The sequence below is a fragment of the Staphylococcus sp. KUGN1 genome (assembly GCF_045984185.1).
In the GTDB taxonomy this organism is placed as follows: Bacteria; Bacillota; Bacilli; order Staphylococcales; family Staphylococcaceae; genus Staphylococcus; species Staphylococcus warneri_A.
This window is the reverse complement of sequence record NZ_JBJQIL010000002.1, coordinates 288,358-403,700: the sequence shown is the minus strand read 5'-3', so window position 1 is coordinate 403,700 and position 115,343 is coordinate 288,358. Positions and strand designations below refer to the sequence as shown.

The following is a 115,343-nucleotide window of genomic DNA, read 5'->3' as shown; positions in this document are numbered from 1 at the left end:
GTGATATAGATGTTTAAATAAGAAGGATGAGTGATATAAGTGTCATTAAATAAAGAGCAAAGACAAATCACAGCTAAAGAACTACAAGAGCATTTTGACGAAACAACGTTAAGTTTAAAAAATATAGCAGACGAATTGAATATTTCAATCAATGATGTGTCACATGTATTACAAATGAAAGCGCCAAATAAATTATTCGGAAATCATTTGCAACAATTTATACATTTAGTTTGAGACGTTCGAGATATAATGAATGAAAATATCTGGCATACGGGTAAATCACCAAAAGAATATACGTATTTAAAAGGCGAAAAGGAAGATTATTGGTTTTTACAACAGTAATGAAGGAGAGAATATTAATGAAAAGTATTTTAGTAATTGGTTCTACAGGTAAACAAGGTAATGCCGTAGTTAAGCAACTGTTATCAGACGGATGGCATGTACGTGCGCTAACACGTAATAAGAATAATGAAAAGTTAACGTCAATTGACAGTGACAAACTTGAAATTGTAGAAGGTGACTTAAGCGATCAACAAAGTTTAGAACAAGCAATGCAAGGACAATATGGAGTATACAGTGTTCAACCTATAGTTAAAGATGATATTGCTGAAGAATTAAGACAAGGTAAAATGATTATTCAACTTGCCGAAAAACAAAACATTGAATTCGTGGTTTATAGTACAGCTGGTGGTGTGAATAGAGATAGAAAGGGACCACACTTTGAAGCCTTAGCAGATATTGAAAATACACTAAAAGCGTCATCATTGAATTTTGCAATTATCAAACCTTCATTCTTTATGGATGACTTCCTTAGAATAGCTAAAAAAGAAAATCAACAAATTGTAATACCAGAATTTATTAGTCCAGATGTTAAATTTGCGATGATTTCTTCAATTGATATTGCTAGAATTGCTGCAAATTTATTTAAAGACCCTGCTCAATATAATCATCAAGCGATTGAGATTGCTTCAGATGAGTTAACACTTAATGAAGTTGTTAAAACATTTGCAACTGTCACAGGTATGCCAACTGAAATTAAAGGTGAATTTGTTAGTGGTACAGCAGAAAGAAGTTGGCTAGAAGAAAAAGGTTATGTTGTCGATTTTGATTTAATGAATCAAATTAATCCAGATAAACTATCATTAGCCCAATGGATTGAAGAAGTACAATTTTAGTAATTGATTATGTTAATAAGGAGAAATGGTTATGATTCAGTCGATGTGGTTCAATTTACATGTTAAAGATTTAAAAAGAAGTGAGCAGTTTTACCAATCTTTAGGATTTGAAATTAAACATAACCCTGACATGCTTGATAAAATGGTAGTCATTAAAATTGGATCGACCATTGTCATCTTAATTGAAAATAAACATTTTGAAGCGGTCACTCAGGATAAAGTTCATGCTAATGTTAATGAAACGATTATTTCTCTAGGTGTAAAGACGAATGCAGAAGTTGATCAACTTGTTAAGCAAGTTGAAGCGTCAGGCGGTCGTATTTTAGAACAACCGACAGTTAAACAAGGCTATTATGGTGCTATGTTTACTGATACAGATGGACATAAATTTAATTTTTTAGTTTGTTAAATACAATAAGGCACTCAGTTCTCGTGTTTGGATGCTGAGTGCCTTTTAATTTGGACGTAAGATTAACTTAAATATTTCCATATTCTTTTCTCAAATCATAAACTTTATCTGGTGTAACATCTTGGCCAAGTGGATCAACAACTTTCATAGTAGAAAATGTATGAAGTACTTGTCCTCGTATCATTTTTAAATAATCTTGTCTGAGTGCTTGTTGTTCTTGTTTTTCTGCTACACTCAATGTTTGTACTTTTTCTTTATTTGCTAATTCGTTAATTCTGTCTAAAATTTGCATAAATGAAACCTCCAATCGATATTTACAACAAATATTTTTTAAGCAACACTTGTTGTATAAATATAATATACGCGCACATACACGATATAGCAATATACATGCTCAATTTATATGTTGTCTATGCAACATATTGATCAGTTTGTTGTATAAATTAAAAAATATGACCCTATGCATCATTATTTTATTAATGTACATAGGGGCATCATTTGTTTTAGATAAAAATATTATGTAAAATGGTGGAATCTTTATAAGTGTGCGATGTGATGAATTAAGAATGGAAGATTTTTGTCTATAAAGTTTTCAGCTGTATCACGGCTTGTAGATAGCCAATGATTACACAGACCACTCATGCCTGCCGCTAGAAAACTAGCGCTACTAACCAATATGTCTCTATCAATATCTGAATAACTATTTTCTAACATGATAGAAAAGATATCTTCTAATTCGTTATTAATTCTCTTATGCGCTTGTTCACAAAATACATCTTGGTTCATTTCACAAGATGCTTGTACTTGTTCCATATATTGAGTCATTGTGATGAATATATTTTTTAAGACCACTTCATCTATGATATTTGAAATGTTAAGCGTGTCATTCAAGTCTTTAAGAATAGTGACATCTAAAGAATAATCGAGTATATCGTATTTATCTGTGAAATGTGCATAGAACGTAGCTCTATTAACAGTTGCTTCATCAGTAATATTCTTGACTGTTAATTGGCTTAACTTCTTTTCTTTTGATACTTTTTGAAATGCATCTACAAGTAGTTGTTTTGTTCGTGTGATACGGGGATCGATTTTGTCAGTCAATATGTTTGCACCTACCTAACAAGTGTTGTTTATCTTAATTCAAATTATCTTGCTAAATGTCTTATATGTCAAAAATAGTGTTTATGAACTAATTTAATAGTGATTGTAAATTTAAATTATGGGTAAATATAGTTTTATAGAAAGTGAATTTACTTTCAAACAAAGTTTGTAATCTTTTTAGGGGAGAAACTGTTAAAGAAACAGAACGGGGAGACGGATATGGCAGATAAACTGCAACGTGAATTAAGCAATCGACACATACAATTGATTGCTATCGGTGGTGCGATTGGTACCGGATTGTTTTTAGGTGCAGGTGAATCAATTCATCTGGCAGGGCCATCGATATTGTTGACTTATATTATAGTAGGTTTTGTATTATTTATGTTTATGAGAGCAATGGGGGAAATGTTGTTATCTAACCTTGGCTTCAAATCATTTGCTGATATTGCACATAAACATATAGGACCATTAGCAGGCTTTGTAGTTGGTTGGACTTATTGGTTAACATGGATTATTTCAGGAATGGCAGAAATTACAGCAGTTGCTAAATACATAGAATATTGGTATCCAGCAATGCCTAATTGGTTAACAGCTTTATTTACATTGTTAGTACTAATGACGCTCAATTTATTTAGTGCAAAGTTATTTGGAGAATTAGAATTTTGGTTTGCGATTATAAAGGTATTAACAATATTAGCTTTAATTATTGTGGGTATTATTATGATTGTCTTTGCAATGAAGACACCTTATGGTACTGCTAGCGTATCTCAAATATGGAGCCATGGTGGTATATTCCCGCATGGTGCTTCAGGATTTTTCATGTCCTTCCAAATGGCCATTTTTTCATTTATAGGAATTGAACTAATTGGTATTACAGCAGGAGAAACTAAAAATCCTCATAAAACGATACCTCAAGCGATTAATAATGTACCATATCGCATTTTGATATTTTACATTGGATCACTTGCAGTCATCATGGCAGCAGTGCCTTGGAATCATTTAAATCCTTCAGATAGTCCTTATGTGAAATTGTTTGGTTTAATCGGCATTCCATTTGCAGCAGGTTTAATCAACTTTGTAGTGTTAACTGCTGCGGCATCCGCTTGTAACAGCGGTGTGTTTGCCAATAGTAGAACGATGTTTGGTTTATCTCAACGTAAACAAGCACCGCCTATTCTTGGTAAAACAAATCGCAATGGCGTACCATATTACGCGATATTAGTGACATGTGCATTATTAAGTATTTCTGTGATACTGAATGCCATCTTTAAAGATGCAACGCAAGTGTTTGTATATATTACAACAGTATCAACAGTTTTAAATATAGTGATTTGGTCAATCATCATGATTGCTTATTTAGGATATTTAAAACATAATCCAGAACTTCATAAAGCGAGTCAATATAAAATGCCAGGTGGCAAATGGATGGCATATGCTATTGTACTATTCTTTATATTTATCTTTGTGGTATTACTGATTAATCCGAGTACGAGACTTGCAGTAATCATTGCACCCTTCTGGATGGGAATCTTAGGACTGATGTATTTAAGATATAAAAAAGAATCTAGAAAAGCAGAGATTCCAGATGAATAGATCCATTTGCATCGCCAACAAGAAAGCTTTGTTGGCGGTGCTTTTTAAATAGCAGTCGTGTTAAAAGAAAATTTGTAAAATTAATGACTTTACAAATATATTTATCTGAAAATTCTAATAATGTGATATACTATTCTCCATAGTCTTAATTGGCCCAACTTTACACAACATATGATTGCATCAACGAATTACCAACACACCTTAGATTTCATCATGTGTATAGTTAGTTCAATTAAGGCTATTTATTTATGTTTGATTTATCGTATTTAGATATTGGAGGCGCTAGAAATGACAACATTGAGTAAAATTGGACCGAAAGAATTTATTTTTAGAGTGCTATCTGGTGTAGCAGTTGGTATTGTCGCAGGATTAGTACCCAATGCGATATTAGGGGAGATATTTAAGTATTTAATGCAGTTTCATCCCATTTTTAAAACATTACTAGGTGTTGTTCAAGCAATTCAATTTACGGTGCCGGCACTTGTTGGTGCTTTGATAGCATTGAAATTTAATCTGACACCTTTAGCGATGGCAGTTGTTGCAAGTGCTTCGTATGTTGGTAGTGGTGCTGCACAATTTAAAAATGGCACATGGGTTATAGCTGGAATTGGGGATTTAATTAATACAATGATTACTGCATCTATTGCGGTGTTATTGATTTTATTAATAGAGCATCGTGTAGGGAGTATGGCGTTAATCGTATATCCAACAATTGTAGGTGGTATTTCAGCAACTATAGGTGTGTTGATACTTCCATATGTACATATGATTACTACTGGTATTGGTAATATGATTAATAGTTTTACAGAGTTACAACCTGTTTTAATGAGTATGCTGATTTCGATGGTATTTAGTTTTATTATTATATCGCCACTTTCTACTGTTGCCATAGCGATTGCAATTGGCATTTCAGGTATTGCAGCAGGTTCGGCTTCAATCGGTATAGCAGCTACAGAAGCGGTATTGTTAATTGGTACGAGCCAAGTTAATAGAGCAGGTGTGCCGATTTCTATCTTCTTTGGTGGAGTCAAAATGATGATGCCTAATATGGTACGCTATCCTGTTATCATGTTACCTATATTGATTACAGCTGCAGTTTCAGGAATCGCATCCGGCATTGTCGGTATCGCAGGTACAAAAGAATCTGCAGGATTTGGTTTTATAGGAATGGTTGGACCGATTAATGCATTTAAATTTATGGGTATTGACTCAGCTTGGTTGAGTTTATTATTGATTATCATCGCATTCTTCATTGTGCCTTTCTTCGTTGCATGGATTTTAGATATTCTTCTAAGAAAGGTATTCAAAATATATACGAACGACATTTTTAAATTTTTAGCGTAAAGCTAGATAGAATATAGACGTCTTACTTTGATAAGTGAGGCGTTTATATTTTATTATGCTATACTTTATTAAAATCGCTATCTATAAAGGATGGGTAAAATGAATAAAAAGATAGAACAATTAAAATTAAAAGCAGCAAGTTTAACACGACAAACACATGACTTAGGTATCCCAGTCATGATTGTGTTTGAAGGTGTACCTGCCTCAGGAAAGACGCGTTTATCCAATGAACTATTACTTACGTTTGATGCTAAATACACACAGTTTATATCAACAAAAACACCAGATGTTGAAGACTTAAGATATCAATTTTTACAAAAATATTGGAATACACTGCCTCAAAAAGGAAATATCAATATCTATTTTAGAAGCTGGTATTCTCACTTTTTAGATTATAAACAAAATAATATTAAGCAAGATTATTACAAAAACGATAATAAACTCGTGAATCAAATCAAACATTTTGAAGAGATGCTTCAGAATGATCATTATGAGCTAATTAAATTTTATATTGAAGTTAGTGAAGAAAAACGACAGGAGCATATTCAACAAACGAAAGATAATCCATTAATGAGTTGGAAAGTACAAGAGTATGAACAAATCATACCTAAAGATATCTATTTGAAAGAAATGAGAAAGTTTACGCATTCGGATAAACAATGGGAAGTTATTGACTATACACAACGAGAAGTTGCATTTGAAAAGATGTATAAACATATTATAGAAAGATTAGAACAAGCGATTCAAAAAGCAAATCAATCAAAAGATAATAAAGACGGTGCGTTTACTAAAGATTTTTCAACGACTAAATTTGATGTCACATTGGATGAAGTATCTAAAAAAGAATATAAAGAATTGATAGAACCATTACAAAAACGTATGAGAGAAATTCAATTTGCATTATATGAAAGAAAAATTCCGCTTATCTTAACATTTGAAGGCATGGATGCAGCAGGTAAAGGTGGTAATATCAAACGTATTCGTGAGAAATTAGATCCGACGGGATATGAAGTGAATGGTATAAGTGCGCCTACAGACGTTGAACTGGCGCATCACTATCTTTGGCGCTTTGCGAAAGAAATGCCAAAGAGCGGACATATTGAAATATTTGATCGTAGTTGGTACGGCAGAGTATTAGTAGAAAGAGTAGAAGGATTTGCCAATAAAGATGAGTGGCAACGTGCTTATGAGGAAATTAATCATTTTGAAAAAATGTGGACAGATGAAGGGGCAATATTATTAAAATTCTTCTTATGTTTAGATAAAGACGAGCAACTGAAACGATTTAAAGATAGAGAACAAGATGTAAATAAGCAATGGAAAATCACAGATGAAGATTGGCGCAATCGTGAAAAATGGGATTTATACTTAGAAGCAAGTCACGATATGATAGAGAAAACAGATACAATACATGCGCCTTGGCTTATAGTTCCAGCTGATCATAAAAAGACGGCAAGGATTGAAGTTTTAAAATATATTATTAGACAGTGTGAAAACGTATTATGGGGTGTTAAAGATTATTAACTTCATGATCACATTTTAAATAGTGAAAATATTAGGTGGATATATCAAATTAATGTCAAAAATTTGAATATATCCATCTTTTTTTGGGAAGTTAGATCTTTTTAAAATTTTTAGAACTATTACAATTATGTAACTACATTGCAATCTGTAATATTACGAATAATGTAAAAGTTGAGAAAAACTTAAAGAAATCTCATGTAATATAAGGCTTTATGATGAAAAATTAAACTAAATTACGTAAAAACTTATATTACAAGGACTTCAGTAATATTTCAAAGTTACAAAACTTGATTTTGTTTGTAATGTTTTGTAAGGAACGTGTAATATACAAAGCGATTTTTTATGGTATAGTGTATACCGTCGAAAGTTAAACAAAAACATTTTCAATATTGCACAACGAAATTAAATACATTAAAACATATAAAAAAACAAAAACTTTTTGGAGGATTTTTCAATTATGAAGAAGACATTTATCGCATCAACTTTAGCATTAACATTAGGCGCAGCAGGTTACGCAGTATCAGGACACGAAGCACACGCTTCAGAAACTACTAACGTAGATCAAGCACACTTAGTAGACTTAGCTCATAACCACCCAGAACAATTAAACGCTGCACCAGTTCAAGAAGGCGCTTATGACATTCACTTTGTAAGTGGTGGATTCGAATATAACTTCACTTCAGATGGTACTAACTTCTCTTGGAACTACCAAGAAGCTGGTTCTACTTCAGCTCAAACATCAAACACTGCTGTTCAATCAGCTGACTACACAACTTCTTACAATCAAGAAGCTGGTACTCAATCAGTAAGCTCTAACCAACAATCAAGCAACACTAATGTAGAAGCTGTTTCAGCTCCAACTACATCAAACAATGGTTCAAGCCACAACTATAGCACTAAAACAACTTCATACTCAGCTCCATCAACTTCAAGTGCTTCAACTGGTGGTTCAACTAAAGCGCAATTCTTAGCTAATGGTGGTACTGAAGAAGCATGGAACGCTATCGTTATGCCAGAATCAGGCGGTAACCCTAACGCAGTAAACCCAGCTGGTTACAGAGGTTTAGGACAAACTATGGAATCATGGGGAACTGGTTCAGTAGCTAGCCAAACTAAAGGTATGATTAACTATGCTAATAGCCGTTACGGTTCATTAAGCAATGCAATTGCTTTCCGTCAAAGCCACGGTTGGTGGTAGGATTTAATTTATAACTGGAAAGCCCTTCGAGTTATAAATGATTGAGAGGATGACTATGTCATCCTCTTTTTTTATGCGTAAAAATGAAAGATTAGAATATTTTTATATTTAGTGTAAGGTGTTTGATTACCATTAAATACGGGAATTTAAGAAAAACTATATATGGCACAGCATTCCGTTTTTTTATCAATTGAATTGATGACGAAACATTGAATTTGATAGATATAGATATAGGCTAAATATGAAAGAAATTTCTATATATTCATTCCATAAATATCATTTTCTACGACTAGAAATGATAGTAACGTATAAAAGGTTAAGTGTAACAGGAGGTCAATCAATGACAACGGTTAATGAGAGTTATAAATATTGTCATCAAATAATGAAAAAATATTCTAAAAGTTTTTCTTATGCGTTTGACTTATTACCAGAAAGTGAGAGGCGTGCTGTCTGGGCAGTATACGCGGTTTGTAGAATTATAGATGATAGTATTGATGAAGAACAAAATCCTCAAAAATTACAAGCTATTAAAGAAGATATTCAACTGATTCAGTCACAACAAGTTGATTCACCGGATCAATTCAAGAGTAATCAACGTATTATGTTAGCTTTTTACGATACATCTCAAAATTACAAAATGGAGTATCAATCTTTCTATAATTTAATAGAATCTGTATTTGAAGATGAACATTTTGAAATGTTCGTTAAAGACGAGGAATTAATGAGATATTGCTATGGTGTAGCTGGGACAGTTGGAGAGGTACTATCACCTATTCTGACTGAACAACCGAGTGATGAAACATATGAAGTAGCACGTGAATTAGGAGAGGCATTGCAATTAACTAATATCTTACGAGATGTAGGGGAAGATTTTGAAAAGGGTCGTATTTATTTTAGTCAAGAGATGTTAAATCAATATGATGTAAATATTGAAGACGTTTATCAACATCAGCCAACTGATAATTATATTAATTTATGGGAACATTATGCTCAAATTGCAGAAAAGGATTATCAATTTGCATTAGATCATTTACATGTTTTTAAGCCTGAAGCTAGATCAATTATCGAATTAGCGGCACGTATATACAAAGGTATTATAGATGAAGTTCGTGAATATGGTTATCCATTACATCGAAGAGTATATGTCTCAAGGTTGGATAAGTTACACATCTACAGACAAGTTAAAGATAAATATAATAAATAGGTGGAATGTCAATTGAATATTGCTGTAATAGGTGCGGGTGTAACGGGCTTAGCTTCTGCAGCTAGGCTTGCTGCACACGGTCATCAAGTAACATTATATGAAAAGAACGACCAAATTGGTGGACGTATGAACCAATTTAAGAAAGACGGTTTTACCTTTGATATGGGACCTACAATAGTCATGGTGCCTGAAGTTTATAAAGCTGTGTTTGAAGCGTGTGGTGAACGTTTTGAAGATTACATAGATATGGAACAATTACCTTATATTTATGATGTCTATTTTGATAAAGAAGATAAAGTGAGAGTACCTACCGATTTAGCTGAGTTACATGACACTTTAGAACAAATTGAACCTGGTACTACGCATGGATTTATGAAATTTTTAGCAGATGTATATGGAAGGTATGAAATTGCTAGAAAATATTTTTTAGAACGAACATATAGGAAACCGTCTGATTTTTATAATTTAACATCACTGATTCAAGGATATAAATTAAAAACATTAAATCATGCGGATAACTTGATTGAGCAATATGTCAAAAATGAAAAAGTTCAAAAATTGTTAGCATTTCAAATGCTATATATTGGTATAGATCCTAAACAAGGTCCTTCACTATATTCGATTATTCCTATGATTGAAATGATGTTTGGTGTTCATTTTATTAAAGGTGGTATGTATGGCATGGTGAAAGGTTTAGAACAACTAAACCTTAAGCTAGGTGTGGATATACAATGTAATGCTAATATAGAAGAAATTATTATTGATCCTAAGTATAAGCAAGCAGACGGCGTAAGAGTGAATGGCCTAGTTAAACGATTTGATAAGGTACTTTGTACGGCAGACTTTCCATATGCTGCGCAACAATTAATGCCACAACATGCACCCGTTAAAAAATATCCTCCTCAAAAAATAGACCAATTAGATTATTCATGTTCAGCTTTTATGATGTATATAGGCATTGATAAAGATATTACAGAAGATGTATTGTTGCATAATGTCATATTTTCAAATCATTTCAGACAAAATATAGATGAAATATTTAATGGGGATATTTCCGAAGATCCATCTCTGTATTTATATGTACCTAAAGTAGGAGATGCCACGTTAGCGCCTGAGGGACAGACAGGATTATATGTTTTAATGCCAACACCAGAGCTTAAAACAGGCCCTCTAGAATGGGAAAATCCACAGTTTATAAAAAGTGTTAAAGAACATATTTATCGTAAATTAGCTACTATAACTGCACTTGAACATGTTCAAGATCATGTTATTTCCGAAACGATTTTTACACCTAAAGATTTTGAACAACAGTATAATGCTAAATTTGGAACAGCGTTTGGTTTAATGCCCACGCTAGCACAAAGTAATTATTATAGACCTCCGAACGTATCTAGAGATTATAAAGATTTATACTTTGCTGGTGCGAGTACACATCCAGGTGCCGGTGTACCTATTGTTTTAACAAGTGCCAAAATCACCGTTGATGAAATCATTAAAGATATTAACAATCATATATAATTTATTAGCGTAGAGAGTGGGATAGAAATCATATGACATTCATATCATTTCGACTTCCCGCTCTCTATTTATATTAGAAAAGAAATTTACTAGTAATAAAAAATCAGAATATTGCTAATATTGACAATGTTAATCTGCTTGATAGAATGATAATATCTAAACATAGCGTAGAAAATAGGAGATGAAGGAGGCATGAGACGTGAAAATGTCTGAGAGATTGGCGGCAATTCCTGAAAGTTATTTTGGCAAAACCATGGGACGAAAAATCGAATATGGGCCTCTTCCATTAATTAATATGGCTGTTGGTATTCCGGATGGTGAAACACCACAGGGTATCATTAATCATTTTGCTAAAAGATTGAACGTACCTGAGAACCAAAAATATGGTGCCTTTCATGGTAAAGCATCATTTAAGCAAGCCATCATTGATTTTTACCAAAGACATTATGATGTTGAATTAGATGCGGAAGAGGAAGTTTGTATTCTATATGGTACGAAAAATGGACTTGTTGCACTGCCAACTTGTCTCGTTAATCCTGGGGAAAACGTATTATTACCAGATCCAGGGTATACAGATTATTTAGCGGGTGTCATGCTTGCAGATGCGCAACCTGTCCCATTAAATTTAGAACCACCGCATTATCTGCCAGATTGGGATAAAATAGATAAAAATATATTAAATAATACAAAGCTCATCTATTTAACATATCCAAATAATCCAACAGGCTCTACTGCTACTAAATCAGTGTTTGATGAAGCAATTCAAAGATTTAAAGATACCAATACTAAAATTATTCATGATTTTGCTTATAGTGCATTCGGTTTTGATGCTAAAAATCCAAGTATTTTATCTTGTGAAAATGGCAAAGATGTAGCAGTCGAAATTTTCTCCTTATCAAAGGGATATAATATGTCAGGATTTAGAGTAGGCTTTGCAGTAGGAAACCGTGACATGATTCAGGCCTTGAAAAAGTACCAAACACATACGAATGCAGGTATGTTTGGTGCCTTACAAGACGCAGCAACCTATGCGTTAAATCATTATGACGAATTTTTAGAACAACAAAATGACATATTCAAACGAAGAAGAGATATGTTTGAACATAAATTAAGCGAAGCAGGATTGCCATTTGTACACTCAAAAGGTGGTATTTATTGTTGGTTAAAGACGCCACCTGGATATGAGAGTGAATCATTTGAACAGTTCTTATTAAAAGAATATTCCATTTTAGTGGCACCTGGTACCCCGTTCGGTGAAAATGGTAGAAACTATGTAAGGCTATCTTTAGCACTATCGGAAGAACAACTTGAAACAGCAGCAGAACGATTAGCAACTTTAGCAAATTTATATGAAAAATAGTGCATAGGGGATGACGTTATTATGACAAAAATTAAAATAATGAGTGTGCGTGACGAGGATATTGTATATATTGAATCATGGGCAAAGGAAAATAACGTGGAATATGAGTTAACTCAGTCACCGTTAACAGAAGATAATGTCGATGATGTTCAAGGATTTGATGGCTTATCGTTATCACAACAACTACCCATTTCAGAAGCGGTGTTTGCTAAATTAAAATCATTCGGTATCAAACAAATAGCACAAAGAAGTGCGGGATTTGATACCTACGACTTAGAGTTAGCATCAAAATATGACATTATCGTCTCTAATGTACCTTCGTATTCACCAAGTTCAATTGCAGAATTCGCAGTGACACAAGCTATTAATGTTGTCAGACATTTTAATGCTATTCAAACTAAAATGAAATCACACGATTTTAGATGGGAGCCGTCAATATTATCACAATCAATCAGTGATTTGAAAGTAGCAGTTATAGGTACCGGAAGAATTGGAAGTATTGTAGCTAAAATTTTTGCTAATGGTTATGGTTCTGAGGTAGTAGCATATGATCCTTTTCCTAATGAGCATATTAAAGATATAGTCTCATACCAAACCACTTTTCAAGAAGCCATTGAAGGGGCAGATATTGTTACTTTACATGTACCGGCTACTAAATATAATCATCACTTATTTGACCGATATACATTTAATCATTTTAAAAAAGGTTCAGTGTTTGTCAATTGTGCACGAGGATCTTTAGTTGATACACATGCGTTACTATCATGTTTAGATAGTGGGCAAATTAAAGGTGCTGCTCTAGACACGTATGAATTTGAACGTGGTTTATTCCCTAGTGATCAACGAGATAAAAATATGGATGATACATTACTTCAACAATTAATTGATAGAGAAGATATCATCATAACACCACATATTGCGTTTTATACAGAAGCAGCAGTGAAAAACTTAATCGTTGATGCGTTAGATGCAACGATGGAAGTTATTCAAACAGGCACCACTCATTTGCGGGTAAATTAAAAAAACGGGAGCGATACCAATTAAGGTCGCTCCCGTTTTAATCTTTATTTAACATCGTAGCCTTGATCTTCAATAGCATCTTTCATGTCAGAAAGTTGAACTTTTTCTTCATTATAATCAACACGTACTTGTCCTTTTTCTAAATCAACTTCTGCAGCTGAAACACCATTCATTTTAGCTAAAGCAGATTCAACAGCATTTTTACAATGATCACAACTCATACCTTCTACATTAATAATTTCTTGTCCCATTTTAATTCACCTCATTTTATTTAATGACTTATCTTCATTTTATAACTAAGTTGTATGACTTAAAAGTAATTGACATAACTTAATTGGGTTGTCTTATTTAATGATTCGTTTCAATCTTAATGCATTGGTTACAACGCTAACAGAACTTAATGCCATCGCAGCTCCTGCAATCCATGGTGCAAGTAAACCTAAAGCAGCAATAGGGATACCTGCGATGTTATATCCAAATGCCCAAATGAGATTTTGACGGATGTTGCGCATTGTTAGTTGGCTAATATTTAATGTTTGAGGTAGTAATGATAAATCACCACCTAATATTGTAATATCGGCTGCTTCAATCGCAACTTCGGTACCTGTACCCATGGCAATACCGATATCTGCAGTAACCAGAGCAGGTGCATCGTTAACACCATCACCAACCATAGCTACTTGTCGACCTTCATTTTGTAGACGTGTGATGTTGTCAGACTTTTCGTCTGGAAGAACATTGGCAATGACATGATCAATACCGACTTGTTGTGCTATTGCTCGGGCGGTATTGTTATTGTCACCAGTCAACATCACGACATCTATATTCAGTTTGTGTAGTTTTTGTATTGATTCTATAGCATTGTCTTTAATAGTGTCTGCTACCGCAATCATACCTTGATATATACCATCAATGGCAATCAGCATGACAGTTTTACCATTGCGTTCCCAGTGGGTCATTTTTTCGTCTATATGGGAATTCAAATTGATGTGATGTTTTGTCATTAATTGACGATTACCAACTAAAATTGTTGAATGGTCAATCGTTGCGGAAATACCGTGGCCTGGCATAGCGTTAAATTCATCAGTATCCACTAATTCAAGATTTTTTCCTTCAGCATAGTCTACAATGGCTTTAGCCAATGGATGTTCAGAAGCATACTCTGCACTAGCAAGTAATTGTAGCGTATGTGTGTCACCATCAAAATCAGTAACTACAGGCTTACCATAAGTAATGGTACCCGTTTTATCTAGTACGATGGTATCAATGTGTTGCGCTTGTTCAACGTACTGACCACCCTTAAATAAAATGCCTTTTTCAGCAGCGCGTCCTGTTCCCACCATGATAGATGTAGGTGTAGCTAAGCCTAATGAACATGGACAAGCGATAACAAGGACTGAAATAGCTGCCATAAGTGCAGGTTCAAATTGTCCGGTATGGACCACAGTGATCCATATGATAAACGTCAGTAGTGCTATACCGACAACGGTTGGCACAAAATAACCAGATATTTGGTCAGCTAAGCGTTGTATAGGCGCTTTAGAACCTTGGGCTTGTTCGACGACCTTAATGATATTAGCTAGTGCTGTATCATTACCCACTTGTGTTGCTTCCATAATAATTGATCCATTTTGATTAATGGTTGCCCCAATAACTTTGTCATTGATATTTTTATCTACTGGGAGAGATTCGCCAGTTAACATAGATTCGTCTATAGACGTCATCCCTTTTATAATAACACCATCAACTGGGATTTTTTCACCAGGTTTAATAACAATATGGTCACCAACTTGAACATCTTTAATGGGAACCATCTTTTCAATACCATCTTTAACAATGCGCGCTTCCTTAGCTTGTAAACTTAATAATTCACCTAGGGCATTGGTCGTTTGTGTCTTAGCTTTTGCTTCCAAATATTTACCAAATAAAATAAGTGTAATTAATACAGCACTCGTTTCAAAATAAAGGTGTGGCATATGCGTTGAATGATTGAGCCATTTAAACATTTCATAGATACTATAAAAATAAGCTGCACTTGTACCTAAAGCGACTAATACATCCATGTTTGCAGAGCCATTTTTTAGATTTTTATAAGCACCTTTATAAAATTGCCAACCGATGATAAATTGTACTGGTGTAGCCAATGTGAATTGGAACCAGGGATTCATCAACATGGAGGGCAAAGGTAAATGGAATAAATGAACCAACATCGTCATCAGTAGCGGTACTGATAATACGATAGAAAAGATTAATTTATAGAACTGTTTCTTCAATTGTTTATCTTTATTTGAATATTGTTGTTGTCCTTCTTTGACTTCAGCGTCATAACCTAAATTCTGTATTTTAGAAATAAAATCATCACTATTAACGACACCTCGATAATATTTCACAGTTGCTTGTTCTGTAGTCAAGTTAACCGTCGCTTGATCGACACCATCCATTTTATTAAGGACTTTCTCAATACGATTTGAACATGCTGCACATGTCATACCAGAAATAGTTAATTCAACACTGTCTTTAACTACATCGTATCCCAAATATTGGATTTCATTAATATAGTCATTAGTACGATATTGTCCTTTTAAATCTTCAATAGTGGCTTGCTCAGTTGTAACGTTAACCTGAGCTTTAACATTATCCAATTTGTTTAATTTCTTTTCAATTCTATTGGAACACGCAGCGCATGTCATGCCTGTGATATCTAGAGTTGTTCTTTTGTTTTTATCCATGCGAAAGCCTCCGTTTCTATTCATATTTAATATACCCCCTATAGGTATTTAAGTCAATTGTATGAATTACAATTTTGTCAGTAAATAGGTGATATAAAACGCAAAAAAGTACAATTCTAGCATGTGTATGACATGAGAATTGTACTTTAATCATCTATATTAACAGCGGATTCGCTGGTATTGTCATTCAAGCGAGTCGGTGATTAAGTAATGATTTAGAAGAAATCTGATGGGGAGAATTGTTTTAAATCAATATCTTTAACTTGGTTTATATCATAGTTGGAAATATTCTCTAAAAGTTGTCCGCTTTTCATTTGTTGATAGTATTCGTCAGCTTCGGTAATGACATCATGTGTTTGTACTGTTTTGATGACACCTAAGAGGACAAGGACTGCAATAACAGTTTTTAATATCCGTTTCATTATGATCGGCTCCTTTTTGTATTGATACTATATATTATAGGAAATAAAGCGCGCGAATACATGGGGGTATGGTATTGATATCATCTCGTACTTCGGTAGGATGTTTAAAAAGATGCCTAGTGAAAGTGTTTAAATAGTTTTGAAAGAATATTTATAGGGAACTTGAATATTGATTAGGAAAGGAGAAAAGTTATGAATTTATTAGAATTTCATCAACAAATTAAAGGTTATACGCAAAGTAATCAACCAGGTATTGAAGCGGATATGACACCTAAGCCAATAGCTGAGTTAAACACATATCAAGCAGCAGGAAAATTAAAAGATAAAGTAGCGCTAATAACTGGCGGTGATTCAGGCATTGGACGTGCGGTTGCGATACTATTTGCTAAAGAAGGCGCTAATGTAGCCATTGGATACTATAATGAACATCAAGACGCTAAAGATACAGTTCGTCGTTTAGAAGAATTAGGTGTTAAAGCTAAAGCATATGCACATGATTTAAAAGACGAGACACAATCGCAGCAACTTGTGAAAGATGTCGTTGATGACTTTGGTGGTCTTAATATTCTAGTTAATAATGGTGGCGTGCAATTTCCTAGAGATCATTTTGAAGAGATTACACCGGAACAAGTTAAAGAGACATTCCAGACGAATATCTTTGGAATGATATTCTTATCTCAAGCAGCAGTACCTTATTTAAATGACGGAGATTCAATTATTAACACCACAAGTGTGACAGCGTATAGAGGGTCAGGACACTTGATTGATTATTCTGCGACTAAAGGTGCTATTGTGTCATTTACACGTTCATTAGCGACGACTTTAATGGAGAAAAATATTCGTGTGAATGCAGTAGCACCAGGGCCAATCTACACACCATTGATTCCTGCAACATTTGATGAAGAGAAAGTTGAAAATCAAGGTGGCGGTACACCAATGGGGCGTCGTGGTCAACCGGCTGAACTAGCACCATCATATGTATTTTTAGCAACACCTGCAGATAGCTCATATATCACTGGACAAGTGATTCATGTTAATGGTGGAGACTTTATGACCACATAAAAGATAGATAAACAGATTAAATGATAGGATGACGTAATCAATGACAGAAAAAGAAAAAATGTTAGCACATCAATGGTATGATGCGAATTTCGATTCGGAATTAATCAATGATAGAAAAAAAGCTAAAGATTTATGCTTTGACTATAACCATACAAAGCCAAGCCATGAAGACAAAAGAAATGAAATATTAAAGGCATTGTTCCAAACCAATCCCGAAAATATAGACATTGCAATTCCATTCGATACTGATTACGGGTGGAATGTGTCCTTTGGTAAAAATGTATTTCTTAATACGAATTGTTATTTAATGGATGGTGGTGGTATTACATTTGGAGATAATGTGTTTGTGGGTCCCAATTGTGGCTTTTATACAGCGACACATCCATTGAAATATAATGATAGAAATAAAGGGTTAGAATTAGCTGAACCAATTGATGTCGGAAGTAATACGTGGTTTGGTGGTAATGTGGCAGTATTACCTGGTGTTACAATCGGCGAAGGTAGTGTAATCGGAGCAGGAAGTGTTGTAACGAAAGATATCCCTCCCAATAGTTTAGCAGTAGGAAATCCATGTAAAGTCATACGTCAAATTGATAATTAATCATATAGTCGTCCATAAGAGGTATGTATTGTTCAATACGTTTGCTTCTTGTGGACTTATTTTTTATTGAATTTTAGTCGCTAACTTAACTGCTAGAATCAAAAAGTTTTATGGATTGATTCATTTGCATATTAAATTTTTGAAATATTAAGATTTTTAAATGAAAGCGATTGCAAAAGTGTAACAGTACATAGTAGAATGTAAGAAAGGTTAAGATAAAATTGCACTGAAAGTCAGTAACATCAAGAGGCATTTATCTAGACCTCAATATCATAAAACAAAGGGTTTGAAGAACTCACTTTAATATTTCATAGGGGGTACGCAATAATGGTAGTAGATTTTAAGAATGAACCAGGTATTGATTTTACGGTTCAAGAGAATGTAGATAAATTTAAAGAGACGCTCAAAAAGGTTGAAGGAGAACTTGGTCAAGATATTCCATTAGTGATTGATGGTAAAAAAATCAGCAAAAAAGATCAATTTGAATCTATCAATCCAGCCAAAACATCTCAAACCATTGCTAAAGTCTCAAAAGCAACAAAAGAAGATGTAGAGAAAGCATTTCAATCTGCTAACGAAGCATACCAAACATGGAAAAAATGGTCTCATAAAGATCGTGCTGAATTAATGTTACGTGTTGCTGCAATTATTCGTCGTCGTAAAGAAGAGATTTCTGCAGTAATGGTTTACGAAGCGGGGAAACCATGGGATGAAGCAGTAGGCGATGCAGCTGAAGGTATTGATTTTATCGAATACTATGCCCGTTCAATGATGGATTTAGCTGATGGTAAACCGGTATTAGATAGAGAAGGAGAGCATAACAAATACTTCTATAAATCGATTGGTACAGGTGTTACGATTCCACCTTGGAACTTCCCATTCGCAATTATGGCTGGTACAACATTAGCACCAGTAGTAGCAGGGAACACAGTATTATTAAAGCCAGCAGAAGATACACCATTAACTGCATACAAATTAATGGAAATCTTAGAAGAAGCAGGCTTACCTAAAGGGGTAGTTAACTTTGTACCGGGCGATCCAAAAGAAATTGGTGACTACTTAGTTGATCATAAAGATACGCATTTTGTTACATTTACTGGATCAAGAGCGACAGGTACACGTATCTATGAAAGAAGTGCAGTAGTTCAAGAAGGACAAACATTCTTAAAACGTGTCATTGCTGAAATGGGTGGTAAAGATGCGATTGTTGTCGATGAAAATATAGATACAGATTTAGCAGCAGAAGCCATTGTTACATCAGCATTTGGTTTCTCAGGACAAAAATGTTCAGCTTGTTCTAGAGCCATTGTTCATAAAGATGTTTATGATGAAGTTTTAGAAAAAGCAATTAAATTAACGAAAGCATTATCACTAGGTGATACGACTGGCAACACGTTCATGGGTCCAGTGATTAACCAAAAACAATTTGATAAAATTAAAAATTACATTGAAATTGGTAAAGAAGAAGGTAAATTAGAACAAGGTGGCGGCACGGATGATTCTACTGGCTACTTCATTGAACCTACTATTTTCTCTGGGTTAAAATCTTCAGATCGTATCATGCAAGAAGAAATCTTCGGACCAGTAGTTGGATTTGTTAAAGTTAAAGACTTTGATGAAGCTATTGATGTTGCTAATGATACTGAATATGGTCTAACAGGTGCAGTGATTACAAATAATCGGGAACATTGGATTAAAGCCGTTAATGAATACGATGTTGGTAACTTATATTTAAATCGTGGTTGTACAGCTGCAGTTGTTGGTTATCACCCATTTGGTGGATTCAAAATGTCAGGTACGGATGCCAAAACAGGTAGTCCAGATTACTTATTAAACTTCTTAGAACAAAAAGTCGTATCTGAAATGTTCTAAATCACATAGTAATTAAAAGCTATAAAAACGTTGTTTAAGTTGCATTATGACTTAAACAACGTTTTTGTGTTTCATAAGAATAGAGTAAAAAAATAAGTTGTCATAAATTGTTAATAATATCGGGGTAAATGATATTGAATATCAATGGATAAAAGTATACGCTTACTTTAATTAATAATGATTATCAATATTATTTGCGGAGTGTGAGGGAAATGACAAATATAAAATCAGCATTAAAAAATAAAAAATATAGAATTAAACAAATTGATATCGATAATAAAGACATGATTTATAGATTGAATGCATTTGGTATTCGAGTAGGATCTGACATTAAAGTGAAACAGCGTTGCATGTTTAATGGGCCATGTGTAATTGAGATTAGCGGCCAACAAGTGAGCATTAGGCACTGCGATGCTTGTCAAATAGCTTTGGAGGAATAATTTATGAGTCAAAGCTATTGTATTTTAGGTAATCCCAATGTCGGCAAAACATCTCTCTTTAATAATTTAACAGGATCTTATGAATATGTAGGTAACTGGAGCGGTGTCACTGTTGAAAAGAAAGTTGGACAATTAAAGCAAGAATTAGGAACTCTCGTTGATCTACCTGGGACATATGATTTATCTCCAATTTCTAAAGATGAAACAGTTGTGACAAAGTATTTATTACAACATGATTATACAGGAATGATTAACATTATAGATGCGAGCCAACTTAAGAGAAACTTGCAGCTAACCATTCAATTATTAGAACTGAATGTGCCAATGATGATTGGTTTAAATATGATCGATGTATCTGCTAAACGAGGTATTATGATTGATCATGACAAACTAATGCGTCGCCTAAGAGTGCCGGTATTACCCGTGATTGCACGTAATGGTAAGGGCACAGCGCATATGCTTGAAGAGTTACAATATTTAGATCAAGCTCATGTGCCACACTTCAAATTGAACTATGGAACAGAAGTAGAAAAAGCTATCAAAGCGATTTGTACGTGTTTAAAACACAGTACTCATTATACGTCGCAGCAAATGCGTTTTATCGCGATTCAATATTTGTTAGACAATGCACAAATTTGTCAAACGTTAAATCAGACATTGATTCAACAATTAGAACCTATTAAATCAGAACTTTCACAACAACTCACTTTATCCATCCGTGATGATATAGAACAAAAACGTAATCATTATATAGAACAAATATTAACAGACGTCGTGACATATCCAGATGAAGAAAAGCAATTCTTTTCATCAAAATTAGATAAAATATTAATCAACAAATATATCGGAATGCCTATTTTTCTGGGGATTATGTGGTTGATATTTCAAATTACTTTTACTTGGATTGGAACGCCATTATCTGATCAATTAGATGGTTTTATTGGAGGCACCTTAACTGATTGGGTTAAATCAGGCATGCATCAAATTGGTGTTGTACCATTTTTACAAGATTTAATTACAGATGGAATCATTGCAGGTGTGGGGTCAGTACTTGTCTTTGTACCACAAATTATCGTATTATTCTTCTTTATTTCACTGCTTGAAGATTCAGGGTATATGGCTAGAATCGCTGTGTTAATGGATAAGTTAATGGAACATTTTGGATTAAGTGGTAAAGCGTTTATACCGATGATCATTGGGTTTGGATGTAATGTGCCTAGTATTATGGCTGCACGTAGCATTGAGAATGAGAAAGAAAGACTATCGACAATATTAATTGCACCATTTATGTCGTGTTCAGCAAGATTACCCGTCTATGCTTTGTTTGTAGGTGTCTTCTTTAAAGAACACCAATCTTTAGTGGTGCTCAGTCTATATGTCTTGGGCATTGTCATTGCACTCATTGCAAGTACTATTTTAACTAAGACTGTGCTTAAAAATAAGCATTCGTTATTTATCATAGAGTTACCTACGTATCGAATTCCATCAATCAAAACATTATGGAGAAGTACATGGGAAAAAGCAAAAGGCTTTGTTAAAAAAGCAGGTACCTTTATATTTGGCGGATCGGTCGTAATTTGGCTTCTAAGTTATGCAGGACCGGGTGGGTTTAATGTGAGTATCGACCAAAGTTTCTTGCACATCGTTGGCTCAATTGTAGCAACTGTACTGCATCCATTAGGATTTGGTACTTGGCAAGCAGGTGCAACTCTCGTTCCAGGATTTTTAGCTAAAGAAGTCATTGTTAGTTCAATGGCAATCATTTATTCATCAAGTGAAGGTGGTCTTGTACATGTTTTACAACAACAATTCACACCTTTATCAGCATATGCATTTATGATTTTTATATTATTATATATTCCATGCCTATCAACAGTAGCAACGATTCGTAAAGAAACATATTCAATCAAATGGACTTTATTTTCAATGATTTACCCATTAGCAACAGCTTATATTTTAGCACTAGCATTTTATCAAATTGCTAGATTAATCGTTTAAGGAAGTGGCATGATGTCAATAATTATTAATATTTTGATATTTTTAGCAATATTTGGCTATACAGCTTATGTATTAATCAAATATTTTAAACAATCCAAGTCTGGACAATGCGGCTCATGTAGTTCTAAATGTCATTGCGATGATCAAATTAAAAGTACCCACAGTAAAATTTTTAAATGAAAAAAGTTCGATATCTGATTTTTAATATATTAAGAAATGATTGATGAAATATTAATTTACTAGAAAAATGATTAAAACTTTTAAATAGTGATATATAGTCAATAAGCAGAAAAATAAAAAACTATTGGGGGATTTTAATCATGAAAGGTAGTAAGAAATTAAATCAGTTATTAGAAGACAATGAGAAGAAGTTAAAGAAATTATTTAAATATGATAAGAAAGAGGCATTGTCATTCACGAAAGAAGATAGAGAAAAAGTCGAGAATCAGTTTGGTGTATATGTGATATTTGATAATAAAAAACCTGTCTTTGTCGGCCAAACGGGTGGTTATTCAACTGGGTATAAGCCGATTCAAAAGGATTTAAATAGCAAATTAGCTCAATATAATTCTAAATCTGATAGTGGTACAACTAAATTTAGACGAGAGCTTGCTAAAAGTAAGAAAAAAGATACATCAGATTTAAAAGGTGTAACTGCAGAAGAATACGGGTTAACATTTCAATATATCAAGGTCAAAGATGAACCGGCATTTATTAATATTTTAGAAATTTTAGCATTAGAATATGCGAAACAAGAAAATATGAAGTTATACAATTTTCAATAATTAGTAGTATTCAGAATATCAAGCGATTGAATGAATAAAGACTAAAGGTGACAGAGCCTTTAGTCTTTATTGTTAGTATTTTGATTCAAGTCTTTTAAATATTGTTTATGATAAAAGTTGGCGAGTTTCAAATCATGGACGAAAGAGATGACAGGTCTTATCGTCATTTGTATACTACCGATAACAAAGAGAACTGTTCCAATTGTTACGGTTTTATCGCTAAAAAATAAGAAACTACCAACTAAAAAGACAAGTCCTAATACGATATCATTAACTTGATAAATTGCTTTATAAAAGTTAGTGATTTGATTCGCATGTGCTTCTGTGGCTTTGCTATTAAGTTGGTTATTTGTATTGAAATGTAAATCGACATCATTAGGATGCTTTTTCACAATCATCACCCCCAATTGATTATATAATGGTAGTCATTTTCAAACAACTTGAAATAGAAATAGACGAATTTGGAGTGATCATAATGGAATATAATTGCTTTTATCAATCACCAGTTGGCCAATTAGAATTGGTCAGTGATGGTCAATATTTAACTCAATTATTATTTAGTAATCAACAACAACCAACTGAAAGAGAAAACAAAGCATCGTTACCAATATTTAAACAAACAAGATCCTGGCTAGATACGTATTTTAAAGAAGAACGTCCACAAGAAACTATTCCTATTCAACCATCAGGAACAACATTTCAACAATATGTGTGGGAAGAGTTGAACCAAATAGAATACGGTAAATTAACGACTTATGGTGAAATAGCTCAATGTATTGCTCAGAAAATGAATAAAGATAAGATGTCAGCACAAGCAGTAGGTGGTGCGGTAGGTAGTAATCCGATATCAATTATTATCCCATGTCATCGGGTAGTTGGAAAAAATGGTAGCTTGACAGGGTATGGTGGGACATTGCCTAATAAAATCAAATTATTAGAAATAGAAAATATAGACATGACGCATTTATTTACACCGAAACACACAACAAAGCCATAATAAAAGCCTAGATGTGGACATCAATGATGATGGTCCGATACATCTAGGCTTGTTTATATTCATATGAGAAATGCAATTTCTGATAAAGTTTATTTTGGAACGTGGTATTCACGAATATTGTCATTAATTGCTTTTAAATAGAAGATGGATTGATCATTTTCAACTTTATCTTGTTGTTCATCAAATTCTAATTCGTCAAAACGTTTAAAGAATGTTTCGTAGTCTTCAACTGACACTTCTTGACGTTGTTTTAACGCAGATTGATGACTTTCGATATCTAAGTGATTTTGATAACCATCAACAACATTAGCACTAAAGAATTCGCCGACAGAACCTGAACCGTAACTAAATAGTCCGATTGTTTGTCCACTTGATAGTTCATGATTTTCTAATAATGAAATAAGACTTAAATATAATGAACCAGTGTAAATATTACCTACATAACGATTGTAATAAACCGCATCTTCATAACCTGCTCTTAGACGTTCTTGCGTTGTTTCATCAGCGTCATCAATAATTGATTCTAATGCTTTTTTACCCATTTTTGTAAATGGCACATGGAAACATAATGATTCGAAATCAGCTAATGATTTATTTTCACGTTTAGCATATTCGTTCCAACTATGTTGGAATGAGCGTATATAGGCATCTTTAGATAATGCACCATCAACTAATGGATAAGCATGGCCTGTTGGTCTCCAGAAATCATATACATCTTCTGTGTAAGCGACAGCATCATCATTAAGTTGTAAGATGCTAGGATTGTGTGAAATCATCATTGCTACGGCACCAGCACCTTGTGTAGGCTCTCCACCAGATTGTAAGCCGTAACGTGCAGTATCACTTGCAATAACTAATACCTTTTCTTCTGGACGATTAGCAAGGTAATCTTTAGCTAATTGAATGGCAGGTGTTGCAGCATAACATGCTTCTTTCATCTCAAAGCAACGTGCAAAAGGTTGAATTCCTAGTAAACGATGCACTTGAACGGCTGCGGCTTTAGCAGAATCAATTGCAGATTCAGTTGCAACAATAACCATACCGATTTTCTTTTTATCTTCGTCTGTTATAATATCTTTAGCAGCATTTGCTCCCATTGATACGATGTCTTGATTGACTGGACTTACAGCCATTTCAGTTTGGCCAATACCAATTAAAAATTTATTTGGGTCAACTTGGCGTGCTTCTGCAAGCTTTGCCATGTCTACATAAAATTTGGGTACATAAAAGTTAATTTTATCTATACCTATGTTCATAAGGCGTACATCCTTTCAGTTTTAAAAGTAGCATTAGTATCATACCAAAATCATTTAGTGATATACAATGAATATAACAGATTTTACTCTTAATGTATAACAGTTATGTAAGCGTTTTAATAATTGCTTTAAATAGCTTTTTGAATCAAGTTGAATTTAAAAAACATAGCGAGCAATGTTGTTATAATTTAAAAATTTTAGAATGTTTTATAAGATTGAGGAGACATATAGGTAGTATCATCTACAAGACGATTACGCTTTTATGGAAATATTTTAAATTTTAGATTAAAGCATACACGTTTGATTGCGAATAACGATGATAACAAAAAAATGTTAAATAAAGGAGAAACATAAATGAAAAAATTAGACAAAGGGTTCCGTCATCTTTCACGAGAAGATAAATTAGAGCAATTAGAATCATATGGTTGGTTATCTAGTGATAATCATGACATTCTTTTAAATCATCCACTGATAGATGAAGATGTTGCAAATAGTTTAATAGAAAATGTAATTGGACAAGGTACTTTACCGGTGGGATTATTACCTGAAATTATAGTTGATGATCAATCTTATGTGGTACCAATGATGGTAGAAGAACCATCCGTAGTAGCTGCTGCAAGTTATGGGGCTAAATTAGTAAACAATACCGGTGGATTTAAAACAGTTTCTAGTCAACGATTAATGATCGGACAAATTGTATTTGATGGCGTGACTGATACGGAAAGTCTATCACAAGCGATTCAAGATAAAGAAGATCAAATCCATCAAATAGCTGATGAAGCTTATCCATCTATTAAAGCAAGAGGTGGCGGTTATCAAAAGATTGAAATAGATTCATTCCCAGATCAGCAATTGTTATCGCTTAAAGTTTATGTCGATACTAAAGATGCGATGGGTGCTAATATGTTAAATACCATTTTAGAAGCCATTACAGCACATCTGAAAAATGAATTCCCAGATGAAGATGTATTAATGAGTATATTATCAAATCATGCAACTGCCTCAGTAGTTAAGATACAAGGAGAAATAGACATCAAAGATCTTAATAAAGGTGGACGTGATGGTGAAGCGGTCGCACGTAGAATGGAACGTGCTTCAGTATTAGCACAAGTAGATATCCACAGAGCAGCAACACATAATAAGGGTGTGATGAACGGTATTCATGCTGTCGTTTTAGCGACTGGTAATGATACACGTGGCGCAGAGGCGAGTGCACACGCATATGCAAGTCGAGACGGACAATATAGAGGCATTGCGACTTGGACATATGATCAAGAACGTCAACGTCTTATCGGCACAATTGAAGTACCAATGACACTTGCAATAGTGGGTGGAGGTACGAAAGTATTACCAATTGCTAAAGCATCACTTGATTTATTGAATGTTAAATCTGCACAAGAATTAGGGCATGTTGTGGCAGCAGTTGGTTTAGCACAAAACTTCTCAGCATGTAGAGCTCTTGTATCAGAAGGGATACAACAAGGTCATATGAGTTTGCAGTATAAATCATTAGCTATTATCGTAGGTGCAAAAGGTGATGAAATTGCACAAGTAGCAGATGCGCTTAAACAAGAAGACAAAGCCAATTCAGCAAAGGCAAAAGCTATTTTAGAACAAATAAGACAAGATAAATAAGTATAAAAAAGGACATTGTTTGCAATCACAATTGCAGTAACAATGTCCTTTTTAATGTCTTTAATAAATGTAGTTATAATTACGAGCAGATGCTTTACTTATAATTCGCGTCCCATATCCATATGGACGATTATAATTGTATTCTGATATTTTGATATTGCCGTTATTATATATTCTTTCTACTACGGCAACATGTCCGTAATAACCTGCTGTTGATTGCATAACAGCATATCGTCTAGGTGTATGACCAGTAGCATATCCAGAACGTCTTGCGTTGTAATACCAATTTTTCGCATTTCCCCATCGATTAGAAACAGGTTTACCTAATTGAGCACGTCGTTGATAGGCCCACCATGTACATTGACCTTTATTGTAATAATTTTTATATGAAGCTGCTTCTGACACGTGTGTCTGTTCAGCTGTTTGATAAGCAATAGTCCCAGTTAACAAGATTCCAGTAGCGATTATGACACGAGATAGTAATTGTTTTAGTTTCATTTTTTTCTCCCAAAAATCGTTTTTTTATTTAGTAACCGTATTCATAATAGATGTAAAAAAGATAGAATACAACATTAGAAACGAATTATACAAGTAACTGTAACGCTACTGAAATAAAAATAGGTTATTTGTAATAATATTTATATTTGCATGCAATTTGCATTATTTTACATTAGGTTAAAAAATAAAAAACTGTCAATAAAGTACGAAACTTTATTAGCAGCGTTCGACGTCATTTAAGACGTTTTCGAGATGATAGACTCCATGTATTCATTATGTTAGATGAATGCTAAATAACAATTAACATAGATCATACATTAGTGAATTGGTTGAAGACTGACAATGCTCTTTTAACAATCGTCATTGATAAGTCTTCGGGACACGGATTAGTTCGAAAATATGACAATATTTCACTTTGGCTCTTCACTTGTCTAGGAAAATTGTTATCTTGATTAATCCAATCAACCAATTCGCCTAATGGTGTGTCATCACCAAGAAAATTTTGCATAAATTCGTAAAAGCTCAATACCTCACCTCGAATAATCAATTTGAGCCAGACTAAATTATAACACAGTTAGCAAAGTGACAATGCATAATGTGTAAATAAAAATATACAAAACTACAATCAATCGTATACTGATGTTTCATACATATAAAACAAAGTGATAATGTATAATAAAAGAAATACATTTTTGAATGGGTGAGTTGCGTGGATATTAAACATATGAAATATTTTGTTGAAGTTGTGAGGCAAGGCGGTATGACTAATGCATCGAAGTCTTTATTCATAGCTCAACCTACTATTAGTAAAGCAATCAAAGATATTGAAGGTGAGATGGCAGTACCATTGTTTGATAGGGAGAAGAGGCAACTTATATTAACAGATGCAGGCCAAATCTTCTTTAATAAATGTAAAGAAATCATTGCACTTTATGAAAACTTGCCATCTGAAATCAATAGTTTATATGGATTAGAAACAGGTCATATGGATATAGGGCTTTCAGCAGTGATGAATATGCAATCCTTAATTAATATGATTGGTGATTTCCACCAACATTTCCCCAATGTAACCTTCAACTTTGTGGAGAATGGCGGAAAATATATCGAACAGCAACTATTAAATGATGAATTGGATTTTGGTATTACAACATTACCTGTTGATCAACAACGATTTGAAGCCATTTCCTTAAATAAAGAATCGTTATGTGTAGTTATCCACCATGAGCATCCTTTAGCACGGTTCCAATCTGTAAAAATGAAAGAGTTAATTCAAGAGGACTTCATTTTATTTAATGATGATTTCTATTTAAATGATAAAATTATAGAAATTGCTAAAAACGCTGGTTTTATACCTAATATGGTGTCTCAAATTTCACAGTGGAACGTCATCGAAAATTTAATCAGTAATCAACTTGGTATCGCTATATTACCTTATTCTATTACACAACTCATGAATGAAAATGTACGTGTTCTAAAAATCGAAGATGCACATGTAGACTGGGAGTTAGGTATTGTTTGGAAGCAAGGGAAACGTTTAAGCTATGCAGCGAATAAATGGATTGATTATTTAAGAGAACGCTTAGTATAAGTGAATAATGAATTATCAATTATTTAGTATGAATGTAAGACGAATGATAAATATAAAGTAGAGCTCCCCGTCAAATTGGGGGCTTTTTTCGTATTTTGCTCAAGATAGCGCTTCCATAGATTTGAGGAATGTTTAATATTCGAAAAATGTATTTTAATAATAGAACAAGGGAGACTATAATTACATGTATCACTAAAAAATTGTTGTAACAATTTGGACAAATTTTTTAGAAGGGATAGATCGCATGCATAAGGTGAGAGATTTACTACAACTTTTTGTACAAATCATTCTTATATTACTTATTTCATACATCGGTACCGAAGTGCAGCGCTTATTACACATTCCTTTAGCAGGTAGTATTGTGGGTCTACTCATGTTTTATCTATTGTTACAGTTTAAAATTATCCCTGTATCATGGGTAGACGAAGGTGCAAACTTCCTATTAAAAACAATGGTATTTTTCTTTATCCCGTCTGTAGTTGGCGTTATGAATGTAGCATCAGATATTACACTAAACTACATACTGTTCTTTTTAATTATCATTTTAGGGACATGTTTAGTGGCTTTATCTTCTGGTTATATTGCTGAAACGCTAGTGAAAAGAGATGATGGTGGAAAAGGAACGGATAAGTTATGACAAATATATTGCAAGCTACTATCATGATTCTGCTTACGATTGTGGTATATATCATAGCTAGAAGACTACAAGATCGATACAACAATCCTTTTTTGAACCCTGCATTAATTTCATCGATACTCATTATAGCTATTCTGCTTATGTTTGGCGTTAGCTATAAAGGTTACATGAAAGGTGGGGAATGGATAAATCATATTTTAAACGCAACCGTCGTTTGTTTGGCTTATCCACTCTATCAAAATAGACATAAGATAAAGAAATATCTATTTGTGATTTTCACGAGCGTGTTAACTGGTGTAGTACTTAATTTTATGTTAGTATACGTAACGTTGAAAATCTTTGGCTATTCAAAAGAAACCATTGTAACGATGCTACCAAGGTCTATTACGGCAGCCGTAGGGATAGAAGTATCCAATGAACTTGGTGGTACAGACACCATTACAGTGCTCTTTATAATAGCTACAGGGTTAATAGGCAGCATTCTAGGTTCAATGCTATTGCGTATGGGAGGCTTTCAGTCATCTATCGCGAGAGGCTTAACCTATGGTAACGCTTCTCATGCTTTCGGTACGGCAAAAGCACTAGAATTAGATATAGAATCAGGCGCATTTAGTTCGATTGGTATGATATTAACTGCAGTAATCAGTTCGATTTTAATACCAATTCTTATTTTATTGTTCTATTAAAGGGAAGAAACTCATATAAATAGAAAGGGAGGCTATTTGAAAAAATGGCAAAAATCAAAGCAAATGAAGCATTAGTTAAAGCATTACAAGCATGGGACATCGATCACTTATACGGAATCCCAGGAGATTCAATCGACGCAGTAGTAGACTCTCTACGTACAGTTAGAGATCAATTCAAATTCTACCACGTACGTCACGAAGAAGTAGCAAGTTTAGCTGCTGGTAGTTATACAAAAATCACAGGTAAAATTGGGGTTGCATTAAGTATTGGTGGTCCTGGTTTAGTTCACTTATTAAACGGTATGTACGACGCTAAAATGGATAGCGTTCCTCAATTGATTATTTCTGGTCAAACAAACGATAGTCTTTTAGGTACAGGTGCTTTCCAAGAAACTAACTTATCTAAGTTATGTGAAGATGTAGCGGTTTACAATCACCAAATTCAAAAAGGCGACAATGTATTTGAGGTTGTTAACGAAGCAATCCGTACTGCTTATGAGAAAAAAGGTGTAGCTGTTGTTATCTGCCCTAACGATCTTTTAACTCAACCAATTAAAGACACAACTGATAAACCAGTTAACACAACTAAACCAAAAGCAATTGCACCTAAATTCAAAAACATCAAAAAAGCTGCTAAATTAATCAATAAAAGTAAAAAACCAGTTGTACTTTTCGGTGTTGGTGCACAACATGCGAAAGATGAATTACGTGAATTCGTAGAAATGGCTAAAATCCCAGTTATTCACACATTACCAGCAAAAACAATTATTGCTGATGATCATCCATATAATTTAGGTAACTTAGGCCAAATCGGTACTAAAGCATCTTATCAAACAATTCAAGATGCAGACTTATTAATCATGATTGGTACTAACTTCCCATTCGTTAAATATTTACCTAAGAAAAATATTAAAGCGATTCAAATTGATACTAAAGAAGAAAATATCAGTCACCGTTTCGACATCAATGTTGGTATCTTAGGCGACAGTAAAATTGCGTTACAACAATTAACTGAAAACATTAAACATGTTGCTAAACGTCCATTCTTAGACAAAGCATTAGACCGTAAAGCGGTTTGGGATAAATGGATGGAACAAGACTTAAATAACAATAATTCACCATTACGTCCAGAACGTTTAATGAAAGCAATCAATGACAACTTAAAAGAAGATGCAATTGTATCTGCAGATGTTGGTACATCAACTGTATGGTCAACACGTTACTTAAACTTAGGTGTTAATAATAAATTCATCATCTCAAGTTGGTTAGGTACAATGGGTTGTGCACTTCCTGGTGCTATGGCATCTAAAATTGCATACCCAAATCGTCAAGCTGTAGCTATCGCTGGTGACGGTGCATTCCAAATGGTTATGCAAGACTTTGCAACTGCAGTTCAATACGATTTACCATTAACAATTTTCGTATTAAACAATAAACAATTAGCATTCATTAAATATGAACAACAAGCTGCAGGTGAATTAGAATATGCCATTGATTTCTCTGATATGGATCATGCTAAATTCGCTGAAGCTGCTGGCGGTAAAGGTTACACAGTTAGAGACGTTAGTCGTTTAGATGATATTGTTGAAGAAGCAATGTCACAAGACGTACCAACTATCGTTGACGTACATGTTGACCCTAACGCTGCACCACTACCAGGTAAAATTGTTAACGCAGAAGCACTTGGTTATGGTAAATGGGCATACAGATCTATCACTGAAGATAAACACTTAGACTTAGATCAAATCCCACCAATCTCAGTAGCAACTAAACGTTTCTTATAATATAGAAGCAAAGTGCTTAAACTCAGCCAAAATAGTTTGGCTGAGTTTTTTGAAATTACTATTGTAAACGCTTAAACAAATGTGTATACTATATTTAAATTAAATATAACATTTGCGTGTTACTGGTTAAGCAGGCATGAGCAAACAGATGATCATTTAATATGGTCTTGTTTGTTCATGCCATTTTTTATGTGCATGCGAGTGATTTCAATATGAGAGGAATGTTTTTACATGTTTAAAAAGCTCTTTGGGCAATTGCAACGTATAGGTAAAGCATTAATGCTACCTGTCGCAATTTTACCGGCAGCTGGGATTTTACTTGCATTTGGGAATGCAATGCATAATGAACAGTTAGTCAAAATTGCACCATGGTTAACAAACCATGTATTTGTCATGATTTCTTCAATCATGGAAGCAGCAGGGCAAGTTATCTTTGATAATTTACCATTATTATTTGCAGTCGGAACAGCACTTGGATTAGCAGGAGGAGATGGCGTAGCAGCATTAGCAGCGTTAGTTGGATATTTAATTATGAACGCGACAATGGGTAAATATTTAAATATTACAATTGATGATATCTTCTCTTATGCAAAAGGCGCAAAAGAATTAAGCCAAGCAGCAAAACAACCTGAATATGCACTTGTATTAGGTATTCCAACCCTACAAACGGGTGTGTTTGGCGGTATTATCATGGGGGCTGTAGCCGCATGGTGTTACAACAAGTATTATAATATTACTTTGCCAGCATTTTTAGGATTCTTCGCAGGTAAACGTTTCGTACCAATTGCGACATCAGTAGCTGCAATTATTGTAGGTATTGTATTAAGTTGGATATGGCCACCTATTCAAACGGGATTAAATGACTTATCTAACTTCTTACTAACGAAGAACTTAGTATTAACAACATTTATTTTCGGGGTTATAGAACGTTCTTTAATTCCATTTGGATTGCATCATATTTTCTATGCACCATTCTGGTTCGAATTTGGACATTATACAAATCATGCTGGAGAACTCGTACGTGGTGACCAACGTATTTGGATGGCGCAATTAAAAGATGGCGTACCATTTACTGCAGGAACATTTACAACTGGTAAATATCCATTCATGATGTTTGGTTTACCAGCTGCAGCATTTGCAATTTATAAAAATGCACGTCCAGAACGTAAAAAAATCGTTGGTGGTTTAATGCTATCAGCAGGTTTAACAGCATTCTTAACAGGGATTACAGAACCACTTGAGTTCTCATTCTTATTTGTAGCACCATTATTATATGCGATTCACGTCGTATTAGCAGGATCTTCATTCTTAATCATGCATTTATTAGATGTAAAAATTGGTATGACATTCTCAGGTGGATTTATCGACTATGTATTATTCGGTTTATTAAACTGGGATAAAACACATGCATTACTAGTGATTCCAGTTGGTATCGTATACGCAGTTGTGTATTACTTCTTATTCGACTTTGCAATCCGTAAATTCAACTTAAAAACACCAGGTAGAGAAGATAAAGAGCAAGAGGTCAGAGATTCAAGTGTCGCTAAATTACCATTTGATGTTTTAGATGCAATGGGTGGTAAAGATAATATCAAACACTTAGACGCATGTATTACACGTTTAAGAGTTGAAGTAAATGATAAAGCTAAAGTAGATGTTCCAGGATTAAAAGCATTAGGTGCTTCTGGTGTACTTGAAGTTGGTAATAACATGCAAGCGATTTTTGGTCCAAAATCAGACCAAATTAAACATGATATGGCGAAAATCATGAATGGTGAAATTACTAAACCAAGTGAAACGACTGTGACAGAGGAAGACTCTGAAGAACCAGTTCATGTAGAAGATATTAAAGAAACTGAAATTTACGCACCAGGTGTTGGTCAAATTGTTCCATTATCTGACGTACCTGATAAAGTATTTTCAGAAAAAATGATGGGCGACGGTGTTGGATTTATTCCTGAAAAAGGTGAAATTGTAGCACCATTCGATGGTACAGTTAAAACCATTTTCCCTACAAAACATGCCATTGGTTTAGAATCAGATACAGGTATTGAATTATTGATTCATATCGGTATTGATACAGTTAAACTAGATGGAGAAGGTTTCGAAAGTTTAGTTAAAGCAGATGATAAAGTAACGCAAGGACAACCGTTAATGAAAGTGAACTTAGCTTATCTTAAAGAACATGCACCAAGTGTTGTAACACCGTTAGTAATTACTAATCTAGGTGATCAAACATTAACAGTTGAAAAGACAAGCAGTGTTGAACCAAGCCAACGCATTATGAAAGTTAAATAGCTATATATAAGTGCACATTTTAAATTTTTAAAATGTGCACTTTTTTAATAGGGTTGACATGTATATTAATAACTAGCAGTATAAAATTGTATAGCACATAATATGTTTAATACTGTTGGAGGTTCAAAGTATGATTGATTCCAAAATGAATAAGAAAGATAATGTAAGACATAATGGGAATAAAATGATGAATATATTCATTATCATTGTTTTGACAATCGTGATACAAATTCCTGCAGCCATGTCTATTATTGCACTGCCTTTTTCATTAAAACTCAATGATTGGTATACTATCGCTTTAAGTATGCTTATTCTTGGTTTAGCGTTATTTATTGTCTGGGCAATAAGGTCGTATTACTTATTTCGTACATATGAAAACCAATATCTTAAAATGACTATGAAAGATGTCTTGAAAAATATTGCCTTCTTTATTCTAGCTATTATTTGTAGCATAACTAGTAATGCTTTAATGTTCATTTTTATTGGTGATTCAGGAACCAAAAATGAAAAAATGATTGATGAGAGTCTCGATTCATTAATGGATAAAAGTCATTTACCTCATCTTTCTATTGTATTAGTAACAATATTATGTCTGTGTTTCATAGGCCCTTACCTTGAAGAACTCGTTTTTCGAGGGATTTTTAAAGAAACCTTATTTATGAAAAGCCGATTTTGGTTACCTTTAATCATTTCGTCTGTAGTGTTTAGCTCACAACATTTATCAACAAATATATTCTCATTTGGATTATATTTCTTAATGGGATGTGTGCTTTATGTCGCTTATGATAGAAGACGAAATATTAAAGATAGCATGATGGTACATATGTTAAACAATTCTATTACGACAATTCCTTTGTTTTTAGTATACTTATATATTTACTTTAAATAATAGCAAATCATCTCTTTTAATAAATTAAAAAGTATTTTACTTTAATTTAAAAGGATCATATTATCGATTAAATGTGTAATCAATAATATGACCCTTTATTTTTCAATATCTAAAATAATAAGAATAATTAAGCTTCTGTGATATCATTTTCAATTAATAATTTAATCGCTTTATGATCTGTAGCATTTCTAAATAAATCATATGCATTTTCAATATCGCTTAATTTACTGTAATGTGTCACTAATTGTTCTGGTTGAATGATTTTACTTTTAAGTGCTTCTAAAAGTTCTTCTGTAGTATTACCAGAAACTAATCCAGTTGAAACGTTAATGTTTTTAATCCATAATTTGTCGATATCAAATTGAACAGGTAAACCATGAACACCTACATTAGCGATTGTACCATCTACGCCAATAAGTTTTTGACATAAATCAAATGTTTGTGGAATACCCACAGCTTCGATTGCTACATCTACACCACGATGGTTAAGTTTGTATACTTCTTGAATCGCTTGTTCAACATTACTTGAATTAATCGTATGTGTAGCACCTAATGATTTAGCAGTTTCTAAACGGTTGTCATCCAAGTCAATCATAATAATTTTAGAAGGTGAATAGAATTGAGCAGTTAATAATGTCGCTAATCCGACTGGTCCAGCACCCACAATGGCTACTGTACTACCAGGCTTTACTTTTCCTTTTAACACACCAATTTCATATCCAGTAGGTAAAATATCTGAAAGCATTACAAGTGCTTCATCAGGTAATGATTGAGGTGCATGATATAAAGAATTATCGGCAAATGGTACTTTAACGTATTCAGCTTGTGTACCATCAATTAAATGACCTAAAATCCATCCACCATCGTTTTCGCAATGTGCATAAATTCCTTTTTTACAATAGTAGCATTTACCACAAGAAGAAACGGCAGAGACAATAACTTTGTCGCCAACTTTAAAATTGTTTACATTAGATCCTACTGATTCTACAATACCAATACCTTCATGACCTAGTGTTGTATTTTCAGGTACTTCAGGTGTATCTCCTTTAATAATGTGTAAGTCAGTACCGCAAATTGTCGTTTTGACCATACGAATAATGGCGTCAGTACTTTCTGTAATAACAGGTTTTTCCTTATCGATTAATTGTGCCACACCAGGCTTTGCATAGTTATAGGCTTTCATATAAATCCCTCCAATGATATTGTGAATTTTTTCACAATTATTATACCACAAAATGACGAGTGATAATTTAATATCAAAAAAATATAGTAGAAAAATTATAAAAACACTTACCTATAAATGCACAATTAATTATAGAAAGAAATATTTTGAAAAGATGAAAATATTGATTATATGGCGTAAAATAGAATTGAGTATAGATATAAAGGAGTTATCAGTAATGCATACGACTGAAGGGAAATTAGTAGTAGATACTGAAATAGAAGTCAATGGCTACGATATTGATGCAATGGGGATTGTGAGCAATATCGTCTTTATTAAATGGTTTGAAGACTTGCGTACTATTTTTATCAATCAATATATGAATTATTCTGAAATGATAACACGAGGTATTTCGCCTATATTAATGAAAACAGAAGTGGATTATAAAGTACCTGTGACGATACATGATCGTCCAAGAGCGCGTTGTTGGATGATAAAAGCAAGTAAAATGAAATGGATTTTCAAATTTGAAATCGCGACTAAGGATAACGTTCACTGTATTGGCTATCAAACGGGTGGCTTTTATGACTTAGAAAAGCAAAAGATAACAAAATTGCCACAAGTTTTCCAAGATATTTTAAATTAGAGTGGAAGTTGATTGACGAAATAGAACTGCATACCTTATGATATATACCAATTTCAAGACAAGAGGGTGTATGGTATGGTTGAGTCAATTCGTGATGTATCCCAATTTAAAACAATAATTAATACACAACCCTTAGTAGTGGTACATGTAATGAGGGAACAATGTGGTGTTTGTCATGCTGTTTTACCACAATTGAAAGATATATTAGATACGTCGTATCCAAAAGTGACATTGGCGACTATTAATCAAAATGAAGTACCCGAAATTGCAGGAGAGTTAACTATTTTTACAGTACCTGTTGATTTAATATTTATGAATGGTAAAGAAATGCATAGACAAGGTAGATTTATTGATATGCAGTCATTCGAAAAACAATTAGCTATCATGTATGACCAAATAGATGATTAAATAAGAAATGATGAAGGCACCTCAAATTGATGATTCAATTTGGGGTGTTTTTTATGGAAAAATCAATATCAATTTAACCCGAGTTGTTGGGGCATAGATATGATAAATGTTATGATAAAAAACGTGTGAAAATTTTAGATTATAGTATGATATGGCGTTAATCATTAATATTTAACTTGTTAAAAGAGGACGTTTCATACAAGTAGGACAGGCGTGATTTAAATAGATTGATGACACCATGTAAACTTTTCATCACCTATCAACATGTAAAGGCATTAGTTTTAAATATTTTTTATGTAATAAGGAGGCTCAAATGGAAAAACATTCTCGTAGTTATCATATTAAAAATACTATTTTTTGTTTGTTAGGTACATTGTTAATTGCACTTGGAGTTAACTGTTTTGTTATTCCTGGAAACTTAGGTGAAGGTGGCGCTATCGGTATGTCTTTAGTACTGAAGTATACACTTGGTTTATCACCGGCACTAACGTCTTTCGTTATCAATGCCTTTTTAATAGTTATCGGTTGGAAGTATTTAAGTAAAACAACAGCCATTTATACAGTCATTACAATTACTGCAAGTTCTATTTTCTTGGATTTAACAAAGTCTTTAAGTTTGGGGATCGATGAAAACTTTATTAATGCGGTATTTGCAGGTGTATTTATTGGCGTAGGTTCAGGTCTAGTCATTGTTTCTAGAAGTACGCTAGGTGGTACATCGGTTATTGCCCGTATTATTAGTAAATATTCCGAAGTAAAAACGTCTCAAGCGTTGTTTATTCTAGATGCACTTGTCGTATTATCATTCTTAATCGTATTACCCGTGACTAATGTGTTGTATACGATTGTGATGTTGTTTATTGTTGAAAAAGCAATGGCATTTGTCGTTGAAGGTTTCAATCCTAAAAAAGCGGTAACCGTTATTTCTGATCACAATAAAGAGATCAGTTCGGAAATATACCAAGCGACTGGCAGAGGTTCGACATTATTAGATGGTAAAGGTGCGTATCAACTTGATAATACCGATATATTATATGCTGTAGTATCTCAGACACAAATTGCTACAGTTAAAAAGATTGTCAATCGTTATGATGACCAAGCCTTTTTAGTTATCCATGACGTAAGAGACGTCTTAGGCAATGGCTTTATGAATATCAAATAATACAATGTGATGAGCGTTTATAAGACCAATCACGAGAAAGTGTTATATGATAGAAGTAAAGAATATAGGAGGTGCAAGTCATTGTTTAAAAAAGCACTTGCTGTAATTAGCTCAACTGTATTAGGAAGTATATTTTTTGCTAAAGTAAAAGAAAAAAGAAGTTACCGTAGTTTTGTACAGGAGAAAATGATGCGATTGAACGGTATGAAAAAGTCATTTGATAATGTTGAAGGTGCGAAAAAAGCACTTGAACGAACTAAAGATGAGACGGCAGGTAAATATGGCGGTACATCGTATGAATTTAAACATCATGTGAAGATAAAAGATTATTATGGCTCACTAGTTTATATTGTTAATGATCAAAGTGACCGTAAACAAAAAACGGTATTATATATACACGGTGGTGCTTGGTTTCATGATCCATTACCGTATCACTTCGAATTTATCGATTTACTTGCAGAATCGTTAAATGCAAAAGTTGTAATGCCAATCTATCCGAAAGTACCACATAGAGATTATGTGACAACAGATATATTGTTACATCATTTATACCAACATTTACTTAATAAAGTTGATGATGCTAAACAAATTGTGATAATGGGTGATTCTGCTGGTGGTCAAATTGCTTTATCATTTGCACAATCGTTAAAAGAAAAGCAATTAACACAACCAGGACATATTGTACTTTTATCACCTGTATTAGATGCTACATTTAGTAATCCAGAAGCCAAGAAGTATGAGCAAGAAGACCCTATGTTAGGTATAGAAGGTAGTAAATATTTAGCTACATTATGGGCAGGCGATACGCCTTTAGAGGATTATAGAATCTCACCTATGAATGGGGATATAGAAGGTCTAGGTCACATTACGATTGTGATTGGTACCAAAGAAACATTGTATCCAGATGCACTCAAACTCTCTCATATGCTCAACGAAAAAGGCATTGCACATGACTTTATACAAGGCTATAATCTGTTTCATGTTTATCCTATTTTTCCGTTACCAGAACGCGAGCGTTTCTTAAAGCAACTTCAAAACATCATAAAAAAATAACCCTATGCTAAATTATTTTCGCTAGGGTTTGTTTGGAATATAACAGCGCATTCATTTATCAATATGTTTGATAATTTGAATTCGCTGTTTTGTTATCTATATGTTCATTTTGATGCTTACTCTTGTCATTTGTATCTATATTTTTATAATTTGTTGTTGTATATGAATGAGATTTTGATGAAGCTTCTTCATTTTTTAGAGAAGTATTGACGGCTTCATCGCTATTACGAGTTTTATTGTTGATCTTCGTATGATCTGTATCTAATACAGAATTAGTCATGTCTTTCCCTTGTAAACTCCCAATTAGAATGAATGATAAGTATAAAGTTGTCACAATTAAGATAATCGCCAAATAAATACCGATAGCGAATTTAACTGACTTTTCCATTCTTCTCCTCCTAAGGTCTGAGTAACTACACTCTTAATGTAACATTTAATTTTTAAGATAGTGTAAATTCCTAGTAAAAAATATATGACTTAATTAGACGTTGGCACAAATACGTCTAACTATGGATATTACTAATAATGTAAGCTTATCTGTTAAATCAGGAATCGCATCTTTACATTCCTTTACAAATTTTTAATCTTTGGTTAAAAGAATTAAAACTGAATCAACAACCAAATGATAGGCTACTACTAGTAAGTAGTAGATTAAGCATTTTTGACTAAGAATTTTAAGCTAATATTTAAAACATATTGACTTTTAATTAATGGTTTTTATAGACTTTATAGTGATGGAAACGTTTGAATAATTTGTATTTATCTAAATTTTATATAAATGTAATTATACATGTATTGTTCCATTCACAATTCAATATACATAGAAAAGAGAGGGATTATAGCGTGATTCTCATAATAGTATGTGTCGTGTTGATTCTATGGCTAGGCATTAAGGAGAAAAATCGCCATGCGAATCGACTTAAGAAAATCCCTATACGAATCAACATTAATGGTATTCGAGGTAAATCAACCATAACTCGAATGGCATATAGTGTGCTTAGAGAAGACCACTATAGAGTCATAGGGAAGACAACAGGAACTGACGCAAGAATGATGTACTGGTTTACCCAAAAAGAGTACCCAGTGATTAGAAAACCTCAAGGCGCCAACATTGGTGAGCAACGTGATATCATCCGTAAAGTTGTTAAACAAAAAGCGAATGCACTTGTTAACGAATGTATGGCTGTTAATCCAGATTATCAAATTACTTTCCAAAAGGACTTAGTTAAAGCGAATATTGGCGTTATTGTCAATGTTATGGAAGACCACATGGATGTGCTAGGTCCAACATTACAAGATGTTGCCCAATCATTTACAGCAACGATTCCATATAAAGGTAAATTAGTTGTAATGAAAGATGAATTTACAGAATTTTTCGCTAAAGAAGCTAAAAAGCGTAAAACTGAATTAATCGTGGTGGACAAAGAGCAAATACCAGAGTCTTACTTAAGAAAGTTTGATTATTTAGTCTTTCCAGATAATGTAGCCATTGTGTTAGGCATTGCTCAAGCAGTAGGCATTGATAGTGAGACAGCCTTAGAAGGTATGTTAAATGCGCCAGCAGATCCAGGAGCAGTGAGGATTAAATACTTCCATGCTAATAATACTAAAAATGTATTTGTTAATGCATTTGCTGCCAACGAACCACAATCCACTAAGGCCATTTTAAATAAAGTGGAATCATACAATTATCCATATACGAAAAAAGTGGTCATTTTAAATTGTCGTTCTGACAGAATCGATAGAACACAACTATTTGTTGATAATTTCTTAGAAGATATTGATTACGATACGTTGATTTGTACCGGAAAAAGTACTCAGATGGTGTCAGATTTAATGCATCGTTTACCAGACAAGAGATATTTGAACTTTGAAGGACAAGATTTTACAGAAATTGAAAAAGCTATTATGAAAGAATCTGACAATGCACTTGTCTTTTGTGTAGGTAATATCCACGGCCCAGGTGGAAGAATAGCGGAATTCATAGAAGGGATAGAATAAAATGATAGGTTCAGAATTATATTTCTCCTTATTTGTAGGTGTCGTTCTCAGTCTTATTTTTGCTGAGAAATTTGGTATTAACCCTGCAGGACTGGTTGTACCAGGTTATTTAGCTTTAATTTTTGATCAACCCATCATGCTTTTATCAGTACTTATAATTAGTTGTTTAACATTCTTCATTGTAAATAACGGTATTAGTAAATGGGTTATTTTATATGGTAGAAGAAAGTTCGCAGCCATGATTCTAACAGGTATGGTATTGAAGTTTATATTTGATTTGATTTATCCATTGACCCCATTTGAAATGGTCGAAGTTTCCGGTATTGGGGTAGTAATTCCTGGTATCATCGCTAACACAATTCAAAAACAAGGTGTTGTAATAACATTATCATCTACAATGTTATTAACATGTATTACATATGTCATCTTGTTCTTATACAGTTTTATTAATTAATCAAGAACAAGGAGCGCGTAATAACAATGAAAAAGAAAAAACGATTAACGCCAAGCGAATGGTTGCTCAAACAATCTAAACGGCATAAGCGTAGAAATACATTGTATACAGCCATCGTCCTACTTATCGCTTTAGTATTAATAGTCTTCGCTATTCGCGCGGTCAAAGTAGTACCAGTTAAGAGTGATGCGAAAGATCCAAGTAGTATCCGAATGACATATTTAGGCAATATTACATTAAATAAACATATTCGACAAAATAATCTCAATAGTGTCTTTGCTGGTTTACAAGATCCGTTAAAAAATAGTGATTTCTCAACAGCATCGCTTTTAGTTAATGACTTTTCAAATGATCCTAAGAAAGAAATTGAAAAGAATTTAGAAAATATCATGTTCTTAAAGAAGCAGAATATTAAAAGTGTCAATTTAATTAACCAAACTACCGACAACATTACTGCTAGAGACTTAATGGAGAAAGTAGAATCACAAGCGGGATACAACTTTTTAACTGGTAATGGTTCAAATCCTATAAACAGTAAAACAATTCAACAAAATATTAAAGGTAAGAAAATTGCGAATGTATCCTTTACAGATGTTGAATCTAATTATGCAGAGCCACTTAAAAATACGACGTCTATTAGTTTAGATCCAGATATTTTTTATCCGTTAATCAAAAAGTTAAAAGAGAACAATGATTATGTCGTTGTTAATGTAGACTGGGGTATCCCTAATGAAAGAAATGTTACTGACCGTCAAAGAGAATATGCACATGCGTTATCAAAAGCAGGTGCTGATGTAATTATCGGTCACAATTCAGTCATTCAAAAAGTTGAAAAATATAACAATACACCCATTTTTTATAGCCTAGGAAATACAACATCAGACGATTTCCTATCCAAAAACCAAAAAGGTATGGTTGTTCAAGATGATTGGAAAGGTAAAAAACATAAGTTCCATCTTACACCAATACAATCTAAAGACGGTAAAATCTCACAAGATGATATGAATAAGATGGACCATAAACGTTTCCATAATAATATTAAAGATCAGTCAATCAATCTTAAAAAAGCTGACGATGGAGGTTATACATTTGAATATTAAAAAGCATTGGCTACCCATTACTGTCATTATTATAGTCGTCATCATTTTCCTACTCGTCATATTTGCAAGAGCGAATGAAGGTTTAGATAGTTATGAACAACAAGAACTGAAAAATGGAGAACAGCAATATCTTTCAAAAGGGGCCAGTTAGGAATGAACATATACAATAAAGCAACCTTGACTGTCATTTTAATTATTACCATTATTATTTCGTTCGTCTTTTACTATTTCACCTCAGATGAAAAGGTAGATAAAGATAAGCTATATGAAAATAAAATAGCTAATCATAAAAAGCCAGGAACTAAAAATTATGGGGTTGCATCCAATAATGCAATTGCTACTAAAATAGGTGAAAAGGTAATAGAAGATGGCGGTAATGCTACAGACGCAGCATTTGCAGTGTCATATGCATTAGCAGTGACAGAGCCACACTCATCTGGATTGGGTGGTGGTGGCGCAACACTAACTTACGATGGTAAAGATGGCCAAGTACCAAACTTATACGAATATAAAACCTATTCTTCTTATAACTTTAAACAAGGTGATAAAATCGGTACCCCTGGTTTTGTAAGAGGGATGCATGATATGCATGAAAAAGAAGGTAAGATGGATGAGAAGAAACTTTTTGATTACGTTATTCCACTTGCCGAAGATGGATTTGAAGTCGATTCAGAGTTAGAGCGTAGCTTGAAAATATATGGTTCTAAAATTGATCGTAATTCTCCATTCTTTAAAGGTAAACAAACATTGCGTGAAGGCGATGTAGTGAAACAAGAAAAACTTGCTAATACATTGAAAAAAATACGCGATAAAGGTCCTGATTATTTCTATAAAGATGTAGGTAAAAGCGTATCTAAACAATTAGATAATAAACTAACTGAAAAGGACTTTACGACATTTAAGACTGAAAAGAAAGAACCTGTAAGTACAGATTATTTAGGTAACAAAGTTTATTCGGCATCAAATCCACTAGGTGGAACATTAACATTACAAGGTCTGAAAATTGACGAAAAAGAAAATCAAGATACTGCTGATCGAAATAGCTATATTAAAGGTATCTTGGAATCACGTGATGTTATGTATAGTAACCGCGATATTGTCAATGGTACAGAACCAAGTAGTGAAGAACATTTATCTGATGAATACTTACTTGGCGAACTCAATAAAGTCAATGTAGGTACTGCAGCTGAAGGTGGTAGTGATTTCAACCCTATTCAAACAGATAACACAAGTACAACACACTTTGTTGTGATTGATAAACAAGGTAAAGTTGCAAGTACAACAAATACGTTATCAAGTTACTTTGGTTCAGGTGACTTTATGAAAGAAGGCTTTTATATGAATAACTCATTAGGCGACTTCTCTAAATCACCATCGAGTCCAAACTATGGTGACAAACATAAAGCACCACGCTCATTTATTTCACCATCTATCATCGTTGGTACAGACTTCTATATGGGTATCGGTACACCAGGTGGTAATAAGATTCCAACGATGTTAAATGAAGTCATAGTCGATTATTTAAGAGGTGACGGTACGTTACAAGAAGCAGTAGATAAACCACGTTTCTATAATGATGGTGGTACGATTTACTATGAAAACGCAATAGACGATAAAGATTTAGAGATCTTCAAGAGTTTGGGATATGGAGTGAAAGAAAAACGTAACGATCCAAACTTTGGTAGTGTGCAAGGCGCTGTGTATGATAAGAAAAACAAAAAAGTAGATGTCGGATCTGACGTTGGTAACAGATAAGGCAATATCATTAAAAGACGTGAGGCAAAGGCCTCACGTCTTTTTAATGTTAACTATTTTCTCCATTACGAACACGGTCAATAATATTTTGGATTTGTTGTTGTATTTCATCATCATTTTCTACAAAATAAGCGACCGGACCTTCTTTGATAGAAACCCATGGTACGAGTACATCAAAGTTTAAGGATTTGATCAATTCAAGACTTTGAATCGATCTTTTTCTATCACTGGAACCTAATATAACAGTACGCCATGTGTCACCTTCAAAACATAGGAAGTCGCCAGTAAATAAATAACGATGCTCACCGTTATCCCATAGAAAAATCGTCGTGCCAGGGGTGTGTCCTGGTGTAGGAATCACTTCTAAATCGTCATATAACATTTGGCGTTCATTAAAATATTCGTGAATTGTTATTGAACTTGTGAGGGCCTTAGCATCATCTTGGTGTATGACATATGGTATATCAAGTTGATTAGGACCACCTAAAGATTCATGATCATGATTCATTAAAACTTTAGCAGCGCCTCCCAATTTTTTTATGTCTGGTTGTACGTCTTTTAAATGACCAGAGTGATAGATGATGATATTTTCACCATCACGTTCTAAAATAAATGATTTGAATTCAAAACGAGGATCAAACGGTAATTGAGTTGTTGGTGTCGCATAAAGTCCTTGGGCAATTTGATGTAATTGAGAATAAGATTGTGATTGATTATCTTTATATTGATTGGTCATCATGTTTCATTCCTTTAAGTATTTAATATTTACAACACTACCCTGTAAATATAGAAATAATCATAAAAAGGATAAAATAGACAGTATGAAAGGTGTATATTAAGATAGTGATGAGTAATGAAATAAGGTAGTAATAAGACCGACATATGTTGATGAATATCATAATGGACAAATGATCATAGATAAAGGAAGTGTGCCATTTGAAAGAAGTCGTATTAGGTATCGATTTAGGAACAAGTTCAATCAAAGTAATAGCTGTTAATCAACAAGGGGACGTTATTGAATCTAAAAATGCATCATTATCATTAATCCAAGAGCAAAGTGGATATAGTGAGCAAGATCCTGAAGCTTGGTTCCAAGCCACTAAAAAAGCAATTATAGCATTAATGTCATCGTCTAAAATGAAAGATTATGACGTCAAAGGTATATCATTTTCAGGACAAATGCATGGTTTAGTCATTGTTGATAAAGATGGACATGTCTTGCGTAATGCAATTCTGTGGAATGACACTAGAAACTCTGAACAATGTCGACAAATCATAGACAAATTTGGCCATAGAGTTAATGAAAATCCAGTTTTAGAAGGATTTACTTTACCTAAAATGCTTTGGGTACAACAACATGAGCCTAACATATGGAAAAATGTAGATTACTTTATGTTACCGAAAGATTATTTGCGTTATCGTCTTACAGGTAACATACACATGGAATATAGTGATGCAGCAAGTACATTATTATTGAGTCCAAAGACAAATCAATGGACTAAAGATTTGGGAGATACATTTGAAATGGGGGATATTTATCCGTCACTTGTCGCTTCACATGCTTTTACAGGAAGCATTTTGCCTTCGATTGCTGAGGAGCTTGGTTTAAATGAAGATGTAGCCACATTTGCAGGTGGTGGTGATAATGCTTGTGGAGCAATAGGAGCCGGTGTGATACATGATAAAGAGACTTTATGTAGTATTGGCACATCAGGTGTGATATTAAATGTCGAACATCAAAGTGTGACAGAATATGATGATAACCTCCATTTCTTTAATCATGCGATACCAGAAACATACTATGCGATGGGTGTAACTTTAGCAGCTGGATATAGCTTAAATTGGTTAAAACATACCTTTTTTGAAGAAGAAAGTTTTGATCAACTAATACAGTTGGCAAGTCAATCTACGATAGGCGCGAACGGCTTACTATTTGCACCATACTTAGCAGGTGAGCGTACACCTCACGGAGATGCATCGATTCGAGGTAGTTTTATAGGGATAAGTGGGCAACATACGAAAGCTGATTTCGTTAGAGCAGTGATTGAAGGTATTACGTATTCATTATATGATTCTATACAACTGATTCGACAAGCAGGCAATGAGATTAATACCGTCATTTCTATTGGGGGCGGTGCGAAAAGTGATTTTTGGTTGCAACTACAAGCAGATGTTTTTAATACATCAGTTAAGAAACTAAAACATGAAGAAGGGCCTAGCATGGGTGCAGCTATCATTGCTGCATACGGTCTAGGTTGGTATCAATCATTTGAAGATTGCGTTAATGATTTTATTAAAGTAGAAAATATATTTAAACCTAATATGGATAAGCATAAACAATACGAATATTATCATAATATTTATAAAGACATTTACACACATACTAAAGATATTACGGCTAAACTTATTAAATAAATGTGAGGTAGATTGGAACAAATAGAAGGCTTCCAATCTACTATTTTTTTATACTAAGGGAGCGTGTTGTCTAATTATTAGAAAAATCTGAAATTTTATATTGACAAAATTAATTTAAAATCGTTTAATATACATATAAAAATACTTCGTTTTATTTTAAAACTACATTATTCCTCGAAAATCGTATCAATCAACTTAAATAGACTCCTTTTTATCACTTACAACTTCAGTATTATAATTGCTTTACACCACTCAATTTTTAACTCAGTAACAATTTTCTATCCACATTAAAAAATTATTCTTTCTGCTCAAGCTATTTAATAAACATTCACATCTTTAAATTTAAATCTAAAATTTTTAAATACCATTCCAACAACCACTATCCTTAAACTTCTACAAAAGGATCCTTAATTTGCCAGAGAGGAGCATCCGAATATGACATATGATATAAATAGGGGAAGAGGACCTCCATATGATGACAATCTTGAAATAGTTAAGGGATTACAGTAATTGAATAAACTCAAAAACATTAAAGTAGATAGATGTAAAAACACACTAAAATAATTAACATTCATATTTATGGGTTTCTTACACAAATTTATAGTAAGAAACCCTAAAAAATTGTGAGCGATTTGTTACAAAATGAGTGTATAAGCGTTAGAATAGATAGGTCGTCAAAATGTTTGAGAGAATATAGTTAAAAAGAGTAAGTTTACATTTTAGAGATTTTTCATATAGAATGCAACGAACAAGGGAAATTACTTATAAAATGTATATTTGCATTTTAAATATGAATAATACAATTAATTCGTGAAACATTTCACAATTTAGTCTTATTTAAATTTTTTTAATTATTGAAATCGCTTTCTTAAGGGTGTACGATAACTATGGCCTAAAAATAAAAAAGTGAGGTTTTGGGGAAATGAATATTATCTTAGGAGTGGGTACACTTGTACTAGTACTTATCATCATGACGCTATTCTTAAAATTTGCACCTTACGGTAAACAAGGATTACAAGCTTTATCGGGGGCTGCTTGTGCAACGTTTTTACCTCAAGCGTTTTTAAGTTATGCAATTGGTGGCGTATTCCACATCAAATTTTTACAAGAAATCGGTGATTTAGCAGGTAGTTTAAGTGGTATAGCAGTAGGGATACTTACTTGTTTAAACTTAGGCGTATCTCCAGTGTTTGCAGTTATCGTTGGTTTAGTACTACATGATTTTAAACTATTACCAGCATTTATTGCAGCGTATATTGTAGCTTTTGGAATTAAATTAATAGAGAAAAAAGTTCCAGAAGGACTAGATTTAATTGTTGTTATTTTATTGGCTCCAGCAATTACATTTGGTTTAGCAAGCGTGATTACACCAGGAGTTATGGCGACACTTAAACAAATTGGTAGTGCGGTTACTTCAGTTGGCGACAATAACCCTTATGCACTAGCAATCATCTTAGGACTAGTTATACCAGTAACAGGTATGACACCATTAAGTTCAATGGTATTAACAAGCTTATTAGGTTTAACAGGAGTACCAATGGCAATCGGTGCAATGACATGTATGGGAAGTTCATTCGTCAATTATGTCTTATTTAGTCGATTACACATTGGTGGTAAATCTAAAGCATTTGCAGTAGGTATCGAACCATTAACACAAATTGATTTAATTGCTCAATATCCAGTACAACTATATGGAACGAATGCATTAATTGGAATGGTAAATGCTTGTATCGTAACATTTATGGGCGTAGTGATCGGCGTAAAAGGTATGGCCACACCAATTGCCGGCGCGATTGTCTTATTCGGATTTAATGAACCAATGAAAGCAATTATTACAATTGTCATTGTTGCTATTGTAAGTATCATATTGGCATTCATCATGAGTACAATTATCAAGAAATTTAACTTAATGAACTTAAGTTTAAATGTACCGAGCAGAAAGAACCAAGTTAAGGAGAGTGTTTAATGATGGCTAAAAGCTATGATTATCAAAGTGCATTCGATATTATTGGTCCAGTAATGATGGGACCGTCAAGTTCTCATACAGCTGGAGCAGTAAAAATCGGTAACTCAGCAAGAGCTGTTTTAGGTGATGTGCCTAAAAGTTTAGAAATTCGTTATTATGAATCATTTGCTAAAACACATCAAGGACACGGAACAGACGTCGCTGTAGTTGGTGGTGCAATGGGCTACAGTACATTTGATAACAGAATTAAATCAGCATTAGACATCGCTAAAGACGAAGGCATCGCTGTTGAAATTATTGAAGATGAAGGTGAAAGTATTGGACAACATCCAAACTGTGCCTACATTAAAGCTGATGATGCAAATGGACGTCATATCGAAGTCATTGGTATTTCAATTGGTGGCGGAACAATCAAACTAAAAGGTATCCATGTGAATGGACTGGAAGTAGAAATGAACCATGGTTTACCTATTTTAGAAGTCGATGGTCCAGCCGATAAAGCACAAATCAACCATTTGATTAATGACTTAAACGATATGGAAATTGAATATAAAGATGAATTAACACAATTTAATGATGATAAAAGTTTAGTGGTTCTACCATTAAATAAATCAATCAAAGAATCAGCATTAGACAAAATTAGAGAAAAATACAGTGATTTTAACGTTTCCTATATTAATTAAGGGGGATTCAAGATGTTTGATTCAATTAGAGAAACAATAGATTATGCAGTAGAAAAAGATATGGCATTTGCAGATATCATGATCCAAGAAGAAATGGAACTTAAAGGTCTTACACGTGATGAAGTACGTGCCAACATGAAACAAAACTTAGATGTTATGAGAGATGCTGTTGTTAAAGGTACTACGGGCGAAGGTGTAGAAAGTGTAACTGGCTATACAGGACATGACGCAGCAAAACTTCGTGACTATAATGAAAATAATCATGCGCTATCGGGACATGAAATGATTGAAGCGGTTAAAGGTGCAGTTGCTACAAATGAAGTTAACGCAGCAATGGGTATTATTTGTGCCACTCCAACAGCTGGTTCCTCAGGTACTATCCCAGGCGTATTATTCAAATTAGAAAAAACACATGACATTACAGAAGATCAAATGATTGATTTCTTATTCACAGCAGCATTATTCGGAAGAGTCGTAGCCAATAATGCAAGTGTGGCTGGTGCAACAGGTGGTTGCCAAGCTGAGGTTGGTTCAGCATCAGCAATGGCAGCAGCTGCAGCAGTATCCATCTTCGGTGGATCTCCGGAAGCTTCAGGTCACGCTATGGCTTTAGCAATTAGTAACTTATTAGGTCTAGTATGTGACCCAGTTGCAGGTTTAGTTGAAATTCCATGTGTGATGCGTAATGCAATTGGTTCAGGCAATGCATTAATTTCAGCAGACCTTGCATTAGCGGGTGTAGAAAGTAGAATTCCTGTTGATGAAGTTATCAGTGCTATGGATAAAATCGGTAGAAACTTACCAGCATCCTTACGTGAAACTGGTTTAGGTGGTCTAGCAGGTACACCAACTGGTGAAGAAATTAAACGTAAAATCTTTGGTGAAGCCGAAGATATGGTGAAAAATAAATAATATTGTGTATGATTAAAAGCACTTAAGAGTATAAGCTCTTGAGTGCTTTTTTCATATAATAGAGTTAATGAGCAGGAAAGTAATAAATTTATTTTTCTAAAAATTAAAAAAATTCATTGCAAAAGTTCAGCCCTATCACTAAAATAATTTAAAAGGGGCTGATGCAATGCTAAGATTAACATTAATTTTTATAGCATTCATCATTAACACAACGATAACGTATTTGTGGACGACAGAGGGAACTTGGGTGAATTTATTATTCAAATCATTATCGCTAAGTATGATCATTGTGTTCATGTTTTACTATATTCGTTTTGTTATTGAAAACAGAGGTAATCAATGAGATTAAGTCATGGAAGTCAATTCCTACTTAATCTCTTTTTATATTGTATAAATCGAGTTGATAAAAAGTAAGATCGAGCCATTGGTCAAATTTATACCCAGCATATTTGATTGTGCCAGAGTGACTGAAGCCAAATTTTTCATGCAATTTAATACTGCCTGTATTAGATGCATCTATACCTGCTATCAATGTACGAAAGTTATTATCTTTAGCTTCTTCAATCAGTTTAATTAATAATTGTGACGCAATACCATGATGCCTATATTTAGGATGGACATAAATTGAATGTTCGATGGTATATAAATAAGCTGGCCAATCTCTAAACTGACCATATGTCGCAAATCCCTGAACGATATCATCTTTTTCAAATACAAAAATAGGGTCACCATTTTGTTGTTTATGATTAAACCATGCTTGTCTTTCTTCAATATTAGTTGGCTGATACGTATATACTGCAGTCGTATTAATAATAGCATCATTATAGATGTCTAGAATAGAAGTTAAATCTGATTGTTGTGCTTGTCTTATCATGTGCTTCACCTCACTCATTATTAGATACTAATTTATAACTAAAAACAAGACATACATAATGATAACCTAATCATTATCTTTAATGGATTTTACATCATTCAATGAATTCAATACTTTATTCAAAGATTATGTAATATGAATATTTAATGATATACTGATATCAAAATATAGAAATAGCTAAATCTGAAATGATATTCATTGTATTTAACTAAAGGAGTAACATATATGAAGAAATGGACCAATCGATTACTGACTATAGTTGGTGTTGTATTAATATTAGTAGCAATTTACTTATTTGCTAAACCTCATATCGATAATTATCTACATGAAAAGGATAATAACGATAAAATCGAAAATTATGATAAAAAAGAAAGTAAGGATAGTAATCAATCTAAGGATAAAGCACCTGAAATCCCTAAAGATAAATCAAAGATGGCAGGCTATATTAAAGTGCCAGATGCAGAAATTGAAGAACCTGTTTACCCTGGACCTACAACACCAGAACAATTAAATCGTGGTGTAAGTTTTGCTGAAGGTAACGAATCTTTAACAGATCAAAACATTTCAATAGCAGGCCATACATTTACGGATCGCCCACATTATCAGTTTACGAATTTAAAAGCTGCTAAAAAAGGAAGTAAAGTCTACTTCAAAGTAGGCAATGAGACTCGAAAATATAAAATGACTAGTATTCGTAATGTCGATCCATCTGATGTTAAAGTTTTAAACGAACATAAAGGTGAGAAAAATCAATTAACATTAATTACTTGTGATGATTATAATAAAGATACTGGCGTTTGGGAGAAACGTAAAATATTTGTAGCTAAACAAATTAATTAAGCCAATTAGTATAAACTGGGACATCAACAAATGGTGTCTCAGTTTTTTGTTATTTTTTGTCTGTGAAAGAAATTTCAAAGTTTGAATATAGTTTCAGGTTGTACCGTGATTCTTCATCACTAATGAATAGTTGTCTATAATGAACGTAAAGATTGGATGAGGGGGATTACACGTGATTAAGGCAATTGCAGTCGATATGGATGGGACATTTTTAGACTCAAATAAACAATATGATCATGAAAGATTCGAACGTGTATTTAAAGCGTTGAAGGAACAAGGCATTGAATTTATAGCTGCGAGTGGAAACCAATATGCTAAATTGAAGTCGATATTTGGGAAAAGAGATATGTTCTTTATCTCAGAAAATGGCGCTGTTATTTATAAAGGCGATGCGTTATATCAATATCGCAGTTTTAATCATCAAGATTATCAAGATGTGATTGATTATTTACATAAAGATAGACAGATTAATCAAATGGTAATCTGTGGATTAGAAAGTGCTTATATTTTAGAGGATACACCAGAAGCATTTAAAGAAGATACACGATTCTACTATCATCAATTAAATGAAATTACGCAGTTAGAAGATTTACCTGAAGATGAATTTGTAAAAATCGCGTTAAATATTAATAGGCAAACACATCCGCATTTAGATGATGAACTAAAAGCACGTTTTCCAAATACAATTAAGTTAGTATCGAGTGGACATGATAGTATCGATATCATTATGCCCAATATGACAAAGGGGCAAGCATTGGCCAGACTATTGGATGTATGGGAAATGCAACCCTCAGAACTGATGGCATTTGGCGATGCGAATAATGACAAGGATATGTTAGAGTTGGCTAAATATAGTTATGTGATGAAAAATAGTCAGGATAAAACGTTGTTTGATATAGCTTATGATGTCGCGCCAAGTAATGATGACCAAGGGGTATTAACTACAATTGAAAATGTAGTACTTAATCTTAAATAATCAAAGACGCGTTGTGTTGATCATCGGTTTGGATCACTACAACGCGTCTTTGATATGTGATTTTAGTTTAATCGTGTGTCACAAGTGCCTGTATTAATAACAGATAGTGATGCGTTTAAACCGCCTTCAACAAGGTTTTGTACAGCTTCATCAGAGAAGAATGCAATGTGAGGCGTAACTAAAATATTTTCATTGTCGATGAGTTCTAATAATGTGTCATCTTCAATTTTTTTATTTGTCCAATCAAATGTGAAATAAGGCGCTTCAAATTCATAAGTATCAATAGCTGCACCGTATAATGGGCCGTGATTAACAGCATCGATCAAATCAGGTGTGTTGATCACAGCACCACGAGCGGCATTTACAAGTACTGCGCCTTCTTTGACTTTAGAAAACATTACTTTGTCGAACAAGTGATAACTTTCTTTATTAGCTGGTACATGTAATGAAATAATATCAGCACCATTAATAGCTTCTTCAACAGATGATTGATATTCAATGAAGTCTAATGATTCATTTGGATAAGCATCATATCCCACAACTTTAGCTCCAAAACCAGCATAAATTTTAGCCGTTGCCGCACCGATTCGACCAGTACCAATAATGGCTACAGTCATATTTTTAACTGGACGTGACATAATAGGCGCCGCCCAAGTGAAATTATGATCTTGTACGCGCTTTTCAATTGCAGGGAATTTACGTACTAATTGTAATGCGATAGATACAGTATACTCTGCAATCGTTTCAGGTGAATAGCTAGGCACGTTTGAAATAATGATATCGTGCTTTTTAGCCAATTCTAAATCGTACATATCAAAGCCAGCAGTACGTTGTGCAATTTGCTTAATACCATATGCTTCTAGTTTTGGATAAACTTCTTCTTCAAGTTTACCGAATTGCATTGTAGTAACGCCATCATAATCTTTAAGTTGATCAACCGTTTCTTTACTTAATAACTCAGGTGACGTAGTGACTTCAATATTATTTTTTTTACCCCAGTTTAACGCCATATCCTTTTCGTATTCTCTCGTACCGAAAAACATAATTTTTGTCATCATTGTTTACCCCATTTCTAAAATATAAGAAAAATAAAAATAACTAATAATATAAAATAATAAGTAATACTGTAACTTACAACCACATTATATTGTGAAACTTTTCACAAATCAAGAGAAATATTAATTTTTCTTTTAAATAATATAAATTAAGGATTAAGATGTTACATTTTCTTAATTTATAAATAATTAAGACACGTTGATTCAGTTCAAATATTTTTTTGGAAAGGTCAAGTAAGCTATAATTTATAGTATAAAGAAATAAATAGGAGGCAATATAAGTGAACGATATGAATCAAACAATCATCGATGCATTTCATTTTAGACACGCAACAAAACAATTTGATGCATCTAAAACGATTTCAAATGAAGATTTTGAAACAATATTAGAAGCAGGTAGATTATCTCCAAGTTCATTAGGTTTAGAACCTTGGAAATTTGTAGTTGTTCAAAGTAAAACGCTTCGAGATAAGTTAAAACCACATAGTTGGGGTGCTCAAAAACAATTAGATTCCGCTAGCCATTTCATGCTTATTTTTGCACGTAAAAATGTGACATCTCAATCACCATACGTACAAAATTTAGTGAAAAATGTTAAAGGATATGAAGAGAGTACAATCCCTGCAGTGTATCAAAAGTATGATGACTTCCAAACAGAATTCCATATCAATGATAACGAACGTACATTATATGACTGGGCTTGTAAACAAACATATATTGCCTTGGGTAATATGATGACAAGTGCAGCTTTATTAGGTATAGATTCATGTCCAATTGAAGGGTTTGATGTAGATACAGTGACTCAAATCTTATCAGATGAAGGTATTTTAGATACTGAAAACTTCGGCATTTCAGTTATGGCAGCCTTTGGTTATCGAGCAGGAGAACCACCTCACGGTAAAGTTCGTCAAACACAAGATGATGTAGTTGAATGGATTAATTAAAAAATAGATAATGGCTTCTTAAACTATGATTTTTATAGTGTAAGAAGTCTTTTTTGATTCAATTTTGAAACAATGAGCATCTTGTTTTATTTTCATAATTAAAGCCGTTACAATGTTAATAAGAAAAAGTAAACGTTTACATTTCCGAAAGTATTTCAAATCAAATTAAAAAAGGAAGGGATACTATGGCAAATATTAACGTAAGAGATTATATCGATGAGCGTTACGGATTATTTATTAACAATGAATTCCAACAAAGTGAAACAGGAGAAACAATAAAAGTTACTAACCCTGCAAATGGTGAAGACTTAGCAGAAGTCGCAAAAGCAAGTAAAAAAGATGTGGATAAAGCAGTTGAAGCGGCTACAAACGCATTTGATAGTTGGAGTAAAATTTCAAAAGAAGAACGTGCAGACTATTTACTAGAAATTAGTCGTAAAATTCATGAGAATGCAGAACGATTCGCGACAATTGAATCATTACAAAATGGTAAACCGTATAGAGAAACATCAACGATTGATGTACCAATGGCAGCAAATCAATTTAAATACTTTGCAAGTGTGTTAACAACTGACGAAGGTTCAGTGAATGAAATAGATCATAATACGATGAGTTTAGTTGTGCATGAACCTGTAGGTGTTGTAGGTGCCGTTGTGGCATGGAACTTCCCAATTTTATTAGCTTCATGGAAGTTAGGTCCAGCACTTGCAGCAGGTAATACTGTTGTGATTCAACCATCATCTTCAACGCCATTAACATTAATTGAATTAGCTAAAATCTTCCAAGACGTATTACCTAAAGGTGTTGTTAATGTATTAACTGGTAAAGGTTCTGAATCAGGAGACGCGATTTTCAATCATGAAGGTGTCGATAAATTGTCATTCACTGGTTCTACAGATGTAGGTTATGGTGTAGCAAAAGCAGGTGCAGAACGCATTGTGCCTACAACATTAGAACTTGGTGGTAAGAGTGCCAATATTATCTTTGACGATGCAAATATTGATCAAGTGATTGAAGGTGTGCAATTAGGTATTTTATTCAACCAAGGTGAGGTATGTAGTGCCGGTTCTAGATTGCTCGTTCAATCATCAGTATATGACAAATTGTTACCTAAATTAAAAGAAGCATTTGAAAACATTAAAGTTGGCGATCCATTTGCAGATGATATTAAAATGGGAAGTCAAACTGGTGGAGAACAAATGGAAAAAATTCAAAGCTATGTGAAATTAGCTGAAGATGATCCAAATGCAACGATTCTTACAGGTGGTCACAGACTTACTGATAATGGTCGAGATAAAGGCTTCTTCTTCGAGCCGACGATTATTGAATTAAATGATAATAGCCACCAGTTAGCTCAAGAAGAAATTTTTGGTCCAGTCGTGGTTGTTGAGAAATTTGAAGACGAACAAGAAGCTATTCAAATTGCCAATGATTCTGAATATGGACTTGCAGGCGGTATCTTCACAACGAATTTAAACCGTGCATTAAATGTAGCTAAAGCGATTCGTACAGGACGTATTTGGATTAATACGTACAATCAAATTCCAGCAGGTGCACCATTCGGTGGATATAAAAAATCTGGTATTGGTCGCGAAGTATACAAAGATGCTATTAAAAACTATCAACAAGTTAAAAATATTTATATTGATACTTCAAACGAAACAAAAGGTCTTTATTAATAGGACATAGTATCAATCATTCGATAACCCTTTCATCTATTTTGATGAAAGGGTTATTCATATTTTAAAAATGATAATAATAACGAATGTTAAATTTTTGATAATGGCACATATTTAATTAATGATAATGTATAATACAATTAATATATTTATATATTAATATGGATTATGGAGTAAAGTGAAAAATGAAAAAAATGATTATATTAGTATTAATGTCTATATCGTTAATACTAATACTGGTTGGTTGTAGTCAATCTAAACAACAAACTCAAAAGAAAGATTATAAACCCGAAGTGTTAAACGTAGAATTTGTTCCATCTCAACATAGCGAGACACTCAATGCAAAAGTGAAACCATTACAAAAATTATTCTCTAAAGAATTAGGCATTCCAGTAAAAGTACATATTTCAACGAACTACAATACCATGGTTGAAGCATTAAAATCGAAAAAAGTTGATGTCGCCTTTATATCACCCGTGTCATATACCATTGCACATGATCAAGGTGCTGCCGATGTACTTTTAAAATCTAAGGGCTATTTGGTAGACAAAAAAGGTAATAAAACGAATAAGCTTGTTGATTACTATCGCTCACAAATTGTAGTTAAGAAAGATAGTTATATGAAGGATTTAAAAGATTTAAAACATAAAAAGGTAGGTCTACAGGATGTTGAATCGACATCGGGCTATATTTACCCGTTGGCAAGCTTAAAAGATAAAGGCGTCTCGCTTAATGACATTCACACGAAACAAATCAAAGGTTACGATCAAGCTTTAATTGCGTTATTAAATAACGATGTGGATGCAGTTGCTACATATCAAGATGCACGTGCAGACTTGAAAAAAGATTATCCTCAAATATATCAAGATACTAAAGTCATTTACCATAGTGACAAGATTCCGAATGATACTATTTCAGCTAGAAGTGACATGAGCCCATCTTGGAAGGATAAAATAAGTAAAGCGTTTATGCATATTAGTGAAACGAATAAAGGTAAAAAAGTAATTAGTGAGATTTATGGACATGAAGGCTATGAAAAAGCACATGATAAAGACTTTGATAAAGTGAGAGAATATAGACAGAAAATAGAAAATAAATAAATTTGAACAAAAGGACATTACATGACCACTGAATTGATTAAACTGTAAGCGTATTAAACAAATGGAGGTCATGGATGATGAAAAAAGGATTAATTGCAACAACACTAGCAGGAACAGTTTTAGCGACAGGTGTGTTAACTGGACAAGCACATGCTGCAGAACAACTTAATGTCAATAATGCAAAGGATATCGCGAATAAAGCTACAATAAATGATCAAGCAAAAAAAGCTAGCTTTTCACCTGGATTATCAAGTGATTTAGGATATAACCAATCATATACAACTCAAAAAAAGGGGGATGATTATATCATTTCATCACCTGATGAGGGTGCTTATACTTATAGGTTAACTAGTGAAGGTAAATTATATTTCATGACTAAATATGATGGTAAAGAATACTTCATTTCACAAACTGATGTCGAAAATGGTTCACAACAATCTGACCAAAATAATACAAACATGAATCATCAGTCAACAACAACACAAACTGTTGCTAATGCTCATCAACAACAAGAGCAATCAAGCCAAGCAACTGCATTACCAGAAACTGGACAACAAACTTCAAATAGCGGTGTTATGTTAAGTAGTATTTTGGGCATCATCGGTAGTGCCGTGTTATTGATTAGCCGCAAATTTAAGCAACAAGCATAAGTATTATTACTTCAATCATTGAAATAAATGGAATGATATAGAGGAATGGTCGCCATACTTTGTTCTTAAAGAATCAAGTAGCACGACTTTCCTCTCATTTTTATATCATTTTTTAGAAAAATAGATTAAACAGACAATATATGTCCATAGCATTTCTTATAATTTTACTAGGAGTTGATTGTTTTGGATAAAGCGACCCGTGTACTCAATTTATTTACTCGATTAATAAATGAAAATGTTGTGCTTACGTCCGATTTAACAGACTTAACAGATGTGAGTTCAAAATCCATTCAAAGAGATATAAATACGATCAATTTATTTTTTTATGAAAGTGATTTTTGGAGATTTCAACAAACAAAAGTGATTTATAATCGACGTCTTAATGGATATCAGTTAATTAATGACGCATATAATCAAAAAAGCTTACGACTCATAAGTTTATTGATTAAGATTAAAAGTTTAACACCAACACTACACAAGGAAATTTTTAACTTATTCGAGAGGGAAATTAATAGCCAAAATGTAGAAAATCAGAAAGTGTTGAAGTCAGTGTTAAATCATTTTAATGTAAGAGAAGAATCATTGCCAGGATATCAATTAATGACTTTACAAAGGGCAATTACACAACAACGCAATGTTAGATTTCAAATCGAGGGTCAAAACGACAAAATTGTAATCAAACCATTATCTCTAATGTACATGCATTATGACTATTGGTTAACGTACGAATATAAAAAGGAAGTATCAACAATTTCTGTACGTTCGATAAGCGATATCAATGTATTAGAATCACATTTTAATCATGTTCATACGAAGACACCTATCACATTTGAAATTAATAAACAAATTTGGGAACAATTTAAGCAACAATTTTCAATTCAAAACATGATTGAAGAACGTGAAGATACGTTAATCGTAGAAGTGAATTGTACCGATTTAGATGCATTTTACATATCCTATCAATTAGCTCCCTTAGCAAGAATGTTAGGACCACAACAATTAATCGATCAATTTGTTAATCGTTTAGAAGTAATTAAAAAGCAATATACTAATTAATGGGAGATTACATTTATGAATTTAGAAGAAAAGAATTATATCGAGAATCAAGTGACCAATCGGTCTAAGCAAACGAGTGTAGCGTATATTTTATGGTTTTTCTTAGGTGGATTAGGGGGACATCGTTTTTATCTAGGTAAGACCGGCTCAGCAGTAGGGTTATTAATTTTAACATTAGTGACAGCATGGTTTACATTCGGTATTCCAACCATTATCTGGCTCATTATCGATGCTTGTCTTATTCCGGGGATGATTGAGGAAAATAAGGAAAAGGTTAGACGCCATGCGACAGAAGAAGTATCAATGATGAATCACAATTCAAATCACAACTATAATCCATATCAAGACCAATATGCACAACAAGGTCAATATAATCAAGCTCAACAACAAAATGGACAACAACACTTTAATCAAGGGGTAAATGAAGAGGGAACTAATCAACAATTTAATCAAAATCAATAAAGCGTAACAAAAAAGGTAGGACATGTGTCCTACCTTTTTATTATGCTTGGGGTACTTTAGTTTGATCTGAGTGCAAGTGTACAGTTAATCCTTCAGGTGAAGTTAATGTCTCTTCACTATGATTTGGTTTATAAATATCAAAGCCAGTTAAGCCATAACTATTGTCATTATCTTCGCGTTTTTTACTTGATTGCCAAGTGTTAGTTGCTAAATGATGATGATATTGATTGGTAGACATAAATAAGGCTTGAGGTAATTTAGATATATGTTGGAACCCAATTTGGTTAATATAAAAATCTTTAGCTTCTTCAATATGATGTGTTTTTAAATGAAGATGTCCAATTTTAGCATTATCAGGCATGCCGTCCCAACCATCTTCGGTTCTTTCTAATAATAATTTAGGACCATCAACTTCTAATGTATCCATTTTGACGAAGCCATCATTCCAAGTCCAACCTTCACTTGGGCGGTCGCTATATACTTCAATACCATTACCTTCTGGGTCGTTGAAATAAAAGGCTTGGCTCACAAGGTGATCGCCTGCTCCGATACGCATTCCTTTATTTGCTACGAAGTATAGAAAGTTTGCTAAATCTGTATCTGTTGGTAATAGATAAGCAATATGGAATAAACCAGCTTCTGAAGCGGCAGGTTGTCTGCCATCTTTGAGCACATTCATCGTAAGTGTATGACCGCTGTTGCCAATACCTAGAACCGCTTTATCTTCTGTTTGAGATATAACTTTAAATCCAAGAATATTTGTATAATAAGTCATCATTGTATCTAAGTCTTTAACGTTTAAATTGATATTTGTGATTTGTGTTGCAGTAGTGTCATGAAATGCCATTTTTGAATCCCCGCTTTTCTTTTTAATATATTTATTATAACAAGTATAAAAAGTATATTCAAGTAAAACTTTCAAAAAAAGATGTGGGATAATGTAAATAGCGTCATTATCCCACATCTATTTGAGAATTCTTCAGTATTAGCCTAAATATACATCTTGTACTTGTTCATCTTTTTCAAGAACAGCTTTAGCAAATGGGCAAGATGCAATGATTTTTAAATTATTTTCACGTGCGTAATCTACAACTTTATATACTAATTTTTTACCTAAGCCTTGACCACCAAGTTCGTCGGCAACACCAGTATGATCAATATCAATTTCGTTATTATCTACAGATTTAAAGGTAATAACGGCCTGTGCATTATTTTCATCGTCACCTACATAAAATTTTTGATTGCCTTGTTTAATTTCTTCAGCCATGAAGCATCGCTCCTTTTTGAATATATAGTATATATTTATCACTAAATGGAAAGGATAAACATATTAACATACGTAATACAACATAAAGCACGATTATTGGTCGTTTACATCATTTAATAATATTGCTAATCTGAGTTTAATTAAAAGTCTAAGGTGGAGATGTTATGACACAGTTAAAATATATGCAAGTGGATGTTTTTGCGAATGATGATTATAAAGGGAACCCTGTAGCGGTTGTATTTGGAGCGGATTATTTAACGGATCGACAAATGCAAGATATTGCAAGATGGACGAATCTATCTGAAACGACATTTGTGTGCCAGCCAGACAATGAATTGGCAGATTATCGTTTACGTATTTTTACGCCTAATAATGAACTGCCGTTTGCAGGACATCCCACAGTAGGGGCATCGTTTGCGGTATTGCAAAATGGTATGCTCCCGAAACATGAGCATTATTTAATGCAAGAGAGTGGCGTTGGTTTAGTGAAAATAGATATAGATCAAGGTAAAACATTCTTTAGTCTTCCTGAACCAAAAGTTTCTCAAATAGATGTGGAACAATTAGACGGTATTGTTAAAAGTTTAGACATTACAAACCAAGACATCAAAAGAGCTGAAAAGGTGAATATAGGTGCTGAATGGTTAACATTACAATTGAAAGATGCACAAATTGTAAAGGATTTACAGCCTAAATTTGAATTAATGCGTCAGTTTATTTATCCAGGTACGACAGGTGTTACCGTATTTGGTTCGTATGACTCTGAAGACGACGCTCAATTTGAGGTTCGTTCTTTTGCGCCTAATGAAGGGGTGAATGAAGATCCAGTTTGTGGCAGTGGTAATGGTTGTGTCGCAGTGATGGTTGAACGATATGATTTAGTAAAAGATAATGAATATACCAATACTCAAGGTTGTTGTATCGGCAGAAATGGGAAAATTAATATAAAACAAGAGCAGCCTTTAAAAATCGGGGGACACTCGAATATAATCATAGAAGGTTATATTACTGTAAAAGAAAATAAATAATAAAAATGGTGAATTGAAACAGACATGAGGCAATTTGTTTTAATTCACCATTATTTTTATATTTTAAAGTAGCTTTCATGTTCGATTAAATAGTTTTCAATATATTTGAAAAAGGCTTCGTTTGCGGGATTGAGGGTCATATCCTTTAAAGTTGAAAGATAAATAGGTTGATTGAAAATAAACTCTTCATCTTCGATATAAGGTAAGTTGAGGTCTCTACATGATGAAATAGGAAGAAAGGAAAAGTTGTTTCGTTTTGATAATACTGAAGATATAAAGTGATCGTCTACATAGTTTTCATTATCGACGGATATATGTTTATAGGACAAGACTTCTTTAAACATACGATTAAATTCCGTATTTTGAGAAGAAAATAAAAATGATTTATACAAATCAGGATCACGTAAATCAATGTGTTGGCCATCTAAATATTTAGGATATGTAAGTACAATATCTTCAGTAATAATTTGTTTACAATGAATATGAGGATGAGTCAGCGCCATCGTATTTAATGTAAAGTGAATGTGTTGAAACAATAATTTCTGAATCATTTCACTGTTACTAATAATATCAATATTAAAGTTATTATCTGGATACTGATCAATAAATTGGTCAAATATTGTCATCATAAATCGACTACTAGATGTAGCAAAACGAACAGTATGTAGACGCATTGATTCATTTTCATGAATGATATCAGTGACTTGGCTTAATTCATTGAAAATAGTATGCGCAGACTCAAGTAGAAGTTGACCACTATCTGTTAATTGAATGCTACGTCCTTTTTTAATAAATAACTGTGTATTTAATTCATTTTCTAATTTTTTAATGGTCATACTAAGTGCAGGTTGGCTAATGTATAACTTTTGTGCTGCTACGGTATAGTTTAAATACTCGGCAACGTAAGTAAAATATTTTAAATGTAATAACTCCATGTAGGACCTCCTTTAAGATGAATTGAAAATGTTAAGATACGTTTTAAATAAGAGGTCGGGACAAAATCGTTTAGGATTTGAGCAGAACCGAACGATGATAAAGAACTACTTCCTTATTCATAGGTTAGTAGTTCTTACAAACTCAATAGTTGAGTTTTTTCATTTGAATTGTTTTCCAAATTTTGACGAATCATGAGTGTTTGCCCAACTTGCATTATTTGCAGAAATTGGAATGCCAATTTCTCTATGTTGGGTCCCTTCTGCCGATCATCCTGTTTTTGGGACGCCGTTAATCGGTTTCCCAAAGCACAAAAACTTTATGTCTCAACCTCAGTTATTTGATTCATAGATCATTTGTTTGATTTGTTTGTTGTGATAATTAATATAATTACATTATACCTTTATTAAAAATCTTATTACAGATATTAGAACTGTGCAAATTGCAAAGAATTAAGATATGTAATTGAATATGATGTTATATAAAAAGAGCACATATTGATGTGCTCATGAACTATTATTGATATCTAATATAAGACACTGTCGTGTTGTAATATTCCTCAAAACCATGAATACCATCGGCACCACCAAGACCAGATTCTCTCCAACCGGCATGATAGCCATTCACGACTTCTTCTGCTTCACAATTGGCATATACTTCACCAAATTTGAGTCGTTCCGTAGCTGTCATGACTTCTGATAAATCATTAGAAAAGATATATGAAGATAGTCCTGCATTAGTGTCATTAGCATCATCAATGACTTGCTCAAAGTTTTGATAAGTTGTGATAGCTAAAACAGGTCCGAATATTTCTTCTTTAAAGACAGCGTCTGTTTGTTTAACATGATCAAGTACTGTTGGTGCATAGAAGTAACCAGGACGATCTAGTTTATGACCACCTAATACAAGTTTAGCGCCATTTTGCACTGCTTCTTGTACTTTTTCATCAATACTGTTTAATTGGGTTTCATTGATGATCGCACCGAAGTCAGTTTTATCATCTAATGGATCGCCGACTGTAAGAGATTTCATTTTTTCTGTGACTTTATCTACAAATGTATCGTGGATATCTTCATGCACAAAAATTCGTTCAGGGCATGTACATACTTGTCCTGCATTTTTAATACGTGCAGTGACAATATATTCTACAGCTTTATCTATATTAGCGTTTGGCGTAACAATCACTGGTGCATTGCCACCAAGCTCTAAATTGACTTTTTTAACTGTGCTTGCTGCATTTTCGAATACAGCTTTACCAGCACGCATACTACCAGTTAGTGAGATAAGTTGAATATCCTTATGTCGTGCTAATTGAGTCCCTACTGTCTCTCCTGTGCCTGGTACAATTTGAACTAGTCCTGCAGGAATGGTAGATGCCTTTAATAGTTGAGCTAAACGTAATGTGAGTAACGTTGTTTCTTCGCTTGGTTTAATGATAACAGAACAACCTGTTACGATAGCAGGTATGACTTTACGTAGTAATACTAAGATAGGTGCATTCCAAGGCACAATGCCAGCTGTGACACCAATAGGTTTTTTAGTGAGTTGGATTGTTTCGTTTTCTACACTATTTTGTAATACTTCGCCTTTATTACTCATACTTAAACTGGTCATATAATCAATAAATTGAATGGATTTATCGATTTCGCCTTGAGCTTCAGCTAATGTTTTACCCTGTTCTTTAACGTATAATTGAGCTAGCTCATCTTTATTTTGTTCAAATAGAGGAATAAGCAATTTAACATGTTCGGCACGGGTAGGTTGTGGGATTTTTTCCCATTCTAATTGTGCTTGTTTCGATTTTTCGATAGCTTGATTGACTTCATCCTTTGTCGCGAATGTGATGGTATCTATCTTTTCTCCAGTAGCTGGATTAATCACATCCATCGTCTCATTCGAGTTACTTTCAATAAATTCGTTATTAATAAATAATTGATTCGTCATCTCAAACACCTCCACAACTTATATTCCCTAAACTATCGATGATTAAATATAAAAAAGGTCGGCACGGAAATATGCCAACCTGTCATTGCAATAATTAATGTTTTTTTAAGCCTTTATAAAATATAGGAATCAATAGAATAAAACCAAATAATCCCATGATAGGGAAGACTTTACCAATAAGTGAAATGAAACCGACAAAGGTACATATGAAAGTCACGATTGCCATCGAAATAATTAATATAAAGTATTTCTTTGTAAAAGGTGTACTAAATCGAGCAGCAAAAGCATACATAAGGCCAACAACGGTATTGTATATCACTAAAATCATGATGACTGACATGATAAGGCCAATCGAAGGTGAAATATTTTTAGCTAATAATAAAGAAGGGAGTGCGACATCCTTAATTTGGTCAAATTCTGTAACTAAACCTAAATTAATCATTAATAGTAAAAATGTAATGATTAAACCGCCTATTAAACCACCGTATGTTGCAGATTGACGATATTTTAATCTACCACCCATCACGGAGAAGAAACTAAATGCAGCAGCTATTTGTAAGCTAGCATAATTGATGCCATCAAACCACCAACCTGGTGTCATAGATGGATGATGATGTGCATAATGATTGGCTGCTTCAAAGTTAAGGTGTCCTGATGCAAAGTAATAAATTGCAATCATTGTTACGATCGCAACTAGAAATGGTGTGACACCACCTAAGACTGCAATAAGGCGATCAAATTTTAACAATAATGTTAATAGTATTAATATGACTAGTAGCAGTGAACTTAGCCAATAGGGTAGTCCAAAGCTTTCGTGTATTGTGGATGCACCACCTGCTGTCATAATGATCGCTAAAGAAAATAAAAAGACGGTTAATATTAAGTCAAATACTTTAGCAATTGTTGGATGTAGGTAGTAATGGACGGATTCAGAATGATTACCTGAATGTAATCGATAGCCTGTTTTTAAGACTAAAATACCGCCAACTGTGATAATAGCACCTGTGATAGCAATACCGCCGAGACTATATATGCCATGACTCGTAAAGAATTGAAAGATTTCTTGACCAGTCGCAAATCCTGCACCTACGACGACGCCTACAAATGCAAACGCCACGATGATGGATTCTTTAAAAATTTTCATTGTCGTTCTTATCCCTTCATGTCGAAATTGATTTTATAATAATTTTAAATTTTTTTATCATGAAAATGCGTATCTTTTTATTTTAGACGAATTAGCATAAAAAATAAACACCTCAGTACATCTTATATGGACGATTGTATGAACATGGTGTACTAATCATGTGACAAAGATAATAAAATAAAAGCGAAGCGGTAGCGAAGACAGATGAGAAACTATAGAATTTTAAGTAAGAGTAATGCATTCACATAAATACTTTGATAGTATTATCCAATATTGAATTTTTTAAGTGAAGTAAGCGTAATTATTGAAGAAGGTGTAGTTATGATATTTGATTTACCTTTAATGTTAATGATTGTTGTATTTTTAGCGTTAGGTATTTTTAGTCAATGGTTAGCAAATAAAATTAAGTGGCCATCGATTGTTGTGATGGCCATCGTAGGGTTATTAGTAGGTCCAGTGCTAGGCTTTGCAAATCCGAAAGAAGCAATGGGGGCAGATGTCTTTAGTCCTATCGTATCGCTCGCTGTAGCGATTATTTTATTTGAAGGAAGTAGTAACTTAGACTTTAGAGAACTTAGAGGTATTTCTAAAGCGGTTATTAGAATGATTACAGTAGGAGCAGCAATTGCATGGATTTTAGGTGCAGTGGCCTTACATTACATTTTAGACTTTCCATTATCAGTGTCACTAGTGATGGGTGGTTTGTTTTTAATTACAGGTCCAACTGTGATTCAACCACTATTAAAACAAGCTAAAGTGAAGAAAAATGTGGATTCGATACTACGTTGGGAAAGTATTATTTTAGATCCGATAGGGCCAATGTTAGCATTGACAGCCTTTTATGTGTTCCAAATTATCGATGATGGTATTAGCTTTTTAGTGATTGTGCAATTTTTCTTGAAAATCGTATGCGTTATTATTATTGGATTTGGCGCGTCTTTCCTATTCAATTGGCTAATAAAACACGATTTAATTCCACAAAGTTTAATGCCACCGATTCAACTCGTATTTATATTATTAATTTTTAGTATTTGTGATGAAATCTTAGCTGAATCTGGATTACTTTCTGTCACTATTTTTGGATTGATGATGGCACGTAATAAACGTCATGACTTAATGTTTAAAGAATCAGATCATTTCATTGAGAATGCATCATCTATACTTGTATCGACTGTATTTATATTAATCACATCATCATTAACGAAAGATGTTTTATTAAATGTACTTTCATGGCAACTCGTGGTGTTTAGTATTGTGATGATTTTACTTGTAAGACCGATATCCGTTATTGTCTCTACATTTAGAACTGAAATATCAAAACGGGAGCGAGCAAGTGTAGCCTTAATGGCACCAAGAGGGATTGTAGTATTAACAGTAGCGCAATTCTTCTCAAGTTTATTTATGGATGATGGCGTTAAAATGGCGCAATATATCACACCAGTAACATTTGGATTAGTATTTATTACCGTTGTGATTTATGGATTTAGCTTTACACCATTAAGTAAATTATTAGGTGTTGCTAGTAATGAACCACCTGGTGTGATTATTGTTGGTGAAAGTGAATTTTCATTCCACATAGGTAGCATGCTTAAAGAACACGGTATCCCAGTGATGATGTTTAACTTATTTGAGAATACGTCTGAAAAAGCACATCAAGAGGGATTTGAAGTCTTTAAAGGCAACTTATTATCCAGTAATGATCGAATATATTCAGATTTATTAAGATATAACAAATGTATCTTAATGACGAAGTCCTTTATTTTTAATAGTTTAGCATTTAATGAACTTGTACCAGAGTTTGGTTTGAATAACGTTGATATGATGCCAGTATCATTCAATGATGAACAAGCCCGCAATAATATGAATGGCCCAATTCGTAATCATATATTATTCGATGAGAACCATACACCAAGATGGTTTGACCAATATATAACACAACATAATATTATTGAAGTGCCAGCAGAAAGATACGATGACATTACTCATAAAGATATGTTAATTTATTATATTAGTGAAAGTAAAAAAGTGACATTTAAACGCAGTCAACGCACATTACCAAAAGAAGACCACGGAGTTTATGGTATTTTGAAAAATGTGTATAATGACTAAAAATGTATTTTATAAGTAATATGAAACAATGAGTTGAAACATTTTGTATCATGACAATAATCCCCTCACTAAAACGCGTAGTGAGGGGATTATTTATGTGTAGTCATTTATTGTTTATTTTAAATAACGGTCATGCATTAATATTTTGAGAATATCGATTTGTGATTGTAATTCTTGGCCAACATTCGTATCTTTGATCTTTTTACGTGTGAGTTCTTCATCTACAACACGTTTGACTGATAATTCATCAGTACCATCTGACAGTACTTTTTCTTTTGTATTGAATTCTTGGTGCGCTACCAATTGCATACCAAAGGAATTATATAATAATGTATAGCCTGCTATACCAGTGGTTGATTGATATGCTTTTGAAAAACCACCGTCAATAACTAACATTTTACCATCCGCCTTGATTGGGTCTTCACCATCAATTTCTTTTACTGGCGTATGTCCATTAATGATACGACCTTCGTCTGGATTTAAGCCAAAGTCACTTAACATTTTACGAATCATATCTACATCTTCACGAAGGTAGTAGTAAGGATTTTTCACTTCTTTGTGAGATGCCTTATCTTCAATGAAGTAACGCTCAAATGTAGTCATAGCGCGTTTACCAAATAATGAAGAATATTTGCCCGTCCATAAATACCATACTAAATCCGTAGATAAATCATCAGTGACGTCTTTGTCATCGAAAGCTTTTCTTACATGATATTCAAAGACATCTAATAGCTCACGTCCACTATGCATTTCCCCGTCAATTTCAAATGATTCCATTTCACCATTTTCATCTACAGGGATACAACCATGTATAAGTAAATTGCCATTGTATGGTAAATATAATTTACCTTCTCGCATTAAGAATGACATGTGACGACGTAATTTCTCAGATTGTTGGAATGATAATAGTAATTTGTCGATGACTTCTTGTTCTTCTTCCAGTAAGACTTCAGGATGTTGGCGATCAATCGTTTGGAAACATGTATCTTTCAATGGATATGTCTTACCGTAAACAGTGATTTCATTGTTGTCGAAATCGATTTTTTCTAGCACTAAACGTTCTTCCATTTCAAATGATGGGCGACGCTTAATGATTGGCATTTCAAGTTTGAATTGAATCATCGCAATGGCTTGATGAATCTTAGTAATTTGATGTTCTTCTCGTTGTGTTAAACTTGCTTCTTTATCTGGACGCTTTTTAGGTTTGAAAGCAGGGTTATCACCACTGTAATATTTCTCAGCTAAAGTAAGTAACGGTCTTAAGTTGATACCATATGCATCTTCAATAATATCTAGATTGTCATAACGCGCACAGATTCTAAGTAAATTAGCAAGGCATACTTTAGAACCTGCATAGGCACCAATCCAAAGCACATCATGATTTCCCCATTGAATATCTACAGAATGGTAATTAATCAATGTATCCATGATTTTATCGGGTTTAGGACCACGATCATAAATATCACCAACAACATGTAAATGGTCCACAACGAGGCGTTGTACTGTGTAAGAGAGACCAATGATTAAATCATCTGATTGTTCTAACTCGATGACTTGATTGACTAATGTTTCATAATACGTCTTTTTATTTTGATATTCATTATTTTTATATAGTAGCTCCTCAATAATATAGACGAATTGTTCTGGTAAAGCTTTGCGAAGTTTAGAACGTGTATATTTTGAAGAACAATATTTGATTAACTCAATTAAACGTTCAATGGTCGTAATATACCAAACGTTAAGTTGCCCTTTGGCATTGAATTGATTTTTAACGAGTTTGAGTTTGTCTTCTGGATAATAGACAAGGGCGGCTAAATCATTAATTTCTTTTTCGCTTAGCGACTCGCCAAATATATCATTGATTTTAGCTCTTACATTACCAGAGCCATTTCTTAAAACATGTTGGAATGATTCATATTCACCGTGTAAATCACTTACAAAGTGTTCAGTACCTTTTGGAAGCTCTAGGATTGACTCTAAATTAATAATTTCAGTTGCTAACTTTTCAGCACTATCAAATCGTTGAGATAGTAAGTCTAAGTATTTCTTCTTAAGTTCATTTTCTGTAATATGTGTCATGTCTTGTCACTCCTATTTATAAATTCCGCTCAAAGCCAGTTATTACAATTATTAATGCGCTTACATTTGATTATCAATAAAAATATAACAATTTTCAATAGCAAAGCTTTAATTGAAAAGATATTTTTAAATTTAGAAATAACGTCATAATATCAAACATTAGAAATAGCAATAGTACCCATTTCTAAAAAATGTGATTAAAGCTATAAGGAATAAGCATTGTTCATTAAAAAGTCAGAAGAACACAAAAAAGCCAACATTGTGCGCGCACAATGTTGGCATGTGATATATTTAATTATTTTACGCGTTTACGTTTGACAAAGTATCTGATGACAAAGTAAATAACGGCGATGATGATAATGACATACATTATTCTAGAATACGTATGGATACCATTCATAAGGGCGCCAAAGCTATCACTTAATAGGCGACCTAGTAAAATTAATGCGAAGTTCCAAATCGTTGTACCAAGAAGTGAAAGTGATGTGAACTTCACAATATTCATACGGTTGATACCTGCAGGAATAGTAATTAATACACGTAATACTGGTATAAAGCGGCAAAGTAATACTGCCCAGGCACCGTATCGTTTAAACCAGTCATTCGCACGTTTTAAATCACTACTTTTTAATTTCATCCATTTACCATGACGATCGACAAAGTGATATAGCTTTTCTTCTGAAATAAGACGACAAATATAATATAGAATTAATAATCCGATAAATGACGCAATCGTCGCAATGATTAATAACGTCCAAATGGATAGATGAGATTTAACTGATAGTAAACCAGCAAAGGTTAAAATAATTTCCGAAGGGACTACAGGTAATACATTCTCTAACAAGATGAGAATAAAGATAGCTGTGTATCCCCACTGACTAATAAAATTCGTTATAATTTGTTCCATTTATGTGAATAGACTCCTTTATGCATTGAAGCATATGACTTAAGTAATATAGTTTGGTAAAACCATTATAATAAAAATAATACGTAAATGCTTGTAAAAGGGGAGTCAATTTGTCATTTTATTGATTTTAAAAGTTGATGATAAAGTTCATGAACATCTGTCTCTTCTGTAATACCATGTACATTCATACGGCCATCTTTGAATAGTGTGAATGCCAAATCCTTGTGTTGGATTAATTTAGCAAATGGTGTGGATTTAATCATATGTCCTGGGAAATCTGATGCATAATCGAAACTGTGGGCAGGCAATCTAAATCTGACTGCATCTCCACACAATGGTTCGATTGTATGATTCAGTTTATCATTTAATATGTCATATTTTTGAAAATGACATACTGGACATTGATCATCCTTTAATTGACGTATATTTAATGATTGATGTTGAATGTTAAATGCATCTAATGTGATTAATTGTTGGGAAAACCCATATCCACTAATATAACGTATAGCTTCAGCCACTTCGTAACTTGCTACAATCGAAACGATAGGTGGCAAGACGCCATTGATAGCACAACTTTCACCAGTTTGAGGTACTTGTTGTAATAAACATTTAAGGCAAGGACCAGTAAAATCAATGCCATAAACGGTGCCTTTGCTACCGACAGCTGCACCATAAATCCAAGGAATATTTAATTTATGGCACACTTCATTAATTAAATAACGTATTTTAAAATGATCCATACCATCTAAAATAATGTCTGGTTGAAAGTCTTTAATGATATCTTCGATATTTGTAGACAACAATTCTTGGTGATAAGCCTTTAATTGTACATGTTGATTAATGTTAAAGACTTTCTGTTTAAGTGCCTCAACTTTAGATGTCATATGTTGTGCATCTTGCTCATCATACAAAGTTTGGCGGTGTAAATTGGATAATTCCACAATATCCATATCAACGACTGCTAGTTGATGCGCGCCCATGCGTGCTAATTGGTCTACCATATGACTGCCTAATGCACCAGCACCAAGTATCATGATTTTGGTTTGCTCTAATTGAGCCTGTCCTGCTTCTCCAAAAGGTTGAAAGCGTGTTTGTCTTTCATAGCGTGACATTATAAGAAGCCTAAACCTTCTGTAGGACTTGATGCTTGTGCTGTATATTTAACAGGAATACGACCAGCTTCATATGACAGTCTACCTGCTTGAATTCCTAATTTCATAGCTTCGGCCATTTTAATAGGATCCTTAGCTGCAGATATAGCCGTATTTAATAGAATAGCATCTGCACCCAATTCCATCGCTTGACAGGCATCTTTGGGTGAACCAATACCGGCATCTACAATGACAGGGACGTTAGCATTTTGAATAATATAACTTAGATTAAGTGGATTATTGATCCCTCTACCTGTACCAATAGGTGACGCTAATGGCATTACCGCATGGACACCTAATGCTTCTAACTTTTTAGCTAACACAAGATCATTAGAGATATAAGGACAGACGATATACCCCTTATCTAATAGCACTTTACAAGCTTCATACGTTTCAAAGGGGTCAGGTAATAATGTTTCATCATCACCAATGACCTCGACTTTAATCATGTCGCATACACCAGCGTGGTTTGCAATTTCTGCAATACGAATGGCTTCTTCAGCGGTTTTGGCACCTGCAGTATTTGGAAATGTAATGAAATCTTTTAAGTTCACATTAGCTAGTGGATTTGGAAGGTTTTTATCGTATAAATTCATACGTCTAACTGCAAATGTTAATACGTTTGTTTCGGCTGCTTTAATTGCTTTGGATTGCGTTTCTTCATCCTCGAATTTGCCTGTACCTAATAATAATCGAGATTTTAATTCTAAATGACCTATTTTTAACATATTATCCGCCTCCTACAAATTCTAATAGTTCTAAACGATCATCTTCTCTGACCATTTGATTGTCAAAATCGTCTTGCTTAATTAAAGATTGATTATGTTCAACTACTACACGTTGAGGGTCTAATTCTAAGGATTCTAATATGCGTGTAATCGAATCTTCATGTTCAAAAGTAAATAAATCTCCGTTAATGATACACTTCATTTTGCTCACTCCTTGATAAACTAAATGCTGAATAGCCTGCTGGTTTAATTCCGGATAATAGCCAATTGGCAATATCTTGACCGATAATAGGGGATAACAGTATACCGTTTCGATAATGACCAGTGATGATAAATAAACCGTCATCAATTTGATCCATGATAGGTAATTCATGTTCTGTGTAAGGTCTTATGCCTGACCATTGTTTAAGAATATGACTATGCGATAGCTCAGGTATACGTTGTTGAGCATGTTTGAGTAGCCATGAAATACCAACCTCACTATTACCGACACTATAATTGTTGAATTCACTTGTCGCTCCAATTAAGTAGCGATGTTTTTCCTTTGGAACGATATAGCAGCCATTTGTCATGAACACAGTATGATTTAATTTAAGTGAGGGTTGTTCAACTAATAATACCTCACCTTTAACACCAATCACTTGTCTTGGTATAGCGTAATCTTTTAATAGCTGAGTAGACCAAGCACCACCTGCCACAATTACTTTTTTAGCATGAATATCGCTTTGATGAGTTGTAACTGTGTAATAACCATTATTGTGATGAATGTGTTGTACTTCTGTTTGATAATAGCGATGCACACCTCGTTGAATCACTGATTGTAATAAAGCTTTAGTATAGTGATTAGCGTTGATTTGGCCATCTTTTGGAATATATATAGCTAAGTCAGTTGGTTCAATATGACCATTTGAAAGGTTAAATAACGCATCATCTGAGAGTAGCTCAACGCTAGGATCTTTGGATCTAAGGAAGTCATATTGTTGAGTTAACCGTTCTACGTCTTTGGTTGAAGATGCCATTTTAATTAATCCAGATTGTTGAAATTCAATGTCGATGCCAGTTTCATGGTAGAGGGCATCACTTAATTCTGGGAATAAAGACCTAGAGGCTACTGCTAATTGAAATAATTCACTATCAGTTGTGAACTCATTTTGAGCGCCTAACATGCCACCAGCTTTATAAGAGGCATGCATACCGGGTATATCTCGGTCTACAATAGCAATATCTAAATGTGATTGGCTTAGTTGTCGAGCTATCGACATACCTATAACACCGGAACCAATAATAAGAACATCATGCATGAGAATGCCACTTCCTTTTTAAAGAGTTAATGTCACTAACAGTAGAGGTCATAAAAAATGAAATTGCACATAGACCATCAAATCCTGTAGGTAATTGTGAAATGGTGGACGGGGAAATTCCGCCTATAGCATAAATAGGCATATCAATCTTGAGTACGTCATGAATCTCTTGATTTGTTCGTGGTGGTTCACCTGGGTGCGACGATGTAGAGAATATATGACCGAAAAAGACATAATCTAATTGATGCGCATGACATTGCTTAACCATTTCAATATTATGCGTTGACATACCGACGATTAACTCAGGATATTGTTGTTTTAATAAAAATGCGCGTTTGTCATTTTCTTTAAAATGAATACACTGCAAATTTAAAGCTTTGAGTAAGTTAAGATTACTGTGAATCATTATTTTATCTTTGGGAAATCCTACTGCAATGAGTCGTGTAATAAATCGTTGTAACGCCAAAGTAGACATAGGCGTTCTAAAGAGTAAGCCATCAATGGCCGGCTCTATAGTCATAAAATGCTTTAAATCCTGTAATGACAGTTCTTTATAATAAGTTATCGCAATAAATATATACATCACCTCAACAAAAAAAACGCTATTTCCACATAGTAGGGAAATAGCGTTAAATTGCTAATGAGTACTTTAAATTCATAGCTATGCCACTTCCCTACGCCAGTACAAACTGGATCAGGTTCTAGGAATTATAAAGTCACATCTTTACTCTCAGCCTTAAACAAAGGCACTTCCAGTGGATTTATATTTAATTGTATGGATGGAATAGCGCTTTCAATTTACATACAGTTTACTATTTTTTAGTGTCGGTATCAAACATGGCAACCATCTATAATTAGCTTTTAATGAAAAATAAGTACATGTAAATAATCAATTTAGATGAAGATGTAAATGAAATTGAATCGCTTATTTAAATAGTGAAAATTAAATGTAAGTATTGTTAATTTTTATTGAATAAATTATGAATAATTTTTTTAATTTTATATTGTAACCGTTTCCATTTCGTGCTATTATAATAAAAATTGTAGCGCTACAAGAATTTAATAGATGTGTGATTAGAAGTTAAACAGTCATCATTTGGAATTTCTGAAACTTAACGACAACACATAGAAATAACATATCATTATGGGAAGTAGGAAAAGAAATGGATAAAAAAAGAAGTAACGTTCGTTGGTTTTTTGCGATTGCATTCTTTCTCATTGGCGTTATAGCCTATATGGATAGATCTAATATCTCATATATTGCAGTACCAATGATGGAAGATTTACATTTAACAAAAACACAATTTGGTTTATTAGCATCATTTTTCTCATTAGGTTATGCGTTAATGCAAGTACCTTCAGGGATGTTAGCAGAGAAATTTGGACCTCGTAAGATGATTACGATTGCTTTAGTATGGTGGAGTGCTTTCACAATTCTCACAGGTATGATTAAGCATCATGGTTTATTATATTTTGTTAGATTTTTATTTGGTGTGGGAGAAGCACCTATGTATCCGTCTAATGCAGTGTTCAATTCTTATTGGTTTGCTAAAAATGAAAAAGGAAGAGCATCAAGTGCGTTATTAGCAGGTTCATATTTTGGTCCTGTATTAGCACCGATTGTCACGATTGCAATTGTTAATGCATTTAATTGGCAAGCTGTCTTTTATATTTTTGGTGCAGTCGGCATTGTGATGGCAGTACTTTGGGCGATTATTGCTAAAGACTTACCTGAACAACACAAAATGGTCAATGAAGCCGAAAAACGATTTATTACTGAACATAGAGACATAGTAGATACTGATAAATCACTACCACCTTGGAAACGTTTCTTAACTCACTTTAGTTTTTATGCGATTGCGATTCAGTACTTTGTAGTACAATTCGTCATTACATTATTCTTAATTTGGTTACCAACATATTTAACAGAACAATACCATGTTGATTTTAAAGATATGTCAATTAGTTCATTACCATGGTTATTAATGTTCTTCTTAATTTTATCTGGTGGCGCGATTTCAGATAAGATTTTAAATACTGGTAAATCTCGTTTCGTCGCGCGTGGCGTCATTGCGATTCTTGGATTTGTAGTCTTTTCAATATCAATCTTTTTTGCAGTACATACTGAAAACTTATATGTCACTATATTCTGGTTATCTCTCGGCTTAGGTGGCGTCGGTATGTCTATGGGTATGAGTTGGGCCGCAGCGACAGACTTAGGTCGTAACTTCTCTGGTACAGTATCAGGTTGGATGAATTTATGGGGGAACATTGGTGCTTTAACAAGTCCATTTTTAGCAGGTGCATTTGTTGAACAACTTGGTTGGAGTATGACGTTCCAATTATTAATTATTCCAGCAATATTAGCGATTATCATGTGGTTCTTCGTTAAACCAGATCAACCATTAGTCATAGATGAACATCAATCAGTTAAATAGTTTGTTGGTTTTAAATCCAAGCAATAAATGAGTAAAAATAAGGTTTCAATACCTTGTGTCAAACTCATTTATTGCTTTTTATATTTTAATAAGTGCATAATTATAGTATAGGAAGGTGTGATTCGAATGATGATAATTAATGCAAAAATAAAAATATCAGAAGAAAAACGTGATGAATATTTAAAACTTATGGAACATTTAGTTTCCGAATCAAGAAAAGAGGAAGGCGTATTATTCTATAGCCATTATGAAGATGTGCAAGATAGAAATATATTTATCGTAGTTGAGAACTATGTAGATGAAGCGGCTATTAAGTCACATAATGAGTCTGAGCACTTACAAATGTTTAAAAATGAGATTGGTAACTTTGTAGTTGAAGCTCCAGTAATTGAAGTGGCTCAGCAAGTTAAATAAATATTTATATCGGTATAAAGGGAATTATTCATCAAAGTAAGAGAGAAATGTTATAATAGTTTTTGTGTTTTGATGAATTGCAAGCAATACATCCGATAAATTAACGCCATAGAGAGCGGAATAAAGCTGATTTCAAAATTGAAATGAGAACCTTTCCGTTCTCTTATTTATGTTCAAATAATAAAAATAGAAAGGAGAGCATGTTTTGAAGAGTTTCTTAAAGACAGTATTTTATTTTAATCGATCTAAGATTGATACGTTTAAAGGGATCAGACAAGGTTTACTAATGATTATACCTGCGTTATTAGGTTATTATTTTGGATTTTTCTCATTTGGTTTACTTATTGCTACTGGTACTTTAGCGCATATTTATGTTTTTAAAGGATCGCCACAATCTATGATTAGAACGGTGGTACTTTGTTCGTTAGCTTTCGCAGTTTGTATGATATTAGGGACATTGACAGCTGCCCAACCACTCATTTTTGGTATTTTACTACTAGTTGTAACGGTGGTGCCATTTTATATATTCACAGCATTAAAAATTACTGGCCCATCATCAACATTCTTCATCGTGACATTTTGTTTACCAATGAACTTACCCATTGCACCTGATCAAGCATTAGTGAGAGGACTTGGTATTCTTATTGGTGGTGCATTTGCAACATTAGTCGTAATCCTAACCGTATATATGAAAAAAGAAAGAACTGAAGACAGTGCCATTAATTCGGACTTTAAAGTAATTCAAGATTTAATGAAAAATTACAATGAGCCAGAAGAATTTAAGAAAGTGGCTACATCTGCAGTATCTGCCTTTAAAGCATCTGACAAATTACTCATCACATCATCTTCTAGTAATGGTAAGTTAAGTACAAGATTTCAAAAGTTACTATTACTACATACGTCAGCACAAGGTATTTACTCAGAATTACTCGAATTAAATGAAAAGGGCACACGCCCATTACCAAATGAACTGATTGAAATGTTAGATTTTATCATTGATAAGATACGTCATCCATCTAGTAACCATCAAACCTGGAAAAAAGAAGTAGATGTAAGTCCAGAATTTGAAAACTTAATCAGTCATATATTAAAAATTGACGAAATTGCTCACGCAGATTCTGAACATTTAGAACATGAGGCAAACATCCGTAAACCTCTATATAGCAAACGTATTATACAAAATTTAACGTTAGATTCACTTGTGTTTAGAAACACATTACGATATACAGTAATCATTGCAGTGGCTATCTTTGTAGCTTTATTCTTTGGATTTGATAAAGCATATTGGATTCCGCTTTCTGCACATACTTTATTATTAGGAACATCAACGATTCACACATTAGAACGAGGTATGGCCAGAAGTTTAGGTACGTTACTGGGTGTAGTAGTACTGTCAGGTATTTTAGCCTTCACGGTACCAGCACCACTAGCAGTGATATTAATGGGCTTCGGTGCGATGATGACAGAAGCATTTGTCGGTGTTAACTATACCTTTGCAGTTATATTTATTACGATACAAGTTATCTTATTGAATGGTTTGGCATCGCAAAACTTATCCATATCCATTGCCTTCCCGCGTATTGTTGACGTGGCTATGGGGGTTGCCATTGCATTACTTGGTTTATTTATACTAGGACAACGTACGGCATCCGCATTATTACCGAACACCATTGCAGATGTTGTGAGACAAGAAGCGAAATTTTTCCATTATTTATTCTCCAGCAATGAATATAAAAATGAGGAACAAGAAAAACATTTAAATCTAATCTTATCAGTAAGATTAAACAATATGACACAAATGTATAACGCAGCAAACGGTGAATTGTTTAGTAATAAATCAGTCATTCAATATTACTACCCAAGTATATTCGCCTTAGAAGAAATTAGTTTTATGTTAAGTAGAGCCTTGAATGATAAAAATCGAACAAGAATTGACGATCAACAAATGGGCGAATACTTAGCTATCTTTGAAAATATTGCTAAGCATTTTGAATTACACTCTCATTTAGAAGTGAAAGATTTAACCGATTTACCACAATATAATTATATTAAGTCAGGCTTAATGAAGATTCAAAATAATAGTCAAAAAGAACGTAAAGATGCAAGTGAAACACTAGCATTTGCTTAAGTTTGCGAATGATTAGTCAGTCTGAGGGTTGTCTAACGTCAGAGTCCGGGGATGGTGATTGAATAGTTGAAAAGAGTGGTAAAGATAACTATCACACGCATTAACTAGGAGATGAAATACAATGCCATGGACTATGGAAGATTATCCTCAAAGCCTAAAGAATTTAGACAAATTAGAACGTAAAAAAGCGATTGATATTGCTAATGCTATGCTAAAAGATGGCTATAAGGAATCAGATGTGATTCCAATAGCTACGCAACAAGCTGAAAAATGGTATAAACAAGCATCTGAAGATGAACTAGAAGAACTTAAAAATAAACATATCACACAACATCAACAAGACAAATCAGCCCAACCGGAAATAAATGAAAAGCCAGTTTATGTATATTTCGAAGATGGTGAGTGGAAAGTAAAAACAGAAGATGCAAAACAAGCATCTGAAACATTTAAGTATAAAAAAGATGCAATAAAACGTGCGCAACACATTGCAGATAACAAAGATACTAAAGTAGTGGAACACCAAAAAGATGAATAATTGACTAATCAGGCTATCTCCATATCAGGGATAGCCTGATTTATTGTTTACGACTAAAGTAGGGAATGCAATTATTTCTTATTCTCATTGAACTTCGATATAATGAAAGTGATAAAAGAGATGGAGGAAATCATATGTATGTAGAGAGAAAACCATCATTATACCTTGAAGACTTGAGATACGAATTTAAAAATAGTTTGAGTGCTATTCAAAATGGTGATGAAGCATTTGATATTTTAGTAGGATTTGTTGAACTCGATCACATTTATTCATCTGCACTTAAAGAAATAAGTACCAAGTTAAGCATTTTAGACGATAATTTCAATCATAGATATAAACATAATCCCATACACCATATGGAACGACGTGTTAAAGAGATGGGGAGTTTAGTTAAGAAACTTAAACGAAAAGGCTTAGACATTAGTGCACAAAGTGCTAGAGATCACATTATGGATATCGCTGGTATTAGGGTGATATGTAATTATATGGACGACATTTATGTTATTGAAGAGATGTTATTAAAACAGGAAGATGTCAAATTAATTAAGCGCAAAGACTATATTGAACATCCTAAAGAAAATGGTTATCGCAGCTTACATATTGTGGTGTCGATTCCAGTATTTTTAGCAGATTCTGTAGAAATTATTCCAGTAGAAATTCAAATTAGAACGATTGGTATGGACATGTGGGCGAGTCTAGAACATAAAATACGTTATAAAAATAATGCCAATACTGAAAAATATAAAGGACTATTAGAACAATGTGCAACAGAGATTACCGATGTAGAAAGTAAAATGCAACAGATTCATACTGAAATATCTAAGGATGATTAACATCACCATTAAAGAAAGATGAATAAAGTAGTAGGTCGCCAATTTACAAAAGAATGACGACTTACTACTTATTTTTATGCAAAAAGGATTTTAATTAAAGTAATATGATAAAATATTTAATATATATAATATGATTTTTAGAATTAGAGGGTTAAGATGAATAAGCAAAATTTTAAAACACAACTATACCAATTAAATAATTATGAAAATGAGCAAAGTGAAGTGATATATGCAGGTAATCCTAATTCCAAAGAGGTTATTGTCTTTATTCATGGCGCATTACTTACATATAAAATTATGACTATGTTTGAACCATACATGAGAGAATACAAACTGATATTTATCAACTGCCCTAGTAGAGGTAAGAGTTCTGAAATTGAAAGAGATAACCACACATTAGATGATTATTCAGAGCGCGTTTATGATGTATTAAGTCAAATAGTGACGGAACAACATTTGTCAGAAATAAAAGTAGTTGGTTACTCTATGGGTGGTATGATTGCTACACGTTTATTGAAATTTAATACGCTACCTATTTCGCATTTGATTTATCTAAACAGTGCTGCAAAAATCACACCAGATGGTAGTATGTTAGCACGATTATTTACCTCAGATAGTAAGCGAGACATTTTAAAAGATGAAATCGATGCAGTGAAGAATTTGCCACAATACATACTCGATAAAACGATATTTGCACAAAAAGAAAATGCGATTGAACTATTCCAATTCGTCGCACCTATTAAGACCATTATCACAGATATTTTATATACGATTAATGCTGATTACCTACCAGATATTGAAGACATAGAAACATTTCCAAAGATACTATTCATGTCCGGTAAAGAGGATCAGATTATTCCATATACAGATTCACAAGCGACATTAGAACAATTCAAAATTTATGGTGGCACAACAAAAGAAATCGTATATGAAGGAATTGGCCATCTTGATTTTCCAAGTGTATTAGAAACAAAGTCAGACCAAGAATTAGGTGTTGTAGATCATATCAAACAATGGATTCAAGAATAATTACGTATGCTATTTGCAAAATGTATTCCCAATTGTCATGAAATCCATTATTGTATTGAAACACCAGCTCAATCTTCATAATTTAGTCCGCCTGTTAAAGCTTCGATTACTTAAATAATCGAGGCTTTTTATGGTTTGAATAAAAGTAAGCGTTTGCAAAAATGTACGTCATGTATTAATATACTTGTATACAAGTATAGAACGACAAATGAAAGTGCGGTGTGAGCTATGACATATGGCTATCCAGAACAATGGAAGCGACATTTAACTACAGGTGAGGCGATAGCTGCAGAAATAAGATTAGGGATTATTAAAGGTGATATTCAAGCAGAAACGCTATTGACTGAAAATCAAATAGCTAAACAATTTAATGTTAGTCGGTCGCCTGTTAGAGATGCATTCAAGTTATTACAAACAGATCAACTCATTCATTTAGAACGAATGGGGGCACAAGTCTTACCTTTTGGTGAACAAGAAAAAAGAGAACTATATGACTTACGTTTAATGTTAGAGTCGTTTGCCTTTTCTAGATTAAGATCTCAAGATACACAACCGATAGCTAAAGAAATGAAAAAGCAACTCGAAATGATGAAAGTAGCAGTACAATTTGAAGATGCTGAATCATTTACGAAACATGACTTTGAATTTCATGAAGCTATGATTTTAGCTTCAAATCACCAATATCTCAGAACATTTTGGAATCATTTGAAACCAGTAATGGAGTCACTCATTCTCCTATCGATGAGACACAGAATGTCGGAAGATCCTAATGATTTTGAACGTATACATCGAAATCACAATGTCTTTGTAGATGCAGTTGAAAATAAAAATGCCGAGACGTTGAGACAAGCCTTTCATTTAAACTTTGATGATGTAGGTAAAGATATAGAAGGATTTTGGTTACGCTAATATTTTAGAAAGGAAGAGATAAGATATGAAATATATGATTGGTGTCGATATTGGTACCACAAGCACCAAATCAGTACTTTATGATGAAAATGGACAATTCATTATGAAACATAACATCGGTTATGAATTACATACACCAAATGTTGATGTGTCTGAAGAGAATCCAGATGAATTATTTGATGCAGTATTGATGACTGTCAAATATGTAATCAGAGAAGCAAATATTGCTAAGGAAGATATTAAATTAATCTCATTTAGTGCCCAAATGCATAGTTTAGTTGCGATGGATGAACAACATCAACGCTTAACAGAGAATATAACTTGGGCAGATAATCGAGCAAGTAAATATGCCGACCAAATTAATCAACAACATGATGGTTTTAATATTTATAGAAGAACAGGAACACCTATCCATCCTATGTCACCATTATCGAAAATATTTTGGATGAAGCATGAACAACCAGATATATTCAATCGTACTGCCATGTTTGCAGATATTAAAACATATATTTTATATCAACTATATGAGACATATGTGATCGATCAATCCATGGCTTCAGCTACTGGTATGTTCAATCTCGAACAACTCGATTGGGATGACGACGTATTAAATTTATTAGGTATCACACGTCAGCAGCTACCAGAATTAGTGCCCACAACACATATTTTAAAAGGGATGAAGAAACGCTACGCTACATTAATGGGTGTCGATGAAAATACCCCAGTAGTTATTGGTGCGAGTGATGGTGTGTTATCTAATCTAGGCGTGAATAGTTATCGTAAAGGTGAAGTCGCCGTTACTATTGGTACATCTGGTGCTATTAGAACCGTCATAGATAAACCAAGAACGGATGATAAAGGTCGTATCTTCTGTTATGTCCTTACAGATGAACACTACGTAATTGGTGGACCAGTTAATAATGGTGGCGTTATCTTAAGATGGCTTCGTGATGAGATATTAGCAAGTGAAGTCGAAACAGCCAAACGTTTAGGTGTTGATCCTTATGACGTATTAACTCAAATCGCCAGTCGTGTTAAACCAGGCGCAGATGGCTTAATCTTCCATCCTTATCTTGCTGGAGAACGTGCACCATTATGGAATGCCGATGCACGTGGGTCATTCTTCGGCTTAACACTATCTCATAAGAAAGAACATATGATACGTGCTGCCTTAGAAGGCGTTTTATACAATCTATACACAGTTTATCTAGCTTTGATAGAAGTGATGAATGAAACACCAAGTACAATCAAAGCAACAGGTGGATTTGCTAAAAGTGAAATTTGGCGCCAAATGATGGCAGATATCTTTGACACACATTTAAGTGTGCCAGAAAGCTATGAAAGTTCATGCCTAGGTGCATGTGTATTAGGTATGAAAGCACTCGGTGAAATTGATGACTTCTCAGTAATTGAACAAATGGTAGGTACGACAAATGAACATCAACCTGATTCAGAAATCGTCGATATTTATCAACAACTTGTAAGTATCTTTATCAATATTAGTCGTTCTTTAACCGACACGTATAGTGAGATTGCCGCATTTCAACGACAGCATATGGTTTGATTTATAACAGTGCGAGACACAGATAGCATTGCATAGTTAAGTTACAACGTCACTTTGCCACTTTCGAATTCGAGCAACTTTGTAAATAAGAACAGACACATTATAGGAAGAAGGGGAATGCCATGTTTACAGAAATTTGGCCGTTAATTAGCGTTGTTTTAGGAATTGTAATCTTATTATGTTTAATTATCTTTTTAAAACTGAATACCTTTATCTCTCTAATCATTACATCAATAGTTACTGCTTTATTACTAGGTATGCCACTAGATAAAATTATGGAAACGATAGAAAAGGGTATGGGTGGTACGCTAGGACATATTGCACTTATCTTTGGGCTAGGAGCGATATTAGGGAAGCTACTTTCTGATGGGGGTGGCGCAACACGCATTGCCGATACATTAATCGCCAAATTTGGCCAAAAACATGTACAGTGGGCGATGCTCGTTGCTGCATTTATCGTCGGTATCGCTTTATTCTTTGAAGTGGGATTAGTGTTATTAATTCCATTAGTATTCACAGTAGCCAAACGTGCGAATGTATCTACACTTAAACTTGGATTACCAATGGTTACAGCATTATCAGTGACACATGGTTTCTTACCGCCACATCCTGGACCAGTGGTTATAGCTAAAGAATTAAAAGCGAATATTGGTCATGTACTCCTTTACGGTATTATTATTTCAATTCCTGTTACTTTAATCGCAGGACCATTATTTAATAAAATCGCACAAAAAATCATTCCATCTGCATATGGTAGAGAGGGAGATATTTCAGCATTAGGTGCTCAAAAGGAATTTACTGAAGAAGAAATGCCAGGGTTTGGGATTAGTATTTTAACAGCGATATTACCAGTCATCTTAATGCTCGTTTCAACATTAGTACAACTTATCACAGGACATGATTCACCTAAAAATGCATTTGAATCAATTATTTATTTAATTGGTAATGCCGGTACAGCTATGTTGATCGCAGTTATCTTTGCCATATTTACAATGGGCATATTAAGACATAGAAAAATGGACCATGTCATGGAATCAGTTACTCAAGCTATTTATCCCATAGGCATGATGTTATTAATCATTGGTGGTGGCGGTACATTCAAGCAAGTCCTTATCGATGGTGGTGTCGGTGATACGATCGCCAAAATGTTCGAAGGTACACACATGTCACCAATTCTACTTGCATGGATTGTTGCTGCAGTACTCAGAATTGCACTAGGTTCTGCAACTGTAGCCGCCATATCTACGACAGGTATTGTGATGCCATTACTGCAAGCTTCAGATGCCAATGTCGCACTTGTTGTGTTGGCAATCGGTGCAGGAAGTGTGATTTTATCTCATGTGAACGATGCAGGATTCTGGATGTTCAAAGAATATTTCGGACTAACAGTTAAAGAAACATTTTTAACATGGTCATTACTAGAAACAATCATTTCAGTATCAGGCATCATCTTTATCTTATTTATTAGTTTATTTGTATAACATTGAGGATGTAACTACCGGCTGGAAACAGTCGGTAGTTTTCTTTACACATTATTGTGTACATACCACTAGCAGTAACTATTACATATATTGTTATGTTGTTTATCAAGCACATTCGAGCGAAAAAATAAACCCGTCTTACTGTGAATAAGACGAGTTTAAAAGCTGTTTGTGTAAAACATATGAATTGAGTTAACGCTCAAAATATGTTGCTTAGTTTTTCCACCTAGTGACTAGTCGAATGGTTGCTAGTTGTATTTTTATACTTCAATAATACTATGCCATTGATTTGATTGCAATAAACAGAGAATGAAATAAAGGATATGATAAGTTTTGGTCAATTAAAATCAAATGTTAAAATAGTGTGATATTCATAATATAGGTATAACTAGGCACAATGTTTATTTAATGATAAGATAAGGTAAATATGATTAAGCTTCATACTTTAATTTAAAGGAGTAGTAGAGACTTTGAAACAAATAAAAAAAGCAATTATTCCAGCAGCTGGTTTGGGGACAAGATTTTTACCAGCAACGAAAGCAATGCCAAAAGAAATGTTACCGATCTTAGATAAACCAACAATTCAATATATTGTTGAAGAAGCATCAAGAGCGGGTATCGAAGATATCATTATCGTTACAGGTAAACATAAACGTGCGATTGAAGATCATTTCGATAACCAAAAAGAATTAGAAATGGTATTACAAGAAAAAGGGAAAAATGACCTATTAGAAAAGGTTCAATACTCAACAGATTTAGCTAACATCTTCTATGTTCGTCAAAAAGAACAAAAAGGTTTAGGTCATGCCATTCATACAGCACGTCAATTCATTGGAAATGAACCATTCGCTGTATTATTAGGTGATGACATTGTGGAATCAGAAACGCCAGCAATTAAACAATTGATGGATGTTTACGATGAAACAGGTAAATCCGTAATTGGTGTTCAAGAAGTAGCTGAAGAAGATACACACCGTTACGGTATTATCGATCCATTAGAAAAATCAGGTTTACGTTATGAAGTTAAGAAATTCGTAGAAAAGCCAAAACAAGGTACAGCACCATCTAATTTAGCGATTATGGGACGCTATGTACTAACACCTGAAATCTTTGATTATCTTGAAACACAAGAAGAAGGTGCAGGTAACGAAATTCAATTAACAGATGCAATTGAACGTATGAATGCCGAAAGCCAAGTATACGCATACGATTTCGAAGGTGATCGTTACGATGTCGGCGAAAAACTAGGCTTCGTTAAAACAACGATTGAATATGCATTAAAAGACGAAGATATGAAAGACGACTTAAAAGCATTTATTAAGCAATTAGACTTATAAAATCAAAAAGCACCAACCATAGCAATCTTATGGTTGGTGCTTTTGCGTTATTTTAAAACTTTAACGAAACTCTGATTAGCAGTGACGTAAAGTCCATCCGATGTTTTTAATCTAGGTGTTAACTTACTCGTAAATTCAATATCTATAATATCTAATTTTGTACCTAATTCTAATGATTTAATAGGATCTTTCTTAAATCCAACATCCTCATATAACTTACACTTTTTAACAATTTCAATCGCTTTAGGTGCATGAGTAATATAGCCTTGGATACTATCAAGATTAATAGGTGCAACGAAATCTTCATTAGCGGTAATATAGTACCCCTCTTTAGCTACCAATCTAGGCGTTCCTTTATCACTCTTGTCCATACTAGTTATTTCTATACATTGTCCCTTACTGATGACAGCTATGTCTTTAGTGAAATTGGCATCTTCATACTTTTTAATCTTTTTTAATACGACAATATGTTGAGGTGTTTCTGTAAGATATTGTTTCATGTTTGTCTAGTCATCTCCGTTTTTAATAAGAATAAAAATCTCATGAAAATATAAGTTGCGTTGGTAAGTTATTCTATTTGAGTAAAGCGCTTTCGAAATAACTTAATATTATTATACGTGAAGAAAGGTATAAAGTCATTATCAATTGAGGATATGTACAATAATGAGTTAACTCATTATTGTAATAATACTAAAAACAACTTCCCTAATTGGAAGGGAAGTTGTGGTATGTTTAATTAAATATTTCTTCATTAATTTGTTGTGCTACATCGTCGAAATGATCAATCGTTAATGACACATATAATTTAATTTTAGGTTCAGTACCAGATGGTCTTAGAGCAATAAAACCTTCTTTGAAATATATTTTAAGCACGTTTGCTTTAGGGAGCGTGATTGGTGTTGTTTCATTTGTTTGGAAATCAACTTTTTCTCCAGTTTCATAATCTTCAATAGCAAGAACGTCTAATCCATTAATTGTACGAGGTGGGTTGTTTCTATAGGATTTCATAATATCATCAATAATAGCTTTACCTTTAGCACCTTCGAAAGTATGTGAGAACAATTGGTCATTATGACGTCCAACTTGTTGATAAATATCTTCTAAATCATCTTTTAACATTCGGCCTTCATTTTTAAGTTCAGATGCATACTTGATGATAAGTGGAACAATTTGAATGGCATCTTTATCTCTAACGAAAGGTCCTGCTAAGAAACCATAACTTTCTTCATAGCCTAATAAATAATTTTGATCTTCAGACATATTTCTGATTGCTTCAGCAATATATTTAAATCCTGTGAGCACTTCTTTATATGCAACACCATGATGACGTGCCACAGATTTAGCTAATTCACTACTAACAATGGATTGAATCATTAATCTATTGTTTAAATGTGATGTTGCTTTGATTTGATAATTTAATAAAAGGGCGCCAATTTGGTTACCATTATAATAATAGATATTGCCTTCTTGATCGCGTTCAGCAATGCCTAATCGGTCTGCATCAGGATCCGTACTAATTAATAAATCTGCATTGACTTGATTTGCAAGCTCGATAGATTGGTCAAATGCTTTGTGATCCTCTGGGTTAGCACTAGCGACAGAACTGAAATTAGGATCTGGTTTACATTGTGCTTCAACTAAATTAAATTGATTAAAGTTTAATTGAGATAATATTTCAGGGACCACAGGTACACTTGTACCGTGTAAACTTGTGAATACCACTTGTAAATCAGATTGTGGTATATCACCAACTAATGATTGAACATCTTTGAAATAAGCTTCTCTTACTTCATCTGGCACAGATAAAATCAATGATTGTTGTTCATTTGATAATTGAGGTAATTCAATAGTTAGTGGATCACCTAAAGCATTGATGTAATCACTTAACACATTAGAAGGCTCTGTAGATAGTTGTGCACCATCTTCGCCATAAACTTTAATACCATTATAGTCTTTAGGATTGTGACTTGCGGTAATCATGACACCAGCATGTGCTTCTAAAAATCTCACTGCATATGATAAGTCAGGTGTTGTACGATACGTATCTGATAAATAAACTTTGATATCGTGACTCGCTAAAATCGTCGCAATGATTTGAGCAAACTCAGGTGATAAATGTCTTGTATCATAGTGAATCACAGCTACAGGTAAGTCATGTTTTGATTGTAAAAATTGCGCTAAACCAAGCGCAACTTTAGAAACTGTGAATCGATTTAAACGGCCTTCACCAAGACCTAATTTACCTCTGATACCTGCTGTACCAAAAGCAAGCGTTGTTTCAAATCCTTCTTGTTGTTCCTCTGAAGATTGTTGATTATAAAAGTCTTTAACTAAACTGTCGTCAATGACATTAATCCAATTATCTTTCATAAATATAAATTCCCCTTTAAAAAATAATGATGCGACATATAAAATTGAATGCTTAATTTAAAATTAACTATACCATGTAACGGGTATAAAGGTAGTAATGTACGCATGTAAGTTATCCTTATTATATAGTACATTTATTGCAAGTTACATTAAAAAGATATAAAACCTTACTAGAAAATTTTAGACGATTAAATAAATAAAATTAATAGTTATTAGTAATAAAATGGTAAATAAATAATTTTGATTTACTAAATTGATATACATTTTTTAGATTGTTTCATATAATTAGCTTAACTAATAAAAGTGGGGATTATTTATGATATATACAATTACGAGCACACTACCACCAGTACACGGTGGGAGAACCAAGGCATTATTAAAGCGTATTAAGTTTTTAGATGAAGAGATGAATATAGTTAATAAAATATACACTACCAACTATAACGCAAATTATAATGAAGTTTATGAAAAATTTTTACAAGATGACGTTGTAACGAAAAATACTGAATTTGAAAATTTATATGATTGGTTGTCTGGATTTAAATTATTGTCTATCCCAATGACTAAATTTAAGAAAAAGCCAGTTTATAAGGAAATGAATAAAGAAATCGAAGGTTTAGAAAAGAAGGAATTTAATAACGGTAATGTAATTCGTTATTATGATGGGGAAACATATGTCCTTTATAGAAAATATTATGAAGGCACAAATATGCTACAATTTGAAGATGTGATGACACCAGCGTCGAAAAAAAGAATTGAACGTAGAGAATATAACACTTACGGTCAACTTCATAGAAAAGTATACTTTTCATCAAAAACATTCTTCAAAATTTTAGAAGAATACTATGATACTGAGGGACATATCTACTGCAAGAAATTTTTTGATTCAAGTGTAGATAAACGCATCGATTTTATACAAGTATTTAAAGACGATAAATTCTTATGTGCATTTAAAACTGAAAAAGAATTGTTTGAATATTATTTTGAACATCGTTTTAATGATGGGGATATCGTTTTTAACGATGCTAGAGTATTAGACAAACCTATGTTAAATCAGAGTCACCAAACTAAAAATGTCCTTGTTTTCCATAATAGTCATTTAGATGGTGACAAAATCAAAGGTTCATATAAAACAGCATTAGAGAATTCTAATAAAGTAGCGCAATATTTATTGCTTACTCAGAAACAAAAGAATGACATTCAAAGCTTATTTAATATTGATGATAGTAAAATTTCTGTTATTCCTCACTTTATTGAGCCTTATCCAGAAAATGGCAACGTTGAAAAATTAGACCGATTTGTATTTATTGGTAGATTAGGCACTCAAAAGCAAGTGGATCATTTAATTAAAGCATATCAACAATTTTTAACAATTGGTCATGAAACAAATTTAACTGTATTTGGCCCTGACGAAGCAAATCAAAAACAACTGATGTTAGATTTAATAGATGAATATGGCTTAGAAGACAAAGTTAAGATTTACGACTATACTAATAATCCATTAGATGAATTTAGGAAATCTAGAGCTTCATTATTAACTAGTAAATATGAAGGTTTCGGATTAACTGTAATGGAAAGTATTGAAGTAGGTTGTCCGGTCATTTCATATGATGTACGATATGGCCCAAGTGAAATCATTGAACATGGTGTTAATGGCTATTTAGTTGAACCAGATAATATCCAACAATTTGCAGAATACATGGATAAAATAGTAAAAACACCATTACAAAATGTTGCGACAAAAGCAGAACTTAAACAAGAAAATGCTGCAGGCAACTTCCAAAAATTATTTGATAAAGTAAAATAGCAAAATAAACTGGACAGATAAGACATTCTGTCCAGTTTTTTATGATTAAATATAGTATTGATCTTAAATTTTCATTAGATAAATTACTATATTCAATTTATTTGATAGAATGAATATATATAAACAAATTTAAAAGGTGATAGTTATGAAAAAAGTAATAAATGTAGTTGGCGCAGTAATATATTCAGATAACAAAATTTTATGTGCACAAAGAAGTGAAAATATGAGTCTCCCGCTATTATGGGAATTTCCTGGTGGGAAAATTGAAAAAGGAGAATCAGAAGAAGCAGCATTAATTAGAGAAATTAAAGAAGAAATGAAATGTGATATCTCAGTTAAAGAAAAACTGACAACTACAGAACATGAATATGATTTTGGTATTGTTAATTTAACAACTTTTAAATGTCATTTAAATCAACAATTACCTACTTTAACAGAACATAAAGAGATAAAGTGGTTACCAATTAATCAACTTGATTCAATAGAATGGGCTCCAGCAGATGTTCCAGCAGTTAAATTATTAATAGAAGGAGAATAGCTATGAATAGGCTAATCGAAGATTTTACACAATCGCTATATAAAGGATTTATTGATAAAGATGTATCACATCAGGGTAATTTTACGCCTAAGCTATTAATTAATAATAAAAAAGAAAATGTTTTATCAACTGTTGTACAAGAATTGCAAAAGTGTTCATCTTTTAGTATATCAGTGGCTTTTATTACTGAAAGTGGATTAGCTAGTTTAAAATCTTATTTATATGATTTAAACCAAAAAGGAGTAAAAGGAAGAATACTTACTTCAAATTATTTAGGATTTAATAGTCCTAAAATGTATTATGAGCTACTTAAATTAGAAAATGTTGAGGTAAGATTGACAGATGTAGAAGGATTTCACGCTAAAGGTTATATCTTTGATCATGACAATTATTCTTCGATGATCATTGGTAGTTCAAATTTAACTTCCAATGCATTGAAAATTAACTATGAGCACAATATTCTGTTATCAACGCATAGAAATGGTGAATTAGTTCATAATGTGAAATCACAATTTAATGATCTGTGGGATAAAAGTATACCGCTGACATCGAGTTGGGTTGAAGAATATCAAGAAACTTTTGAGTATAAGTCAATAAAGAAAGTATTTGAAATACAAAAAGAACAATTGAAATCTACAGAAAAATTTAATAATGCTATAGATATTCAGCCTAATAAAATGCAAAAAGAAGCATTAAAATGTTTAGAGGCTCTTAGAAACGAAGGGAGAGAAAAAAGCTTAATTATTTCGGCTACAGGAACTGGTAAAACAATATTATGTGCCTTAGATGTTAGGTCATTTAATCCAAATAGGTTCTTGTTTATAGTACATAATGAAGGTATTTTAAACAGAGCTAAAGAAGAATTTAGAAAAGTAATGCCTCATATTGATGAAAAAGAATTTGGACTTTTAACTGGAAAACATAAAGATATCAATGCGAGGTATTTATTTGCTACTATTCAAACATTATCTAATAATGAGAATTTTAAAGAATTTGCAAAGGATCATTTTGATTATATTGTTTTTGATGAGGCACATAGATCAGCTGCAGCTAGTTATCAGAAAGTATTTAATTACTTCACACCTAAGTTTATGTTAGGTATGACAGCAACTCCAGAAAGAACAGATGATCTAAATATATTTGAATTATTTGATTATAATGTGGCTTTTGAAATTAGATTACAAGAGGCCTTAGAAAGTGAAATTTTATGTCCCTTCCATTATTTTGGTGTTACGGATTATTCACTTAACGGAGAAATAAATGAGGATGTTACTGATTTAAAGAACTTAACATCTGATGAAAGATTAAAGAACATTTTAGAAAAAACAGATTACTATGGTTATTCTGGAGAAGAATTAAAGGGTCTGATTTTTGTTAGTCGGAGAGATGAAGCATATGAGTTAGCAGAAAAACTAACCAATTGTGGAATCCCTTCTGTTGGATTGACTGGTAAAGATAATATCAATGTGCGAAGTACGACAATTGACCGCTTGAAAAATGGGGAAATCAATTATATTATAACGGTCGACCTATTTAATGAAGGTATTGATATACCGGAAGTGAATCAAGTTGTAATGTTACGACCTACAGAATCAAGCATCATTTTTATTCAACAACTAGGTAGAGGGTTAAGAAAGAGTGATAATAAGGACTATGTGACAGTAATTGATTTTATAGGAAACTATAAAACTAATTACTTAATACCAGTTGCTTTATCAGGTGATCAATCTCAAAATAAGGACAATTATAAAAGATTCTTAACAACTAATAGTGAACTGAATGGCGTTTCTACTATTAACTTTGAAGAAATAGCTAAAAAACGAATTTATGATTCATTAGATGCTGTTAAACTTAATCAACCAAAATTATTAAGGGAAGCATATGAAACGGTTAAGAAAAGAATAGGAAAACAACCTATGTTAATGGATTTCATAAGACAAAATTCAGTGGACCCTAGTGTTATTTTTTCTAAATGCAAAAATTATCATGAATTTTTAACTAAAAATAAATATATTGAAGATACGTTAAGTATTAATGAATTTAAGAACTTAACATTTTTATCTAGACAGTTAACACCAGGATTAAAAAAGGTGGATATTGATGTATTAGAAACTTTAGTCGAAGGCGAAACTTCAATTGATAATTTAATTGAAAGTATGAGATATCAAAATGATGATATAACTGAAAAAGATGTGATGACATCATTAAAAGTCTTAGATTTTACATTATTTAAAGCAACAATTGGAGATATTTATGGAAGCCCACTTATAACTATTAATGATAAAAACGTGGAGCTAACAAGTGATTTTTCTAGCGCCTTAAAGAAACCATTATTTGAGAATTACTTTTTAGATTTGATCGATCTATCTAAATACAATAATATGCGATATCAAGATAGTGGAAATAAAATGATTATTTACAACAAATATTCTAGAGAAGATTTCGTAAAATTATTAAATTGGGATAGTGATGAGTCAGCAACAATTAATGGATATAAAATGAAACATCAAACTTTACCTATATTTATAACTTATGACAAACACGAAGATATAAGTGATAATACAAAATATGAAGATGAATTTTTGAGTCAGGATGAATTGAAATGGTATACGCGTTCTCCAAGAAAGATTACCTCTCCTGAAGTACAAAATATACTGAAACATGCGGAAGATAATGTAACGATGTATATTTTTGTTAAGAAAAAAGATGATGATGGCAAGTATTTCTATTATTTAGGTACAGCAAATTATATTAAAGGTACAGAAGAAGAAGATATAATGCCAAATGGTAATTCCGTGGTAACCATGAAAATTTCTATGCATCAAGCAGTTAGAGATGATATTTTTAGATATATAACTGAGGATTAATAGTTTTTTTATTTCGAGTAAGATGAACGCAATGTTCATCTTACTTTTTTTGTTTTCCTAAATAATATTTATTTTATTATTCTCATTTGCTCAAATATCTTTTTAGTTGTAATATGTAATTAAAGGAATAAGAAAACGCTTACACAATTTATAATAATTACTTCGCTTTTTATTTTCTTGTTTCTTTTGGGTTTTCTTTTCATTATTAAATGGCTTTTATGAATATGATATGGAAGGGGGATGTGATATGGCAAGTAACTATGATCTTGTAGTGATTGGTGCGGGACCTGGTGGTTATGTGACTGCAATTAGAGCGGCACAACTTGGTAAATCAGTCGCAATCATTGAAAAGCAACATGTTGGGGGAACGTGTTTGAATGTGGGGTGTATTCCTTCTAAAACGTTACTTGAGTTTGGGTCTCAAGTACATCAAATCCATGCTGCTAATGATTTAGGTATCACAACGGGTCATTTGAATATTGATTATCCACGTTTATTTGAACATAAGAACAACATTGTTCACACGTTAACAAATGGTGTAACACAATTGCTTGAGAAGAATAACGTTGAACTGATTCAAGGAGAAGCTGTGGTTAAAGATGGACTAACAATTGAAGTGAATCAACAATCACTGAAGGCGAGAGACATCATATTAGCAACAGGTAGTCAACCATTTGTTCCACCTATTAAAGGTATCGAAGATGTAGATTATCTAACAACTGATACCTTCTTTAATCTACAGTCATTACCGAAACGTTTAGCCGTTATTGGTGGTGGTGTAATTGCTACTGAATTAGCATCATCTATGGCTGATTTAGGCGTAGACGTGACAATCATTGAAGTAGCTGATGATATCTTATTGACTGAAATTGAAGAAGTACGTGAATATTTGAAAGCACATCTGGAAGAACAAGGTGTTCATATCATTACACAAGCACAAATTAAGCAAGTAACACCTTATACTATTCAACTTGAAACCGGTGACACAGTTGAATTCAATCAATTATTAATTGCGACAGGTAGAAAGCCAAATACACAAGTCGTAAACGCGCTCAATATCGAAATGGATGGTTCGTTCATTCAAGTGAATGCATTTAATCAGACAAGTAATAACCATATTTATGCTATTGGAGACTTAGTCAAAGGTTATCAATTAGCGCATACTGCAAGTGCTCAAGGCGTTGTAGTAGCCGAAAAGTTGGCTGGATTAAATCCAAAACCTGTTAATCCTAATGAAATTACAAGATGTATTTATACAAGAATTGAAGCGGCATCCGTTGGGCTTTCAGAACAACAGGCGAAAGATGCAGGTTATGATGTAGTAGTTACTCAATCAAGTTTCCAAGGTAATGCGAAAGCGATGATCAAAGGTGAGCCTCAAGGATTCATTAAAATAGTGTCTGATAAGCAATATAATGAAATCTTAGGCGCATTTATAGTGGGACCACATGCGACAGATCTCATTGGTGAAGTTTTAGGTGTCAAATCTTCAGAAGGCACAATAAATGAACTATCTCAAATTATCCAACCTCATCCATCTTTATTAGAAGCAATAGGTGAAGGTGCAGATGCATTATTTAAAAAAGCTATACACATGTAATTTACATTTAAATTTCTGAATTTTGTGACAAAAATGTGATGTTTTGAATCGGTTAAAGGGGAGGAAATGACTATGGAAAAGGAACAAGCACGTTGGATTTATAAAACAATGAATGAAATTCGATACTTTGAAGAAAAAGTGCATAAAATTTTTAGTGATGGTCAAATTCCAGGATTCGTTCACTTGTATGTGGGGGAAGAAGCAGTTGCTACGGGTGTCATGTCATTGTTAGAAGATGATGATTATATTACAAGTACACACCGTGGACATGGTCATGCGATTGCTAAAGGTTGTGATTTAAACGGCATGATGGCTGAAATTATGGGTAAGAAAGATGGACTTGGCCATGGTAAAGGTGGCTCAATGCACGTAGCTGAAATCGATAAAGGTATGTTAGGTGCCAATGGAATTGTAAGTGGTGGCTTTGGCCTTGCGACGGGTGCAGGTATATCCATTAGAAATCAGAAAAAAGAAAATGTTGCCGTATGTTTCTTTGGTGATGGTGCAGCCAATGAAGGGAATTTCCATGAGGGATTAAACTTTGCATCTATTTTAAATTTACCAGTGATATTTGTTTGTGAAAATAACCAATTCGCTGAAGGTACAACACATGATTACGCTAGTGCGTCTGAAACCATTGCAGAACGTGCTAAAGCGTATAACATGCCTGGTGTTAGAGTGGACGGCATGGATGTGATTGAAGTGAGAAATGCTGCTAAAGAAGCGGTTGAACGAGCTAAAAATGGAGAAGGACCAACACTTATCGAATGTGATACGTATCGAAAATATGGTCACTTTGAAGGTGATGAACAAAAGGTTAAATCACCTAATGATCGTAATGCAGATAAAAATGCTACAGAAGAATTTAGAAAAGTAGCAATCAACGAAGGTTGGTTAACGGAAGAAGAAGCAACGGAAATTGAACAAGCTGCAGAACAAGCAGTTGAAGATTCAGTTGCATACGCAGAACAAAGTGAGTTACCAGATGTCGAATCACTATATAAAGATGTATTTGCATAAGCAAAGGGGGATATCATTATGAGTGAAAATCGTAAGTTAACATTTATGGGTGCAATCAACGAAGCAATCGATCAATCAATGGAAAAGGATGACAATGTCATTTTAATTGGTACAGATGTCTCTGGTGGTGCCAATGTGGAACATATCAAAGATGATGATACATTTGGTGGTGTATTTGGTGTAACCAAAGGTTTGGCTAAAAAGTATAGTCGTGATCGTGTTATTGACACACCGATAGCAGAACATATTACCTTAAGTACAGCAGTTGGTGCGGCAGCTACTGGTTTACGACCAATCGCAGAGTTAATGTTCAATGACTTTATTGGATTTGGTCTGGATCCTATTTTGAACCAAGGGGCAAAAATGCGCTATATGTTTGGTGGGAAAGCTAAAATTCCATTAGTTGTTAGAACTGTACATGGTGCAGGCGCAGGTGCAGCGGCACAACATTCACAATCACTATATAATATGTTTGCTGCGATTCCAGGTGTTAAGGTCGTTGTACCATCTAATCCGTATGATGCTAAAGGATTATTAAATGCTGCGATTGAAGATGACAATTTAGTCGTATTCTCTGAAGATAAAACACTATTAGGTCAAAAAGGCGAGGTGCCAGAAGAACATTATACGGTAGAAATTGGTAAAGCCAATGTTGTTCGAGAAGGTAGCGATTTATCCATTGTAGCTATAGGTAAAATGGTAGCTGTCGCTTTAGATACGGCAGACCAATTAGCTGAAAGCAATGTATCTGTTGAAGTGATTGATTTACGCTCAGTATCACCTTGGGATAAAGATACCGTATTAGATTCAGTTAAGAAAACAGGACGACTCATTGTTATCGATGAATCTAACCCACAATGTAATGTAGCTGGTGATGTGGCATCAGTGATTGGTGATATAGGATTTGATTATTTAGATGGTCCAATTAAAAAGGTCACTGCACCAGACACACCAGTACCATTTGCAGCTAACTTAGAGGAAGCTTATATACCAAATACAGATAAAGTTTTAGATGTCGCATCAGAATTAATCGATGATTTGAAACAAGCTAAATCATAAGTATGGGGGGTGTGAAACATGAGTGAAAATATTATAATGCCGAAATTAGGAATGACAATGAAAGAAGGAACTGTTGAAGAATGGTTTAAATCAGAAGGTGACACAGTCAATGAAGGAGACAGTATTGTCACAATTAGTTCTGAAAAGTTAACACAAGACGTAGAAGCACCAGCATCAGGTACATTATTAAAAATCAATGTACAAGCAGGAGAAGAAGCAAAAGTTAAAGCAGTGCTTGGTGTTATTGGAGAAGAAGGCGAATCAACGCAGCAACAATCTAAAGAAAATAATTCTAAAGATGAAACTAATGAAAAAGCAAAAGAAAGTGATGCAGATAACGGAAACACAAATCAAGAAGACAAGGTTCAGCAGCCTAGTCAAGAAGACGCATCTCAAGAACAACGTCTATTTATTTCTCCATTAGCACGTAAAATGGCTGACAAAGAAGACCTAGATATTACACGTATTAATGGTACAGGTGGTAATCAACGGATTACTAAATTAGATATCCAACGTGTACTTGAAAATGGTTATGATCAAGCAGATTATACGTCTAGCGAACCGCAACAAGATACATCCGAAATTGCAAACTTTGCAGTAGGAAATGTCGGTGAGGGTTTAAGCCCAATGCGTAAAAATATTGCTCAAAATATGAGACAAAGTCTTCAAAATACTGCTCAGTTGACGTTACATCTTAAAGTAGATGCTGATCACCTATTAGAATTTAAAGATAAATTAAAAGGTGAGCTACAAAACGCAGGGCAAGATGTTAAGTTAACTGTCACAACATTACTTGCTAAAGCAGTAGTCTTAGCTCTTAAAGATTATGGTGCTATGAATGCACGTTATGAAAATGGCACATTAACGGAATATGATGACGTGCATTTAGGTGTAGCAACATCACTTGAAGATGGCTTAATGGTACCAGTTATAACACAAGCAGATACTAAAAGTGTTGGTGCACTTGCCAATGAAATTAAACAGTCTTCTGAAGCGGTGCGTGAAGGTAGAACAAATGATGTACAATTACAAGGGGCTACGTTTACGATTACGAATATGGGGGCAAGTGAAATTGAATACTTCACACCAATATTAAATGTTGGTGAAACAGGTATTTTAGGTATAGGCGCATTATCACAAGAGGTTGTTATGGATAACGGCAATGTTAAACAAGTGTCTCGAATTCCACTAAGTTTAACATTCGACCATCAAATATTAGACGGTGCAGGCGCAGCAGAATTCCTGAAAGTATTAGCCAAATATATCGAAAATCCATATCTGTTGATTTTATAGATTAAACCAAAGGAATCAATATAAAATATATCGCACATCTAGCTTAAAGTTGCTTTATTTTAAGTAGATGTGCGCTTTAATATCTTAATTAAAATATTAATTCAGATTATCATGTAGTTCTATATATGAAAGTTAACATTATTTTTACAATCTTTAAAAAGTGATATTTTTGTGAAAACAATCACAAACACCTTTTATTTTCTGAAAAATAGTGTAGTATATGAATTGTAAGGAATAAGACATGTTGGAGTGATAAAAGTGAGAAAAGTAATTGAAGAGCTTGTTTTCTCTGATGTAAGTAGCTATGAAATCTATGTCAATACCGGTGTGAACCAAGGTATTATTGGCGACATTAAAGATGGCTATTTAACTATCGATTCAATCCCCTATATCGATGCTGAAAGACTATACTACTATGGCTTAGAACGAAAAACATTAGTGACAAACTAATTCATTTTGACTCCTAATCGTAAATTAACAACTTGCCTTCATTGGTGAGCAATTGAAGGCATCATTATTATACCCCCCGTATAATTCTGGAAATGTTTATAAAGACCGTATCTCAAATGAGGTACGGTCTTTTTTGAATTATCTTGAATGTTGTTGGTCTTCTACGACTTTAAAGTTCTTTTTAATACCGTTATAGGCATAGATAAGATTGAACATTTTGTTTTTTGCTTTATCTACACTAACGAATGGCATTCTGACATCACTCATTTGATTAATGTCACGTTGGAATTGCTTTTCTGCAGCTTTTTGATCAGCGATAGACATCTCTAACCATTCCTCTTTAGTAAATAAGTCTTCGAAACGAAATTCAAATGCCGTGCGGTGATTGTGTTCTCTTAATTTTAATATACGATCATGAAAAGTCATTATTTGCCCCCTATAATTCCAAAACATGTATGATAGTTACACATTAACTTTATAACTTATAAATGAATTTTACAATCATGAGTTTCAAATGTTTGAAACTTACTATTAAATAGATTGTATTCACAAACGTTTAACTTAGTAGTGTCATTGGTAATTATAAAATAATGATAAATAAAAAGGAGTTTTGAAGATGAATCAATTAAAAGATAAAGTCGCAGTCGTAACAGGTGCAGGAAGCGGTATTGGTGAAGCAATCGCAACTACTCTAGGAGAACAAGGTGTTAAAGTTGTTTTAGCTGGAAGAAATACAGATAAACTCAATGCAGTTGCTACAAAATTTGATAGCGATCAAGTTAAAGTGGTAGCTACAGATGTAACGAAACAACGTGAGGTAGAATCATTAATTGATACTGCTAAAACAAGTTTTGGTGGATTAGACATCGTTGTTAATAGTGCAGGTCAAATGAAATCATCTAAAATCACAGACTATAAAGTAGAAGATTGGGATTCAATGATTGATGTGAACGTTAAAGGAACATTGTATACAGTGCAAGCTGCATTACCAAAGTTATTAGAACAATCAAGTGGTCATATTATTAATATCGCATCTATTTCAGGATTTGAAGTAACGAAAGGTAGTGCGATCTACAGTGCCACGAAAGCAGCAGTGCATACGATTACTCAAGGATTAGAAAAAGAATTAGCCAAAACAGGTGTCAAAGTCACTAGCATTTCACCAGGTATGGTTGAAACACCATTAACAGAGCATTACGACTTTAATGGTCGTAAAAAGCTAGAAGCACAAAATATTGCTGATGCTGCCATTTATGCATTAACACAACCTAGTCATGTGAATGTTAATGAAGTAACAGTAAGACCTGTATAATATTTAATTCAAATCATAAACATGATAGACTTAAATTGTAAACGTTTTAATAAAATCATTTTACATGAAGGACGGGATGTAAATTGAATCAACGTCAATTTGAGTTATTAGAATGGTTAGTCAGTTATCAAACGGAAAGTCCACCAGGTCGGAACACCGATCCATTACAAGATGATATCGTACAGTTGTTAAAACAACTTGGCTTTAGCATACAGCGTGAAACAATGTATGAGAATGATAGTGTGGTCATTGGTACACTCAAAGGTATAGATGCACAAGCGCCTAAATTGATCTTAAACGGTCATATCGATGTTGCCTCTGTAGAAGATGATCAATACTGGATATATCCACCATTTCAACTTACGGAGCACCAAGATTGGTTATATGGTAGAGGTGTCAGTGATATGAAAGGTGGGATGTCATCATTATTTTATGTATTAGAACGATTGCATCAAGAAGGACATCGACCTAAAGGTGACATCATTGTTCAGTCAGTGGTTGGTGAAGAAGTTGGAGAAGCAGGTACTAAACGTGCTTGTGAAGTAGGACCTAAAGGTGATTTAGCGCTTGTATTAGATACAAGTGAAAATCAAGCGCTAGGACAGGGCGGTGTCATTACAGGTTGGATTACAGTTAAAAGTAAGAACACAATACATGATGGTGCCCGTCATCAAACGATTCACGCAGGTGGTGGATTATTTGGTGCGAGTGCCATTGAAAAAATGACTAAAATCATCCAAGCATTGAATGAACTCGAACGGCATTGGGCTGTAATGAAGCATTATCCAGATATGCCAGCAGGGGCCAATACCATTAATCCTGCAGTAATTGAAGGTGGCAGACACCCAGCATTTATTGCTGATGAATGTCGATTATGGATTACAGTACATTATTTACCAAATGAGTCATACGAAGATGTAGTAACAGAGATCGAAGATTATTTAAATCGTGTGGCACAAGCTGATGTGTGGCTAAAGGACAATCCACTTGAATTTGAGTGGGGCGGTACATCTATGATTGAAGATAAGGGAGAAATATTCCCAAGTTTTACAGTGCCTGTAGACCACCCTGGTTTTCATCAATTACAACAAGCACATCAAACGGTACATCAAACTCCATTAAAATATGGTATGAGTACGACAGTGACTGATGGTGGTTGGATTGCCCATTTTGATATTCCAACCATCTTATATGGACCGGGCAGCCTAGAAGAGGCGCATAGCGTTAATGAAAAAATACAAAAAGAAGAACTTAAAAAATATAGCGATGTGCTATATCAATTTTTAAAACATTGGTATCAATATCCTGAAAAATAAGTAAAAGGGCTGGAACGACAACGTTCCAGCCCTTGATTGATTAAATTAACGTTTGAGCGTATCGCGTAAGCGACTAACCCAACTGCCACCTCGTTTAGAACGCACGGCACGTCCGGATGGTTGCGCGCTTTGTCGTTTTAATTCTTGACCATATTTAAGTGCAACTTGCATCAAGTAGGCTTGAGAATTTAAAGGTGACGAATTGTTTTCGATATAATGATAATTACCATATTGATCTTGATAACGACCTTTTTGGTTATCAGATAGTTGTAAGTTCATAAAGTCTAATAAACGTGCGGCAATGTTTTTATCTTCTACAGGGAATAAGATTTCTACACGTTTGATCATATTACGTGTCATTACATCGGCTGATGATAGGTAGATACGTTCGTCTCCATTATTATGGAAGTAATAAATTCGAGAATGTTCAAGTAATCTACCAACAATACTTACAACTTCAATATTTTCACTGATACCAGGGATGCCTGGTTTTAAACAACAAATACCACGAATAATTAATTGGATTTTTACACCAGCTTGTGATGCTTCAAATAATTTTTCAATAATTGCTTTATCTGTTAATGAGTTCATCTTCATCATGATTTTCCCATTACCATGTTCTAAGTGACTACTAATCTCTTTATCAATGCGATCAATAAAGACATCTCGTATATCAAACGGTGCCACAATCAACTTGTTATATTGTGGTTTAACTGAATAGCCACTTAAATAATTAAAGAAGTTAATCGCATCTTCAGCAATTTCGTTATTTGTCGTAATAATACCCATATCTGTATACAATTTAGCAGTTTTGTCGTTATAGTTTCCTGTACCAAGATGTACAAATGATGTTAATTCACCAGCTATTTTCTTCACGACTAGTGCGATTTTACTATGTGTTTTCAGGTGTGTCATACCGTAAATGACGTGACAACCCGCATCTTCTAACATACGTGCCCAATGAACGTTATTTTCTTCGTCGAAACGTGCTTTTAATTCGACAAGGACCGTTACTTGTTTACCTTTTTCGGCAGCTTCTTTCAAGCTCTTGATAATAGGGGAATCTTTACTTACACGATATAACGTTTGTTTGATTGCAATGGTATTTGGATCTTCGGCAGCTTCTCTAATAAAATCGACAATAGGTTCGAATGATTCATATGGATGGTGGAAGAAAATGTCACGTTCCAAAGCTAATTGATAAATGTTGTTATAGCCAAGTGAACGAGGCACTTGTGGTGTGTATTTATCGTAAGTTAAATAACTTAACTTATGAGATAAGTGATCAACTAAACCAAATAAGAAAGTTAAATCTAAAGGACCGTCTACAAAATAGACGTCGTCATCTTTAACTTCAAGTTGATCCATAATCCAACCAATATCTTCACGTACAGCAGTACGACCATCCACTTCTAAACGTACGGCTGAGCCACTTTTACGTTCTTTTAAGAAGCGTTCGATTTCAATTAATAAGTCTTCTGCACCGTCTTCGTGAATGGTTAAATCTGCATTTCTTGTGATTCGGAAAGCAAATGTATTTAATACTTCGTAACCAACGAACAGTTGATTAATAAAGAATGTAACAACATCTTCTACCATTAACACATATTGCTTATACCCCTCGTTTAAAGTTAAAAATCTAGGTATTAATGATGGAATCTGAACAATTGCTGAATTAATTGCATCTTCTGTATCGATATCTACAAAGATATTTAAACTTTTATTATTCAATTTTGGAAATGGATGATAGGCATCTATACCTAATGGCGTTAATGTAGGTAAAATTTTCGTTTTAAATTCATGATCTAGTCTATTTAATAGTGATTCTGATAAGTCCTCAGGTTGAGCCATTTCAATTTCATAGTTACGTAACTCTTCAATTAATTCATTGTAGCGATTGTATTGAATGTTAACGTACTCTGTATTTTTCTTTTTTATAGCTTCTAATTGCTCTTGAGGTGTCATTTGTGCTTTGTTTTCAGGTTTATCATAGCCCATTTTGACCTGATCTTTAAGTCCTGCAACACGCACCATGAAAAATTCGTCTAAATTCGAACTAAAAATTGATACGAAATTTAATTTCTCGAGTAGTGGATTACTAAAATCATAGGCTTCTTCTAAAACTCTATAGTTAAAGTCTAACCAACTTAACTCCCGGTTGTTATAGTATTGCGGTAAATTAATATCCTTTTCTCCCAATTGAGTTTGCATACGCTTAAAACACCTCATCGTTTTTTATATACTCATGTAGTTTAAAAGTACCATACAATTATTAAGATTTTGTAAAGACGATCGTGACTTTACCTTTTAATATCTTTTCAATATGTTTTTTTTGACGATTTGCTTGATATTCTTCGGCGATGGGTTCCCCTTTGTAGAACACGTGAAGCTCATATTTATCGTCTTTCTTCGCTTTGAGTTCAACTTCTTCAACAAAGCTTGTATGAGAAATATTGAGTGCATTCACAAATTTGATAATACCACCTAAGGCTTGAATCGTTTCGGTCTCTTTACTACCGAACCAATGTGTTTCTTTGCAGTAGAACTTAAGTAGTGATTTATTTTTAAAACTTGCAAGTAATGCTAACTTAACACGATCTTTATGTGAAAAGCCGTTGATCATTGAGTTAGCAATTAGATAGTAGGTATGTGGTGAACTTGAATCAGAATCGATAAAACTACCTAAATAATAAAGATAGGCACCTTCAACGAAGAGCTCTTTATCTTTGTCGCTTAATTTCAAATCTGAACGTTTTAATAGTTGCGATAATAGTGATTCTGCTAGTTTAAGACGACGATTAGCACTGCTTGCTTCAATGTGATATTCGTTTGCTAAATGGCGTAAAGCATCTTGTCTTACATTATCTTTTGAAAATTCTTCTGGATAACGTTGACGAATGAGATTCATTACATAACCTTCACGAATACCTTTTCTTGAGAAAGTAAACTGAGTCGCATCCACTTTCTTATATAGTGTTTTAAAGACTGAAACGGCAGGTAAGATAATGTCTACACGGTCGCGACTTAATCCGTCTAGGTTAGTTAAGTCGTCTCTTGAACTTTTACGAATTAAGTCATATACTTCTTCGATATCTCTATCTGACATCGTGTAGTTATGAACACCACCAATAGGATAAGAATGCTCTGACTGGTGTATTCGAGCTACATTTCGTGCTGAGCCACCTACACCAACAAGTGCGACATCTTGATCATTAAGCCAGTCAAGTTGACCGAATTGCTCTGATAAGAATTTCTCCATACTTTTAATCGCTGATTTATCATTATGATCTTTGTCACCAAAGAATTGACGTTTGAGCGATACAACACCAAATGGAAAACTGTGTGCAGCCTTTAATTTTTTATCTTTAAATAAAGTGACCTCTGTAGATCCGCCACCAATATCAACTGAGACACCATCTTCAATATCAGTTGTATGTGAAATGGCATAATAGCCGTAAAATGCTTCATCCTCTTCAGGAACGATTTTAATCTCTACACCTGTGTCTTTTTTTACTTTTTTGATAATATCTTGTTGATTATTTGATTGACGAATTGCTGCAGTTGCAATTGGATGTAATTCGTCTACTTTAAATGTCGTTGCTACTTTATTAAAGCTACTTAACGCGTCTGTAAGTACTTGAATCCCTTCGTCATTCATATCGTTATCTTTAGTTAAATACTGACTTAGACGTGCGGGCGTCTTAATATTAAGGATTTCGTTTAGACCTGTGTCTTTATCAAATCCAAAAATAACAAGACGAATGGTATTTGAACCAATATCTATTAAACCAATACGTTCTTCCATCACTGCCTCCTATGTTTTATGGGAACAATTGTCATACCCCTATTTAATTTCATTTTACATGAGTTATATAAAATGAAAAGAATTTTAAGGTATTTTTCTAAGAAAATTTCATCTTTTTGTAAATCAAAAAAGATTGTCTAAGTTCAACATGTTTTCTTTCTTAATTGTACTTGAAAATAAGCCACTTCCATGTCTGTTGGAAGTGGCTTAAAGATGATGCAATCTATTTATTTTACATGTAGTGGTCCACCGGGTCCGACTGGAATACCTAGTAAGAACCAAATGAGTGTGAATAGTGTCCATACAATCGTTAAGGCGATTGAATATGGCATTAGACTTGAAAGTAGGGTGCCGAGTTTCATGTTTTCATCATACTTTTGAGCATAAGATAACAACAACGGTAGGTAAGGCATCATTGGTGTGATTGGATTAGTAATGGAATCGCCTACTCGATATATAGCCTGAGTAAAGGCAGGGTGAAAGCCGACTAAAATAAGCATTGGCACAAAGATTGGTGCTAAAATACCCCATTTAGCAGAGGCACTACCCACTAGCATATTGACGAGTGCACTTAGGAAGATGACACCAATAATCAGTACAATACCATTTTGATGTTGTAGTAATTTGGCACCTTTAACTGCTGTAATTACACCAAGGTTACTCCATTCTAGGAAGGCGAGGAGTTGTGCTGCAAAGAATACAATGACAATGAACGAGCCCATAGATGACATTGAATCAGTAATCATTTGTCCTAAATCTTTAGTGTTTTTAATTTCATGACTTAAGACACCGTATATCACACCCGGTACTAAGAAGATGACTAAGATAATGAGACCGACACCATTAATTAAAGGTGCATCATCAAGTAGACTGCCTGTTTTAGCATTTCTTAAAAAGCTATGCTCTGGAATGGCACAAATGATGAGTAACACAAGTAAGACGATGAAACTCATATTAGCCCAAAATAATGCCTTTTTCTCAACAGGTGTGATATGAGAAGACGTCTCTTCCATATCATCGTGTGCATCTGAATCGTCATACTTACCAAGTCTAGGAATAATTAACTTTGTTGTCACTAAGTGAATGGTAGGTAATAACACAACTACACTGGCTGCAATGAAATACCAGTTCATAGCTACATTGGTTTTAATCTTTTCAGATACAATTCTTGTAGCTGGTTCTGTAAATGAATAGACTAACGCATCTTGCATACCTACGACTAAATTGGCAGAAAATCCACCAACAGCAGATGCATACGCCATTGCTAGACCTGCGATAGGGTGATAACCAATCTTGATAAATAGCATTGCTGCTAAAGGTGGTAAGATAATCGTTGCTGCATCACCAGCTGTACTACCAACGATACCAATCAAAATGATGGTAGGGACGATTAACTTCTTTGGTGCTCGATTGACCACTGAAATCATGAGTTTATCGAAATAACCTGATTTTTCAGCGGCACCAATACCAATCATGACGCCTAGTACAAGCCCAAGGGCAGGGAATTCAGAAAAGTTCTTAATAGCATCATTCATAATCATGGCAAAGCCATCATGGCTTAGAATACTTTTGATATGAATAGTTTCGCCGTTACCTGGATGTTTGACGGAAACATTGAATAGAGAAACAAACCAAGTAATAATGGCAAGTCCGACACACATTAAGAAGAAGAGTACCGTTGGATCAGGTAATTTATTACCTACCCATTCGACCCCATTTAAAAATTTACTAACGATTGATGGTTTTTGCTTTGAGTTTGTTGCCATTCATGAACCACTCCTTAGTTAAATTATCTAAAAGTATAGCAAATATTACATATAATGATAAGAATTTTCTGAAATTTAAAAAGAAGTATATATGATTCGTTAGTAAATGTAAATTCAATATGTGTGATCAAGATCTGAAGTATTTATTTTGAATTAAAGCGTTATCATTGTCATTACGGCGTTTAGTCCTATTATGAAAGTGGAACAACAATACTAAGATTTCATTTTAGGAAAATATTGAGGAGAGTGACGTTATATGAAACGTTTAGAGAATAAAGTAGCAGTTGTGACAGGTGCAAGTACAGGTATTGGTCAAGCTTCTGCCAATGTATTAGCCCAAGAAGGTGCACACGTCTTGGCTTTAGACATTTCTGATCAATTAAATCAAACAGTTGAAGATATTAAACAACAAGGTGGACAAGCGACAGCATTTCAAGTAGATATTTCTGATGAGCAACAAGTTCAAACCTTTGCAAACCAAATTAAATCGGAATTTGGGCATGTAGATATATTATTTAACAATGCGGGTGTTGATAATGGTGCAGGACGTATTCATGAATACCCAGTTGAAGTATTTGATAAAATTATGGGTGTAGATATGAGAGGTACATTCTTAGTAACGAAATTCCTTTTACCGTTAATGATGGATAATGGTGGTTCAATCATTAATACGGCTTCATTCTCTGGGCAAGCAGCAGATCTTTATCGTTCTGGTTATAATGCTGCTAAAGGTGCAGTGATTAACTTTACGAAATCCATTGCTATTGAATATGGTCGTGACAATATCCGTGCTAATGCCATTGCACCGGGCACGATAGAAACACCATTAGTAGATAATTTAGCTGGTACGGCTCAAGATGAAGCGGGGCAAACATTCCGTGAAAATCAAAAATGGGTGACGCCATTAGGACGCTTAGGTACACCAGATGAAGTAGGTAAATTAGTAACATTCTTAGCGTCTGACGATAGTTCATTTATTACAGGTGAAACGACTCGTATTGATGGTGGCGTGATGGCATATACATGGCCAGGTGAAATGTTAAGTGATGATAGTTGGAAGAAATCAATCAAATAATCATATATAAGTAATAAAGCCAAGATGTCCCAGGAAATAAGTGACATCTTGGCTTTAAATCTATTTGAGTTGCTTTGCACATGCTTCACATAACTTATATTGTTGGTCGGCCCAACCGCCTAAGTGAGTATATCCATGAAGATCTTTTCCTTTAACTTTAATATAGATAGGCTCATCTTCTTTAAGTTCACGTTGACAATGAGAACATTTTAATGGGCCAAATAGTATCATAAAGTCACCTCCCAAAGGATTAGCTTACCATTTGATATTGTTATACGTATGATCATTTAATGAGCGCACAATTTCAGCAACAAGACGTACTGAACGATCATAATCATCTTTATGAATGACCGATACATTAGAGTGCATATAACGAAGGGCGACACCCAATGTAATTGTAGGAATACCTTCATTCGCAACATGAATACTACCTGCATCTGTACCGCCACCAGGTGTAGTATCCCATTGAACATCAATATGATGTTGTTTTGCGACTTCTTTGACATGTTGACGTAATCCTTCGTGTGCGATACTTGAAGCATCCATCATAATGACAACAGGGCCCCCACCTAAATAACTGTCACTTGTTTGACCAGACATTCCTGGCGTATCAAATGCGACTGCCACGTCTACTGCAATGGCTAAGTCAGGTTGAATGGTTTGTGCAGCCACTTTCGCACCACGTAATCCAACTTCTTCTTGTACTGTGGCACCTGAATATAAGTTAATATCTATCGTTTCATCTTTTAGTTCATTGAGAACGTCGATAGCTAATGCACAACCATAACGATTATCAAATGCCTTAGCAGTCATATATTTATCATTCGCTAGTGTTTCGAATTCACTGTATGGTGTGACCATATTGCCAACTGACACGCCGGCTTGCTCAGCTTCTTCCTTACTATTCACACCAATATCGATATACATATTTTTAATGTCTACGGTTTTCTTACGTTCTTCAGGAGATAGTACATGTGGTGGTTTAGAACCGATAATACCTCTTAATGCTTTACCATCATCTGTTGTGACAGTCACTTTTTGTGAAAGCATGACTTGGTTCCACCAACCACCAATTGGATTAAATGATAAATAACCATCTTTATCAATTTTAGTTACTAAGAAACCCACTTCATCCATATGTCCTGATATTAAAATAGATTTAGAACCATTTGTGGCGGTCTTTTTACCGAATATGCCACCCAAATTATCTTCTACGATTGCATCACTTATTGGTGATAAATAATGTTTCATTATAGACTTCACTTGCATTTCTCGACCTGCAATACCATTGGCAGCAGTCAGTTCTTTAAGTAATTGTATAGACTCAGTCATACCATCATCCTCCCAATCATTAGTTACATATAGTTTAACATAGGACATTTAATGGTATGTATTGATGGAAATGTTTAAGGAATAAGGGTATATTAATATCAATAATAAATCAGGTAATGGTACCATTGCCCCAACAAACAAGTGAGAGAAGGCGATCATATGAAAAAACTAGTTTCACTTCTAGTAGTTATCGCATTAAGTGCGATTACACTAGCTGCTTGTAGTAAAGAGCAAACGAAAACGTTCGAGGGTGACGTTAATGGTAAACAGATTATTACGTCGATTACATATAAAGGTGACGAAGTATTGAAACAATCTACAATAGGTACTTTGAAATATGATGATTTAGGTATTGATAAAGCACAAGCCAAAGATATGTTAAAGAAAGATGAGAAGGCATTTAAAGGTGACAAAGGTGTATCATTCAAAATTGATTACAAAGATGATAAAGCTGTGGAACATATAGACATCGATTACGAAAAAGCTGATATCGATCAATTGAAGAAAAAATTAGGCTTTGTATCAGTCAAAGGTAAAAATAATAAAGTAAGTTTAGATAAAACAGTTAGCCAAATGAAACGTAATGGTTTAAAAGAAAAAAGTAATATGACCGACCATGACGATTAATAATAAAAGCCAGTACATGCAATTGCTATCGCATGTACTGGCTTTTTATTTTATGTGTTTTATTGTTGTTGATTAAAGTTTTCGATAGCTACTTTAATTTCATCTCTAACACGTTGGAATTCCGACCAATCTTTACCGGCTGGGTCGTCGAAGCCCCAATGTTCTTTCTTTACTGATGGTGGTATAGTAGGACAGTGTTGATCAGCATGACTACACAATGTAACGACTAAGTCAGCACGATTTAGAATATCTTGTTGTATTAAATCTGATGTATGTTGTGAAATATCGATATTAACTTCTTTCATAGCTTCGATAGCCTTTGGATTTACACCATGTGTTTCAATACCGCCTGAATATACCTCCCAACTTGAATCTAAAATATTTTCAGCAAAGCCATGAGCCATTTGACTACGACATGAATTGCCAGTACAAATGAAATAAATGATTTTCTTTGTCATGTTTAGAACTCCTTATTAAAAAATAATTAACGTTAAATATAAGCCTAGTAATGTGAAGAATAGGACTGGAATAGTAATCACAATACCTGTTTTAAAATATGTTCCCCATGAAATTTTGACACCTTTTTGTGCTAATACATGTAACCATAATAATGTCGCTAGTGAACCAATCGGTGTGATTTTAGGACCTAGATCTGAACCAATCACATTACTATAGATCATACCTTCTTTAAGTGAATGAGATACGCCTGACTGACCAATCGCAATCGCATCAATTAAGACAGTTGGCATATTGTTCATCATTGAAGAGAGAATAGCTGAGATAAAGCCCATACTCATAATACTTGCGAATAAACCATGAACGGAAATATGTGATAGTGTATCAGCTAATATAGTTGTGATACCGGCATTTTTCAAGCCAAAAACGACTAGATACATACCAATTGAAAAGATAACAATATTCCATGGTGCCCCTTTAATGACTTGTTTCGTATGAACGGCTTTGGATTGTCGTGCGAGTAAAATAAAAATGATGGCAATGGCACCTGCAATCAATGAAACAGGTATTTGAAGCCATTCACTTACGAAATAGCCAATCATCAATACTACAAGGACAATCCATGAGATTCGGAATAGACGTAAATCTTTTAAGGCAGATGATGGATGATTGATATGAGTGGTATCGACACGTTTCGGAATTGATTTTCTGAAATAAATCCATAAAACAACGATACTAGCGATTAATGAGAATAGATTAGGTATTATCATACGACTCATATATTCACCAAAACCTATGCCGAAGTAATCGGCTGAGACAATATTAACCAAATTACTAATAATCATTGGTAGCGACGTCGTATCTGCGATAAACCCGCTTGCAATAATAAATGGAAAGACCATTTTCTCATTGAATCCTAAATGACGGACCATAGCTAAAACAATAGGGGTTAAGATTAATGCAGCACCGTCGTTGGCAAAGAAAGCAGCGACAATCGCACCAAGAATCATGATTAAAACAAACATGATGAGACCATTACCTTTAGATGCTCGGACCATGTGTAATGCTGCCCACTCGAAAAAGCCGATTTGGTCTAGAATTAACGATATCAATATAATTGCGACAAAGGTGAGTGTGGCATTCCAAACAATTTGAGTCACTTCAACTACATCTGAAAGGCTAACAACACCTGTAATGATTGCGATGATGGCACCAATGACAGCAGTAATACCAATATCTAATCCTTTCGGTTGCCAAATTACAAAGACGAGTGTGATAAGGAATATGACGATAGCAAGGGTTGTCAACATGAATGATCACCTCGTTTCACTGACTGACATACACACTGATCATGTGTTGTATTAATAAGGTTTAAATTATCAATGATTTGTGTGTAAAATTCATGATTTAATTGATAAAAGCGTTTATTGCCTACCTTTCTAGTTGTGACAAATTGATATGTAACTAAAACTTTCATGTGGTGACTTAATGTAGGTTGGGAAATTTCAAAATGTTGTAGTAAATCATACGCACATAGTTCACCACATGATAAAATATCTAAAATTTCCAATCGATTTTCATCGGATAATACTTTTAATATAGATGCTAATTGTTGATATGACATAATTACCTCCAAAACATATATAGATTATCATCTATATATATGAGTGTCTATGATAAAAGCACAGAAAAAGGCGACCACTTGTAAAGTAATCGCCTTGTATGTACACCTTATTATGATAGTAATTTTAATTTGTAATCGTGGATGGTTTGTGTACCGCCGTCTAATTTTCGGTAAATGATATGGTCTGCAGTGATTTCTGTTGGACTTGATACGCCTACAGCTGCAGCAATATTAAATAAACCTTCATGTAAACTTGTGACATAGTTGGTTACTCGGTATTGCTTTTCATCAACAATTAATCCTTTTTCTTTCTTTGGGTCTGTTGTAGCAACACCAACAGGACATGTATTCATATGACATTGTTGACTCATGATACAACCTACACTAATCATCATGCCACGCGCGATATTAACTAAATCGGCACCTAAACCAAGAGCAATAGCAATTTTGTCTGGTGTGATCAGTTTACCTGATGCGAAAATTTTCACACGATCTCGTACACCATATTTCTCTAACATGCCAGACACGATAGGTAGGGCAGTTAGTAAAGGTAATCCAACACCATCTTGAAGCTCTTGGAATGTTGCACCAGTACCACCTTCGCCACCATCCACAGTGATGAAACTTGGATATTTATTTAGTTTCACCATGGTTTTGACTAGTGTCTCGATGTCTTCAACACGACTGACAACAATTTTAAATCCAACTGGCTTTTGGCCTAGTTGTTGTATTTCGTCTACCCAATTGAGCAAGTCTGTAGCATTATGAATAAATTCGAAGCGGTTCGGTGA

At 33.7% G+C, this 115,343-nt stretch carries 109 protein-coding genes, 2 pseudogenes and 1 riboswitch (1 of these 112 running past the window's edge); of the genes and pseudogenes, 73 read left to right on the top strand and 38 right to left on the bottom strand.

Features of this window, described 5'->3' with window-relative positions; all coding sequences use genetic code 11:
* Positions 1 to 39: 39 nt before the first annotated feature.
* From ACJQQZ_RS08400 to ACJQQZ_RS08390, 3 genes and pseudogenes are all read left to right on the top strand, one after another.
* Positions 40 to 342, top strand: a pseudogene (locus ACJQQZ_RS08400) (DUF2316 family protein).
* Positions 343 to 359: 17 nt separating this feature from the next.
* Entirely contained in the window at positions 360 to 1,175 is an 816-nt protein-coding gene (locus tag ACJQQZ_RS08395; RefSeq protein ID WP_408023114.1) for an NmrA/HSCARG family protein, read from the top strand.
* 31 nt (positions 1,176 to 1,206) lie between these two features.
* Entirely contained in the window at positions 1,207 to 1,584 is a 378-nt protein-coding gene (locus tag ACJQQZ_RS08390) for a VOC family protein (RefSeq protein WP_145505679.1), read from the top strand.
* Positions 1,585 to 1,651: 67 nt separating this feature from the next.
* On the opposite strand, the gene ACJQQZ_RS08385 is transcribed toward ACJQQZ_RS08390, so the two are convergent.
* Together ACJQQZ_RS08385 and ACJQQZ_RS08380 are read right to left on the bottom strand one after the other, a co-directional pair.
* A complete protein-coding gene (locus ACJQQZ_RS08385) occupies positions 1,652 to 1,876 on the bottom strand; it encodes a DUF896 domain-containing protein (protein ID WP_002450158.1) in 225 nt (74 codons plus the stop codon).
* Between the two features lie 245 nt (positions 1,877 to 2,121).
* A complete protein-coding gene (locus ACJQQZ_RS08380) occupies positions 2,122 to 2,685 on the bottom strand; it encodes a TetR/AcrR family transcriptional regulator (RefSeq protein ID WP_002450157.1) in 564 nt (187 codons plus the stop codon).
* Between the two features lie 219 nt (positions 2,686 to 2,904).
* Here ACJQQZ_RS08380 and ACJQQZ_RS08375 point away from each other — a divergent pair, with 219 nt between their 5' ends.
* The 8 genes from ACJQQZ_RS08375 to ACJQQZ_RS08340 all read left to right on the top strand — a co-directional run bounded on the left by ACJQQZ_RS08375 (position 2,905) and on the right by ACJQQZ_RS08340 (position 13,446).
* On the top strand, positions 2,905 to 4,278 hold the full coding sequence (locus ACJQQZ_RS08375; protein WP_145505677.1) for an amino acid permease: 1,374 nt from the start codon (positions 2,905 to 2,907) through the stop codon (positions 4,276 to 4,278).
* Between the two features lie 288 nt (positions 4,279 to 4,566).
* On the top strand, positions 4,567 to 5,622 hold the full coding sequence (locus tag ACJQQZ_RS08370; RefSeq protein WP_124228152.1) for a PTS sugar transporter subunit IIC: 1,056 nt from the start codon (positions 4,567 to 4,569) through the stop codon (positions 5,620 to 5,622).
* A gap of 99 nt (positions 5,623 to 5,721) precedes the next feature.
* Positions 5,722 to 7,146 carry a polyphosphate--AMP phosphotransferase gene (locus ACJQQZ_RS08365; protein ID WP_002450153.1) on the top strand — a complete coding sequence of 475 codons (1,425 nt, stop codon included), beginning with the start codon at positions 5,722 to 5,724 and terminating at the stop codon, positions 7,144 to 7,146.
* A gap of 457 nt (positions 7,147 to 7,603) precedes the next feature.
* Entirely contained in the window at positions 7,604 to 8,344 is a 741-nt protein-coding gene (locus tag ACJQQZ_RS08360) for an aggregation-promoting factor C-terminal-like domain-containing protein (protein WP_002450152.1), read from the top strand.
* A gap of 340 nt (positions 8,345 to 8,684) precedes the next feature.
* A complete protein-coding gene (locus tag ACJQQZ_RS08355; RefSeq protein ID WP_002450151.1) occupies positions 8,685 to 9,548 on the top strand; it encodes a phytoene/squalene synthase family protein in 864 nt (287 codons plus the stop codon).
* Between the two features lie 12 nt (positions 9,549 to 9,560).
* Positions 9,561 to 11,066: a phytoene desaturase family protein gene (locus ACJQQZ_RS08350; RefSeq protein WP_124228153.1), complete on the top strand. Its 1,506-nt coding sequence runs from the start codon at positions 9,561 to 9,563 to the stop codon at positions 11,064 to 11,066.
* Positions 11,067 to 11,271: 205 nt separating this feature from the next.
* Positions 11,272 to 12,426, top strand: a complete 1,155-nt coding sequence (locus tag ACJQQZ_RS08345) for an aminotransferase class I/II-fold pyridoxal phosphate-dependent enzyme (RefSeq protein WP_408023118.1) — start codon at positions 11,272 to 11,274, stop codon at positions 12,424 to 12,426.
* Between the two features lie 21 nt (positions 12,427 to 12,447).
* Positions 12,448 to 13,446, top strand: coding sequence for a D-lactate dehydrogenase (locus ACJQQZ_RS08340; RefSeq protein ID WP_002450148.1), 999 nt, complete (start codon positions 12,448 to 12,450; stop codon positions 13,444 to 13,446).
* Positions 13,447 to 13,490: 44 nt separating this feature from the next.
* Here the strand turns inward: ACJQQZ_RS08340 and copZ are convergent, their stop codons facing one another.
* The 3 genes from copZ to ACJQQZ_RS08325 form a co-directional block, all read right to left on the bottom strand.
* Positions 13,491 to 13,697 (bottom strand): copper chaperone CopZ, encoded by a 207-nt coding sequence (copZ, locus tag ACJQQZ_RS08335; RefSeq protein WP_049424001.1) that lies wholly within the window; start codon positions 13,695 to 13,697, stop codon positions 13,491 to 13,493.
* A 93-nt stretch (positions 13,698 to 13,790) separates the two neighbouring features.
* Positions 13,791 to 16,175, bottom strand: a complete 2,385-nt coding sequence (locus tag ACJQQZ_RS08330; RefSeq protein WP_145505674.1) for a heavy metal translocating P-type ATPase — start codon at positions 16,173 to 16,175, stop codon at positions 13,791 to 13,793.
* Between the two features lie 215 nt (positions 16,176 to 16,390).
* Positions 16,391 to 16,597, bottom strand: coding sequence for a hypothetical protein (locus ACJQQZ_RS08325; RefSeq protein WP_002450145.1), 207 nt, complete (start codon positions 16,595 to 16,597; stop codon positions 16,391 to 16,393).
* Positions 16,598 to 16,789: 192 nt separating this feature from the next.
* Here ACJQQZ_RS08325 and ACJQQZ_RS08320 point away from each other — a divergent pair, with 192 nt between their 5' ends.
* The 7 genes from ACJQQZ_RS08320 (at position 16,790) to ACJQQZ_RS08290 (ending at position 23,355) form a co-directional block, all read left to right on the top strand.
* On the top strand, positions 16,790 to 17,659 hold the full coding sequence (locus ACJQQZ_RS08320; RefSeq protein ID WP_002450144.1) for an SDR family oxidoreductase: 870 nt from the start codon (positions 16,790 to 16,792) through the stop codon (positions 17,657 to 17,659).
* Between the two features lie 40 nt (positions 17,660 to 17,699).
* Positions 17,700 to 18,260 (top strand): sugar O-acetyltransferase, encoded by a 561-nt coding sequence (locus ACJQQZ_RS08315; protein ID WP_002450143.1) that lies wholly within the window; start codon positions 17,700 to 17,702, stop codon positions 18,258 to 18,260.
* 327 nt (positions 18,261 to 18,587) lie between these two features.
* Positions 18,588 to 20,132, top strand: a complete 1,545-nt coding sequence (gene pruA / locus ACJQQZ_RS08310; protein WP_107532300.1) for an L-glutamate gamma-semialdehyde dehydrogenase — start codon at positions 18,588 to 18,590, stop codon at positions 20,130 to 20,132.
* A gap of 212 nt (positions 20,133 to 20,344) precedes the next feature.
* Positions 20,345 to 20,572, top strand: coding sequence for a FeoA family protein (locus ACJQQZ_RS08305; protein ID WP_002450141.1), 228 nt, complete (start codon positions 20,345 to 20,347; stop codon positions 20,570 to 20,572).
* A 3-nt stretch (positions 20,573 to 20,575) separates the two neighbouring features.
* The gene (feoB, locus tag ACJQQZ_RS08300; protein WP_124228155.1) at positions 20,576 to 22,570 is read left to right on the top strand and encodes a ferrous iron transport protein B; all 1,995 of its coding nucleotides are present in this window, start codon (positions 20,576 to 20,578) and stop codon (positions 22,568 to 22,570) included.
* Between the two features lie 12 nt (positions 22,571 to 22,582).
* The gene (locus ACJQQZ_RS08295; protein ID WP_049423994.1) at positions 22,583 to 22,750 is read left to right on the top strand and encodes a FeoB-associated Cys-rich membrane protein; all 168 of its coding nucleotides are present in this window, start codon (positions 22,583 to 22,585) and stop codon (positions 22,748 to 22,750) included.
* Between the two features lie 140 nt (positions 22,751 to 22,890).
* Complete coding sequence (locus tag ACJQQZ_RS08290) at positions 22,891 to 23,355, top strand: hypothetical protein (protein WP_002450139.1); 465 nt, start codon at positions 22,891 to 22,893, stop codon at positions 23,353 to 23,355.
* Between the two features lie 59 nt (positions 23,356 to 23,414).
* Here ACJQQZ_RS08290 and ACJQQZ_RS08285 read toward each other — a convergent pair whose 3' ends face one another.
* Positions 23,415 to 23,753: a YrhK family protein gene (locus ACJQQZ_RS08285; RefSeq protein ID WP_002450138.1), complete on the bottom strand. Its 339-nt coding sequence runs from the start codon at positions 23,751 to 23,753 to the stop codon at positions 23,415 to 23,417.
* 77 nt (positions 23,754 to 23,830) lie between these two features.
* Here ACJQQZ_RS08285 and ACJQQZ_RS08280 point away from each other — a divergent pair, with 77 nt between their 5' ends.
* Positions 23,831 to 24,352 carry a methylated-DNA--[protein]-cysteine S-methyltransferase gene (locus tag ACJQQZ_RS08280; RefSeq protein ID WP_408023113.1) on the top strand — a complete coding sequence of 174 codons (522 nt, stop codon included), beginning with the start codon at positions 23,831 to 23,833 and terminating at the stop codon, positions 24,350 to 24,352.
* 89 nt (positions 24,353 to 24,441) lie between these two features.
* Here ACJQQZ_RS08280 and ACJQQZ_RS08275 read toward each other — a convergent pair whose 3' ends face one another.
* On the bottom strand, positions 24,442 to 25,608 hold the full coding sequence (locus ACJQQZ_RS08275; protein ID WP_075777978.1) for a hydroxymethylglutaryl-CoA synthase: 1,167 nt from the start codon (positions 25,606 to 25,608) through the stop codon (positions 24,442 to 24,444).
* A 354-nt stretch (positions 25,609 to 25,962) separates the two neighbouring features.
* On the opposite strand from ACJQQZ_RS08275, the gene ACJQQZ_RS08270 reads away from it, so the two are divergent.
* Positions 25,963 to 27,243 carry a hydroxymethylglutaryl-CoA reductase, degradative gene (locus ACJQQZ_RS08270; protein WP_002450135.1) on the top strand — a complete coding sequence of 427 codons (1,281 nt, stop codon included), beginning with the start codon at positions 25,963 to 25,965 and terminating at the stop codon, positions 27,241 to 27,243.
* Positions 27,244 to 27,303: 60 nt separating this feature from the next.
* Here ACJQQZ_RS08270 and ACJQQZ_RS08265 read toward each other — a convergent pair whose 3' ends face one another.
* The gene (locus tag ACJQQZ_RS08265) at positions 27,304 to 27,741 is read right to left on the bottom strand and encodes a CHAP domain-containing protein (protein ID WP_002450134.1); all 438 of its coding nucleotides are present in this window, start codon (positions 27,739 to 27,741) and stop codon (positions 27,304 to 27,306) included.
* A gap of 310 nt (positions 27,742 to 28,051) precedes the next feature.
* Entirely contained in the window at positions 28,052 to 28,267 is a 216-nt protein-coding gene (locus ACJQQZ_RS08260; protein ID WP_002450133.1) for a sterile alpha motif-like domain-containing protein, read from the bottom strand.
* 183 nt (positions 28,268 to 28,450) lie between these two features.
* On the opposite strand from ACJQQZ_RS08260, the gene cidR reads away from it, so the two are divergent.
* The 6 genes from cidR (at position 28,451) to ACJQQZ_RS08230 (ending at position 35,623) form a co-directional block, all read left to right on the top strand.
* Positions 28,451 to 29,329 (top strand): cidABC operon transcriptional activator CidR, encoded by an 879-nt coding sequence (cidR, locus tag ACJQQZ_RS08255; RefSeq protein ID WP_002450132.1) that lies wholly within the window; start codon positions 28,451 to 28,453, stop codon positions 29,327 to 29,329.
* Between the two features lie 244 nt (positions 29,330 to 29,573).
* Complete coding sequence (locus ACJQQZ_RS08250; protein ID WP_002450131.1) at positions 29,574 to 29,966, top strand: CidA/LrgA family protein; 393 nt, start codon at positions 29,574 to 29,576, stop codon at positions 29,964 to 29,966.
* The gene (locus ACJQQZ_RS08245) at positions 29,963 to 30,652 is read left to right on the top strand and encodes an LrgB family protein (RefSeq protein ID WP_145505671.1); all 690 of its coding nucleotides are present in this window, start codon (positions 29,963 to 29,965) and stop codon (positions 30,650 to 30,652) included. Before ACJQQZ_RS08250 ends, ACJQQZ_RS08245 begins: the two co-directional genes overlap by 4 nt.
* Positions 30,653 to 30,696: 44 nt before the next feature.
* On the top strand, positions 30,697 to 32,436 hold the full coding sequence (locus tag ACJQQZ_RS08240) for a pyruvate oxidase (protein ID WP_145505667.1): 1,740 nt from the start codon (positions 30,697 to 30,699) through the stop codon (positions 32,434 to 32,436).
* A 231-nt stretch (positions 32,437 to 32,667) separates the two neighbouring features.
* On the top strand, positions 32,668 to 34,734 hold the full coding sequence (gene ptsG / locus ACJQQZ_RS08235; RefSeq protein ID WP_107532293.1) for a glucose-specific PTS transporter subunit IIBC: 2,067 nt from the start codon (positions 32,668 to 32,670) through the stop codon (positions 34,732 to 34,734).
* Between the two features lie 130 nt (positions 34,735 to 34,864).
* On the top strand, positions 34,865 to 35,623 hold the full coding sequence (locus ACJQQZ_RS08230; protein ID WP_002450127.1) for a CPBP family intramembrane glutamic endopeptidase: 759 nt from the start codon (positions 34,865 to 34,867) through the stop codon (positions 35,621 to 35,623).
* Between the two features lie 127 nt (positions 35,624 to 35,750).
* On the opposite strand, the gene ACJQQZ_RS08225 is transcribed toward ACJQQZ_RS08230, so the two are convergent.
* Positions 35,751 to 36,806: a zinc-dependent alcohol dehydrogenase family protein gene (locus ACJQQZ_RS08225; RefSeq protein WP_002466924.1), complete on the bottom strand. Its 1,056-nt coding sequence runs from the start codon at positions 36,804 to 36,806 to the stop codon at positions 35,751 to 35,753.
* A 217-nt stretch (positions 36,807 to 37,023) separates the two neighbouring features.
* Between ACJQQZ_RS08225 and ACJQQZ_RS08220 the strand changes: the two genes are divergently transcribed.
* From ACJQQZ_RS08220 to ACJQQZ_RS08205, 4 genes are all read left to right on the top strand, one after another.
* The gene (locus ACJQQZ_RS08220) at positions 37,024 to 37,431 is read left to right on the top strand and encodes an acyl-CoA thioesterase (protein ID WP_002450125.1); all 408 of its coding nucleotides are present in this window, start codon (positions 37,024 to 37,026) and stop codon (positions 37,429 to 37,431) included.
* Positions 37,432 to 37,506: 75 nt separating this feature from the next.
* A complete protein-coding gene (locus ACJQQZ_RS08215) occupies positions 37,507 to 37,839 on the top strand; it encodes a thioredoxin family protein (protein ID WP_002450124.1) in 333 nt (110 codons plus the stop codon).
* Positions 37,840 to 38,152: 313 nt separating this feature from the next.
* Positions 38,153 to 39,001 (top strand): YitT family protein, encoded by an 849-nt coding sequence (locus ACJQQZ_RS08210; RefSeq protein WP_002450123.1) that lies wholly within the window; start codon positions 38,153 to 38,155, stop codon positions 38,999 to 39,001.
* 81 nt (positions 39,002 to 39,082) lie between these two features.
* Positions 39,083 to 40,054, top strand: coding sequence for an alpha/beta hydrolase fold domain-containing protein (locus ACJQQZ_RS08205; RefSeq protein WP_145505659.1), 972 nt, complete (start codon positions 39,083 to 39,085; stop codon positions 40,052 to 40,054).
* A 58-nt stretch (positions 40,055 to 40,112) separates the two neighbouring features.
* Here ACJQQZ_RS08205 and ACJQQZ_RS08200 read toward each other — a convergent pair whose 3' ends face one another.
* Positions 40,113 to 40,442 (bottom strand): hypothetical protein, encoded by a 330-nt coding sequence (locus ACJQQZ_RS08200; RefSeq protein ID WP_145505656.1) that lies wholly within the window; start codon positions 40,440 to 40,442, stop codon positions 40,113 to 40,115.
* A gap of 455 nt (positions 40,443 to 40,897) precedes the next feature.
* Here ACJQQZ_RS08200 and pgsB point away from each other — a divergent pair, with 455 nt between their 5' ends.
* Genes pgsB through ACJQQZ_RS08175 form a run of 5 tightly spaced genes read left to right on the top strand, consistent with a single transcriptional unit; the run spans position 40,898 to position 45,364 of the window.
* Positions 40,898 to 42,055: a poly-gamma-glutamate synthase PgsB gene (gene pgsB, locus ACJQQZ_RS08195; protein ID WP_002466961.1), complete on the top strand. Its 1,158-nt coding sequence runs from the start codon at positions 40,898 to 40,900 to the stop codon at positions 42,053 to 42,055.
* Between the two features lies 1 nt (position 42,056).
* On the top strand, positions 42,057 to 42,509 hold the full coding sequence (pgsC, locus tag ACJQQZ_RS08190; RefSeq protein ID WP_002450119.1) for a poly-gamma-glutamate biosynthesis protein PgsC: 453 nt from the start codon (positions 42,057 to 42,059) through the stop codon (positions 42,507 to 42,509).
* A gap of 26 nt (positions 42,510 to 42,535) precedes the next feature.
* Complete coding sequence (locus tag ACJQQZ_RS08185; protein ID WP_037551667.1) at positions 42,536 to 43,609, top strand: CapA family protein; 1,074 nt, start codon at positions 42,536 to 42,538, stop codon at positions 43,607 to 43,609.
* Positions 43,599 to 43,760, top strand: coding sequence for a hypothetical protein (locus tag ACJQQZ_RS08180; protein WP_002450116.1), 162 nt, complete (start codon positions 43,599 to 43,601; stop codon positions 43,758 to 43,760). The genes ACJQQZ_RS08185 and ACJQQZ_RS08180 overlap by 11 nt, the downstream gene beginning before the upstream one ends.
* A 2-nt stretch (positions 43,761 to 43,762) precedes the next feature.
* Positions 43,763 to 45,364, top strand: a complete 1,602-nt coding sequence (locus ACJQQZ_RS08175; protein ID WP_002450115.1) for a gamma-glutamyltransferase — start codon at positions 43,763 to 43,765, stop codon at positions 45,362 to 45,364.
* 49 nt (positions 45,365 to 45,413) lie between these two features.
* Here ACJQQZ_RS08175 and ACJQQZ_RS08170 read toward each other — a convergent pair whose 3' ends face one another.
* Positions 45,414 to 46,100, bottom strand: a complete 687-nt coding sequence (locus ACJQQZ_RS08170; RefSeq protein WP_037551665.1) for an MBL fold metallo-hydrolase — start codon at positions 46,098 to 46,100, stop codon at positions 45,414 to 45,416.
* A 200-nt stretch (positions 46,101 to 46,300) separates the two neighbouring features.
* On the opposite strand from ACJQQZ_RS08170, the gene xylB reads away from it, so the two are divergent.
* The 5 genes from xylB (at position 46,301) to ACJQQZ_RS08145 (ending at position 51,683) form a co-directional block, all read left to right on the top strand.
* Positions 46,301 to 47,779 (top strand): xylulokinase, encoded by a 1,479-nt coding sequence (gene xylB, locus ACJQQZ_RS08165; RefSeq protein ID WP_002450113.1) that lies wholly within the window; start codon positions 46,301 to 46,303, stop codon positions 47,777 to 47,779.
* A 922-nt stretch (positions 47,780 to 48,701) separates the two neighbouring features.
* On the top strand, positions 48,702 to 49,745 hold the full coding sequence (locus ACJQQZ_RS08160) for a PTS sugar transporter subunit IIC (RefSeq protein WP_002450112.1): 1,044 nt from the start codon (positions 48,702 to 48,704) through the stop codon (positions 49,743 to 49,745).
* A gap of 2 nt (positions 49,746 to 49,747) precedes the next feature.
* Complete coding sequence (gene sdaAB, locus ACJQQZ_RS08155; protein WP_037551671.1) at positions 49,748 to 50,428, top strand: L-serine ammonia-lyase, iron-sulfur-dependent subunit beta; 681 nt, start codon at positions 49,748 to 49,750, stop codon at positions 50,426 to 50,428.
* Between the two features lie 12 nt (positions 50,429 to 50,440).
* On the top strand, positions 50,441 to 51,340 hold the full coding sequence (gene sdaAA / locus ACJQQZ_RS08150; protein ID WP_002450110.1) for an L-serine ammonia-lyase, iron-sulfur-dependent, subunit alpha: 900 nt from the start codon (positions 50,441 to 50,443) through the stop codon (positions 51,338 to 51,340).
* A gap of 166 nt (positions 51,341 to 51,506) precedes the next feature.
* Complete coding sequence (locus tag ACJQQZ_RS08145; RefSeq protein WP_002466971.1) at positions 51,507 to 51,683, top strand: hypothetical protein; 177 nt, start codon at positions 51,507 to 51,509, stop codon at positions 51,681 to 51,683.
* A 27-nt stretch (positions 51,684 to 51,710) separates the two neighbouring features.
* On the opposite strand, the gene ACJQQZ_RS08140 is transcribed toward ACJQQZ_RS08145, so the two are convergent.
* Entirely contained in the window at positions 51,711 to 52,214 is a 504-nt protein-coding gene (locus ACJQQZ_RS08140; RefSeq protein ID WP_002450109.1) for a GNAT family N-acetyltransferase, read from the bottom strand.
* A gap of 225 nt (positions 52,215 to 52,439) precedes the next feature.
* Between ACJQQZ_RS08140 and srtA the strand changes: the two genes are divergently transcribed.
* Together srtA and ACJQQZ_RS08130 are read left to right on the top strand one after the other, a co-directional pair.
* Positions 52,440 to 53,054: a class A sortase SrtA gene (srtA, locus tag ACJQQZ_RS08135; RefSeq protein WP_145505650.1), complete on the top strand. Its 615-nt coding sequence runs from the start codon at positions 52,440 to 52,442 to the stop codon at positions 53,052 to 53,054.
* A 172-nt stretch (positions 53,055 to 53,226) separates the two neighbouring features.
* Positions 53,227 to 54,030, top strand: a complete 804-nt coding sequence (locus tag ACJQQZ_RS08130; protein ID WP_002450107.1) for a Cof-type HAD-IIB family hydrolase — start codon at positions 53,227 to 53,229, stop codon at positions 54,028 to 54,030.
* Between the two features lie 62 nt (positions 54,031 to 54,092).
* Here the strand turns inward: ACJQQZ_RS08130 and ACJQQZ_RS08125 are convergent, their stop codons facing one another.
* Positions 54,093 to 55,085 (bottom strand): D-lactate dehydrogenase, encoded by a 993-nt coding sequence (locus ACJQQZ_RS08125; protein WP_037551663.1) that lies wholly within the window; start codon positions 55,083 to 55,085, stop codon positions 54,093 to 54,095.
* Positions 55,086 to 55,366: 281 nt separating this feature from the next.
* Here ACJQQZ_RS08125 and ACJQQZ_RS08120 point away from each other — a divergent pair, with 281 nt between their 5' ends.
* The 6 genes from ACJQQZ_RS08120 to ACJQQZ_RS08095 all read left to right on the top strand — a co-directional run bounded on the left by ACJQQZ_RS08120 (position 55,367) and on the right by ACJQQZ_RS08095 (position 60,976).
* Entirely contained in the window at positions 55,367 to 56,029 is a 663-nt protein-coding gene (locus ACJQQZ_RS08120) for an NAD(P)H-dependent oxidoreductase (RefSeq protein ID WP_002450105.1), read from the top strand.
* Positions 56,030 to 56,214: 185 nt separating this feature from the next.
* Positions 56,215 to 57,708 carry an aldehyde dehydrogenase family protein gene (locus tag ACJQQZ_RS08115; protein ID WP_075777994.1) on the top strand — a complete coding sequence of 498 codons (1,494 nt, stop codon included), beginning with the start codon at positions 56,215 to 56,217 and terminating at the stop codon, positions 57,706 to 57,708.
* A 185-nt stretch (positions 57,709 to 57,893) separates the two neighbouring features.
* Positions 57,894 to 58,808 (top strand): phosphate/phosphite/phosphonate ABC transporter substrate-binding protein, encoded by a 915-nt coding sequence (locus ACJQQZ_RS08110; protein ID WP_124228160.1) that lies wholly within the window; start codon positions 57,894 to 57,896, stop codon positions 58,806 to 58,808.
* A 74-nt stretch (positions 58,809 to 58,882) separates the two neighbouring features.
* Positions 58,883 to 59,458, top strand: coding sequence for an LPXTG cell wall anchor domain-containing protein (locus ACJQQZ_RS08105; RefSeq protein WP_002450102.1), 576 nt, complete (start codon positions 58,883 to 58,885; stop codon positions 59,456 to 59,458).
* A 183-nt stretch (positions 59,459 to 59,641) separates the two neighbouring features.
* Complete coding sequence (locus ACJQQZ_RS08100; RefSeq protein ID WP_002450101.1) at positions 59,642 to 60,514, top strand: helix-turn-helix transcriptional regulator; 873 nt, start codon at positions 59,642 to 59,644, stop codon at positions 60,512 to 60,514.
* 15 nt (positions 60,515 to 60,529) lie between these two features.
* Complete coding sequence (locus ACJQQZ_RS08095) at positions 60,530 to 60,976, top strand: TM2 domain-containing protein (RefSeq protein ID WP_002450100.1); 447 nt, start codon at positions 60,530 to 60,532, stop codon at positions 60,974 to 60,976.
* Between the two features lie 40 nt (positions 60,977 to 61,016).
* Here the strand turns inward: ACJQQZ_RS08095 and ACJQQZ_RS08090 are convergent, their stop codons facing one another.
* Positions 61,017 to 61,823, bottom strand: coding sequence for a VOC family protein (locus ACJQQZ_RS08090; RefSeq protein ID WP_124228162.1), 807 nt, complete (start codon positions 61,821 to 61,823; stop codon positions 61,017 to 61,019).
* A 138-nt stretch (positions 61,824 to 61,961) separates the two neighbouring features.
* Positions 61,962 to 62,267 carry a GNAT family N-acetyltransferase gene (locus tag ACJQQZ_RS08085; RefSeq protein WP_259342328.1) on the bottom strand — a complete coding sequence of 102 codons (306 nt, stop codon included), beginning with the start codon at positions 62,265 to 62,267 and terminating at the stop codon, positions 61,962 to 61,964.
* Positions 62,268 to 62,407: 140 nt separating this feature from the next.
* On the opposite strand from ACJQQZ_RS08085, the gene ACJQQZ_RS08080 reads away from it, so the two are divergent.
* Entirely contained in the window at positions 62,408 to 63,271 is an 864-nt protein-coding gene (locus ACJQQZ_RS08080; protein WP_145505648.1) for a PhzF family phenazine biosynthesis protein, read from the top strand.
* 56 nt (positions 63,272 to 63,327) lie between these two features.
* On the opposite strand, the gene ACJQQZ_RS08075 is transcribed toward ACJQQZ_RS08080, so the two are convergent.
* The 3 genes from ACJQQZ_RS08075 to ACJQQZ_RS08065 all read right to left on the bottom strand — a co-directional run bounded on the left by ACJQQZ_RS08075 (position 63,328) and on the right by ACJQQZ_RS08065 (position 67,292).
* Positions 63,328 to 64,206 carry a LysR family transcriptional regulator gene (locus tag ACJQQZ_RS08075; protein ID WP_145505645.1) on the bottom strand — a complete coding sequence of 293 codons (879 nt, stop codon included), beginning with the start codon at positions 64,204 to 64,206 and terminating at the stop codon, positions 63,328 to 63,330.
* A 514-nt stretch (positions 64,207 to 64,720) separates the two neighbouring features.
* Positions 64,721 to 66,148 (bottom strand): aldehyde dehydrogenase, encoded by a 1,428-nt coding sequence (gene aldA / locus ACJQQZ_RS08070; RefSeq protein ID WP_124228165.1) that lies wholly within the window; start codon positions 66,146 to 66,148, stop codon positions 64,721 to 64,723.
* A 94-nt stretch (positions 66,149 to 66,242) separates the two neighbouring features.
* The gene (locus ACJQQZ_RS08065) at positions 66,243 to 67,292 is read right to left on the bottom strand and encodes a YkvI family membrane protein (RefSeq protein WP_002450438.1); all 1,050 of its coding nucleotides are present in this window, start codon (positions 67,290 to 67,292) and stop codon (positions 66,243 to 66,245) included.
* A gap of 321 nt (positions 67,293 to 67,613) precedes the next feature.
* Between ACJQQZ_RS08065 and ACJQQZ_RS08060 the strand changes: the two genes are divergently transcribed.
* Positions 67,614 to 69,401, top strand: coding sequence for a cation:proton antiporter (locus ACJQQZ_RS08060; protein WP_002450437.1), 1,788 nt, complete (start codon positions 67,614 to 67,616; stop codon positions 69,399 to 69,401).
* A gap of 114 nt (positions 69,402 to 69,515) precedes the next feature.
* Here the strand turns inward: ACJQQZ_RS08060 and ACJQQZ_RS08055 are convergent, their stop codons facing one another.
* The 7 genes from ACJQQZ_RS08055 to ACJQQZ_RS08025 form a co-directional block, all read right to left on the bottom strand.
* Positions 69,516 to 71,480, bottom strand: coding sequence for a fructose-1,6-bisphosphatase (locus tag ACJQQZ_RS08055; protein ID WP_002450436.1), 1,965 nt, complete (start codon positions 71,478 to 71,480; stop codon positions 69,516 to 69,518).
* 295 nt (positions 71,481 to 71,775) lie between these two features.
* Complete coding sequence (gene uptA, locus ACJQQZ_RS08050; protein WP_002450435.1) at positions 71,776 to 72,387, bottom strand: undecaprenyl phosphate transporter UptA; 612 nt, start codon at positions 72,385 to 72,387, stop codon at positions 71,776 to 71,778.
* Between the two features lie 113 nt (positions 72,388 to 72,500).
* Complete coding sequence (locus tag ACJQQZ_RS08045; RefSeq protein ID WP_124228166.1) at positions 72,501 to 73,499, bottom strand: HesA/MoeB/ThiF family protein; 999 nt, start codon at positions 73,497 to 73,499, stop codon at positions 72,501 to 72,503.
* Entirely contained in the window at positions 73,499 to 74,266 is a 768-nt protein-coding gene (locus ACJQQZ_RS08040) for a thiazole synthase (protein ID WP_002450433.1), read from the bottom strand. Before ACJQQZ_RS08040 ends, ACJQQZ_RS08045 begins: the two co-directional genes overlap by 1 nt.
* A gap of 1 nt (position 74,267) precedes the next feature.
* Positions 74,268 to 74,468, bottom strand: coding sequence for a sulfur carrier protein ThiS (gene thiS / locus ACJQQZ_RS08035; RefSeq protein WP_002450432.1), 201 nt, complete (start codon positions 74,466 to 74,468; stop codon positions 74,268 to 74,270).
* Positions 74,452 to 75,567, bottom strand: a complete 1,116-nt coding sequence (thiO, locus tag ACJQQZ_RS08030) for a glycine oxidase ThiO (protein ID WP_002450431.1) — start codon at positions 75,565 to 75,567, stop codon at positions 74,452 to 74,454. Before thiO ends, thiS begins: the two co-directional genes overlap by 17 nt.
* The gene (locus tag ACJQQZ_RS08025; protein ID WP_002450430.1) at positions 75,560 to 76,150 is read right to left on the bottom strand and encodes a thiamine phosphate synthase; all 591 of its coding nucleotides are present in this window, start codon (positions 76,148 to 76,150) and stop codon (positions 75,560 to 75,562) included. The genes thiO and ACJQQZ_RS08025 overlap by 8 nt, the downstream gene beginning before the upstream one ends.
* Before the next feature lie 71 nt (positions 76,151 to 76,221).
* Positions 76,222 to 76,331, bottom strand: a riboswitch (TPP riboswitch).
* Positions 76,332 to 76,730: 399 nt separating this feature from the next.
* Between ACJQQZ_RS08025 and ACJQQZ_RS08020 the strand changes: the two genes are divergently transcribed.
* From ACJQQZ_RS08020 to galU, 10 genes are all read left to right on the top strand, one after another.
* Positions 76,731 to 78,005: a pyruvate MFS transporter gene (locus tag ACJQQZ_RS08020; protein WP_002450429.1), complete on the top strand. Its 1,275-nt coding sequence runs from the start codon at positions 76,731 to 76,733 to the stop codon at positions 78,003 to 78,005.
* A gap of 126 nt (positions 78,006 to 78,131) precedes the next feature.
* Entirely contained in the window at positions 78,132 to 78,419 is a 288-nt protein-coding gene (locus ACJQQZ_RS08015; RefSeq protein ID WP_002450428.1) for a putative quinol monooxygenase, read from the top strand.
* Between the two features lie 205 nt (positions 78,420 to 78,624).
* Entirely contained in the window at positions 78,625 to 80,547 is a 1,923-nt protein-coding gene (locus ACJQQZ_RS08010; protein ID WP_124228167.1) for an FUSC family protein, read from the top strand.
* A gap of 121 nt (positions 80,548 to 80,668) precedes the next feature.
* On the top strand, positions 80,669 to 81,082 hold the full coding sequence (locus ACJQQZ_RS08005; protein WP_124228168.1) for a DUF2188 domain-containing protein: 414 nt from the start codon (positions 80,669 to 80,671) through the stop codon (positions 81,080 to 81,082).
* 134 nt (positions 81,083 to 81,216) lie between these two features.
* Positions 81,217 to 81,915 carry a GTP pyrophosphokinase gene (locus ACJQQZ_RS08000; RefSeq protein WP_002450425.1) on the top strand — a complete coding sequence of 233 codons (699 nt, stop codon included), beginning with the start codon at positions 81,217 to 81,219 and terminating at the stop codon, positions 81,913 to 81,915.
* A 156-nt stretch (positions 81,916 to 82,071) separates the two neighbouring features.
* Positions 82,072 to 82,944: an alpha/beta fold hydrolase gene (locus ACJQQZ_RS07995; RefSeq protein WP_002450424.1), complete on the top strand. Its 873-nt coding sequence runs from the start codon at positions 82,072 to 82,074 to the stop codon at positions 82,942 to 82,944.
* Positions 82,945 to 83,172: 228 nt separating this feature from the next.
* Entirely contained in the window at positions 83,173 to 83,853 is a 681-nt protein-coding gene (locus ACJQQZ_RS07990; RefSeq protein WP_124228169.1) for a GntR family transcriptional regulator, read from the top strand.
* A 25-nt stretch (positions 83,854 to 83,878) separates the two neighbouring features.
* A complete protein-coding gene (gene gntK, locus ACJQQZ_RS07985) occupies positions 83,879 to 85,417 on the top strand; it encodes a gluconokinase (protein ID WP_124228170.1) in 1,539 nt (512 codons plus the stop codon).
* Between the two features lie 122 nt (positions 85,418 to 85,539).
* The gene (locus ACJQQZ_RS07980; protein WP_049424485.1) at positions 85,540 to 86,898 is read left to right on the top strand and encodes a gluconate:H+ symporter; all 1,359 of its coding nucleotides are present in this window, start codon (positions 85,540 to 85,542) and stop codon (positions 86,896 to 86,898) included.
* A gap of 470 nt (positions 86,899 to 87,368) precedes the next feature.
* Entirely contained in the window at positions 87,369 to 88,235 is an 867-nt protein-coding gene (gene galU / locus ACJQQZ_RS07975) for a UTP--glucose-1-phosphate uridylyltransferase GalU (RefSeq protein WP_002450420.1), read from the top strand.
* A 47-nt stretch (positions 88,236 to 88,282) separates the two neighbouring features.
* Here the strand turns inward: galU and ACJQQZ_RS07970 are convergent, their stop codons facing one another.
* Entirely contained in the window at positions 88,283 to 88,735 is a 453-nt protein-coding gene (locus tag ACJQQZ_RS07970) for a DUF5776 domain-containing protein (protein WP_002450419.1), read from the bottom strand.
* Positions 88,736 to 88,967: 232 nt separating this feature from the next.
* Positions 88,968 to 90,605: a phospho-sugar mutase gene (locus tag ACJQQZ_RS07965; protein WP_124227984.1), complete on the bottom strand. Its 1,638-nt coding sequence runs from the start codon at positions 90,603 to 90,605 to the stop codon at positions 88,968 to 88,970.
* 316 nt (positions 90,606 to 90,921) lie between these two features.
* Here ACJQQZ_RS07965 and ACJQQZ_RS07960 point away from each other — a divergent pair, with 316 nt between their 5' ends.
* From ACJQQZ_RS07960 to ACJQQZ_RS07920, 9 genes and pseudogenes are all read left to right on the top strand, one after another.
* On the top strand, positions 90,922 to 92,412 hold the full coding sequence (locus ACJQQZ_RS07960) for a glycosyltransferase (RefSeq protein ID WP_124227983.1): 1,491 nt from the start codon (positions 90,922 to 90,924) through the stop codon (positions 92,410 to 92,412).
* 145 nt (positions 92,413 to 92,557) lie between these two features.
* Positions 92,558 to 92,950, top strand: a complete 393-nt coding sequence (locus tag ACJQQZ_RS07955) for a (deoxy)nucleoside triphosphate pyrophosphohydrolase (protein ID WP_002450416.1) — start codon at positions 92,558 to 92,560, stop codon at positions 92,948 to 92,950.
* A 2-nt stretch (positions 92,951 to 92,952) separates the two neighbouring features.
* Positions 92,953 to 95,817 carry a DEAD/DEAH box helicase gene (locus ACJQQZ_RS07950; RefSeq protein WP_124227982.1) on the top strand — a complete coding sequence of 955 codons (2,865 nt, stop codon included), beginning with the start codon at positions 92,953 to 92,955 and terminating at the stop codon, positions 95,815 to 95,817.
* A gap of 247 nt (positions 95,818 to 96,064) precedes the next feature.
* Entirely contained in the window at positions 96,065 to 97,417 is a 1,353-nt protein-coding gene (lpdA, locus tag ACJQQZ_RS07945; protein WP_124227981.1) for a dihydrolipoyl dehydrogenase, read from the top strand.
* A gap of 66 nt (positions 97,418 to 97,483) precedes the next feature.
* A complete protein-coding gene (locus tag ACJQQZ_RS07940; protein WP_124227980.1) occupies positions 97,484 to 98,437 on the top strand; it encodes a thiamine pyrophosphate-dependent dehydrogenase E1 component subunit alpha in 954 nt (317 codons plus the stop codon).
* Positions 98,438 to 98,455: 18 nt separating this feature from the next.
* The gene (locus tag ACJQQZ_RS07935; RefSeq protein WP_002450410.1) at positions 98,456 to 99,496 is read left to right on the top strand and encodes an alpha-ketoacid dehydrogenase subunit beta; all 1,041 of its coding nucleotides are present in this window, start codon (positions 98,456 to 98,458) and stop codon (positions 99,494 to 99,496) included.
* Between the two features lie 18 nt (positions 99,497 to 99,514).
* Positions 99,515 to 100,034 (top strand): annotated as a pseudogene (locus tag ACJQQZ_RS07930) (biotin/lipoyl-containing protein); the annotation flags it as partial.
* A gap of 89 nt (positions 100,035 to 100,123) precedes the next feature.
* The gene (locus ACJQQZ_RS07925; RefSeq protein WP_408023117.1) at positions 100,124 to 100,789 is read left to right on the top strand and encodes a dihydrolipoamide acetyltransferase family protein; all 666 of its coding nucleotides are present in this window, start codon (positions 100,124 to 100,126) and stop codon (positions 100,787 to 100,789) included.
* Between the two features lie 258 nt (positions 100,790 to 101,047).
* Positions 101,048 to 101,239 (top strand): hypothetical protein, encoded by a 192-nt coding sequence (locus ACJQQZ_RS07920; protein ID WP_002450408.1) that lies wholly within the window; start codon positions 101,048 to 101,050, stop codon positions 101,237 to 101,239.
* Positions 101,240 to 101,377: 138 nt separating this feature from the next.
* Here ACJQQZ_RS07920 and ACJQQZ_RS07915 read toward each other — a convergent pair whose 3' ends face one another.
* The gene (locus ACJQQZ_RS07915) at positions 101,378 to 101,665 is read right to left on the bottom strand and encodes a DUF1413 domain-containing protein (RefSeq protein ID WP_124227978.1); all 288 of its coding nucleotides are present in this window, start codon (positions 101,663 to 101,665) and stop codon (positions 101,378 to 101,380) included.
* Positions 101,666 to 101,855: 190 nt separating this feature from the next.
* Here ACJQQZ_RS07915 and ACJQQZ_RS07910 point away from each other — a divergent pair, with 190 nt between their 5' ends.
* Together ACJQQZ_RS07910 and ACJQQZ_RS07905 are read left to right on the top strand one after the other, a co-directional pair.
* Entirely contained in the window at positions 101,856 to 102,551 is a 696-nt protein-coding gene (locus ACJQQZ_RS07910) for an SDR family oxidoreductase (protein WP_002450406.1), read from the top strand.
* A gap of 83 nt (positions 102,552 to 102,634) precedes the next feature.
* The gene (locus ACJQQZ_RS07905) at positions 102,635 to 103,867 is read left to right on the top strand and encodes an acetylornithine deacetylase (RefSeq protein WP_002450405.1); all 1,233 of its coding nucleotides are present in this window, start codon (positions 102,635 to 102,637) and stop codon (positions 103,865 to 103,867) included.
* A gap of 45 nt (positions 103,868 to 103,912) precedes the next feature.
* Here ACJQQZ_RS07905 and ACJQQZ_RS07900 read toward each other — a convergent pair whose 3' ends face one another.
* The 3 genes from ACJQQZ_RS07900 to ACJQQZ_RS07890 form a co-directional block, all read right to left on the bottom strand.
* Positions 103,913 to 106,078 (bottom strand): RNA degradosome polyphosphate kinase, encoded by a 2,166-nt coding sequence (locus ACJQQZ_RS07900; RefSeq protein ID WP_002450404.1) that lies wholly within the window; start codon positions 106,076 to 106,078, stop codon positions 103,913 to 103,915.
* A 61-nt stretch (positions 106,079 to 106,139) separates the two neighbouring features.
* The gene (gene ppx, locus ACJQQZ_RS07895; protein WP_002450403.1) at positions 106,140 to 107,672 is read right to left on the bottom strand and encodes an exopolyphosphatase; all 1,533 of its coding nucleotides are present in this window, start codon (positions 107,670 to 107,672) and stop codon (positions 106,140 to 106,142) included.
* 227 nt (positions 107,673 to 107,899) lie between these two features.
* On the bottom strand, positions 107,900 to 109,438 hold the full coding sequence (locus ACJQQZ_RS07890; protein WP_145505639.1) for an AbgT family transporter: 1,539 nt from the start codon (positions 109,436 to 109,438) through the stop codon (positions 107,900 to 107,902).
* A 256-nt stretch (positions 109,439 to 109,694) separates the two neighbouring features.
* On the opposite strand from ACJQQZ_RS07890, the gene ACJQQZ_RS07885 reads away from it, so the two are divergent.
* Positions 109,695 to 110,513: an SDR family oxidoreductase gene (locus tag ACJQQZ_RS07885; RefSeq protein WP_124227975.1), complete on the top strand. Its 819-nt coding sequence runs from the start codon at positions 109,695 to 109,697 to the stop codon at positions 110,511 to 110,513.
* A 60-nt stretch (positions 110,514 to 110,573) separates the two neighbouring features.
* Here ACJQQZ_RS07885 and ACJQQZ_RS07880 read toward each other — a convergent pair whose 3' ends face one another.
* Positions 110,574 to 110,744 (bottom strand): hypothetical protein, encoded by a 171-nt coding sequence (locus ACJQQZ_RS07880; RefSeq protein WP_002450400.1) that lies wholly within the window; start codon positions 110,742 to 110,744, stop codon positions 110,574 to 110,576.
* 24 nt (positions 110,745 to 110,768) lie between these two features.
* A complete protein-coding gene (locus ACJQQZ_RS07875; protein ID WP_002450399.1) occupies positions 110,769 to 111,845 on the bottom strand; it encodes a M42 family metallopeptidase in 1,077 nt (358 codons plus the stop codon).
* A 159-nt stretch (positions 111,846 to 112,004) separates the two neighbouring features.
* Here ACJQQZ_RS07875 and ACJQQZ_RS07870 point away from each other — a divergent pair, with 159 nt between their 5' ends.
* Complete coding sequence (locus ACJQQZ_RS07870; protein WP_124227973.1) at positions 112,005 to 112,472, top strand: YehR family lipoprotein; 468 nt, start codon at positions 112,005 to 112,007, stop codon at positions 112,470 to 112,472.
* A 59-nt stretch (positions 112,473 to 112,531) separates the two neighbouring features.
* Here the strand turns inward: ACJQQZ_RS07870 and arsC are convergent, their stop codons facing one another.
* From arsC to ACJQQZ_RS07850, 4 genes are all read right to left on the bottom strand, one after another.
* Positions 112,532 to 112,930 (bottom strand): arsenate reductase (thioredoxin), encoded by a 399-nt coding sequence (gene arsC / locus ACJQQZ_RS07865; protein ID WP_107546615.1) that lies wholly within the window; start codon positions 112,928 to 112,930, stop codon positions 112,532 to 112,534.
* A gap of 15 nt (positions 112,931 to 112,945) precedes the next feature.
* On the bottom strand, positions 112,946 to 114,238 hold the full coding sequence (arsB, locus tag ACJQQZ_RS07860; RefSeq protein WP_002450396.1) for an arsenite efflux transporter membrane subunit ArsB: 1,293 nt from the start codon (positions 114,236 to 114,238) through the stop codon (positions 112,946 to 112,948).
* Positions 114,232 to 114,552, bottom strand: a complete 321-nt coding sequence (locus tag ACJQQZ_RS07855; protein WP_002450395.1) for an ArsR/SmtB family transcription factor — start codon at positions 114,550 to 114,552, stop codon at positions 114,232 to 114,234. Before ACJQQZ_RS07855 ends, arsB begins: the two co-directional genes overlap by 7 nt.
* A 110-nt stretch (positions 114,553 to 114,662) precedes the next feature.
* Positions 114,663 to 115,343, bottom strand: partial view of an FMN-binding glutamate synthase family protein gene (locus ACJQQZ_RS07850; protein ID WP_002450394.1) — the 3' end only. The gene runs 897 nt beyond the window's last position; the window shows 681 of its 1,578 coding nt (coding positions 898-1,578); the start codon falls outside the window, past its right edge — the gene reads right to left on this strand; the stop codon is at positions 114,663 to 114,665.

What these genes read in the sequence shown, in the direction of transcription:
- ACJQQZ_RS08325 (WP_002450145.1), bottom strand. Translation starts at nt 16,597, where the DNA reads ATGAAACGGATATTAAAAACTGTTATTGCAGTCCTTGTCCTCTTAGGT.
- ACJQQZ_RS08355 (WP_002450151.1), top strand. Translation starts at nt 8,685, where the DNA reads ATGACAACGGTTAATGAGAGTTATAAATATTGTCATCAAATAATGAAA.
- ACJQQZ_RS08265 (WP_002450134.1), bottom strand. Translation starts at nt 27,741, where the DNA reads ATGAAACTAAAACAATTACTATCTCGTGTCATAATCGCTACTGGAATC.
- ACJQQZ_RS08270 (WP_002450135.1), top strand. Translation starts at nt 25,963, where the DNA reads ATGAAAAAATTAGACAAAGGGTTCCGTCATCTTTCACGAGAAGATAAA.
- uptA (WP_002450435.1), bottom strand. Translation starts at nt 72,387, where the DNA reads ATGGAACAAATTATAACGAATTTTATTAGTCAGTGGGGATACACAGCT.
- ACJQQZ_RS08185 (WP_037551667.1), top strand. Translation starts at nt 42,536, where the DNA reads ATGAAAAAGAAAAAACGATTAACGCCAAGCGAATGGTTGCTCAAACAA.
- ACJQQZ_RS08060 (WP_002450437.1), top strand. Translation starts at nt 67,614, where the DNA reads ATGATATTTGATTTACCTTTAATGTTAATGATTGTTGTATTTTTAGCG.
- ACJQQZ_RS07965 (WP_124227984.1), bottom strand. Translation starts at nt 90,605, where the DNA reads ATGAAAGATAATTGGATTAATGTCATTGACGACAGTTTAGTTAAAGAC.
- ACJQQZ_RS08305 (WP_002450141.1), top strand. Translation starts at nt 20,345, where the DNA reads ATGACAAATATAAAATCAGCATTAAAAAATAAAAAATATAGAATTAAA.
- ACJQQZ_RS08210 (WP_002450123.1), top strand. Translation starts at nt 38,153, where the DNA reads ATGGAAAAACATTCTCGTAGTTATCATATTAAAAATACTATTTTTTGT.
- ACJQQZ_RS08280 (WP_408023113.1), top strand. Translation starts at nt 23,831, where the DNA reads ATGGAATATAATTGCTTTTATCAATCACCAGTTGGCCAATTAGAATTG.
- ACJQQZ_RS08250 (WP_002450131.1), top strand. Translation starts at nt 29,574, where the DNA reads ATGCATAAGGTGAGAGATTTACTACAACTTTTTGTACAAATCATTCTT.
- ACJQQZ_RS07890 (WP_145505639.1), bottom strand. Translation starts at nt 109,438, where the DNA reads ATGGCAACAAACTCAAAGCAAAAACCATCAATCGTTAGTAAATTTTTA.
- ACJQQZ_RS08140 (WP_002450109.1), bottom strand. Translation starts at nt 52,214, where the DNA reads ATGATAAGACAAGCACAACAATCAGATTTAACTTCTATTCTAGACATC.
- gntK (WP_124228170.1), top strand. Translation starts at nt 83,879, where the DNA reads ATGAAATATATGATTGGTGTCGATATTGGTACCACAAGCACCAAATCA.
- pgsC (WP_002450119.1), top strand. Translation starts at nt 42,057, where the DNA reads ATGATAGGTTCAGAATTATATTTCTCCTTATTTGTAGGTGTCGTTCTC.
- ACJQQZ_RS08105 (WP_002450102.1), top strand. Translation starts at nt 58,883, where the DNA reads ATGATGAAAAAAGGATTAATTGCAACAACACTAGCAGGAACAGTTTTA.
- ACJQQZ_RS07940 (WP_124227980.1), top strand. Translation starts at nt 97,484, where the DNA reads ATGACTATGGAAAAGGAACAAGCACGTTGGATTTATAAAACAATGAAT.
- ACJQQZ_RS08200 (WP_145505656.1), bottom strand. Translation starts at nt 40,442, where the DNA reads ATGGAAAAGTCAGTTAAATTCGCTATCGGTATTTATTTGGCGATTATC.
- ACJQQZ_RS08295 (WP_049423994.1), top strand. Translation starts at nt 22,583, where the DNA reads ATGTCAATAATTATTAATATTTTGATATTTTTAGCAATATTTGGCTAT.
- arsC (WP_107546615.1), bottom strand. Translation starts at nt 112,930, where the DNA reads ATGACAAAGAAAATCATTTATTTCATTTGTACTGGCAATTCATGTCGT.
- ACJQQZ_RS07880 (WP_002450400.1), bottom strand. Translation starts at nt 110,744, where the DNA reads ATGATACTATTTGGCCCATTAAAATGTTCTCATTGTCAACGTGAACTT.
- srtA (WP_145505650.1), top strand. Translation starts at nt 52,440, where the DNA reads ATGAAGAAATGGACCAATCGATTACTGACTATAGTTGGTGTTGTATTA.
- ACJQQZ_RS07980 (WP_049424485.1), top strand. Translation starts at nt 85,540, where the DNA reads ATGTTTACAGAAATTTGGCCGTTAATTAGCGTTGTTTTAGGAATTGTA.
- ACJQQZ_RS08390 (WP_145505679.1), top strand. Translation starts at nt 1,207, where the DNA reads ATGATTCAGTCGATGTGGTTCAATTTACATGTTAAAGATTTAAAAAGA.
- ACJQQZ_RS08145 (WP_002466971.1), top strand. Translation starts at nt 51,507, where the DNA reads ATGCTAAGATTAACATTAATTTTTATAGCATTCATCATTAACACAACG.
- arsB (WP_002450396.1), bottom strand. Translation starts at nt 114,238, where the DNA reads ATGTTGACAACCCTTGCTATCGTCATATTCCTTATCACACTCGTCTTT.
- ACJQQZ_RS08055 (WP_002450436.1), bottom strand. Translation starts at nt 71,480, where the DNA reads ATGACACATATTACAGAAAATGAACTTAAGAAGAAATACTTAGACTTA.
- ACJQQZ_RS08275 (WP_075777978.1), bottom strand. Translation starts at nt 25,608, where the DNA reads ATGAACATAGGTATAGATAAAATTAACTTTTATGTACCCAAATTTTAT.
- ACJQQZ_RS07950 (WP_124227982.1), top strand. Translation starts at nt 92,953, where the DNA reads ATGAATAGGCTAATCGAAGATTTTACACAATCGCTATATAAAGGATTT.
- ACJQQZ_RS08125 (WP_037551663.1), bottom strand. Translation starts at nt 55,085, where the DNA reads ATGACAAAAATTATGTTTTTCGGTACGAGAGAATACGAAAAGGATATG.
- ACJQQZ_RS08345 (WP_408023118.1), top strand. Translation starts at nt 11,272, where the DNA reads ATGTCTGAGAGATTGGCGGCAATTCCTGAAAGTTATTTTGGCAAAACC.
- ACJQQZ_RS07935 (WP_002450410.1), top strand. Translation starts at nt 98,456, where the DNA reads ATGAGTGAAAATCGTAAGTTAACATTTATGGGTGCAATCAACGAAGCA.
- ACJQQZ_RS08285 (WP_002450138.1), bottom strand. Translation starts at nt 23,753, where the DNA reads ATGATTGTGAAAAAGCATCCTAATGATGTCGATTTACATTTCAATACA.
- ACJQQZ_RS07960 (WP_124227983.1), top strand. Translation starts at nt 90,922, where the DNA reads ATGATATATACAATTACGAGCACACTACCACCAGTACACGGTGGGAGA.
- ACJQQZ_RS07970 (WP_002450419.1), bottom strand. Translation starts at nt 88,735, where the DNA reads ATGAAACAATATCTTACAGAAACACCTCAACATATTGTCGTATTAAAA.
- ACJQQZ_RS07995 (WP_002450424.1), top strand. Translation starts at nt 82,072, where the DNA reads ATGAATAAGCAAAATTTTAAAACACAACTATACCAATTAAATAATTAT.
- ACJQQZ_RS07910 (WP_002450406.1), top strand. Translation starts at nt 101,856, where the DNA reads ATGAATCAATTAAAAGATAAAGTCGCAGTCGTAACAGGTGCAGGAAGC.
- ACJQQZ_RS08330 (WP_145505674.1), bottom strand. Translation starts at nt 16,175, where the DNA reads ATGGATAAAAACAAAAGAACAACTCTAGATATCACAGGCATGACATGC.
- ACJQQZ_RS07900 (WP_002450404.1), bottom strand. Translation starts at nt 106,078, where the DNA reads ATGCAAACTCAATTGGGAGAAAAGGATATTAATTTACCGCAATACTAT.
- ACJQQZ_RS08365 (WP_002450153.1), top strand. Translation starts at nt 5,722, where the DNA reads ATGAATAAAAAGATAGAACAATTAAAATTAAAAGCAGCAAGTTTAACA.
- ACJQQZ_RS08220 (WP_002450125.1), top strand. Translation starts at nt 37,024, where the DNA reads ATGCATACGACTGAAGGGAAATTAGTAGTAGATACTGAAATAGAAGTC.
- ACJQQZ_RS08115 (WP_075777994.1), top strand. Translation starts at nt 56,215, where the DNA reads ATGGCAAATATTAACGTAAGAGATTATATCGATGAGCGTTACGGATTA.
- ACJQQZ_RS08045 (WP_124228166.1), bottom strand. Translation starts at nt 73,499, where the DNA reads ATGTCACGCTATGAAAGACAAACACGCTTTCAACCTTTTGGAGAAGCA.
- ACJQQZ_RS08040 (WP_002450433.1), bottom strand. Translation starts at nt 74,266, where the DNA reads ATGTTAAAAATAGGTCATTTAGAATTAAAATCTCGATTATTATTAGGT.
- ppx (WP_002450403.1), bottom strand. Translation starts at nt 107,672, where the DNA reads ATGGAAGAACGTATTGGTTTAATAGATATTGGTTCAAATACCATTCGT.
- ACJQQZ_RS08000 (WP_002450425.1), top strand. Translation starts at nt 81,217, where the DNA reads ATGTATGTAGAGAGAAAACCATCATTATACCTTGAAGACTTGAGATAC.
- ACJQQZ_RS07870 (WP_124227973.1), top strand. Translation starts at nt 112,005, where the DNA reads ATGAAAAAACTAGTTTCACTTCTAGTAGTTATCGCATTAAGTGCGATT.
- ACJQQZ_RS08230 (WP_002450127.1), top strand. Translation starts at nt 34,865, where the DNA reads ATGATTGATTCCAAAATGAATAAGAAAGATAATGTAAGACATAATGGG.
- sdaAA (WP_002450110.1), top strand. Translation starts at nt 50,441, where the DNA reads ATGTTTGATTCAATTAGAGAAACAATAGATTATGCAGTAGAAAAAGAT.
- ptsG (WP_107532293.1), top strand. Translation starts at nt 32,668, where the DNA reads ATGTTTAAAAAGCTCTTTGGGCAATTGCAACGTATAGGTAAAGCATTA.
- ACJQQZ_RS08225 (WP_002466924.1), bottom strand. Translation starts at nt 36,806, where the DNA reads ATGAAAGCCTATAACTATGCAAAGCCTGGTGTGGCACAATTAATCGAT.
- ACJQQZ_RS08025 (WP_002450430.1), bottom strand. Translation starts at nt 76,150, where the DNA reads ATGTATATATTTATTGCGATAACTTATTATAAAGAACTGTCATTACAG.
- ACJQQZ_RS08290 (WP_002450139.1), top strand. Translation starts at nt 22,891, where the DNA reads ATGAAAGGTAGTAAGAAATTAAATCAGTTATTAGAAGACAATGAGAAG.
- ACJQQZ_RS08360 (WP_002450152.1), top strand. Translation starts at nt 7,604, where the DNA reads ATGAAGAAGACATTTATCGCATCAACTTTAGCATTAACATTAGGCGCA.
- ACJQQZ_RS08020 (WP_002450429.1), top strand. Translation starts at nt 76,731, where the DNA reads ATGGATAAAAAAAGAAGTAACGTTCGTTGGTTTTTTGCGATTGCATTC.
- ACJQQZ_RS08215 (WP_002450124.1), top strand. Translation starts at nt 37,507, where the DNA reads ATGGTTGAGTCAATTCGTGATGTATCCCAATTTAAAACAATAATTAAT.
- thiS (WP_002450432.1), bottom strand. Translation starts at nt 74,468, where the DNA reads ATGAAGTGTATCATTAACGGAGATTTATTTACTTTTGAACATGAAGAT.
- ACJQQZ_RS08340 (WP_002450148.1), top strand. Translation starts at nt 12,448, where the DNA reads ATGACAAAAATTAAAATAATGAGTGTGCGTGACGAGGATATTGTATAT.
- aldA (WP_124228165.1), bottom strand. Translation starts at nt 66,148, where the DNA reads ATGACGAATCAATTATTTATTAATAACGAATTTATTGAAAGTAACTCG.
- ACJQQZ_RS08080 (WP_145505648.1), top strand. Translation starts at nt 62,408, where the DNA reads ATGACACAGTTAAAATATATGCAAGTGGATGTTTTTGCGAATGATGAT.
- ACJQQZ_RS08090 (WP_124228162.1), bottom strand. Translation starts at nt 61,823, where the DNA reads ATGGCATTTCATGACACTACTGCAACACAAATCACAAATATCAATTTA.
- lpdA (WP_124227981.1), top strand. Translation starts at nt 96,065, where the DNA reads ATGGCAAGTAACTATGATCTTGTAGTGATTGGTGCGGGACCTGGTGGT.
- ACJQQZ_RS08160 (WP_002450112.1), top strand. Translation starts at nt 48,702, where the DNA reads ATGAATATTATCTTAGGAGTGGGTACACTTGTACTAGTACTTATCATC.
- ACJQQZ_RS07955 (WP_002450416.1), top strand. Translation starts at nt 92,558, where the DNA reads ATGAAAAAAGTAATAAATGTAGTTGGCGCAGTAATATATTCAGATAAC.
- ACJQQZ_RS08395 (WP_408023114.1), top strand. Translation starts at nt 360, where the DNA reads ATGAAAAGTATTTTAGTAATTGGTTCTACAGGTAAACAAGGTAATGCC.
- ACJQQZ_RS07885 (WP_124227975.1), top strand. Translation starts at nt 109,695, where the DNA reads ATGAAACGTTTAGAGAATAAAGTAGCAGTTGTGACAGGTGCAAGTACA.
- ACJQQZ_RS08320 (WP_002450144.1), top strand. Translation starts at nt 16,790, where the DNA reads ATGAATTTATTAGAATTTCATCAACAAATTAAAGGTTATACGCAAAGT.
- pruA (WP_107532300.1), top strand. Translation starts at nt 18,588, where the DNA reads ATGGTAGTAGATTTTAAGAATGAACCAGGTATTGATTTTACGGTTCAA.
- ACJQQZ_RS08175 (WP_002450115.1), top strand. Translation starts at nt 43,763, where the DNA reads ATGAACATATACAATAAAGCAACCTTGACTGTCATTTTAATTATTACC.
- ACJQQZ_RS08075 (WP_145505645.1), bottom strand. Translation starts at nt 64,206, where the DNA reads ATGGAGTTATTACATTTAAAATATTTTACTTACGTTGCCGAGTATTTA.
- copZ (WP_049424001.1), bottom strand. Translation starts at nt 13,697, where the DNA reads ATGGGACAAGAAATTATTAATGTAGAAGGTATGAGTTGTGATCATTGT.
- ACJQQZ_RS08015 (WP_002450428.1), top strand. Translation starts at nt 78,132, where the DNA reads ATGATGATAATTAATGCAAAAATAAAAATATCAGAAGAAAAACGTGAT.
- ACJQQZ_RS08315 (WP_002450143.1), top strand. Translation starts at nt 17,700, where the DNA reads ATGACAGAAAAAGAAAAAATGTTAGCACATCAATGGTATGATGCGAAT.
- ACJQQZ_RS08005 (WP_124228168.1), top strand. Translation starts at nt 80,669, where the DNA reads ATGCCATGGACTATGGAAGATTATCCTCAAAGCCTAAAGAATTTAGAC.
- thiO (WP_002450431.1), bottom strand. Translation starts at nt 75,567, where the DNA reads ATGCATGATGTTCTTATTATTGGTTCCGGTGTTATAGGTATGTCGATA.
- ACJQQZ_RS07915 (WP_124227978.1), bottom strand. Translation starts at nt 101,665, where the DNA reads ATGACTTTTCATGATCGTATATTAAAATTAAGAGAACACAATCACCGC.
- ACJQQZ_RS08245 (WP_145505671.1), top strand. Translation starts at nt 29,963, where the DNA reads ATGACAAATATATTGCAAGCTACTATCATGATTCTGCTTACGATTGTG.
- ACJQQZ_RS08375 (WP_145505677.1), top strand. Translation starts at nt 2,905, where the DNA reads ATGGCAGATAAACTGCAACGTGAATTAAGCAATCGACACATACAATTG.
- ACJQQZ_RS08095 (WP_002450100.1), top strand. Translation starts at nt 60,530, where the DNA reads ATGAATTTAGAAGAAAAGAATTATATCGAGAATCAAGTGACCAATCGG.
- ACJQQZ_RS07925 (WP_408023117.1), top strand. Translation starts at nt 100,124, where the DNA reads ATGCGTAAAAATATTGCTCAAAATATGAGACAAAGTCTTCAAAATACT.
- ACJQQZ_RS08065 (WP_002450438.1), bottom strand. Translation starts at nt 67,292, where the DNA reads ATGAAAATTTTTAAAGAATCCATCATCGTGGCGTTTGCATTTGTAGGC.
- ACJQQZ_RS08170 (WP_037551665.1), bottom strand. Translation starts at nt 46,100, where the DNA reads ATGACCAATCAATATAAAGATAATCAATCACAATCTTATTCTCAATTA.
- ACJQQZ_RS07875 (WP_002450399.1), bottom strand. Translation starts at nt 111,845, where the DNA reads ATGACTGAGTCTATACAATTACTTAAAGAACTGACTGCTGCCAATGGT.
- ACJQQZ_RS08110 (WP_124228160.1), top strand. Translation starts at nt 57,894, where the DNA reads ATGAAAAAAATGATTATATTAGTATTAATGTCTATATCGTTAATACTA.
- sdaAB (WP_037551671.1), top strand. Translation starts at nt 49,748, where the DNA reads ATGGCTAAAAGCTATGATTATCAAAGTGCATTCGATATTATTGGTCCA.
- ACJQQZ_RS07855 (WP_002450395.1), bottom strand. Translation starts at nt 114,552, where the DNA reads ATGTCATATCAACAATTAGCATCTATATTAAAAGTATTATCCGATGAA.
- feoB (WP_124228155.1), top strand. Translation starts at nt 20,576, where the DNA reads ATGAGTCAAAGCTATTGTATTTTAGGTAATCCCAATGTCGGCAAAACA.
- ACJQQZ_RS08385 (WP_002450158.1), bottom strand. Translation starts at nt 1,876, where the DNA reads ATGCAAATTTTAGACAGAATTAACGAATTAGCAAATAAAGAAAAAGTA.
- ACJQQZ_RS08240 (WP_145505667.1), top strand. Translation starts at nt 30,697, where the DNA reads ATGGCAAAAATCAAAGCAAATGAAGCATTAGTTAAAGCATTACAAGCA.
- ACJQQZ_RS07990 (WP_124228169.1), top strand. Translation starts at nt 83,173, where the DNA reads ATGACATATGGCTATCCAGAACAATGGAAGCGACATTTAACTACAGGT.
- ACJQQZ_RS08370 (WP_124228152.1), top strand. Translation starts at nt 4,567, where the DNA reads ATGACAACATTGAGTAAAATTGGACCGAAAGAATTTATTTTTAGAGTG.